The organism is Streptomyces sp. NPDC101225, from assembly GCF_044767585.1.
GTDB lineage: Bacteria > Actinomycetota > Actinomycetes > Streptomycetales > Streptomycetaceae > Streptomyces.
In genome coordinates, this window is sequence record NZ_JBIWOE010000019.1 from 1 (window position 1) to 113,694 (window position 113,694).

Here is a 113,694-nt window from a genome sequence, read left to right on the forward strand (position 1 = left end):
GCCGATGGGCTCCCTGGACGCCCCCTTCAACCCGGTCTCCCTCGCGCTGGGCGCGGAGGCCTCCTTCGTCGCCCGCACCCTCGACTCCGACCGCAAGCACCTCACCTCGGTACTGCGCCAGGCCGCCGCCCACCCCGGCACCGCCCTGATCGAGATCTACCAGAACTGCAACATCTTCAACGACGGCGCCTTCGACGCCCTCAAGGACAGCCGGCAGGCCCAGGAGGCACTCATCCGCCTCGAACACGGCCAGCCCATCCGCTTCGGCCCCGACCACGCCCGCGGCGTGGTCCGCGACCCGGCCACCGGCGACCTGAAGGTCGTCACCGTCACCCCCGCCAACGAGGCCGACGTCCTGGTCCACGACGCCCACGCCGCCTCCCCCACCACCGCCTTCGCCCTCTCCCGCCTCGCCGACCCCGACACCCTGCACCACACCCCCATCGGCGTCCTCAGGTCCGTGGAACGGCCCGTCTACGACACCCAGATGGCCGACCAGCTCGACCTGGCCGTCGCACAACACGGCAAGGGCGACCTCGCCACCCTCCTCGCCGGCGGCGACACCTGGACCGTCACCGGCTGACGGCGCGGGATCAGGAGGCCTCGGCGGCACGGCGGGTGTCGTACGCCTCCCGCGCCTCCTGCACCGCCTCCATCCGCTTCTCGGTCCACAGCGCCAGCCCCCGCACCTGCTCCGCCGCCTCCCGGCCCAGGCCGGTCAGGGAGTAGTCGACCCTGGGCGGGATCACGGGCCGGGCGTCGCGGTGGACCAGGCCGTCACGCTCCAGCGTCTGGAGGGTCTGGGTGAGCATCTTCTCGCTGACACCGCGGCCGTAGCCGCTGACGGCCCGGCGCAGTTCGCTGAAGCGGTAGGGGCGGTCGAGGAGCTCGATCAGGACCAGGACGCCCCAGCGGCTGGTGACGTGTTCGAGGACGAGGCGATAGGGGCACATCGCCTCGACGACGGCGCCGGTTCCACTTACTGTCATGGCAGTACCTTACTTCAAAGTGGGTACTTTCCAATAGTTAGCGCAGCTCCTAGGGTAAGTGCCATCCGCACCCCACAAGGAGTTCTGCATCATGAGCATCGTCGTCACCGGAGCCACCGGACACCTCGGCCGTCACGTCGTGGAACAGCTGCTGGAGAAGGTCCCGGCGGACCGGATCACCGCGGTCGTACGGGACGAGGCCAAGGCCGCCGACCTCGCCGCGCGCGGGGTGAAGCTCGCGCGCGCCGACTACAACACCCCCGAGACCTTCGGCAGCGTCTTCGCGGCCGGGGACAGGGTGCTGCTCATCTCCGGCAACGAGTTCGACAAGGGCCGCGTCGGCCAGCACAAGGTGGTCATCGACGCCGCGAAGGCCGCCGGCGTCGCACTGCTCGCCTACACCAGCGCCCCGGGCAGCCTGACGGCCGCGCTCGCCGACGACCACCGCGGGACGGAGGAGGCCCTCCTCGCCTCCGGCCTGCCGTACACGCTGCTGCGCAACGGCTGGTACCACGAGAACTACACCGAGAACCTGGCCCCGGTGCTGGAGCACGGCGCCGTCGTCCAGGCGGCCGGCGAGGGCCGCATCTCCTCCGCCTCGCGCGCCGACTACGCGGCCGCCGCCGTCGCGGTCCTGACCGGCGAGGGCCACGAGAACAAGACGTACGAGCTGGGCGGCGACGAGGCCTGGGGCTTCGCCGAGTACGCGGCCGAGCTGAGCCGGCAGACCGGCAAGGAGATCGGCTACACCCCCGTCCCGGTCGACACCTATGCCGGCATCCTGACCGGCGCCGGGCTGCCCGGCCCGCTCGCCGCGATCCTCGCGGGCGTGGACGCCTCCATCGAGAAGGGCGAGCTGGTGGTCTCCACCGGAGACCTGTCCCGGCTGGCGGGCCGTCCGACCACACCGCTCGCCGACGCGATCGCCGCGGCGGTCAAGGGCTGACGGGCCGGCGCCGGGCCCCCCTCGGCGGCCCGGCGGACCCGGCACCCCCGCCTGTCATGACCGTATGGCGATACGGGCATGACAGGCGGGGGTGGCGGGCGCTACCTTCTGCCTGGCACGCGTGTGCGACGAGGCGAGGAGGGGCCCGTGGGCGGAAAGTCGGGTGGCGAGCGGCGCACAGGACTGCTGAACGGCATCGCCGCCTACGGCATGTGGGGTCTCGTCCCCCTGTTCTGGCCGTTGCTGAAGCCCGCCGGCGCGGTGGAGATCCTGGCCCACCGGATGGTCTGGTCCCTCGCCTTCGTGGCCGTCGCACTCGCGGTGACACGGCGCTGGGCCTGGGCCGGCGAGCTGCTGCGCCGGCCGCGCAAGCTGGGGCTCGTCACCGTCGCCGCGGCCGTCATCACCGTCAACTGGGGCGTCTACATCTGGTCCGTGAACAGCGGGCACGTGGTCGAGGCCTCGCTCGGGTACTTCATCAATCCACTGGTCACCATCGCCATGGGCGTACTGCTGCTGAAGGAACGGCTGCGGCCCGCACAGTGGGCGGCGGTCGCGACCGGCTTCGCCGCCGTGGTCGTGCTCACGGTGGGGTACGGCCGGCTGCCGTGGATCTCGCTCACGCTCGCCTTCTCCTTCGCCACGTACGGCCTGGTGAAGAAGAAGGTCGCGCTCGGCGGGATGGAGTCGCTGGCCGCCGAGACCGCGATCCAGTTCGTGCCCGCGGCCGGTTACCTGCTGTGGCTGTCCGCCCAGGGCCGGTCGACGTTCGCGGCCGAAGGGGCGGGGCACGGGGCGCTGCTCGCGGCGACCGGCGTGGTCACCGCGCTGCCTCTGGTCTGCTTCGGGGCGGCGGCGATCCGGGTGCCGCTGTCGACGCTCGGGCTGCTGCAGTACCTGGCGCCGATGTTCCAGTTCCTGCTCGGGATCCTCTACTTCCACGAGGCGATGCCGGTGGAACGGTGGGCCGGGTTCGCGCTGGTGTGGGTGGCGCTGTGCCTGCTGACGTTCGACGCGTGGCGCGCCGGGCGCAGGGCCGCCGGCGGGGTGCGTGAGGTGGCGGCGCGGGCCGAGGCGCCGGCTGCCGCAGTGGACGTGTGACGGGGGCTCTGCCCCTGACCCCCGTTCGCCTGGACGGCCCCGTCCGCGAACTCCGGACGGGCTGTGGGATGTGCACCGGCCCTGGATAGTGGGGGCATGACACAGACCCCCGTGCACTGGAAACTCGTCATCGACGCCGCCGACCCGCACGCGCAGGCCGACTTCTGGGCCGCCGCGCTCGGGTACGCGGTGGAGGACAACGCCGCTTTCATCGAGCGGCTGCTGGAGCTGGGGGCGCTGCCGGAGGCGGCCACCGTGGACTTCCACGGGCGCCGGGCCTTCCGGGACCTGATCGCCGTACGGCATCCGGACGACCCGTACGACACGGAGAAGGGGACCGGGCTCGGGCGGCGGCTGCTGTTCCAGCGGGTGCCGGAGCCGAAGAGCGTCAAGAACCGGCTCCATCTCGATCTGCACCCCGGCGAGGGGCGACGGGACGGCGAGGTCGAACGGCTGGAGGGGCTCGGGGCGAGCGTGCTGCGGCAGGTGAAGGAGCCGGCCGGGGAGTGGGTCGTGATGGCCGATCCGGAGGGGAACGAATTCTGCGTCGCCTAGGCGACGGGCCGGGAGCGAAGACGACGAGGGCGGCGGGGACGGCGCGGGCCGCGCTCCCCGGCGTCCGCTATGTGAACGGGCTGTCCTGATACCGCTCTTGACTCATGGTTAGTAAAGAGTTCACCATCCTGGGACCCCATTCATTGCGGAATCCCCGTGATTCCCAAGGAAATCGGAGCCCCCCACATGAAGTTCTCCGTTTCCGGGCGCACGGCTGCCACCGGTGTGGTCGCGGCCGCCGTCTCGACTGTCATGCTCCTGACCACTGGTTCGACGGCCGGCGCAGCCCCCGCGCCGGCGGTCGCCGCGCCCGACATCCCCGTGGCCAACGTCAAGGCGCACCTCGCCCGGCTCCAGTCCATCGCCACCGCCAACGGCGGCAACCGCGCGCACGGCAGGGCCGGTTACCGGGCATCCCTCGACTATGTGAAGGGCAAGCTGGACGCGGCCGGGTTCACCACGACCGTCCAGTCCTTCAGGTCCTCGGGAAGCACCGGCTACAACCTGATAGCCGACTGGCCGGGCGGGGACACCGACCAGGTCGTGATGGCCGGGTCCCACCTGGACAGCGTCGGCGCCGGGCCCGGCATCAACGACAACGGCTCCGGCTCGGCCGCCGTTCTGGAGACCGCGCTCGCGGTCTCCCGGGCCGGGTACAAGCCCGCCAGGCATCTGCGGTTCGCCTGGTGGGGCGCGGAGGAGCTGGGCATGGTCGGCTCCCGCACCTACGTGAACGGCCTCTCCGGCGCGAACCGTTCGAAGATCAGCGGCTATCTGAACTTCGACATGATCGCCTCGCCCAACCCCGGCTACTTCGTCTACGACGACGACCCGGCGATCGAGAAGACGTTCAAGGACTACTTCACCGGCCTGAACATCGCCACCGAGCCCGAGACCGAGGGTGACGGCCGCTCCGACCACGCACCGTTCAAGAACGCCGGCATCCCCGTCGGCGGCCTGTTCAGCGGCGCCGACTACATCAAGACGGCGGCACAGGCCGGCAAGTGGGGCGGAACGTCGGGCAAGGCCTTCGACCCCTGCTACCACCGCTCCTGCGACACCTCGTCCAACATCGACGACACCGCGCTCGACCGCAACAGCGACGCCGTCGCGCACGCGGTGTGGGAGCTGTCCTCCTAGGACGGCAACCAGCCCGCTACCGGGCCGACTTGCGGATGCGTTCCGTGAGCCGGCCCATGCGCGCGCGGGCCGACTCCAGCTGCTCGATGTCGTCGGCGGCCGGACCGTCCTCGGCGGTGAGCTCGGTCCACAGGCCGATCAGATCGCGGCCCAGGTCGAGGCCCTGCCGCGGGTCGCGCACGGCGCGCCAGGCGGAGGCCGCGCTCTGGACGTTGCCGTAGGCGGCCTCCGCGTCGCCGGTGCGCCGGCGGATCCGGGCGAGGTCCAGCGAGAGCAGGAAGGAGCGGACCGGGTCGCCCGCCAGGTAGGCGATGTACGCGGTCAGTTCACGCAGCCGCAGCACCTCGTCGTGCTCCGGTCCGAGCGCCGCCGACGCCTCGCCGACCGCGCCCTCGGCCAGTCCCGCCGCCGTCTCTATCCGGCCCGCCTTCACGGCCTCGTTGATCTGCGCCATCGGCTCGACGAGGAAGCCGGTGGTGGCCGGCGGTTCGTCGCCGAGCACGGCCTCGGCCACGGCGTCGAAGCCGCGGGCCGGGGTGGGCCTGGGGTCGGGGTCGGCGGCCGGGTCCAGGACCGGCGGCATGGTGGTGAGGGAGGTCGACGGCCGGGCGGGCGCGGGCTCCGGGCGCGGCGCGGGGGCGTCCTCGGGTTCGGAGCGCCGCTGCGGCACCGCGTCCATCGGCGGGGGCGGGCCGAACGCGCCCCTCGGTGCCGCGACCGTGCCGGGGGCCCGGTCCTCGGCCGGCTCCGGCTCGAGCACCGCGCGCAGCGCGAACGTCGGTACGGCACCGTCCGTCCCGTCCTGCGGCTCCGGGACGGCCCGCAGGGGGAACGTCGGCACGTTCTCGCCCAGCGGCTGCGGCTCCGACACCGCCCGCAGCGGGAAGGTCGGCGCGGTCTCCCGCCGAGGCTCCGCGGCCGCCCGCAGCACGTGCGTCGGCTTGTCGCGCCCGGGCTGCTGCTCGGGCGCGGGCCGCCGCGGCTCCTCGGCGGCCGCGGGTGCCTCCTGCTCGGCGGGCGGCGCGGGCGGCCCGGGCGGCAGCGGGGACGGAGCCGGGAAGGGGGAACGGGAGGACGGAGCGGGCGGCGACGGGGCCGGTGACGGTGACGGCGCGGGAGGCGGCGACGGCACGGGCGGCGGGGGCGGAAGCACCTGGGCCGCCTCCGCCGACTCGTCCGCGGGCGCCATCCGGGCGGGCTCCCCCGTGAAGTCGCTGGCTCCGTCGGTCCCGACCTGGAGGTGGAGGACGTAGCCGATCCGCTCGTCGTGGACCGTGGCCCGGACCGGGCGGCCGGTCGCGAGGGCGATGCGGGTGAGGTGGTTCAGGACGGCCTGCTGGATCTCCTCGCCGGCGGCCGCGCCGACCGGCACCCCGCCCACCCAGGCGCCGACCGGTCCCGCCGCGGAGACACGGACGTCGATCGGTGCCGCCGCCAGGGCCGACGAGCCCGCGACCTGGTTCTGTTCCCGCTTCTTGTCGCGGCTGAGTCGAGACATCGCTTCCCTCACTCGGATGCGTCGGGGAGTCCATGGACGGCGCGTCCGGCTTCCATGGTGCTCCCTCCCGCCGTCGGACTTCCGCTCCCCCGGCGTCAAGATCCGGTTGTGCACGTACTGTCGAGTCTCTCCGGTCGCTCCCGGTTCTCACGTCACCGTGGCGTCACAGCATCGTCCCAGGTGCTGCGGGCGCCCTCAGGTGACCGTACCGGCGTCCTGAGGATCAGGAGGCGTGACGAGGGAGGAGAGCGGGCATGCGGACGGGTGTGCAGCAGGGACCGGAGATATGGCTCCGCGGCCCGGTCGCCGTGCCTGGACCGGGGCCGCGGGAGGCCGCCCACGCCCATGCCACCGCCCGGCGCTACTCCTGGGTCGGCACCCACGGCGGCGCCGGCGTCACCACGCTCGCCGTGGTCTACGGCGGTCATGACTGCGGCCGGGGCTGGCCGGAGCCCGGAGACCCGGCGTCGGTGCTGCTCGTGGCGCGGACGCACGCGTCGGGTCTCGCGGCCCTGCTGCGCGCCCTGGAGGTGTTCCGGCTCGGGGAGGCCCCGCCCGGACTCGACCTCGACGGCGTCGTGCTCGTCGCGGACGCGCCGGGGCGGCTGCCGAAGCCGCTCGACAAGCAGGTCCGGCTGATCGAGTCGATCATCGACGTGTACCGGGTGCCCTGGGTGCCCGACTGGCGCCTGGGCGACCTGGGCGGCCGGCCGCCGCGCGAGACGGAGCCCCTGGCCCGGCTCACCGGAGCGGCCGGACACCGCCGGTGACCGGCGGCCGGAGCGGGGCCCCAGGAGCCTGGAGTCCCGCGCCCCGCGCCCCGCGTCCCGCATCCCGGGCCCGGGCCTCAGGCCGTGATGTCCTTCGCCGTGAACCGTGCCCATGCCGCCGAGCCGAACACCGCCGCGTACAGCGCCTGGAGGCCGAGGTTCTTCGTCAGGTCGTCCCAGTAGACCGGCTCGCGCATCAGGTCGGCGAAGGACAGCCAGTAGTGGGAGAAGAAGTACGGCTGGATGCTGTGCAGTTGGGGGATCTGGTCGAGGATCTGGACGGTGATCAGCAGTCCGACCGTGGTCGCCATCGCGGCGATGCCGCTGCTGGTGAGCGTCGAGACGAACAGGCCCAGGGCCGCGACGCCCACCAGGGACACGGCGACGACCAGGGCGATCAGCAGGGCGCGGCCCAGCCCCTCGGCGAAGCTGATCCGGGTGCCGGAGATCGTCGTGAGATCGCCGAGCGGGAACAGGATGGCCCCGACGGTCAGCGCCGAGACCGCGACGACCAGGGTGGCCACCAGGCAGAAGGTCATCACCGTGGCGTACTTGGTGAGCAGCAGGCGGGTACGGCCCGCGGGGGCGACCAGCAGATAGCGCAGGGTGCCCGCGTTCGCCTCGCCCGCGATCGCGTCCCCCGCCACGACGCCGATCGCCATCGGCAGGAAGAACGGCAGCGTCGCGGCCAGTGCGGTGAAGACCAGGAACAGGCCGTTGTTGGTGATCTGGGAGATGAACGCCGGTCCTCCGCCGTTGCCGGGGCGGCCGCCGGCGGTCGAGCCGCCGCCGGTCTCGATCTTGACCGCGATGCCCACCAGGATCGGCACGGCCGCCAGCACGGCCAGCAGCGCGAGCGTGCGCCAGCGGCGGAAGGTGATGTGCAGCTCGCTGCGCAGGAGCCCGAAGGTCCACAGCGGCCGCGGTGCGCGGAGCGCCTCAGCCTGCGACATCGAACCCCTCCCCCGTGAGTGCCACGAATGCGTCCTCCAGGGAGGCCCGCTCCACGCCGAAGCCACGGACGCGGACGCCGGCCGTCACCAGCGCGGCGTTCACCTCCGCGAGATCGCGGTCGGGCGGCTCGGCACTCACCCGGTCCTCGGCCGCCACGACGTCCGCGACGCCCTGCTCCTTCAGCACCCGGGCCGCGTCCCCGGGGTCGGGCGTGGTGACGACGAGCCGGCCGCGCGCCCCCGCCGACAGGTCGGCCACCGAACCCTGCGTGATCAGCCGGCCCTGCGCCATCACCGCGGCATGGGTGCAGACCTGCTCGATCTCGTCGAGCAGGTGCGAGGAGAGGAAGACGGTCGTGCCGTCGGAGGCCAGCTCCCTGACCAGGGAGCGGATCTCGCGCATGCCCTGCGGGTCGAGGCCGTTGGTCGGCTCGTCCAGCACCAGCAGCCTGCGCGGCTGGAGCAGGGCGGCCGCGAGACCGAGGCGCTGCTTCATGCCCAGCGAGTACGCCTTCGCCTTCTTGCCGGAGGCCGCCGTCAGACCCACCCGCTCCAGCGCCGCCGCCACCCGGGTGCGCCGGGTGCGCGGATCGGCGGTCGGGTCGGCGGCGTCGTAGCGCAGGAGGTTGTCGCGGCCGGAGAGGAAGCCGTAGAGGGCGGGGCCCTCGATCAGGGCGCCGACGTGCGGGAGCACGGCGCGCGCGGCGCGCGGCATGGGCCGCCCGAGGACGCGCGCCGTGCCCGAGGTGGGCTCGATGAGCCCCATCAGCATGCGGATGGTGGTGGTCTTGCCCGAGCCGTTCGGACCGAGGAAGCCGAAGACGCTGCCCGCCGGGACGGTCAGATCCAGGCCGTCGACGGCGAGCTGCCCGCCGCGGTAGCGCTTGGTGAGCCCGTGGGTGGCGATGACACCGGCACCCGGCTCCCCCTTCTCCGGCTCCGTGGCGGACGCATCGCCCATGGGCTCCCTCGATTCGTCGTGCGTGTACGGCGGTTGCCCGCGCGGTCTACTGTGCCGCGTCGGCGGCCTTCACCAGCGCGGCCTTGTCCACCGCGCCGACGTAGACCTTGCCGTCGTCGGTGATCAGGGCGTTGATCAGGCGGGTCTTGAAGACCGTGCCCGAGCCGAACGTGCCGGAGACCTTGTCGCCGAGCGAGTCCAGGAAGCCTCCGAACCGGCCGCCGGCCGCGGAGCCGGAGGGCACGCCCTTGCCGCCGGTGTCGAAGGTGGCGATGGAGTTCCAGCCCTTGCCGAGGATCTTCGTCCCGCCGGTCCCCTCGGCGAGGCCCTTGCCGGACCCGGGAACCTTGCCGGTGCCCTTGAGGTCGTGTCCGGCCCTGCCGTGCCCGGCCTTGGTGTCCTCGGTGACCTTCGCGCCCTTGGGCGGGGTGAAGTCGAAGGTCGAGGCGCTCGGCCGGGCGAAGCTGACCTGGGTGAAGCCGGCGTCGATCACCGCGGAGCCGCCGCTGGACGGCGTCAGCGTGAACTTCAGCGGCATGCCCGTGCGGGCGTCCACCGCGACCGTGATCTGACCGACGGTCGACCCGGACTGCTTCGGCTTCACGACCAGCCGGTAGGCGTCCCGGCCCGCGACCCGGGCGGTGCCCTGGACGGTCACGGACGTGGTGGCGTCGACCGACTTCAGGGCCTCCTGGGTGAAGTCCTTGGGCGTGGCCGGGACGTCCTTCGGCGGCCGGCCCTGCGCGTGGCCCGCGTCGGTGGAGTGGTAGACCTCGTTCGACCCGCTGTCGTAGCCCCAGACGTCCTTGCCGTTGTGGATGAGGCTGTACTCCGCCGCGTTCTCCAGCAGCGAGACCTTCTGCCGGTCCGGGCCGTCGGACGCGACGCGCAGGGTGTGCGTGCCGGTGGCGAGTTCGGTGAGCTTGGTGCTCGGGTCGGCGGACGAGCCGTCGCCCGACCTGGTGGCGCCGGACGCCAGGCTGTTCTCGAGACCGCCGAGGTTCGGCAGGCCCAGGTCCGTGCTGACCTTCACCGTGCCGGACATCTGCTGCACGTCCGACTTGGCGATCTTGTCGATGAGTTGCTGCGCGCTGATCTTCGGCAGGTCGGGGTCGCCCGAGTCGGCGAGAGCCGGGACGAGCCCGATGGTCGCCGCGGCCACCCCCACCACCGCGACCGGGACCACGTACCGAGCGGCCTTGCGCCGGCCCGCGCGGAGGTCGTCGGCCTCCTCGGCGGTCGTGCTCTCGTCGGATTCGTACGGTGCCATGTGTGCGCTACCTCCGTCGTCGGCGGCGGCCAGTCCAACTCGCGTGCTCCTGTTGTCCACCCCGTGCCGCCATTCTCACCCGAATCGGTGAGGAGTGGTGATTTCCGTGGTTTCCATCTCACCAAATCCGCCGGGAGGAAGCGTCAGACCGGGGGTTCAACTCCGTGTACGCCTGGGGTATGACGCCGGAGGGCGGCGCCTCCCCCGACCCGTAGGGGTCGTACGGGGGCGGCGCCGCCCGGGATGAGTCTCCGTCAGCGGCCCGCGTCAGCTCCGCAGGAAGACGTAGTCCGCCTTGTAGGGGACGCCGGTGACGGTGCCGGGCGTGCAGGAGCCGGCCGGGGCGGCTCCGCCGACGGTGTTGAGCCGCAGGATCTCGGCGGTGTCCGCCAGCAGGCCGTGGTGCCTGCCCGAGCGCGTGGCCTTGAGGTCGAGCTCGGGGATGTTGCCGTCGCCGTTCGGCGTCCTGGACAGGACGGCCCCGGTCACCGCGCTGCCGTCCGGCGCGACCCACTGCGGCGTACCGGAGTTGGGTGCGACGAAGCTGTGCCGGATGCCGCCGCCGAGCAGGGCGCGCACGTCCCGCTGGGCGAAGGCGTGGCCGCCGCCGTCGGCCGGCTCGCACGCGTAGATCTGCCTGCCCTTGACCACCGACGCCTCGACGTTGTGCAGGGCGCTACGGAAGTCGAAGCCGGCGACCGTGACCTTGTGGAGCTGGCCGCGGACGGCTCCGCCGGGGAACTCGGCGGTGTGCAGGTTGGCGTAGAAGGAACCGGGGTCGGACGTGAGGGCCGCGAGCAGGCCGGGGTCGCCGACCTTCACGGTCCCCACGACGCTGTGCCGCCCGCTGTGCTTCAGCAGGCCGGTGAGGTCGACCTTGACGCCGCCGTTGGTGCCCTTGGCGCCCTGGTGGATGTGGAGCATCGTCGGCCTGCCGGTGCCGCGCCAGGTCACGGCCACGGACACCTTGTCCCCCTTCACCTCGATGAACTCCAGCGCGGCGCCGTCCTGGTCCCCGACGGCCGGCCCGCCCGCCACGGGAACCTCGTCGGCTCCCCGGAGGCCGGCGACGAGGACGGATCCCCCGGTGCCGCCGGACACGGTCCCGCTCTGGCTCACGATGCTCCGCCCGCCCCTGCCGCCGGCGTGCCCCGCGTGGTCGGCGCGGGTGCCCGAGGCGGCGAAGGCGGGAATCACCGCGGCGGCGACACCGCCGGCGGCGGCCACCGCGACAGCGGTGACGATCAGGCTCCTACGGCGCTTCGAGAACGTCGCATTCATGCCCATGATGATTTTTCTCCCCGTAGAGCGGCCGACACCCCCTGCGTCGGCCTTCTGTGGATGACTACGGAAGAGATCTCAGATTAGACTCAGTCCAGAGTTGTGACCTGTATCACCGTACGGGCGGGCCTCACCCCCGCACGGCCAGGACCGGCTCAGCCGGCCCGGTGCACCACCGCGTCGCACATCTCCATCAGCGCCAGCTTCGCGTCGCACTCCACCAGCGGGGCCAGCGCCGCCCGCGCGTCCTCGGCATAGCGCACGGTGTCGCGGCGGGCCTGCTCCAGCGCGGGGTGCGCCCGCAGCCCGGCCAGCGCCTCCTCGAGCCGTGCGTCACCGCTGAGGTCGGAGTCCAGCAGCTCGCACAGGGCGATGTCCTCGGCCAGACCCAGCCGCTCCGCCCGCTCCCGCAGCCGCAGCACCGGCAGGGTGGGGATGCCCTCGCGGAGGTCGGTCCCCGGCGTCTTGCCCGACTCGCGCGATTCGGACGCGATGTCCAGCACGTCGTCCGCCAGCTGGAAGGCGACGCCCAGCCGCTCGCCGTACTGCGTCAGCACGTCCACGACCGTCTCGTCGGCGCCCGACATCATCGCCCCGAAGCGGCACGAGACGGCCACCAGCGAGCCGGTCTTGCCTCCCAGCACGTCCAGGTAGTGGTCGACCGGGTCCCGCCCGTCCTGCGGCCCCGCCGTCTCCAGGATCTGGCCGGTGACCAGGCGCTCGAACGCCTCGGCCTGCACCCGGACCGCCTCGGGCCCGAGGTCGGCCAGGATGTGCGAGGCGCGCGCGAAGAGGAAGTCGCCGGTGAGGACCGCGACCGAGTTGCCCCAGCGGGCGTTGGCGCTGTCCACGCCGCGCCGCACGGCCGCCTCGTCCATCACGTCGTCGTGGTACAGCGTCGCCAGGTGGGTCAGCTCCACCACCACGGCCGAGGGGACGACACCCGGCGCGTACGGGTCGCCGAACTGCGCGGCGAGCATCACCAGCAAGGGGCGGAACCGCTTGCCGCCGGCCCGCACCAGGTGCTGGGCGGCCTCCGTGATGAAGGGGACCTCACTCTTGGTGGCTTCGAGCAAACCCTCCTCGACAGCCGCCAATCCGGCCTGGACATCGGCTTCCAGAGCCTGGTCCCGCACGCTCAGCCCGAACGGCCCGACGACGGTCACGAGGGGTCTCCTGTCTGCTGGTGTCTACCTGCGGTTCACGCGGTTTGTCGATAGGTCGTTGCCATCACTCAAGTCAGCGTATCCGGTCACCTTTCGATCACCCATGCCGCCCACCCGTCCACCACGGGCGGTATCGGATCACGACCGCTATGTTTTTGATCGCCTCATATGAGCGGATATCTGCCGACTTGTCTATCGGCGCGTCGGCCGCCCCGGCGGGAGGTGGCGGCCCGTGTCCCGAAGACTCTCGTGACTTCACCCCTCCAGAGGACGACCGCCATGAGAACGATCTGCACCACATGAGAGGTTCCGCCCCGGCGGACATCCGGGCGAACGCATGCACGGACACGGCGGCGGATGCGGCGCGACGCACGGAGGCGGCCACGGCGGAGGACGCAGAGGCGAGCACGGGCGAGGACACAGAGGCGACACGGAGGCGAGCACGGACGAGGACACGGAAGCGGACACGGGCGAGGGCACGGAGGCGGGCACAGCAGCGGACGTACCGGCGGACGCACGGCCGGGCGGTCCGGAACGGATGACCCTGGTTCGTCCGTTTTCACCTTCAATAAGGCGATCTGCACCGAGGCCGAAACGGCGGCCCGTCACCGGACTTGGGGGCGGCGGATCCCATGGACGGCTGGTTGAACATGAGTTGGGCTCATTGCCCGATTTGCCACTCTTGCGGATGCCAGTGAGTTGGGTCACGTCACCCCGCGATCCGACGGTCCATCAGCCACTTCCGTTCTTCCGCCGTCCGCAAGCCAGTTGAGGATTGGCGGCAGCAAAGGATCAAGCGCCCCATAAGCCTCAGACCAAGGTCAATAGGCATGGTCTGTGAATCCGGCACTTGTTCCGGACATGTGCTCTCGCATACGTTCCCGGCCAGTCGGGCAGACGCCGAATCCTGCCGCAGCCCGGCCGACCCATCGACGAACTCACTCGCACGGCAGGAGCGGGGGACCCAGGTAAGTCGCCGGACCGGGCACCGCCCCGGACCGGCTCGGGGTGAAGCCGCGCCGCCGCAAGGCCGCGCGGCCGGGCAGCTCCCGCCCGAACCCGACAGCTCACCTCGCAGGCGCCGGAGAGGAATCCCCCATGTCTGCTGCCGCTCAGCATCGTCGTCCCAGGAACTCCCGCCTCGCCCGCAAGCTCGCCGTCCTCGGCACCGGTGCCGCCGTTCTGGCCCTCCCGGTCATCGGCGCGACCAGTGCCTCGGCGGCCACGCCGACGACGCTCACCGCGACCTCCATGGGCTACGCCGACAACCTCGACGGCTGGATCCGGGCCTCCCTGCAGGTCATGGCGCAGCAGGGCATCCCCGGTTCGTACGACGGCATCTACCGCAACGTCATGCGCGAGTCCTCGGGCAACCCCGCCGCCATCAACAACTGGGACTCGAACGCGCTCGCCGGCACCCCCTCCAAGGGTCTGCTCCAGGTCATCGACCCGACCTTCCTCGCCTACCACGTGCCCGGCACGCTGATGAACCCCTACGACCCGGTCGCCAACATCACCGCCGCCTGCAAGTACGCGGCCGCGCGCTACGGGTCGATCGACAACGTCTACGGCGCCTACTAGAGCCGGCCGGGAGGGGCCTGCGGGACCTGGCGGAGAGGCCTCAGAACTCACCGCTCCCACTGAGCTCCTCCAGCCTGAAGAACAGCCGCTCGAGGACGACGGCGATGCCGTCGTCCTCGTTCGACAGGGTGATCTCGTCGGCCACGGCCTTGAGTTCGGGATGGGCGTTGGCCATGGCGACGCCGTGCGCCGCCCAGTCGAACATGGGGATGTCGTTGGGCATGTCGCCGAAGGCGATGGTCTCCCCCGGCCCGAGCCCCAGGTGCGCGGCCGCCAGGGCCAGACCCGTCGCCTTGGTGATGCCGCATGGCTGGAGTTCGACGGTTCCTGGTCCCGACATGGTGACGGTGGCCAGCGAACCGACCACCGAGCGGGCCGTCGCCGCCAACTCGTCGTCGGACAGCTCGGGATGGCGCAGCAGCACCTTGCTGATGGGCGCGCACCACAGGTCGTCGCGCCGGTCGACCTGTACGGCCGGCAGCGTGGGGTGCGGCATCAGGTAGCCGGGCTCGATGAGGGTGAGTCCGTCCACGCCGTCCTGGTCGACGGCCGCGGAGACCTGGCCCACCTCGGCCTCGATCTTGCCGAGGGCGGTCTCGGCCAGCTCCCGGTCCAGGGTGACGGACCACAGCAGACGGTCCGCGCCGGCGTCGTACACCTGCGCGCCCTGTCCGCACACCGCGAGCCCCGTGCTGCCGAGGATGTCGAGCAGCGGCCGCACTCTGGGGGCCGGGCGGCCCGTCACGACCAGGTGCCGGGCGCCGGTCTCGGCCACCCGCGCGAGCGCGGCGAGGGACCGGTCGGACAGCGTGTCGTCGCCTCTGAGCAGCGTGCCGTCCAGGTCGGTGGCGATGAGTGCATATGCGGTGGGTGCGGCCATGATCAGAGAATACGGACCGGACGCGCCACCGACTCATCGCGAACCGGACGACCACGGTGCCCACCGCGCTCCCCGCTCAACTCCCGTGCCCCCGACAGGTCTTCAACCCCGCCCGGTGCCCGGGGCACCGGTCTGCCCATGGGAGGCCGCCAGGTGTGCGGCCAGCCTCGGCGAGGCGAACTCCGTGCCGCACACGAAGCGCATCACCGGGCCGTACGACGCCGCCGCCGGCAGGCCCGTGAAGTACAGCCCCGGGACCGAGGAGACATAGCCCGCGCCCAGCCTGGGCGTGCCCCGGCTCACCGCCAGACGCGTGCGCAGTCCGTGCCCGAGGAAGTCCATCGCTGCGATGTCGACCCGGTAGCCGGTGGCCGCGATCACATGGTCCGCGGACAGGTCCTCGGGGCGGCCCGCGAGCGTGCGGACCGTCAGCCTCGGACTGCCCTCGGACGCGTCCGCGCGCACGATCCGGTCGACCTCGCTGACCTGCACCTTCCCCTGGAAACGGTCCCGCAGCCACCATGCGCCGAGCGGGCCGAGCACCCGGCGCACCAGGTAGTGGCGGGCCGCGGCCGGGAGATGGCGGTAGGGGTGCGGGTAGGAGCTGAGCGCCCACAGGGACCAGGCGCGGCCGAAGGGCGACTCGGGGCGCAGCCTCGGCTGCTTCCACGGCGGCGCCCCGAAGGCGACCTTGCCGCGGCCGCGGGAGACCACCCGGACCTGCGCTCCGGCCTCCGCCGCCAGCGCCGCCGTCTCCAGCGCGGACTGCCCGGCGCCGACGACGATCAGGTCCTTGCCGGCGTAGCGCGTGAGGTCGTGCTCCTGGGAGCTGTGGGAGACCGGGCCCGTGGGTGCCGGTCCCTCCGGGACGGCCTCGGCCAGCTCCGCCGGCAGGTGCGCGAGGCTGGACAGGCCGGTCGCCACGACGACCGCGCGGGCGGTGAACAACTCCCCCGAGTCCAGCTTCAGTTCGAAGCCGCCCGCGGTGTGCCGGTCCACCGAGACCACCCGCACCTGCTCCAGTTCGGGCACGAGCCGGTCCCGGAACCACTCGCCGTAGCCGATGAAGGTCTCGACCGGGATGATGTCCTCGTCCGTCACCAGCCGCTTGATGCCGGCGGCGTCGCAGTAGTCGGCGAGGCGGTGGCCCGGCTGGGGGGCGTCGATGCTGGAGGCGACCGGGGTCGACTTCAGGAGCATGCCCGCGGGCATGTGGTCGCGCCAGCTGACCATGGGGTCGCCGAAGACGCGCACCGGGATGCCGCGGGCCTTGAGATGGGCGGCGGTCGACAGGCCGAACGGCCCGGCGCCGATGACTGCAACCGGATGACTCACGAAGTCCCTCCCCAGGACGTCACTTCGCCACTTCGTGTCCGGCCCTCGCAGCTGGTCGGGGCTCCTCCTCGCTGCTCGCCTAGCTGGTCGAGCCGGTGCCGCTGCCGCGGCGGTTGGTCCGCCACAGCTGATACAGATGCTTCGCGCCCGGCCGCACGAAGCGCGCGAGCATCGTGACGAACGGCAGCGGGTCGTCACCCGCGAGCCAGGCCAGCTCCGTCCCGCTGGCGCGCGCCGGAGCGTGCGGCGTCGTGTAGCCGCTGCGGCGGTAGGCGAGCAGGGCGGGCAGGTCGATGTTCTCCACGATGTACCGGTGGCCGGCCCGCTGTTCCCCCTCCGGAACGGTGCGTCCGGTCAGATTCAGGTGCATGGCGCGGACCACGTCCACCCCCGACTCGTTCTCGAAGAGCCGGAACTGGGCGCCCATGCGCGGGTTGAAGTCGAGGAGCTTGTACTGCCCGTCGCGCCGGTCGAAGCGCAGGTCGAGGTCGATGATGCCGGTGAAGCCGATCTGCTTGATGAAACGGCCGGCGAGGTCGGCGAGTTCCGGATTGTCGACGACGTACGCGTTCGCCGTCATCCCCGCGTGCGGCGGCCAGGAGCGCACCTTCACGCCCGTGAACATGGCGAGCGGGGTGCAGTCCCGGTCGAAGTAGGCGTGCACGATCCAGTCCTCCGCCTCCTCCCGCGGCAGGTACTCCTGGAGGATCACGCCGGGCTGCTCGCCCCAGTCGCGGGCGAGCAGCAGCAGGCCGTCGCGGGTGGCGATCCGCGTCGTACCGTTCACCGCCGGCCGCCTGCGCCGCAGGAACGCCTCCCGGTTCTTGGCCACCACCGGGAAGCGGGCCTTGTCGGCGAAGGTCACGATGTCGTCGTGCGACTGCGGGAAGGCGGCCGTCGGGCTCGGGATGCCGTGCTCCACACAAAGTTCGTGCAGGCCCTGCTTGCTCGCCAGGCGGCGCGGCAGGGCGGGTTCGACGGGCGGGAAGAGGAAGCGGCCGGCGAGCGCGTCCTGGTGCTCGGCGATGAGGACGGCCGCCTCCTCGTCGGTCGGGACGAGGACGGTGGGACGGCCGATGCGGCGGCCGATCCGGATCAGCCCCTCCACCAGGCGCTCCGGGTCCTCCGTGCCGGTGGTCGGCCAGACGAAGGCCTTCTTGAGATAGCGGGAGGAGGCGGCGGGTGTGTAGCGGTCCTCGGTGATCGCGTACATGGGCACGCCGAGGCGACCCAGACTGCGGATCGCGCCGACCCCGCCGTGGTGCAGCGGATAGTCGCCGATCTTGACGATCAGGCCGGGCACATCACGGTCGGCGTCAAAAGGCACACTGCCGCTGCTCCTGGCCACGGGTCCCCCCACACGTCCCCCCTACGGACCGGACCCACCCCGTCCGTGTCCCCCAAAGGACGCTAAGCCGGAATTAGGGCCTCCGACAAGGCTAATTCGGACATTGCAAACTCTTTAGACACTGCCCAAGCGGGCGACTCAGCCGTAACGTGTGGCCCGGCCACATGACGGCCCGTGACAGAACGCTCGCGACCTGGTGAGAGTGAGGCAGCCACCCCATGCCCCCCTTCGATGTCCCCGAAGGTGACCCCTTCGGACCGCACAACCTCCCCTACGGCGTCTTCTCGCTGGGCGATCCGGCGCGGCGGACCGTCGGCGTCCGGCTGGGCGACCACGTCCTCGACGCGGGCGCGGCGGCGCACGCGCTCGGCTCGCCGTACGCCTCCCTGCTCGCCCGGCCCTCGCTCGGCCCGCTCCTCGCCGCGGGCCGCACCGCCTGGTCGGACGTGCGGCGCGCGCTGACGGCGTGGGTGACGGTGCCGGCGCACCAGGAGGCCGTCGCCTCCTTCCTGCACCCGCTGTCCTCGGTGACGCTGCACCTTCCGTTCGAGGTCGCGGACTACGTCGACTTCTACGCGTCCGAGCACCACGCCCGCAACGTCGGCCAGATCTTCCGCCCGGACGCGGCGGACTCGCTGACGCCGAACTGGAAGCACCTGCCGATCGGCTACCACGGGCGATCCGGCACGGTCGTGGTGTCGGGCACGGACGTCGTACGGCCGTCCGGGCAGCGCAAGGCTCCGGCCGACGCGGCGCCCGTCTTCGGGCCGTCGGTCCGCCTGGACATCGAGGCCGAGGTCGGCTTCGTGGTGGGCGTGCCCTCGCCGCAGGGGACGCCGGTGACGCTCGGCGGCTTCCGGGAGCACGTCTTCGGGCTGTGCCTGCTCAACGACTGGTCCGCGCGCGACATCCAGGCCTGGGAGTACGTACCCCTCGGCCCGTTCCTCGGCAAGTCCTTCGCGACGTCGGTGTCGGCGTGGATCACCCCGCTGGACGCACTGGAGGACGCGCGCGTGGCGCCGCCGGAGCGCACGCACCCGCTGCTGCCCTACCTGGACGACAGCGAAGGCGCCGACGCCGAGCCCGGTGGCTACGACCTGCGCATCTCCGTGGCGCTCAACGGCCACGTCATCTCCGAGCCGCCCTTCTCCACGATGTACTGGACGGCCGCGCAGCAGCTCGCCCACATGACGGTGAACGGCGCCTCCCTGCGCACCGGGGACCTGTACGGCTCGGGCACGGTCAGCGGTACGGAACCGGCGCAGCGCGGCTCCCTGCTGGAGCTGACCTGGAACGGCCGTGACCCCCTGGAACTCCCCGACGGCAAGCGGACGTTCCTGGAGGACGGCGACGTCGTGACGCTCTCGGCATGGGCACCCGGCCCCGGCGGGGTCCGGGTCGGCCTGGGCGAGGTGAGCGGACGCATCGTGGCGGCTGCTCGGGAGTGAGGGAAGGAAGCGGGCGGGACCGCGCCGGGGAAAGCGAGCAGGCGAAGTGCCGCGGGTTCCCGCCTGCGGGCGGGACGGGATGAAGCGGGGGGATTCCCGCCCCGCAGGCGTGAGCGGACGCGACGGGGAGGGTTCCCACACGCGCGAGTGAAGTGAGGGGACGGGACGGACCAAGCGGGGCGGGACCCGCGCCGCGAGCTTGAAGGGACGCGGTGGGGACGGTTCCCGCCCCGCTGCCGTGCGGGTACGGAGCGTGACCGTCCCACGCACGCGGGAACGGGCCGCGGTCGCCGAGTGCGGACCGGGGTGCGTCTGCGGGCTGGGGTGAGCGGGCGGGCGCGAGCGGGGAGATCACAGCGCGTACGCGGGCGCGAGCACGGCGGCAGGAGCGGGCGGGCGGAGTGCGCGCGCCGGGGCGGGCCCTCGGTGGGGGCGCGTGACTGGAGCGGGGCTTCGGTGCGGGCGCGTGACTGGAGCGGGCCCTCGGTGGGGGCGCGTGTGCACGCGCTCCCGATCGGACGGCCGGTCATGGCAAGGGCACTGGGCCCGGCCGGAGTTGCAGGGTGTGACGGTGGTCGTACGGGACGTACGGGATGGTCTTCGTCTCCTGACTCCCGCGCCGTTCGCCGTCATACTGGCGGCGGGCGTCCCGTGCGCCGAGCCGCATCACCCGACGCACCACCCGCGCATCACCCCTCCGCATCACCCCACCGCACCGCTCCTCCTCCGACCAGGATCCGGAGACCGTGGCATGACCGTCTGCCTGCTCCTGCTGGGCTTCGTCGCCCTGATGGCCGCCGTGCCCGTTCCGCGTGCGCTGGTGCGGGCGGCGTGGCCCGAGCGGGAACCCGTGGTCGCGCTGTGGGTGTGGCAGTGCCTGGTCGCCACCGTCCTGCTGTGCTGCCTGACGGCGCTGGTGCTCGGCGCGGCCGCCGTCTTCCACACCTTCCGCGACCACGTCTTCGCACCGGCGCCCCCCGCCGTGACCGCGGCGTACGACCTGACCGCCGCCCCGGCCTGGGCCACCGCCCTCACCCTGCTGCTGGCCTGCGGTGCCGCCTGGACGACGGCGATGCTCGCCCGCGAGCTCGTCGAGGCCCGCCGTCGCCGCGACCAGACCCGGGCCCACCTGCGCGAACGCGCCCCCGAACTGCCCGCGGGACTCGAAGAGGCGGCACGCGGTCCACTGCTGGTGCTGGAGGACGAGTACCCCGACGCCTGGTGGATGCCGGGCCACCCGCCCCAGCTCGTCGTCACGACGGGTGCGCTGCACCGGCTCACCGACCACCAGCTCGACGCCGTCCTCACCCATGAGCGCAACCACGCCCGCGCCCACCACGACTGGCTGCTGCACCTCTCCAGTGCCCTGGCCACGGGCTTCCCCCGGGTGCCGCTGTTCGCCCACTTCTGCGAGCAGACACACCGGCTGGTGGAGCTGGCGGCGGACGACACGGCCTCGCGGCGCTGCGGCCACCTGACCACCGCGCTGGCCCTGATCGAGCTGAACCAGCACCGCGGCGTCCTGTCCTGCGCCTCCAGCCACCGGCTCCTCGGCGAACGGGTCGACCGTCTCCTCCAGCCCCCGCCGCGGCTCGGCCGCCGGCACCGCGCCCTGACCACGACGGTCGCCGCGCTGGTGCCCCTGCTCCCGCTGCTGATCATGTTCGCGCCGGGGCTGACGGCGCTGGGCTGAGACCGGACCGCCGCACCGGCGACGGCGGACGCGCGGCTGGGCCCGCTCCCTATATCCAGTCGTCCGGTTCCGGCTCGGCGTCCATCTCGGGCCAGTCGTCCTCGGCCGGACCGCCGGCATCCGCACCGGCTTCCGCAGCGGGCGAGGCAGCCGCGGCGGGCGCCGAGCCGGGTGGGCCGCCGAGCGAGGCCAGCACCTCCAGCACGCCCTCGCCGTACGTCGCCAGCTTCTTCTCGCCGACGCCGCCGATGCCCCCGAGCTGCCCCACCGAGGTCGGCCAGACCGTGGCGATCTCGCGGAGCGTGGCGTCGTGGAAGATGACGTAGGCCGGGACACCCTGCTCGCGGGCCTGCTCGGCGCGCCAGGCGCGCAGGGCCTCGAACGCGGGCTGCAGTTCCTCGGGCAGCTCGGCCGCGGCGGCCTTGGCCTTGCGCTCTCCCCTGCCGGAGGACGACGTCCGCGAGGTCGCCGCCTTCATCGGCTCCTTGCGCAGCGGCACCTCCCGCTCGCGCCGCAGCACCGACCCGCTGTCCTCGGTCAGCACCAGCGTGCCGTACTCACCCTCGACCGCGAGCAGCCCCTGTGCCAGCAACTGCCGCACGACACCCCGCCATTCGCCCTCGGTGAGCTCCTCGCCGATGCCGAACACGGACAGCTGGTCGTGGTCGAACTGAATCACCTTGGCCGTGCGCCGCCCGAGCAGGATGTCTACGATCTGCACCGCGCCGAACTTCTGCCCGCGCTCCCGCTGCAGCCGCACCACCGTCGACAGCACCTTCTGGGCGGCGACCGTGCCGTCCCAGGTCTCCGGCGGGACGAGGCAGGTGTCGCAGTTGCCGCAGCCCGTCGGCTCGGGGTCCTGGCCGAAGTAGGCGAGGAGCTGGCCGCGGCGGCACCGGACCGTCTCGCACAGCGCCAGCATCGCGTCCAGGTGGGCGGCGGCCCGGCGCCGGAACGCCTCGTCGCCCTCGCCGGTCTGGATCAGCTTGCGCTGCTGGATGACGTCGTTGAGGCCGTACGCCATCCATGCCGTCGAGGGCAGCCCGTCCCGGCCGGCCCGGCCGGTCTCCTGGTAGTAACCCTCGACCGACTTCGGCAGGTCGAGGTGGGCGACGAAGCGGACGTCCGGTTTGTCGATGCCCATGCCGAAGGCGATGGTCGCGACCACGACCAGGCCCTCCTCGCGCAGGAACCGGGACTGGTGCGCCGCGCGCGTGCCCGCGTCCAGGCCCGCGTGGTACGGGACCGCCTCGATGCCGTTGCGCGAGAGGAACTCCGCCGTCGCCTCGACCGACTTGCGCGAGAGGCAGTACACGATGCCCGCGTCGCCCTGGTGCTCCTCGCGCAGATGGCTCAGCAGCTGCTTCTTGGGGTCGGCCTTGGGCACGATCCGGTACTGGATGTTGGGCCGGTCGAAGCTCGCCACGAAGTGCCGGGCCGCCGGCATGTGCAGGCGCTCGGTGATCTCCTGGTGCGTGGCGTGCGTGGCGGTGGCCGTGAGCGCGACCCGGGGGACGTCCGGCCAGCGCTCACCGAGGAGGGAGAGGGCGAGGTAGTCGGGGCGGAAGTCGTGGCCCCACTGGGACACACAGTGCGCCTCGTCGATCGCGAAGAGCGCGATCTTTCCGCGCGAGAGCAGGTCGAGCGTGGAGTCCAGACGCAGCCGCTCCGGCGCGAGATACAGCAGGTCCAGCTCGCCGGCCAGGAACTCGGCCTCGACCACCCGGCGCTCGTCGAAGTCCTGCGTGGAGTTCATGAACCCGGCACGCACGCCGAGCGCCCGCAGCGCGTCCACCTGGTCCTGCATCAGGGCGATGAGCGGGGAGACGACGATGCCCGTGCCCGGTCTGACCAGGGCCGGGATCTGGTAGCACAGCGACTTGCCGCCGCCGGTCGGCATGAGGACCACCGCGTCGCCGCCGGCCACCACATGCTCGATGACCGCTTGCTGTTCGCCGCGGAAGGTCTCGTACCCGAAGACCCGGTGGAGCGTGGCCAGCGCCTCGCTGTCGGTCACCCCTGGCATGTCGCTGATCCCGCCCGTCCCGCGCATTGTCGTGCCCCCCGTACGTCGTCCCTCGACCACTGCCTCCACGATAGGGGCCCGCACCGACAGCCTCGGAGTTATCCACAGACCCGTACCGGCGACTCACCGTGATCGGGCGTCCACCCGGGACCGGACCGCGCACGGCCGAGGGCCCCGGTTCCGTCGGGAACCGGGGCCCTCGCGCACGTACCGCAGGTCAGCGCACGAACACTCCTGCCTGGTTCGCCAGGTCGAGGAAGTACTGCGGCGCCACACCGAGCACCAGCGTGACCACCACGCCGAGACCGATCGCGGTCATGGTCAGCGGTGACGGCACGGCCACCGTCGGGCCCTCGGGCCGCGGCTCGCTGAAGAACATCAGCACGATGACGCGGATGTAGAAGAACGCCGCGACCGCGGACGAGATCACACCGATCACGACCAGCGGGGCCGCCCCGCCCTCCGCCGCCGCCTTGAAGACGGCGAACTTCCCCGCGAAGCCGGAGGTCAGCGGAATACCGGCGAAGGCCAGCAGGAACACCGCGAACACGGCCGCCACCAGCGGGGAGCGGCGGCCGAGGCCGGCCCACTTGGACAGGTGCGTCGCCTCGCCGCCCGCGTCGCGCACCAGCGTGACCACGGCGAACGCGCCGAGCGTCACGAAGGAGTACGCGGCCAGGTAGAAGAGGACGGAGGACACGCCGTCCTTCGAGGTCGCGATGACACCCGCGAGGATGAATCCCGCGTGGGCGATGGACGAGTACGCCAGCAGCCGCTTGATGTCGGTCTGGGTGATGGCGACGATCGCGCCGCCCAGCATGGTGACGATCGCGACGGCCCACATGACCGGCCGCCAGTCCCAGCGCAGTCCGGGCAGGACGACGTAGAGCAGGCGCAGCAGCGCACCGAACGCCGCCACCTTCGTCGCCGCCGCCATGAAGCCGGTCACCGGGGTCGGAGCGCCCTGGTAGACGTCCGGCGTCCACATGTGGAACGGGACGGCGCCCACCTTGAACAGCAGACCGACGACGAGCAGTGCGCCGCCGACCAGCAGCAGCGCGTCGTTGCCCATGGTGCCGGCGAGCGCCGGGTCGACGTTCGTGACGGTGCCGTCGACGACCTGCGCGATCCGCCCGTACGAGACCGAGCCCGCGTAGCCGTACAGCATCGCGATGCCGAACAGGGTGAACGCGGAGGCGAACGCGCCGAGCAGGAAGTACTTGACCGCGGCCTCCTGCGACATGAGCCGCTTGCGGCGGGCCACCGCGCAGAGCAGGTAGAGCGGCAGCGAGAAGACCTCCAGCGCCACGAACAGCGTCAGCAGGTCGTTGGCCGACGGGAAGACCAGCATGCCCGCGACCGCGAAGAGCAGCAGCGGGAACACCTCGGTGGTGGTGAACCCGGCCTTGACCGCGGCCTTCTCGCTGTCGCTGCCCGGCACGGACGCGGCCTGCGCGGCGAAGGAGTCGACGCGGTTGCCGTGTGCCTCCGGGTCCAGGCGCCGCTCGGCGAAGGTGAACAGGCCGACCAGACCGGCCAGCAGGATCGTGCCCTGCAGGAACAGGGACGGCCCGTCGACCGCGATCGCCCCCATGGCCGCGATGTGCGCCTTGGTGGTGCCGTATCCGTCGGCCGCCAGTGCCACGACCGCCGCGAAGGCGGCGCAGAGCGCGACCGCGGAGACGAACACCTGGGCGTAGTAACGGGACTTGCGCGGAACGAACGCCTCGACCAGCACCCCGACGATCGCCGCGCCCACGACGATCAAGGTGGGCGACAGCTGCCCGTACTCGATTTTCGGCGCGGGGATCTTCGAGATCGGATCGGCCGCCGTTGCCGCCGTTGTCCACAGGCTGTGGACGGCTGTTGCGCTCACTTGGCCGCCTCCACCGAGGGCTTGGGGTCCTTCTTGTGTACGTCGGACAGGGTCGACTTCACGGCCGGGTTGACGATGTCCGTCACCGGCTTCGGATAGACGCCCAGGAAGATCAGCAGTACGACCAGCGGCGCGACGACCAGGAGTTCCCGCACCCTGAGATCGGGCATCGCGGAGACCTCCGGCTTCACCGGGCCCGTCATCGTCCGCTGGTAGAGGACGAGGGTGTAGAGCGCGGCGAGCACGATGCCGAAGGTCGCGATGATGCCGATCGCCGGGTAGCGCGTGAACGTGCCGACCAGGACCAGGAACTCGCTGACGAACGGAGCGAGACCGGGCAGCGACAGGGTCGCGAGGCTGCCGATCAGGAAGGTGCCGGCGAGCACCGGGGCGACCTTCTGCACACCGCCGTAGTCCGCGATGAGCCGCGAGCCGCGCCGGGAGATCAGGAAGCCGGCGACCAGCATCAGCGCGGCGGTGGAGATGCCGTGGTTGATCATGTAGAGCGTCGCGCCGGACTGGCCCTGGCTGGTCATCGCGAAGATGCCCATGATGATGAAGCCGAAGTGCGAGATCGACGCGTACGCCACCAGCCGCTTGATGTCCCGCTGGCCGACGGCCAGCAGCGCCCCGTAGACGATGCTGATCAGGGCGAGGACGAGGATGGCGGGCGTCGCCCACTTCGACGCCTCCGGGAAGAGCTGGAGGCAGAAGCGGAGCATCGCGAAGGTGCCCACCTTGTCGACGACCGCCGTGATCAGGACGGCGACCGGCGCGGTGGACTCCTGCATGGCGTTGGGCAGCCAGGTGTGCAGCGGCCACAGCGGCGCCTTCACCGCGAAGGCGAAGAAGAAGCCGAGGAACAGCCAGCGTTCGGTGCTCGTCGCCATGTGGAGCGAGCCGTTGGCACGGGCCTGCGCGATCTCCTGGAGGCTGAAGTTCCCGGCGACCACGTAGAGGCCGATCACCGCGGCCAGCATGATCAGACCGCCGACCAGGTTGTAGAGGAGGAACTTCACCGCCGCGTACGACCGCTGCGTGGACGCCGCCTGCTCGCCGTGCTCGTGGGCACGGTCGCCGAAGCCGCCGATGAGGAAGTACATCGGGATGAGCATGGCTTCGAAGAAGATGTAGAAGAGGAAGACGTCGGTGGCCTCGAAGGAGATGATCACCATCGCCTCGACGGCCAGGATCAGGGCGAAGAAGCCCTGCGTCGGCCGCCACCGCTTGCTTCCGGTCTCCAGCGGGTCGGCGTCGTGCCAGCCCGCGAGGATGATGAACGGGATCAGCAGGGCGGTCAGCGCGAGCAGCGCCACACCGATGCCGTCCACGCCCAGTTCGTACCGGACCCCGAAGGCCGCGATCCAGGAGTGGGACTCGGTGAGCTGGTAGCGCCCGCCGTCCGGGTCGAAGCGGACCAGGACGGTGATCGCGAGAGCGAGGGTGGCCAGCGAGACCAGCAGCGCCAGCCACTTCGCGGCGGTGCGCCGCGCGGCCGGCACGGCGGCCGTGGCGACCGCCCCGATCGCCGGGAGCACCGCCGTCGCTGTCAGCAGGGGAAAGGACATCGGTATCAGACCGCCCTCATCAGCAGGGTCGCGGCGATGAGGACCGCCGCACCGCCGAACATCGAGACCGCGTAGGAGCGCGCGAAGCCGTTCTGCAGCCTGCGCATGCGTCCGGACAGGCCCCCGACCGAGGCCGCCGTGCCGTTGACGACGCCGTCGACCAAGGTGTGGTCGACGTACACCAGGGAGCGCGTGAGGTGCTCGCCGCCACGGACCAGGACGACGTGGTTGAAGTCGTCCTGCAGCAGGTCGCGCCGGGCGGCCCGGGTGAGCAGCGATCCGCGCGGGGCGACGGACGGGACCGGGCGGCGGCCGTACATGGCGTACGCGACGCCGACACCGATGATCAGGCAGACCATGGTCGCACCGGTGATCGTCATGGCGCTGATCGGCGAGTCGCCCTCGCTGTGACCGGTGACCGGCTCCAGCCAGTGCAGGAAGCGGTCGCCGATGCTGAAGAACGCACCGCCGAAGACCGACCCGACGGCCAGCACGATCATGGGGATCGTCATGACCTTGGGCGATTCGTGCGGGTGCGGTTCGTTGCCGTTCTCGTCGGGCTGCCAGCGCTTCTCGCCGAAGAACGTCATCAGCATCACGCGCGTCATGTAGAAGGCCGTGATCGCGGCGCCCAGCAGGGCGCTGCCGCCGAGGATCCAGCCCTCGGTGCCGCCCTTCGCGAAGGCCGCCTCGATGATCTTGTCCTTGGAGAAGAAGCCGGACAGGCCCGGGAAGCCGATGATCGCGAGGTAGCCGAGGCCGAAGGTGATGAAGGTGACCGGCATGTACTTGCGCAGGCCGCCGTACCGCCTCATGTCGACCTCGTCGTTCATGCCGTGCATGACCGATCCGGCACCGAGGAAGAGCCCGGCCTTGAAGAAGCCGTGGGTCACCAGGTGCATGATCGCGAAGACGTAGCCGATGGGGCCCAGGCCCGCGGCCAGCACCATGTAGCCGATCTGCGACATCGTCGAACCGGCCAGCGCCTTCTTGATGTCGTCCTTCGCGCAACCGACGATCGCACCGAACAGGAGCGTGACGGCTCCGACCACGGTGACCACCAGCTGCGCGTCCGGCGCGGCGTTGAAGATCGCTCCGGAGCGGACGATCAGGTAGACGCCCGCGGTCACCATCGTCGCGGCGTGGATGAGGGCCGAGACCGGGGTCGGGCCCTCCATCGCGTCCCCGAGCCAGGACTGCAGCGGCACCTGGGCGGACTTGCCGCAGGCGGCGAGCAGGAGCGTCAGCGCGATGGCGGTGAGCTTGCCCTCGGACGTGTCACCGACGTGGCTGAAGACCGGCCCGAAGGCGAAGGTGCCGAACGTCGCGAACATCAGCATGATCGCGATGGACAGGCCCATGTCGCCGACGCGGTTGACCAGGAAGGCCTTCTTCGCCGCCGTCGCCGCGCTGGGCTTGTGCTGCCAGAAGCCGATCAGCAGGTAGGACGCGAGGCCCACGCCCTCCCAACCGACGTACAGCAGCAGGTAGTTGTCGGCGAGGACCAGGAGGAGCATCGCCGCGAGGAACAGGTTGAGGTAGCCGAAGAAGCGGCGGCGGCGCTCGTCGTGCTCCATGTACCCGACCGAGTACAGGTGGATCAGCGAGCCGACGCCGGTGATCAGCAGGACGAACGTCATCGAGAGCTGGTCCAGACGGAAGCCGACGTCCGCCTGGAAGCTCTCGACCGGGATCCACGTCCACAGATGCTGCGTCAGAGTCCGGTGTTCGGCGTCCTTGCCGAGCAGGTCGGCGAAGAGGATCACACCGAACACGAAGGACGCCGTGGACATCAGGACGCCGATCCAGTGTCCGACGGCATCGAGCCGCCGGCCGCCGCACAGCAGTACGGCCGCTCCGAGCAGTGGCGCCGCCACCAGCAGCGCAATCAGGTTCTCCACGATTCAGCGACCCCTCAGAGCTTCATCAGGCTGGCGTCGTCGACCGAGGCCGAGTGGCGGGAACGGAACAGGGACACGATGATCGCGAGCCCGACCACGACCTCCGCCGCGGCGACGACCATCGTGAAGAAGGCGATGATCTGGCCGTCGAGATTGCCGTGCATCCTGGAGAAGGTGACGAACGCGAGGTTGCAGGCGTTCAGCATCAGCTCGATGCACATGAACACGACGATCGCGTTGCGCCGGATCAGCACGCCGGTGGCGCCGATCGTGAACAGCAGGGCCGACAGATACAGGTAGTTGACCGGGTTCACTGCGACGCCTCCTCCTTCTTGAAGGTGGCCGGTCCGATCTCGGTGCGCTCCAGACGCTCCTCGGCGCGCTGCTCCAGCGCCTTGAGGTCGTTCAGCGCCTCGGCCGACACGTCCCGGATCTGGCCGCGGTCACGCAGCGTCTTGCTGACGGTGAGGTCGGACGGCGTGCCGTCGGGCAGCAGGCCCGCGATGTCCACCGCGTTGTGCCGCGCGTACACGCCCGGCGCCGGCAGCGGCGGTACGTACGTGCCCTGGCGCACACGCTGTTCGGACAGCTCGCGCTGCGTCCTGGCGCGCTCGGTGCGCTCGCGGTGGGTGAGCACCATGGCGCCGACGGCGGCCGTGATCAGCAGGGCGCCGGTGATTTCGAAGGCGAAGACGTACTTGGTGAAGATGAGGGTCGCGAGGCCCTCCACATTGCCGTTCGCGTTCGCCTGGGCGAGGCCGTTGAAGTCCTTCAGCGACGCGTTGCCGATCCCGGCGAACAGCAGGACGCCGAAGCCGAGGCCGCAGAGAAGGGCCAGCCAGCGCTGGCCCTTGATGGTCTCCTTCAGGGAGTCCGCGGCTGTCACGCCGACCAGCATCACCACGAACAGGAACAGCATCATGATGGCGCCGGTGTAGACGACGATCTGCACGATGCCCAGGAAGTAGGCGCCGTTGGCGAGGTAGAACACCGCCAGGATGATCATCGTCCCGGCGAGCGACAGCGCGCTGTGGACGGCCTTCTTCATGAAGACCGTGGACAGGGCGCCGATCACGGCGACGGTGCCGAGGACCCAGAACTGGAAGGCCTCTCCGGTGGAGGTGGAGTAGGCGGCGAGGTCGGTCATGCCTCGGCCCCCTGTTCCTCGGGCTTCTCGCCCTTGGAGAGGGCCACTTGGCGCTCCGTGCCGGGTGCGGCCTCGGTGACGAGCCCTCGGTAGTAGTCCTGCTCGTCCATCCCCGGGTAGATGGCGTGCGGGCTGTCGACCATGCCCTCTTCGAGGCCGGCGAGCAGCTGCTCCTTGGTGTAGATGAGGTTGGCCCGGCTCGAGTCGGCGAGCTCGAACTCGTTCGTCATGGTCAGCGCGCGCGTGGGGCACGCCTCGATGCACAGGCCGCACAGGATGCAGCGGGCGTAGTTGATCTGGTAGACGCGGCCGTACCGCTCGCCCGGCGAGTAGCGCTCCTCGTCCGTGTTGTCCGCGCCCTCCACGTAGATCGCGTCGGCGGGGCAGGCCCAGGCGCACAGCTCGCAGCCGACGCACTTCTCCAGGCCGTCCGGATGGCGGTTGAGCTGGTGCCGTCCGTGGAACCGGGGGGCGGTGGTCTTCTGCTGCTCCGGGTACTGCTCGGTCAGCCGCTTCTTGAACATGGCCTTGAAGGTCACGCCGAAGCCGGCCACCGGGTTCATGAAACCGGGCTTCAACTGCTCGGTCTCCTTGGGCTCCTCAGCCATCGGACGCCTCCTTTCCATCCGAAGATCCGTCACTGGCAGTATCCGACCCACCACTGACAATCAACTCCCGCTCGCGGCGCGGGCTGCGCCTCGGCACCGGCGGGAGCTCCTGTCCGGGGAGCGGAGGCACGGGGAATCCACCGGCCATGGCGTCGAAGCCGGCCGGTTCGGCGACCGGCTGCCCGGCCGTCCGGCTCTTCTCGCGGAACATGTCGGCGACGAAGGACAGGAGCAGCAGGGCGAGGACGCCGCCGCCGATGTAGAGGGCGATGTCGGCGAAGTCGTAGTTCTCGTTCCTGAGGGCCCGGACGGTCGCGACCAGCATCAGCCAGACGACGGAGACCGGGATGAGGACCTTCCAGCCGAGCTTCATCAGCTGGTCGTAGCGCACGCGCGGGAGCGTGCCGCGCAGCCAGATGAAGAAGAACAGCAGCAGCTGGACCTTGATCACGAACCACAGGAGCGGCCACCAGCCGTGGTTGGCGCCCTCCCAGAAGGTGCTGATCGGCCAAGGGGCGCGCCAGCCGCCGAGGAAGAGCGTGGCCGACACGGCCGAGACCGTCACCATGTTCACGTACTCGGCGAGCATGAACATCGCGAACTTGATCGACGAGTACTCGGTGTTGAAGCCGCCGACCAGGTCGCCCTCGGACTCCGGCATGTCGAAGGGGGCGCGGTTGGTCTCGCCGACCATCGTGACGACGTACAGGATGAAGGAGACCGGCAGCAGGACGATGTACCAGCGGTCGTGCTGCTGCTCGACGATCGTCGACGTCGACATCGACCCCGAGTAGAGGAACACCGAGGCGAAGGCCGCGCCCATGGCGATCTCGTAGGAGATCATCTGCGCGCAGGAGCGCAGGCCGCCCAGGAGCGGGTAGGTGGATCCGGAGCTCCAGCCCGCGAGCACGATGCCGTAGATGCCGACCGAGGCGACCGCGAGGATGTAGAGCATCGCGATCGGCAGGTCGGTGAGCTGCATCGTCGTACGGTGGCCGAAGATCGAGATCTCGTTGTCGGCCGGGCCGAAGGGGATCACCGCGATCGCCATGAAGGCCGGGATGGCGGCGACGATCGGCGCGAGGACGTAGACCACCTTGTCCGCGCGCTTGACGATGAGGTCTTCCTTGAGCATCAGCTTCACGCCGTCGGCCAGCGACTGGAGCATGCCCCAGGGGCCGTGCCGGTTGGGGCCGATGCGCAGCTGCATCCAGGCGACGACCTTGCGCTCCCAGACGATGGAGAACAGCACGGTCACCATCAGGAAGGCGAAGCAGAAGACGGCCTTCACGACGACCAGCCACCAGGGGTCGCGGCCGAACATGGAGAGGTCTTCAGCGGCGAGGTACGGGCTCATGCCTCCACCTCCTTCGGGGCCTCGCCGACGAGCGTCGCCGGGCCGATGCGGACGAGAGCGCCGGGCAGCGCCCCGGTGTCGGAGGCGACGCCCTTGCCGACGGAGTTCAGCGGGAGCCAGACCACGCGGTCCGGCATCTCCGTGATCCGCAGCGGGAGTTCGACCGCTCCGGAGGGACCGGTGACGGTGAGGAGATCGCCGTCCTTGACGCCCGCCTCGGCGGCGGTCGCGGCCGACACGCGCGCGTGGGCGGCGTGCCGGGTTCCGGCGAGCGCCTCGTCACCCTCCTGGAGGGCGCCCTGGTCGAGCAGGAGACGGTGCCCCGACAGGACGGCCTCACCGGCGGCGGGCCGCGGCAGTGCGGCGCCGCGCTCCAGCGGTTCGGTGGCCCGCGGTCCGCCCCAGGGACCCAGCCGGTCGATCTCCGCGCGCACGGTGCGCAGATCGGGCAGTCCCAGGTGCACGTCCATGGCGTCGGCCAGCATCTGCAGCACGCGCGCGTCGGTGGGCGCGAGGCGGCGGGTCATCTGGTCGGGCTTGAGCGCGGCGTCGAAGAAGCGCACCCGGCCTTCCCAGTTGAGGAAGGTGCCGGCCTTCTCGGCGACCGCGGCAACGGGCAGCACCACGTCCGCCAGTTCGCTCACCTCGCTGGGCCGCAGCTCCAGCGACACCACGAAACCGGCCTCGTGAAGTGCTTCACGCGCGCGTGCCGGGTCGGGCAGGTCGTCGACCTCGACGCCCGCCACCACCAGGGCCTGCAACTCGCCGCTCACGGCGGCCTCGACGATCTGGCCGGTGTCGCGGCCGTAGCGGTGCGGGAGTTCGGCCAGGCCCCAGGCCGCGGCGACCTCCTCACGCGCGCGCGGGTCGGTCGCCGGGCGCCCGCCCGGCAGCAGGGACGGCACCGCGCCGACCTCGAGCGCGCCGCGCTCTCCGGCCCGCCGCGGGATCCACGCCAGCTGGGCGCCGGTGGCGGAGGCGGCCCGTACGGCGGCGGTGAGCCCGCCCGCGACCGCGGCCAGCCGTTCGCCGACGACGATGACCGCGCCCTCGGCGCGCAGCGCCTCGGCGGCCTTCGAGCCGTCGCCCTCCAGGCCGACCCCGCCCGCGAGGGCGTCCAGCCACTCGGTCTCGGTGCCGGGTGCCGCCGGCAGCAGCGTGCCACCGGCCTTCTCCAGACCGCGCGTGGCGTGCGTGGCCAGCGAGAACACCTTCAGTCCGTGCTTGCGCCAGGCCTTGCGCAGCCTCAGGAAGACGCCGGGCGCCTCCTCCTCGGCCTCGAACCCGACCAGCAGCACGGCGGGAGCCTTCTCCAGGGAGGCGTACGTGGCGCCCGTACCGTCGAGGTCACGTCCGCGTCCGGCGATCCGCGCCGCCAGGAAGTCGGCCTCCTCGCTGGTGTGCACGCGCGCGCGGAAGTCGATGTCGTTCGTGTCGAGCGCCACGCGCGCGAACTTGCTGTACGCGTAGGCGTCCTCCACGGTGAGGCGGCCACCGGTGAGGACGCCGGTCCGGCCGCGCGAGGCGAGCAGTCCCTGCGCGGCGATCTGCAGCGCCTCCGGCCAGGAGGCGGGCTCCAGTTCGCCCTCGGCGTTGCGCACCAGCGGGTGTTCGAGCCGGTCGCGCTGCTGCGCGTACCGGAACGCGAACCGCCCCTTGTCGCAGAGCCACTCCTCGTTGACCTCGGGGTCGTTGGCCGCGAGCCGTCGCATGACCTTGCCGCGCCGGTGATCGGTGCGGGTGGCGCAGCCGCCGGAGCAGTGCTCGCACACGCTCGGCGAGGACACCAGGTCGAAGGGGCGGGAGCGGAATCGGTACGCCGCCGAGGTCAGCGCGCCGACGGGGCAGATCTGGATGGTGTTGCCGGAGAAGTACGACTCGAAGGGGTCGCCCTCACCGGTGCCGACCTGCTGCAGTGCGCCCCGCTCGAGCAGCTCGATCATCGGGTCGCCCGCGACCTGGTCGGAGAACCGGGTGCAGCGGGCGCACAGCACGCACCGCTCGCGGTCGAGCAGCACCTGCGTGGAGATCGGCACGGGCTTCTCGTACGTCCGCTTCCTGCCCTCGAAGCGGGAGTCGGCCTGGCCGTGCGACATGGCCTGGTTCTGCAGCGGGCACTCACCGCCCTTGTCGCAGACCGGGCAGTCCAGCGGGTGGTTGATGAGCAGCAGCTCCATCACGCCGTGCTGGGACTTCTCGGCGACGGGCGAGGTCAGCTGCGTCTTCACGACCATGCCGTCCGTGCACGTGATCGTGCAGGACGCCATCGGCTTGCGCTGGCCCTCCACCTCGACGATGCACTGGCGGCAGGCGCCCACCGGATCGAGAAGGGGATGGTCGCAGAACCGGGGGATCTCGATGCCGAGTTGCTCGGCGGCCCGGATGACCAGCGTGCCCTTGGGCACGCTGATCTCGGCGCCGTCGATCGTCAGCGAGACGAGATCTTCCGGCGGGACCGCCGCCTCTCCCCCTCCGGAGGGAGCGCTGGTGGTCACGGTCATGCGTTCACCTCCGTGCGGTCGGCCCAGGCCGTCGACCTGGCCGGGTCGAAGGGGCAGCCGTGGCCCGTGATGTGCTGCTCGTACTCCTCGCGGAAGTACTTCAGCGAGGAGAAGATCGGCGAGGCGGCGCCGTCGCCGAGGGCGCAGAACGACTTGCCGTTGATGTTGTCGGCGATGTCGTTCAGCTTGTCGAGGTCGGACAGGGCGCCCTTGCCGGCCTCGATGTCGCGCAACAGCTGCACGAGCCAGTAGGTGCCTTCGCGGCACGGCGTGCACTTGCCGCAGGACTCGTGGGCGTAGAACTCGGTCCAGCGGGTGACGGCGCGCACGACGCAGGTCGTCTCGTCGAAGCACTGCAGGGCCTTGGTGCCGAGCATCGAGCCGGCGGCGCCGACGCCCTCGTAGTCGAGGGGCACGTCGAGGTGCTCGTCGGTGAACATCGGCGTCGAGGAGCCGCCCGGCGTCCAGAACTTGAGGCGGTGGCCCGGCCGCATGCCGCCGCTCATCTCGAGCAGCTGGCGGAGCGTGACGCCGAGCGGGGCCTCGTACTGGCCGGGGCTCGCGACGTGGCCGCTGAGGGAGTAGAGCGTGAAGCCCGGGGACTTCTCGCTGCCCATCGAGCGGAACCATTCTTTGCCCCGATGGAGGATCGCGGGAACCGAGGCGATCGACTCGACGTTGTTCACAACAGTCGGGCACGCGTAGAGGCCCGCCACGGCGGGGAAAGGGGGACGGAGCCGCGGTTGACCCCGGCGGCCTTCGAGCGAGTCGAGCAGTGCGGTCTCCTCACCGCAGATGTACGCGCCGGCGCCGGCGTGCACGGTGAGTTCCAGGTTCAGGCCGCTGCCCAGGATGTTCTCGCCGAGGTAGCCGGCCTCGTAGGCCTCGCGCACGGCCTCGTGCAACCGCCGCAGAACGGGGACGACTTCACCCCGCAGATAGATGAAGGCATGCGACGACCTGATGGCGTAACACGCGATGACGATGCCCTCGATGAGGCTGTGCGGGTTCGCGAAGAGGAGCGGGATGTCCTTGCACGTCCCGGGCTCCGACTCGTCGGCGTTGACAACTAGATAGTGCGGTTTTCCATCTCCCTGGGGAATGAACTGCCATTTCATTCCGGTCGGGAATCCCGCGCCACCGCGGCCGCGCAGGCCGGAGTCCTTGACGTACGCGATGAGGTCGTCCGGCGACATCGCGAGCGCCTTGCGGAGCCCCTCGTACCCCTCGTGCCTCTTGTAGACGTCCAGCGACCAGGACCTGTCCTCGTCCCAGAAGGCCGACAGCACGGGTGCGAGCAGCTTCTCGGGGCTGGTGTCTTTGAGTTCGGGTGCCAAGGTCATCACTCCCCCTCCTCGGCGGTGGGCCCGGCCGGGTGGGCCGGGTCGGAGGCCGACGTCTCCTGCGGCGCGTCGTGTGCGCTCAGGCGCTCGGTCGGCGACGGGTCGTGCACGGTCCGGTCCTGCTCGTCGTGCGGCCCACCGTCCCGCGGATGGACCACGCGCGCGGGTGCGGTCTCCCCCTTGGCCAGGCGGAGGCCCGCCAGCGAGGCCGGTCCCGCGCTGCCGCCCGCCTCGACGGCCCCTGGCCGCTCGTCGGGGAAGCCGGCCAGGATCCGCGCGGTCTCCTTGAAGGTGCACAGGCGCGCCCCGCGCGTGGGCTCGACGTCCCGTCCCGCGCGCAGGTCGTCCACGAGGCGCTTGGCGCTGGCCGGGGTCTGGTCGTCGAAGAACTCCCAGTTGACCATCACCACCGGCGCGAAGTCGCAGGCCGCGTTGCACTCGATGTGCTCCAGGGTGACCTTGCCGTCACCGGTGGTTTCGCCGTTGCCGATGCCGAGGTGCTCCTGGAGCTCCTCGAAGATCGCGTCGCCGCCCATCACCGCGCACAGGGTGTTGGTGCAGACGCCGACCTGGTAGTCACCGGACGGCTTGCGCCGGTACATGGTGTAGAAGGTGGCGACGGCGGTGACCTCGGCCGTGGTCAGGTCCAGCATGTCCGCGCAGAACTGCATCCCGGTGCGCGTGACATGGCCCTCCTCCGACTGCACCAGATGCAGCAGCGGCAGGAGCGCGGACCGGGAGTCGGGATAGCGGGCGATCAGCTCGCGCGCGTCCGTCTCGAGCCGGGCCCGGACGTCGTCCGGGTAGGCGGGCGCGGGCAGTTCGGGCATGCCCAGGCTGACGCCTCGCTCCGAAGAACTGGTGGTCACCGGTCGACGCCTCCCATCACGGGGTCGATGGACGCGACGGCGACGATGACGTCGGCGACCTGGCCGCCCTCGCACATCGCCGCCATGGCCTGCAGGTTGGTGAAGGACGGGTCGCGGAAGTGGACCCGGAAGGGGCGGGTGCCGCCGTCGGACACCGCGTGCACCCCGAGTTCGCCCTTGGGCGACTCGACGGCCGCGTACGCCTGTCCCGGCGGAACGCGGAAGCCCTCGGTGACCAGCTTGAAGTGGTGGATCAGGGCCTCCATCGAGGTGCCCATGATCTTCTTGATGTGGTCGAGGGAGTTGCCGAGCCCGTCCGGTCCCAGGGCGAGCTGGGCGGGCCAGGCGATCTTCTTGTCGGCGACCATGACCGGGCCGGGCTGGAGCCGGTCCAGGCACTGCTCGACGATCCCGAGCGACTGGCGCATCTCCTCCAGGCGGATCAGGAAGCGCCCGTAGGAGTCGCAGGTGTCCGCGGTCGGGACCTCGAAGTCGTAGGTCTCGTAGTCGCAGTACGGCTGCGCCTTGCGCAGGTCGTGCGGCAGGCCGGTGGAGCGCAGGATCGGGCCGGTGGCGCCGAGGGCCATGCAGCCGGCCAGGTCGAGGTAGCCGACGTCCTGCATCCGGGCCTTGAAGATGGGGTTCCCGGTGGCGAGCTTGTCGTACTCCGGGAGGTTCTTCTTCATCTTCTTCACGAACTCGCGGATGTGGTCCACCGCGCCGGGCGGCAGGTCCTGTGCGAGTCCGCCGGGGCGGATGTACGCGTGGTTCATCCGCAGGCCCGTGATGAGCTCGTAGATGTCGAGAATCATTTCACGATCGCGGAATCCGTAGATCATGACCGTGGTGGCGCCGAGCTCCATGCCGCCGGTGGCGATGCACACCAGGTGGGAGGAGAGCCGGTTCAGCTCCATCAGGAGCACCCGGATGATCTTGGCGCGCTCGGTGATCTGGTCCTCGATGCCGAGCAGCTTCTCGACGGCGAGGCAGTAGGCGGTCTCGTTGAAGAAGGACGTCAGGTAGTCCATGCGCGTCACGAACGTGGTGCCCTGCGTCCACGTGCGGAACTCGAGGTTCTTCTCGATGCCCGTGTGGAGGTAGCCGATGCCGCAGCGGGCCTCGGTGACCGTCTCGCCGTCGATCTCCAGGATCAGGCGGAGCACCCCGTGGGTGGACGGGTGCTGGGGACCCATGTTGACGACGATGCGCTCGTCGTCGGCGCGGGCCGCGGACTGGACGATCTCGTCCCAGTCGCCACCGGTGACCGTGTATACGGTGCCCTCGGTGGTCTCGCGTGCCGATGCTGACTGCGTGCTCACGAGTACGACCTCCGCTGGTCCGGAGCCGGGATCTGGGCGCCCTTGTACTCGACGGGGATGCCGCCGAGGGGGTAGTCCTTGCGCTGCGGGTGGCCCGGCCAGTCGTCCGGCATCATGATCCGGGTCAGGGCCGGGTGACCGTCGAAGACGATGCCGAAGAAGTCGTAGGTCTCGCGCTCGTGCCAGTCGTTGGTGGGATACACGGAGACCAGCGACGGAATCCTCGGGTCGCTGTCGGGGGCGCTGACCTCGAGGCGGATCAGCCGGTTGTGGGTGATCGAGCGCAGGTGGTAGACGGCGTGCAGCTCGCGGCCCTTGTCGTGCAGGTAGTGCACGCCGCTGACGCCGGTGCACAGCTCGAAGCGCAGGGCCGGGTCGTCGCGGAGGGTCTGGGCGACGCGGAGCAGGTGCTCGCGCTCGATGTGGAAGGTGAGCTCCCCGCGGTCGACGACCGTCTTCTCGATCGCGTTGTCGGGGAGCAGTCCCTGTTCCTCCAGGGCGCCCTCGAGTTCGTCGGCGACCTCGTCGAACCAGCCGCCGTAGGGGCGGGTGGCCGGTCCCGGGAGGCGGACGGAGCGGACCAGGCCGCCGTAGCCGGAGGTGTCGCCGCCGTTGCCGGCGCCGAACATGCCGCGCTGGACGCGGATCTCCTCGCCGCCCTCGCCGCGCTGGCCGGGGAGGTTGGAGGCGCCGAGGTCCTTCTCGGGATTGACCCCGTTCGACGCACCGCCGGTGCCGTTCGCGTCGCTCACCGCAGCAGCCCCTTCATCTCGATCGTGGGCAGGGCCTTGAGCGCCGCCTCCTCCGCCTCGCGGGCCGCCTCCGCGGCGTTCACGCCGAGCTTGGAGGACTGGATCTTCTGGTGCAGCTTGAGGATGGCGTCCATCAGCATCTCCGGCCGCGGCGGGCAGCCGGGCAGATAGATGTCGACGGGGACGATGTGGTCGACGCCCTGGACGATCGCGTAGTTGTTGAACATGCCGCCCGAGGAGGCGCAGACCCCCATCGAGATCACCCACTTGGGGTTCGGCATCTGGTCGTAGACCTGGCGCAGCACCGGTGCCATCTTCTGGCTCACCCGGCCGGCCACGATCATGAGGTCCGCCTGGCGGGGCGAACCTCGGAAGACCTCCATGCCGAAGCGCGCCAGGTCGTAGCGGCCGGCTCCGGTGGTCATCATCTCGATGGCACAGCAGGCGAGGCCGAACGTGGCCGGGAAGACGGAGGCCTTGCGCACCCAGCCCGCGGCCTGCTCGACGGTGGTCAGCAGAAATCCGCTCGGCAGCTTTTCTTCGAGTCCCATGTTCTAAAGGCTCCTCAGTCCCATTCCAGGCCGCCGCGCCGCCATACGTACGCGTACGCGACGAAGACGGTGAGCACGAAGAGCAGCATCTCCACGAGCCCGAAGATCCCCAGGGCGTCGAAGGTGACGGCCCAGGGGTAGAGGAAGACGATCTCGATGTCGAAGACGATGAAGAGCATCGCCGTCAGGTAGTACTTGATGGGGAAACGCCCGCCGCCGGCCGGCGTGGGGGTCGGCTCGATGCCGCACTCGTAGGCCTCGAGCTTGGCCCGGTTGTAACGCTTCGGACCGATCAGCGTGGCCATGACCACGGAGAAGATCGCAAAGCCTGCCCCGAGGGCTCCCAGTACGAGGATGGGCGCATACGCGTTCACCGCTCCTCGCTCCTCTCAGTCGGCACTGACTGCTGGCGATGGCGGGCTCACACCCGCCTCACACGCCCCTCTCACCCCGTCCTTCCCGACGAAGATCGAGAACATGTGAAGCAGGTCACAAGCCCAACTGCCTCGCATCTTATGCCCGACGCTCTGTGATCTGCGACACGGGGTATTGCACAAGCTTTGTGATCTCCACCACCTGACGAAGGATCATGAAGTCGGATGAGCGGTGATCTTCGCACGTGAAGCGTCCGACTGGTCACCAGAGGTGATATTTCCGCTTGTCGGCGCAGTTCGGAGGGGGCGTCTCCATATCAAGATGCTTCCCTTGCATGCAAATTGGCGATGGACGACCCGTCCTGATAGAGGGGCCCGTTCACACGTCAGAGGGAGGGCGACCGTGCGGTGTGGACGCGTGCACGCGTTCACGAGCGGAGCCCGGTCGTGATCCGGGCGCAACCTCGCCGTGATCTACGCGCGGGACGCACCCACCGGCGTGACCGTTGCGTGACCTCCGCCACACTCATGAGAGGCGCATGAGAACGGGGCTTGGCCAACTGTCTCAACCGATGGTAGGTGCGGGGCAATTCGGGCGTAACGATGAAAGACCGTGATCACGAGGGCAATGAGCCCCGCCCGCAATGTCCGTTACGGCGTCAATAAGGCCCGCTGGAACCAGGTTTCGGAGCGTCAGTTGAACAACTGTGGCGCAGCACACGTTTCTTGAAGGTATGGAGGAGCCCCTGATACCGGTTGTTCTCATGTCCCACACCGCTCACATACGCAGCCACCGGAAGCCCCGCCGCACCGCGACGACGTCGCTCGCGATGCGCGTCGGTGTGACCGGTGGCGTCCTCAGCCTGGCAGCGGCGGGTGCGTCGGCCTCGGCGAGCGCCGCCGAGCCGGTGACGCAGACCCTCGAACTGCCCACCCTGACGGCCGATCTGGCCTCTCAGGCCGCCCAGTCCGCGGACGCCACGCAGCAGGCGGCCGCGAACTACCAGCTGCAGGCCGAGCGTGACGCGGCCGCCGCAAAGGCCGCCAAGCAGGCCAAGACGGACCTCGCCGAAGCCAAGCAGAAGGCCGCGGCCAAGAAGAAGGCGGCCCAGGAGGCCGCTCGCAAGGCCGCTGCCGAGCGCGCCTCGCGCAGCACGGAGCGGACGACCCTGTCCGCCTCCGCGAGCTCCACGAGCACCACCAGCTCCTCCACGGCCACCGGGTCGGCCGCGGCGGTCATCGCCTTCGTGAAGGCTCAGGTCGGCGACGCGTACGTCTCCGGCGGCACCGGCCCCAACTCGTGGGACTGCTCCGGCCTGGTGCAGGCGGCCTTCAAGCAGGTCGGCGTCGACCTGCCGCGCGTCTCGCAGGACCAGTCGACGGCCGGCACCCAGGTCTCGCTGAGCAACCTGCAGCCGGGCGACATCCTGTACTGGGGCGGCGCGGGCAGCGCCTACCACGTGGCGGTGTACGTCGGCGACGGCATGTTCGTCGGCGCCCAGAACCCCTCCACCGGCGTCGTCGAGAAGCCGCTCTCCTACGACCCGCCGACCGGCGCGGTGCGGGTGCTCTGACGCCCGGCACCGCACGAACGGACGGAAGGGGCGCAGCCGCTCGGGGGCTGCGGCCCTTCCGTCCGTTTCGCCGGGTTCAGCCCGGATCGAAGGTGTTGGGCAGGCCCAGTTCGTAGCGACCTCGTCGGCCCGTTTGAGGGGTTCCATCTCCGGCGGGCGGTACAGCTCCCGGATCTCACACGGCGCGGCGTCCGAATGGTCCGCACTCAGCAGTGCGTTGACGGCCCGCCGCGCGGACTCGTTGGCCCCTCCGTCGTCGCCAGGTCGACGTCCGTGCGGACGTGGTCGCCGGCGAGGAGGACGTTCGGGATCCTCGTGCGGGCCGAAGGGCGGTGGCAGAGCGTGCCCGTGGGATGCACGAGCAGCTGCTCGCGGTTGTGCGGGTCCGGGCCGCCCAGGCCCGTCACCGCCGGGTCCATGAACCAGCCGAGGCGGTCCTCGTCGGTCCGGGTCGTCCCGCCGGAGTCGTTCAGGGCGTCCTTGGACTGCGCCCAGAGTTCGGCGACGATTTCGTCCTCGGTGCGCCGTCTGGCCGTTTTGCCGTACAGGATGCCGGGCTTGTCCCACTCCGAGATGATCGCGGAGAGGCAGTCGTGCGCCCGGCCGTCGCCGTAGTCGCGTGCGAAGTCCCGCCCGTCCCAGAACTGGGCCTGTCCGACGGCCGTCACCGACCACGGCCAGTCGAGGCGGTTGACGTGGCCGTGCACGACGGGAGTGGGCGTGCGCAGACAGAACATCACGCCGGTCATCCAGTCCGTCCGCAGCGCGTCGCACCCGGCGAGGTGCGGGTCGGCCGCCCGCACGCCGCGCCCCATGTCGCGCGCGGGTGCTCGACGGGAAGCGCCGAGACGTAGTGGTCGGCGGTGGCCGTGCGTTCCCGGCCGCCGTCGCGTGCCAGGACGCGTACGCCGGTGACCCGGCCGCCGGCGCAGGAGACCTCCTGGACCTGGGTTCCCATGACGAACTCGACACCGAGCGAGCGGAGGTGGTCCGCCCAGGGGTCGATCCACGCCTCGCCGGTGGGGGCGTCGAGCACGCGGTCGATGTCGGCGTCGCCGTCCAGGCCCCGGCCGAGCAGTCCCCACAGGATCAGGGCCTCGATGACGACGCGGCCGACGGTGCGCGTGGACGCCACCTCCGCGCGCGTGGCGACGAGATTGCGGGTCTGGCCGATGCCGAGGAGGGTGCGGTACTCCTTGCTCATCCGCCCGGCCCGGATGAAGTCCCACCACGCGACCTTCTCCCACCGGTCCTCGCGGCGGGCGTCGCAGCTCGTGAGGTGACGAGGACGCGGTCGGCGAAGTAGGCGGCCTCGTGGGCGGGCAGGCGGGTGCCGAGGTCGAGGACGGAGGGGATCTGGTCGCGGATCCAGGACGGGGTGATGTCGCCGGGGGCGGGCGGCGTGGTCGCGCGGCGCCGCGGGAAGTGCAGGTCGGGCCGGCCGGCGCCGCGGGCGAACAGTTCCCCGGTGGCGCCCCGCGGGTTGCCGTGGACGCCGCTCGCGTTGCCGGGGAAGGGGATGCGGCGCATCGTGTCCGGCAGGTTCCGGTGGAAGCCGGGGAAGAAGCGGAAGCCGTGCTCGCCCGGCAGGGGCCTGCGGCCGCCGCTCGCGGTGCCGGGCACGTCCATCGAACGGGCCTTGCCGCCGAGGGTGTCGTAGTACTCGTAGACGGTGACGGCGTAGCCGCGTTCGGCGAGTTCGTGGGCCGCGCCGAGGCCGGAGACCCCGCCGCCGAGGACGGCGACGCGCTTGCCGGCGCCCGCCGCGCCCGCGCGTCCCGCGGGCCGTAGGGCGAGGGCTCCGACCGCTCCGGCGGCTCCGGCGGCTCCGGCGGCTCCGGCGGCTCCGGCGGCTCCGGCGGCTCCGGCGGCTCCGGCGGCTCCGGCGGCTCCGGCGGCTCCGGCGAGGAAGCGTCTGCGGGTGTGACCGGAGAACTCCTGCGCCTGCGCTGTGGGTTCTGTTGTCATGAGAACCGGAGGGTGGGCAGGGGCTCCGCGGGCCGGAACCCGGTTGTCCCGCCACCCACGGCATCCTCACGACGACAGGGAGACACAGACATGCCCAGCGTGTTCCTGCAAGGCAGGCCGGTCGAGTCCTATCCACGGTTGGCACCGGAGGCCCGGCGTGGCTCGGTGCGGCGGATCACCGAGGCCGGCGAGGAGGTGCTGCACAAGCCGTGCCGGGACGTCACCGAGTTCGGGCCCGACCTCGCAGCACTCATCGACGACATGTTCCTGACGATGTACGTCGCCGAGGGCGCCGGGCTCGCGGCGAACCAGGTCGGCGTCGGTCTGCGGCTGTTCGTCTACGACTGTGCGGACGACGAAGGGGTCCGGCACGTCGGGCACGTCGTCAATCCGGTCCTCGACACCCTCGCCCCCGCCGGGCGCCGGCTGCTCGACGACGGCGAGGGGTGCCTGTCGGTGCCGGGTGCCCTGATGGACGTGGCGCGTCCGGACCGGGCCGTGGTGCGCGGCCTGGACAGGCACGGCGAGCCGGTCGCCGTCGAGGGCACCGGGTACTTCGCCCGCTGCCTGGAGCACGAGACCGACCACTGCGACGGGCGGCTCTACCTGGACCGGCTCTCGGCACGCGGGCGCAAGGACGCGCTGCGGCAGGCGGCGGACCGGCGCGAGGAGGTGTTCGCCCGCCGGGCCGCCAACGTCGAGGCGCTGGGGCGCTGACTCACGCCTTCGGGGCCACCTTGCTCAGGCCGTTGATGATGCGGTCCATCGCGTCGCCGCCGGTCGGGTCGGTCAGGTTCGCCAGCATCTTCAGGGTGAACTTCATGAGCACCGGGTGCGTCAGGCCGCGCTGGGTCGCGATCTTCATGACCTTCGGGTTGCCGATGAGCTTCACGAAGGCGCGGCCCAGCGTGTAGTACCCGCCGTAGGTGTCCTTCAGGACGCGCGGGTAGCGCTGCAGCGCCAGTTCGCGGCTCGCGGGCGTCGGGCGGGCGTGGGCCTGGACGATGACGTCGGCGGCGATCTGGCCGGACTCCATGGCGTAGGCGATGCCCTCGCCGTTGAAGGGGTTCACCAGGCCGCCGGCGTCGCCGACCAGCAGCAGGCCCTTGGTGTAGTGGGGCTGGCGGTTGAAGGCCATCGGCAGGGCGGCGCCGCGGATCGGGCCGGTCATGTTGTCCGGGGTGTAGCCCCAGTCCGCGGGCATCGAGGCGCACCAGGCCTTCAGGACCTCGCGCCAGTCCAGGTCCTTGAAGGAGGCCGAGGTGTTGAGCACGCCGAGGCCGACGTTGGAGGTGCCGTCGCCCATGCCGAAGATCCAGCCGTAGCCGGGCAGCAGCCAGTCCTGGGGGCCGCGGCGGTCCCACAGTTCCAGCCAGGACTCCAGGTAGTCGTCGTCGTGGCGGGGCGACTCGAAGTACGTCCGTACGGCCACGCCCATCGGGCGGTCCTCGCGGCGGTGCAGGCCCATCGCGAGCGACAGCCGCGTGGAGTTGCCGTCGGCGGCGACGACCAGCGGCGCGTGGAAGGTGACCTCGCGCTTCTCGTCACCGAGCTTGGCGTGCACGCCGGTGATGCGGCCGGTGCGGTCGTCGACGATCGGGGCGCCGACGTTGCAGCGCTCGTACAGCCGCGCGCCCGCCTTCTGGGCCTGCCGGGCGAGCTGCTCGTCGAAGTCGTCGCGCTTGCGGACCAGGCCGTAGTCGGGGAAGGAGGCGAGATCCGGCCAGTCGAGCTGGAGCCGGCTGCCGCCGCCGATGATGCGCAGGCCCTTGTTGCGCAGCCAGCCGGCCTCCTGCGAGATGTCGATGCCCATGGCCACGAGCTGTTTGACGGCGCGCGGGGTGAGGCCGTCGCCGCAGACCTTCTCGCGCGGGAACTCGGTCTTCTCCAGCAGCAGGACGTCCAGGCCCGACTTGGCGAGGTGGTAGGCGGTCGTGGAGCCGGCCGGCCCCGCGCCCACGACGATGACATCGGCGGTGTTCTCGGAGAGCGGCTCGGTCGCGACGGTCACGGCGGGATCTCCCCAACTTCGAAATCTCTGTGCCGGACGGCACGGGACAGGGGCAGTCTATGCAGCAGCATTGATCACCCGGCTGAAGGGCTGCCCTCGTGAACCGAGCTCTCCCCGTCGTACGGCTGCGCGTCCCCACCGACGAGGACGCCGTCGCCTGGCACCGGATATTCGACGATCCGGAGGTCATGGAGTTCCACGGCGGCGCGTCCGCGGAGCTGTCCGTCTACGAGGAGCTCACGGCCCGCCAGCGCCGGCACGACGCCGAGCGGGGGTTCTGCCTGTGGACCATGGTCGACGACTCCGGGCGGGTCGCCGGCTTCACCGGCGCCCAGCCGTGGCCGCGGGACTGGGGGCCGGCGGGCGAGATAGAGATCGGGTGGCGGCTCGGGCGGGACTTCTGGGGCAAGGGGTACGCCACCGCGGCCGCGCAGATGACGCTGGAGCGGCTGAGGGCGGCCGGGGTCGCCAGCGTCGTGGCGATGGTCAGACCCGGAAACGAACGGTCCATCGCGGTCACCAAGCGGCTCGGCATGGAGCTGAGGGAGACATATCCGCATCCGCAGCTCCCGGAAGAGGCACTCTGCTTCGCACTCGACCTCAGGACTGGTCACACTGAGTAACTGACTGCTACAGAAAGACACTTGGCGCTTCCGGACGGCACCCTCTTGCGGTTACCCTGCCAGTACCGCTGGGGGTGACATCTGTGCGCATAACGCCCAAAACACCCGAAGTGCGCGTACCGCGGCTGGTCGGACTCATGGCCATGGACGCGCGCAAGACGGCCGAGGCCACCGGCCTCTTCCTGAACGCCCCGGACCGGCCCGACTTCCACCAGACCGTCGTCGAGTACGTCGTACGGCAGTACCCGCAGCCCAATGCCGAGGTGCCCCGGGACTCCGTGATCTACGTGTGGTTCGACTTCGGCGAGGGGGACGGCGGCGGAGGCGTGCGCGAGCCGCGCATCCCCGGGCCCCCGGGCGGCGGGATGCAGCGCGAGCTCGACGAGCCGGGCGACCCGTACGTCGTCAGCTCTGCTTGAACCCGCGGTGCAGGGCCACCACCCCACCCGTGAGGTTGCGCCACGCCACCTTCGACCAGCCGGCCTTCTGCAGCCGCTCGGCCAGCGCGGGCTGGTCGGGCCAGGCGCGGATGGACTCGGCGAGGTAGACGTAGGCGTCCGGGTTGGACGAGACCGTGCGGGCGACCGGCGGGAGGGCGCGCATCAGGTACTCGGTGTAGACCGTGCGGAAGGGCGCCCAGGTCGGGTGCGAGAACTCGCAGATCACCACCCGGCCGCCCGGCCTGGTCACCCGGTACATCTCGCGCAGGGCCGCGTCGAAGTCCTGCACGTTGCGCAGCCCGAAGGAGATGGTGACGGCGTCGAAGGTGTCGTCCCGGAACGGCAGCCTCGTCGCGTCGCCCGCGGTCAGCGGCAGCCAGGGGTGCTTCTGCTTGCCGACCTGCAGCATGCCGAGCGAGAAGTCGCACGGGACGACGTACGCGCCGGTGCGCGCGAACGGCAGCGAGGACGTCACCGTACCCGCCGCGAGGTCCAGGACCTTCTGCGCGGGCCGGGCGTCGACCGCCTTCGCCACCTCCCTGCGCCACACCCGGTCCTGGCCGAGCGACAGCACGTCGTTGGTCAGGTCGTACCGTTCCGCCACGTCGTCGAACATCGAGGCGACTTCGTGCGGCTGCTTGTTCAGGGAAGCGCGGGTCACCCCGCCATTGTTGCAGCCCGCCCTCACGGGACGAGCCGCGGCTTCTTCTTCGCGGCCACGTCCTCCACCCAGCCGCACACCAGGACGAACACCGCGATCAGCAGCCAGCCGACGCCGAACATGAACCACTGGCTGTCGAGCGGCAGATACCTCTCGAACGCGGGCACGTTCCAGAACTGGTCGATCAGCGGGACCGCCAGGATCAGCGCGATCTCGTGCCAGAGGTAGATCGTCACGGCGCGCGCGTTGAAGATCGTCACGGTCCGGTCCAGCCGCCGCAGGCGCCTCAGCCCGGCGAAGTCGACCCTGAAGCGCGCCTTCGCCCACATCAGCAGCATCACGAAACCGGCCGACCAGAAGGCCTGGGCGAGCGGGTTCTCGTCGAGGTCGTAGGTCCCGAAGTCGGCCTGGTGGGCGACGGCGTACCAGCCGCCGTAGGCCATCGCCGCGAGCGAGACCACCGCGACCAGGGCCGGCCTCGTCCGCTGCAGGACGCCGTCGCGGTGCGCGAAGCCGAGCATCCAGCAGAAGAGGTACGTCGACAGGTCCCACAGGGCACTGCCGAAGCGGTTGTCCGGGCCGGACCAGACGAAGTTCAGGACCAGGACCGGGACCAGGGACAGCAGCAGGACGAGGACCGGGGCGAGCCGGAAGATCCTCAGGAGCAGCGGGGACAGCAGCACGAACCACAGGTAGGTCCGCAGGTACCAGAGGATCTCCCACGCCTGCTCGCCCCACGCGTTGCCCGGCGGGTCGCCGAGCGGCACGACCCAGTAGACGATCTGCCACCCCGGCATCCAGCCGTGGATCAGCATCGCGAGGACCACGAAGACGCCCCAGAACCAGAACGGCGGGAGCAGCCGTCTGAGACGGCTCCTCAGCACCTGCGGCGCGGGGCGCTCCAGGGACTTCGCCATCAGGGTGCCGGCCAGGCCGAACATCACCCCCATGGAGGGGAAGACCAGACCGGCCCAGGCCCAGCCGAAGGTGTGGTACGTGACGACGCGTATCAGCGCGACAGCGCGCAGGGTGTCGAAGTAGCGGTCGCGTACGGGGGGCCGGGGGCGCGGGTCGGCGGCCGGGGCGGCGGTTTCGGTGACGGCTCCTCTTCGGTGCGAGCCCATGTCAGCCCACCCCCGCCGGCGTTCCGACCTCGCCGGTCCGCTTCAGCTTCTGCCAGCGCAGGCGGCCGCCGGTGAGGGCGGTGATGCAGGAGTGGATGAGGACGAGGTACATCATCTGGCGGTAGGCCAGTTGCTGGAGCGGCATCATCAGCAGATACCGGTACTTCTCCCGGTCGAGGCGGAACGCGTAGGCCGCGCAGACGAGTTGCACGCCGAGCACCGCGAGCCAGGCGAGCAGCGCCGCGGTGAAGTCGACGAAGATCATCGAGTAGGCGGTGAACACGTCGATCAGCGGGGCGCAGACGGGCGTGACGATCTGGAAGATCACCACCAGCGGCATGCCGACCCGGCCGAAGCGGCCCGACGGCCCCTTGTCCGTCAGCGACCTGCGGTGCTTCCACAGCGCCTGCATGGTGCCGTAGGACCAGCGGTAGCGCTGCGACCACAGCTGCTTGAGCGAACCCGGCGCCTCCGTCCAGGCCCTGGCGTGCTCCTGGTAGACGACCCGCCAGCCGGCGCGGTGCATGGCGATGGTGATGTCGGTGTCCTCGGCGAGGGTGTCCTCGCTCATGCCGCCGACCTGGAGCACCGCGTCGCGGCGGAAGGCGCCGATCGCGCCCGGGATGGTGGGCATGCAGCGCAGCAGGTCGTACATGCGGCGGTCGAGGTTGAAGCCCATCACGTACTCGATGTGCTGCCAGGCGCCGATGACCGTGTTGCGGTTGCCGACCTTGGCGTTCCCGGCGACCGCGCCGACCCCGGGGTCGGCGAAGGGCTGCACGAGCTGCCGTACGGTCTCCGGCTCGAAGACCGTGTCGCCGTCCATCATCACGACGATGTCGCAACTGGCGCTGCGGACACCGTTGTTGAGGGCGGCCGGCTTGCCCGCGTTCTCCTGGCGGATCACCCGGACGTTGGTCATGCCGAGTGCGTACGCCGCCTCGCGCGCGATCTCGGAGGTGCCGTCGGTGGAGCCGTCGTCGACCACGATGATCTCGATCGGATGCGTGCTGCGCGACAGCGACTCCAGGGTGTTGGCGATGCACTCCTTCTCGTTGTACGCCGGGACGATCACGCTCACCGGCCGGGTGACCGGCGGTCCCCAGCCGAACCGGCGCCGGTTGCGCTGCCGGTAGTGCCGCCGGGCGAGGATCACCATCATCCCGAAGCGGCCCATGACGGCCACGCCCACGACGATCAGTCCGGCCGAGAGCACCGGCAGGGCGTACTCGGCCACGGCGACGGCCACGATCAGCGCCTTGCCCTCGTAGAGGGTCGCGCCGGTCGCCTCGCGGTGGGCGGCCTGCAGCCCGCCGGTGGCCGAACCCCCCTGTGCCGCCTGCCCGTCGGGACCACTGCCCGAGCCCGCGCCCGCGACGGCGGCCCCCGCGGGAGCACCGGTCCGGGCGCCGCCCGCGTTCTGCTGCTCGACGACGCCGCTGACCGTGGTGAAGGTGTAGCCCTTCGCCTTCATCTTCCTGATGTACTTCGGCAGCGCCCTGATCGTCTGCGTGCGGTCGCCGCCCGCGTCGTGCATGAGGACCGCGGCGCCCGACGTCCCCTTGGGCGTCGCCCAGTCGACGATCTTCGAGACGCCCGGCTTCTTCCAGTCGTCGCTGTCGGTGTCGACGAAGACGCTGGTGTATCCCTCCTGGCCGAGCCTCTTGTAGACGGGCCAGCTGTAGTTGTCGATGGCGTCCGTCTCCGAGGAGTACGGCGCCCGGAACAACGTGGTCGTGATGCCGGCCGCGCCCGCGAGCGCGAGCTGGGTCTGCTCCATCTCGCGGTCGACCCGGGCGTCGCTCTGGTACGAGAGGTCGACGTGGGTGAAGGTGTGGATGCCCACCTCGCTGCCCTGGCGGACCATGTCCCGCACGATCCCCGGGTGGCGCGAGACCATCGAGCCGACCAGGAAGAACGTGGCCGGGACGTCGTTCTCCTTCAGGATCTTCAGCACCTGGGGGGTGTACGTGGGGTTCGGGCCGTCGTCGAAGGTGAGGGCGATGGTCTTCTTCGGCACCGAGACCGTCGCGGCCCGCCCGCCCCGGAAGGTGAGGATGGGCCCGCCCTCGATGATCCTTTCGGGGACCTTGCTGGAACTGGCCCCGGTGCGCACGCGCTCGTCGCCGCCGACCTCGGCGCGCAGATAGCCGTCGAGCAGCAGGACGCTGGTCAGCCCGAGCAGGACCAGCAGCGCGAGGATGACGCGCGGCTTCTGGAGGGCGGCGGCCCTGCCCGCGGCCCGCTGCATACGGCCCGGGGCCCGGCGGCGGCCACGAGAGGTGGATGTCGTCGTCATGAGTGCGGCCGCGTCCCGGTCATCCGGCCGTGCCGGCGGAGGCGGACGCGGACGGGGCGGAGCCCGGCGGGCCGCCGTGGGCGGCGCCCGTGGGCGGCGTACCGCTGGGCCGCGCGCGGGGCGTGCCGACGCCGCCCTGCGGCTCGGCGCCGCCGGGGCCGCCGCCCGCGAAGGGCAGCAGCGAGGACGGGGTCCCGGTGCCGATCCCCATGAAGGCCAGCCCCAGCACCACGGCGTACCCGAGGCAGAGCACGCCGGCGAGGAGGCCGGCCCGGCGCAGCAGCTTGGAGCGGCGCCCGGAGTTGTCAACGAACACGGGCCCCTCGGCGGGCCCGTTACCGCGTTTGCGGCGGCGACCATGCCCGGTCGCATGGTTTTCGATGGCAGGCTCGGAATGCATTCCCCAGACGTTAGGGAGTCTTTATGTGACCGGGTCGCGCCTTCTTGTGAGACAGATATGAGAAACGCCTCTGACTGTCTCCCGCCTGTGGAATATCGTGAATGCCTGCACAACTCCGCACGAGGAGGAAGGGGTTGAATGTCCCGTTCCGCCTGCCCGACTCACCCGATTCATACCGTTCCTCCCCTGTGTTTCCTGTGTATGAGCTGGTTTCATGAACACCAGCCGCGTGTGAGACGTTTCCCTTTGGAATGAGCCTTTGTTTCGAGCTTGAGACAGAAATCACGAGAGCGGGTGCTGAGTAATGCCGAGTTTCCGGAAGCCGGTGGCCGGGCTCACTTGTCTGTTCGCCCTGGCCACGGCGGGCTGTTCCGCGGGCTCGGGCGCCGGCACGGATGCGGCGCGGGAACCGGCGACGTCCGGCACAACGGCCGCCGGGTCGTCCGGCACGTCGTACGCCCCCTACGTCAGCGCGACGGACGCCGCCGCCACCGACTCCAGCGGCTCCCCCGCCGCGTACAACCTGGCCTTCGTGATCTCCGACGGCAGCGGCTGCACGCCGAAGTGGAACGGCGAGCAGGCGCTGACCGATCCGGCGGTGACGGCCCGCGTGGCGAAGCTGAGGAAGGGCGGCGCCGTGCGCGTGTCCTTCGGCGGCGCCTCGGGCAAGGAGCTGGCGTCCACCTGTGGCAGCGCGTCCGCGCTCGCGGCGGCGTACGGCAGGGCGCTGGACGCGGCCGGCGCCACCCGCGCCGACTTCGACATCGAGGGCGACGAGCTGACCGACACCGCCTCGGTCGCCCTGCGCTCCGAGGCGATCGCCCTGCTGCAGAAGGAGCGCCGCGACCTGGAGGTCTCCTTCACGCTGCCGGTCATGCCGTCCGGACTGGACGCCGACAGCCTGGCGCTGCTGGAGTCCACCAACCGGTACGACGTCCAGGTCGCCACGGTCGACCTCATGACCATGAACTACGGCGAGTCGTACACCGGCGACATGGGCGACTACGCCCTCACCTCGGCGAAGGCGGCCCACGCGCAGCTGAAGAAGGTGTTCGGCCTGTCCGACGCGGGCGCCTGGCAGGGCATGGCGCTCACCTCGATGATCGGCGTGAACGACATCACCGCCGAGACGTTCACGCTCTCCGACGCGGCACAGGTACGGACGTTCGCGGAGCAGAAGGGGATCGCCTGGGTGTCGATGTGGGCGACGTTCCGGGATCAGCAGTGCGAGAAGGGGAAGTCGACGCGGGACGACGCGGCGACCAACTGCAGCGGCGTACAACAGAGTTCGGGAGCCTTCGGGCGGGCGCTGGCAGGCTAGGGCGTGTGGCGAATGTCCCGCCTGCCCTGCGGGCGGACGACGCTGCTTTCGCAACACGTCCTAGCGGCGCCGGTGCACCAGGCGTCCGGCGCACACCGTGGCGATGCAGGCACCGGTCCCGTCGAAGACCGCGAGGTCGGCGCGGCCGGTCGGGACGATCGCCGTCGGGCGGGCGCGGTCGAGGAGGACGACGTCGTTCCGCTCGGCCGCGGCCCGCAGTTCGGGCGAGTCGACGTACCTCTCCAGGACCGCGACCGCACCCAGCTTCAGCACGGCGTGGATGCGCTCACGCGGCGACGGCGCCTCCGGAAGGGGGCCTTCGTGGACGCGCGCCGGCCCCAGGATGCCGGGCCAGCTGCGAACCCGCGCCCCCGGGAACCGCTCGCGCAGCTCCGCCAGCGGGCCCACCGCGCCGATCCGGTCCCGCCCCACCACGACGGCGCCGTTCCCGATCGGCTCCGCATCCCAGCTGCAGCGGACCTCGTCCGCCGCGTGAATGGTCTCCAACTCGCCCTCGGGTCAGCTCAGTTGGACGCCAGGAGCTTCAGCTCCGGGTGGGCCGTGCCGCCCGCGATCGCGGTGGAGGAGATGTGCGACATCACCCGCTCGTCGACCGGGTCGTTCGCCGGGTCGTCGTGCACGACGATGTGCTCGTAGGTCGTCGTCCGCTGGGCCGGGACCCGCCCCGCCTTGCGGATCAGGTCGATGATCTCCAGCCGGTTGGAGCGGTGCTTGGCACCGGCCGAGGAGACGACGTTCTCCTCCAGCATGATCGAGCCGAGGTCGTCCGCGCCGTAGTGCAGCGAGAGCTGGCCGACCTCCTTGCCCGTGGTCAGCCAGGAGCCCTGGATGTGCTGGACGTTGTCCATGAACAGCCGCGCGACGGCGATCATCCGCAGGTACTCGAAGAGCGTGGCCTGCGTACGGCCCTTCAGATGGTTGTTCTCGGGCTGGTAGGTGTACGGGATGAAGGCGCGGAAGCCGCCCGTACGATCCTGTACGTCACGGATCATCCGCAGGTGCTCGATGCGCTCGGCGTTGGTCTCGCCGGTGCCCATGAGCATGGTGGACGTGGACTCCACGCCCAGCCGGTGCGCGGTCTCCATGATCTCCAGCCAGCGCTCGCCGGACTCCTTCAGCGGCGCGATCGCCGTGCGCGGCCGCTCGGGGAGCAGCTCGGCGCCGGCACCCGCGAAGGAGTCGAGGCCGGCGGCGTGGATGCGCCGGATCGCCTCCTCGACGGAGACCTTCGAGATCCGCGCCATGTGCTCGACCTCGCTCGCCCCCAGGCTGTGGATGACGAGCTGCGGGAAGGCCTGCTTGATGGCGGAGAAGTGCTTCTCGTAGTACTCGACGCCGTAGTCCGGGTGGTGCCCGCCCTGGAACATGATCTGCGTGCCGCCCAGCTCGACGGTCTCGGCGCAGCGCCGCAGGATGTCGTCGAGGTCGCGCGTCCAGCCCTTCGCCGTGTCCTTGGGAGCGGCGTAGAAGGCGCAGAACTTGCACGCCGTGACGCAGACGTTCGTGTAGTTGATGTTGCGCTCGATGATGTACGTCGCGATGTGCTCGGTGCCCGCGTACTTGCGGCGGCGCACGGCGTCGGCGGCGGCGCCGAGCGCGTGCAGCGGGGCGTCGCGGTAGAGGTCGAGCGCCTCCTCGGGGGTGATCCGCCCACCTGCGGCGGCACGGTCGAGGACGGACTGGAGGTCGGCCTTCTCGGTCACCGGGGCGTCCCTTTCGTCAAGGAGGTCAAGAGGTGCGCGCGGAGCGCTCGGAACAAGGCTGGTGGTGGGAGACGGGCGGGCAGACCCGACCAGCCTACGCCAGGCGTTTCACGCGTCCGACGTCAGGCCGCGCAGGCCACGGCGCCGTCAGGCGGCGTAGGCGCCGGCGAGGAGCCCGGCGAACGCCCCGGCGATCAGGAACGGCCCGAACGCGATGGCCGTCCTGCGCCCGGCCCGCCGTACGGCGACGAGCACGCCCCCGTACACCGCCCCGAGCAGGAACGCGGCGAAGGTGCCCAGCATGAGGGTCGGCCAGCCGTACCACCCCAGCGCGGCGCCGAGGCCGAGCGCCAGCTTCACGTCGCCGAAGCCCATGCCGCCGGGGTTGATCAGGAACAGCAGGAAGAAGGCGCCGCCGAGCACGAGAGCGCCGTACAGGGAGGTGAGCCAGTCGCCGGCGTGCTCGGGCAGCAGGGCGGCCACGCCGAGCAGGACCAGCGCACCGCCCGCGAGCGGCAGCGTGAGCACGTCCGGCAGCCGCTTCACCCGCAGGTCGACGGCCGCGAGCAGCACGCCGACGGGCCCGAGCAGCAGCCACACGCCCAGCTCGGGCCGGGTGCCGGTGGCGGCGGCGAGGGCCGCGCAGACGAGGGCCGTGGCGACGATCAGCGGCGCCGCCGGCCCATAGGCCGCCTCCGCGGACGGGCACTGCCCGCAGCGCGCCCGGCCGAGCCACCCGGTCACGGGGTGCCCGCCGGGACACCCGTCGCGCCAGTCCTGCCCGGACTCCACGGAGAAGCGGTACGCGGCGCGGGGCAGCAGCGCTCCCGCCGCCGCGCCCCACAGGGCGGCGACGGCGCTCAGCAGGGCCGTGCTCACACCGCCGTTCATCCCACGGCGGCGACGCCGCTGCGCCAGGACGGCAGCAGCTCGTCCAGCAACGCCTCGGTGCGCGGCGGCAGTCCACGGGCGCCGCTGCGGTCCACGAGGTCGGCGGCGAGGGCCTGGAGGCGGTCCGTGTCGCCGGTGGCGTGGGTGGCACGCAGCAGTTCGTTCCACAGCCGCTCGTCGGCCGGGGCGGAGTTGAGGGCAGCGCCCAGCGCCTCGATCGCCTTCTCCGCGCGGTCCTTCTCCAGGTGGAAGGCGGACAGCGCGAGCCCGATGTCCGCGACGAGCAGCGGGAGCTGGGCGTCCACGATCTCGTGGGTGAGCCAGCGGTAGCGGCCCTCGGGACGGTCGGCGAGCAGCGGGCCGCGCACCAGCACGAGCGCGTCGGTGAGCAGCCGCCCGCGCACGACACGGCTGTCGACGCCCTTGCCCTGCGTGGCCTCGTGGTAGAGCGAACGCAGCACGTCCAGGTCGGACACCACGGACTTGGCGAGCACCAGACGCCCGGTCGCGTCGGCGGAGAGCCGGGGGCGGCCGTCCGGATCGGCGCCGAGCCAGTCCGCCAGCCGCTCCAGCAGGGCGTCCCGTACGTCCTCGGTGACGCCCCGCGGCCACAGGGCGGAGGAGAGCACCCGCGGGTGCACGCCCTCGCGGTGCAGGAGCAGCAGCGCGAGCGCCTCGTGCAGCAGCGCGCTCCGGTCGCCGTCCGGGCTGTCGAGGCCGATGATCTCGTACGGGCCGACGAGGCGCGCGTACACCGCGGGCCGCCCCTGCTCGCTGACGTCCACCAGGAACGGCGGGGTCGGCGCGGGCCCCTGCGGGTCGCGCTCGGGGTCGGCCTCGACGAACAGCTCGACGACGGCGCGCTGGGTGGCGAGCGGCAGCATCTGGGCGTCGAGTTCGAGCCCGAGCAGCGGGGCGAGCAGCTTGCCCTCGCCGGTGACCTCCATCTCCCAGGCTGCACCGGGCAGTTCGCCGCTCTCGGTGCCGACGAGGTAGCCGATGCCGAGCCGGCTCGCGTCGGAGGCGAGTTCGGCGAGCTTGACGGCGTCCTCGGCCGACGGCTGGGCGGCGAGGAGGACGAGGTGCGGGGCCCAGCGGGTGTGCTGGGCGGGTCCGGTGCGCCCGGTGAGCACGGAGTCGTGCCCGGCGGCCCCGAGGGCTCCCCGCCGCTGCCGCGTCTCGGCCTCCATGGTCTCGACGAGGTCGTCGACGCCGTCGAGGTGGCGCAGCCGGTTGGGTGCGAGGGGGGTGAGGTCCTCGCCGAAGCCGACGAGGGTGATGGTCATGCGGTCCGACCACCCGTTGGTGGCGAGCTCCGCGGCGACGGAGGCGAAGACGGCGGCCCGGTCGGCCTCGCGGCCGCTCAGGGAGACGATGCCGGGCACGGACTCCAGGTTGAGCAGAAGCCGCGAGTCGTCCATGGTCCCGAGGCTGACGAGGCCCGGGTAGGGGGCGGCGGTGTCGACGTCCTCGTACCGCTCGGCGTCACTGCGCGCCAGCATCCAGAACGTCTGGTCCTGGCCGAGCTGCCAGGGCGCGGGCGGCTTCCCGGCGGGCTGGGCGAGTTGCAGGTGCAGATCGCCGTTGCTGAGCCAGGCGGCGTAGACGGTGGGCAGGGCGCGCGACTCGCCGGCGAGCTGGGCGGCCAGACCCCGCAACGACCGGTCCAGCAGTCGTACGCCGTCGGGGTCGGCGCCGACGAGCAGGGCGTCCTGCGCGTCCGCGGCGTCGCCGGTCGGCGTCGGCGGCTCCATGCCGCGCCGCCCGGCGACGGCACCGAGCGCCGACTGCCACAGCGCCTGCCGACGCCGCCGTCCGAGCGCGCCGAGGAGACCGGCGGCGAGCAGGGGGGCGCCGATGAGGGCCTGGGGCAGGCCGAAGGCGCTGCTGGAGCTGTCGGAGGCGCTGGACGCGGCGGGCGCGGTGTGCTGGTGACCGCCGTCGGCGGAGGGGCGCTGCGCGGGGACGGAGACCTGCTGGTCGCCGCCTTGGGCGTGGCCGCCGTCCTGGGCTTGGTCGCCCTGCGCGTGGCCGCCGTCCTGGGCTTGGTCGCCCTGCGCGTGGCCGCCGTCCTGGGCTTGGTCGCCCTGCGCGTGGCGGCCTTGTGCGTGGTCGCCTTGTGCGTGGTCGCCGGACTTGGCGTAGTCGTGGAGCTGCTGCTGGAGGCCGGAGGAGGCGTGGGCGTGGGCGTGGGCGTCGGGCGCCTCGACGAGCTCGCCGCCGTGCGCGTCGCCGGGCATCTCCATGATCCACCCGGGCCGGATGAGGCTGGCCTCCGACAGCCGCGAACCGTCCGGCTGGACACGGTCCTTGTTGAGTTCGTAGATCTCCTTGTACCGGCGCCCGTCACCGAGGTGCCGCTGGGCGATCTCCCAGAGGGAGTCGTGGTGGCGGCCCTCGGGCGGCTGGATCCGGTAGTACTTCGTGTCACCGTGCTGCTGGGCGGTGCGGCCGGCGTCGGCCTGCGCGTGCGAGGCCTGCTCGGCGAGGGCGGCGGCGGTGCTCGCGGCCTGCTCCTGCTGCTGGGCGAAGATCCCGGGCGTCGCCTGGGCCGCGGCCACGGTGGGCTTCTGGTTGCCCTCCATGCCGTGCCCCAGCTGCGACAGCCCCGGCGTGAGGCTGGCGGCGGTCGCGCCGACGAGCAGCAGCGCGGCGACGAGCTGCCGCGCCAGCAACTGGCTGGGTCCGGCCCCGGGAACGCGCCCGGGCACCCCGACCCCGGACAGCGCGGCCTTCACCTCGACCAGCACGCAGGCGGTGAACTGGGCCCAGGCCAGCCACACCACGACGGTCAGGATGTGCAGGAAGGTCGTGACGGTGATCTCCTGCCGCAGCCAGTCCAGACTCGGCACCCCGTGCGGCAGCGGCCATCCGATCAGCACGGCGAGCGCGCCCGGGACCCCGACCACGAGGACGAGCAACGCCACGAACGCGAAGAACGCCTTGACGACGTCCCCGAACGAACGCCGCCGCACACGGACGGCTTGCGGTGTCCGGTTCCTCGGGCCCGTAGCGGCCGTCGAGTTGCCCGTCGAGCGTCCCGTCGAGCTTGAGGTGCTGCGTCGCGGCATGGCGGTGTCCCGGGTCGTGTGATGAAGGTGAGTGGTGAAGGGCGAGTCGTGCGGGGCGAGTTGCGGCTGGCGGGTTGCGGCTGGCGGGTTGCGGCTGGCGGGTTGCGGCTGGCGGATGATGGCTGGCGAGGCGTGGCTGGCGGGTGATGGCTGTGGGCGTAGTGAGCCTACAGAGATCTTATGGACTCCGATTTGGGACGTCGAAGGCCGGACGGGACGACGCGAACACGCCTGCCACCCGGTACGTCACTCCGTGCCCCCTAAGTCCGGTTCGCCCCCGGCGAACCCGTCACCAAGGGTTCACCTGCCTACGATCCACGCCCTCGCACCGGTCACGCCACACTCCTCACATCCCCCACACAATCCCCCACCGGCACGCCAGACCCCCTCACCCGCCCCTGATAGCTTCGTTCCCCGTTGCACACAGCCAACTTCCGGGGGAGATTCACCGTGGCCCGCCACGCACTGCCGACCACCGCTGCCGCGCTCACCGCCGCGACGGCCCTTCTGCTCACCGGGTGCGGCGGGGGCGACAAGTCACCCTCGGACGACATCAAGGGAGCGGACACGACGCCGAACAGCCCGTCGGCTTCGGCGTCGCAGGCCTCCGGGGTCAAGCGTCCTGGCATCAGCCTCCCGAGCGAGTTCCAGCTGACGTTCGAGAACTGGACGAGCAGCGACGCCGTCGAACAGGCCGTCCTCGACGACACCAAGGAACAACTCCGCGCAGGATATGCGGCGATCATCGCCAACGAGCCGGACGGCGGCGAAGCCCTCGCCTTCTACGACACCCCATCGGGCCTCTCGCAGGACCGGCAGTGGATCAAGACGTACACGAGCAAGAACCTCACGGTCTTCGGCAAGTTGCCCGCGTACGACGCCAAGCCCACCCTCCTCGGCAACGGGAAGACGCGCGCCGTGGTGACGTATTGCACGGACGAGAGCAAGGCGTACACGAGGGACCGCAAGACGAAAGAGGTCCAAGGCAACCCCAAGGGGACCGACCCCAAGGTGTTCTACACCGTCACTCTGACCAAGAACAGTGACGGCGTCTGGCAGAACATCTCCACGCGTGCGAAGAGGGGTGGCTGCTGACGATGAGGTCCGGACGCGCAACAGCAGCGGCGATCGCGTCATTGGCCGGAGTCCTCCTCGTCACGGCGCCGGCCACGGCAGTCGGCGGCGGGGGCACCAACACTGGGACACAGGGCGGCAAGCACGGCAAGAGCGTCTACGCCTCCGCCACCTACACCTCGATCAAGGTCCGCCAGATCAGCGGCCCCACCGGCGGCAAGCGCGGCGGCCTCGCCTCCGTGGACGTCAACTGGAAGCCCCCGGCCTGCTGGTACGAACCCGTATTCACCGGCCAGGAGCTGAAGGACTTCGTCAACGCCAACGACGGCGACGGCGACGTGGGCATCCACGAGTCCTGGTTCGGCAAGAAGCTCTGGACCGACCACTACCGGGACGGCAAGCCGGAACACGACTTCGACGACGCGAACACCGTCGCCGACGGCTACAAGAAGTGGAACATCGGCAAGGACGGCTACTTCTGGCGCAGCGTCGCGCCGGACGAGAGCGATCCCGACTCCTGGGACTGCGGCAAGATCATGTTCTGGCAGGACGCCAACGTGGTCCCCAAGGTCGCCCACGCCCCCACGCCGAAGATGCTCGCGGAGTACGCCTACAACAAGGTGCAGGTCCCCGACACCGAGATCGAGGTCAAGCCCACCGCCAAGTCGACGGTGAACCTGCCCACCTGGGTCTGGCTGGACAAGGGCAAGTTCCAGGAGATCACGGTCCGCGCGGAGCTCCCCCGCACCAATCTCTGGGCCGAGACGACCGCCAAGCCGGTCGCCCTCCACCTGGAGCCGGGCACCCAGGACGCGACGACCTACCCGGCCTCCGGCGTCTGCACATTCAACGACGACGGCTCGATCGGCACCCCGTACGAGAAGGGCGACGCCGACAAGACCCCGCCTTGTGGCGTCACCTACCTCCACGCCACGAACGGCACTCCGTACCACCTCAAGGCCAGCATCACCTGGCGGATCTCCTGGAGAGGAACGGGCAAAGCCAACGGCGGTCTCCCCAACGGCACCTTCGACACGACCCAGGACGTGACGGTCCAGGAGATCCAGGCCGTCAACCGCTGACGCAGCGCGCCGCGGCAACCTCACACCACACGTACTTGCCGCGATTCCCGCCCCTGGCCAGCGGCTGCCACCCCCAGAGGTCGGAGCAGGCCCGCACCAGAGCGAGCCCCCGCCCCCGCTCCAGATCGGTGACGTGCCCCAGCACCCCTGGCGGCTCGGGCGGTTCGGGCGGTTCGGGACTCGCGTCCCACGCCCCGACCCGCAGCACGCCGGCCGACCAGCGCACCCGCAACGCCGCGGGCCCCTTGGTATGACGTACGGCATTGGAGACCAGCTCGGCCGCGAGCAGCTCCGCGGTGTCAGCCAGCCGGATCAGGCCGTGCATGGTGAGGATCAGGCGGAGGGTGCGACGGCAGACGGTGACGGCGCGGGGGTCGTTCGGGATGGAGAGGGAGTACTCCCAGGGATCTTCTTCCGGCATGGCTGGACTCCTGTCAGGCAGAGAGGGGTTGGCGAAGACCACTGCGCTCGCGGGCGGTGGCAGTGCCGCAGCCGTCATGGCATGACGGAGTGGTGCGCTTCCGGAGTCCCGGGGTTCCGCAGCGTGTACGTCGCATCACTGACAGTAGGAGTGAAATTTAACTCCACGCAAGTCATTGCCGTAATCTTGCGCACGAACGAGTCGGAGCCTCCGGGCAGTTGCGGCAGGAAGGAAGCCCATGCCACGTCGCCAGCCGCCCACCGCGCGCCAGGCGCGTCTCGGACTTGAACTGCGCAAACTCCGTGAAGCTGCGGGGCTCAAGGCAAGGGAAGCCGCCGAGCTGATCGGCGCCGACTCGGTCCAGATGAGCCAGATCGAGTCCGGGATCGTGGGCGTGAGCGAGCAACGGCTGCGGCTTCTCGCCGCCAACTACGCCTGTACGGACTCCGAGCTGATCGACGCGCTCGTGGTCATGGCGACCGACAGAACGCGTGGCTGGTGGGAGGAGTACCGCGGTCACCTGCCGACGCCGTTCCTGGATCTGCCCGAGCTGGAACATCATGCGAACCACCGGTGGGACGTGGAGTTCTTGCACATCCCTGGCCTGCTGCAGACATCGGACTACGCCCGGGCGCTCTTCTCCTACGTGAACCCGGAGTTCCCGGACGACGAGGTCGAACACTGGGTGGAACACCGGATGAAGCGCAGGATCATCTTCGAACGGCCGGACCCGGTCCGGTACGAGACGGTGATCCACGAGGCGGCGCTGCGCATCAGGGTCGGTGACCGGGCTACGTCGCGAGCTCAACTCGCCCGCGTTCTGGCACTCTCCGAAGCCGAACACGTCACCGTGCGAGTCATCCCGTTCGACCTGGACGGCTTCGGCGGAGCCGGAAGCGCGATGGTGTACGCGGGAGGCCAAGTGCCCCAACTGGACACTGTGGTACGCGACGGCCCCAACGGCCCTGTCTTCATCGACGCGGAAGCCCAACTCGGCCGTTACCGAACACTCTTCCGTAGGGTGGAGGCGGTGTCGCTCGCGCCCGAGCGCTCACGTGACTTCATCCACAGGCTGACGAAGGAGCTGTAAGGACATGTTGGCCCCCGGCATCTGGCAGAAGTCGTCCTACTCCGGAGGCGGACAAGGCGACGCCTGCGTGGAAATAGCAAACCTGCGGACCCGAGTAGCCATACGCGACTCCAAGGACGCGGTGCAGGGCACCCTCTCCTTCCCGGCCGCGACTTTTATCGCCTTCGTTGACGTGCTCAAAACGGACGCATCACGCAAGACGACCTGACCCGAAACCTCGGCGATACGCGCAGCCACCACCGCGCTACGAGCCAGAACAACGAGTGCCACTGCTGCCACTGCTCGAACACGTCACCCAACGTTCTACGGGATGTGAGGCAAGCCAGTCGGACGCCGCACCAGGTTCAGCCCATCCGCCCGGCAAGAAACCTACGTTCGCTGTCGGCCTCGGCCTGCGTCACTTCCTTCGGATGGGCGGCACGCTGCCCCTTCACTTCGGCCAGAAACTCATGCGCCTGCTTGGACAGATCGGTATGGGCCCCATGTAGGTCACTCCCCCACGCGCGCGCGTTGGGACCGACCCAGACGTCGCCCTTGCCGCCGGCCATCTGCTTGTCGGCGTGCTTGAGCGCGTAGGCCACTGCCGCAATGTCCTTGGCCACCGCTTGGTGGAGCTTGTCCAGCTCTTGCCAGATGGGGCTCGGAACCTTCTTTTCACCTTTGCCGGTCATCGCTACCTATTCTGGGCACTCGCTTACGGTTCGACGAACGTCGTGGGGATAGGAGACGCCGACGCCTGGGAGCTGCTGTAATTATCCGACGCCTTGGCGTATTCAGCAGTAAGCAAGTCTGCCGCTGCGCCTACATCCACACATTTGCTCCGCACCTCTAGTTGGACCGAAGTACCACTTACGGGTGACGGTTTAAGTTCAACAGTGGTGCCGTTCTTGGTCGCGGAACGATGAACCCCGCTGGCCGGGCTCAAGCTCCATCCAGCAGTTTTCAATTGTCCGGCCACCAATGCCGTGAGACTCTCCAGCGGTTCTTTTTTATCGCCAGAGTCCAGGAGAGTCGTAACGCGATACGTCACCGAATCCTTTTTTGCTTTCTCGCAATCAATGAAGAATCCCGAGCCGCCACCTTTGGACGCCGCTTTGCCGATCGCGTTATAGAGCTGCCAGTAAGTTCCCGCGACAGGTCGCCGCACCTCATCGGCAACGCGCTTCCCCTTTGCTTCGCTCAACTTTTCATGCGTCCCGCTTGAGCAGGCACTAATCAGTGCGGACAACAAGAGAACGACCGGAACGCATCGACGATACCTCATCAGCCACCCGCCAAATCTTGACCATCATGGCGACCTTGGTCACGAGTGGTGAATCCTGTGTCGCCAGCGATCTTATTACCTACTGCTGGATCCTTGAGCCACGCATTGTATGCCGCCCTCTGAGCAGCCTGCTGCTCCTTCGTCCCAGACAATGACAAGGTCCCATCAGAATCCAGGAAGTTAGGGCAATTATATTCTTTTGCATACTCTTTCGGATCCCCTGTCCAGGTGGTTCCGTCAGGAGTTGTCACTGGCGCGAATCCACCGTTATTTACGTACGCCTTTGCGGCTTCCCGTTGCCACACGTGACTCCATTCAATCGTCTGGGGCGGCTTGGGAGCAGGCGCCTCACCGTCCGGCCAATATGCGTCTGTGGCCAGGTGAATAATGTCCTTTACTGCTGTAACGGCGACCGTCTTGGCGGCGCCCTGGGGATCCAGGGCTACGTCTATAACAGTGTCGGCCGCCGTATTTGCCTGCTCCTGAAACTTACTCTTCCATTCGTCCGAATTCTCTTTTTTATCGTGCACCATCTGCTGGTACACATTCCTCGCCTCCTGACTGAAGAATCCCTCGATGACACCGCTGGCGTGCGTGGCCACTGGATTATCAGGATTATTCATCGAATATTCATCAGCTTGCTGTGATGCAAAAACAAGAAGCTTAGCTCCCGCTTCCGCATTTTGCATTGCTTCACCGGTGAATGCCTGCCACTCTTTCGATGTGACAGTGACGTGCCCGTTGCCCAGGTCAAGGAGGTTCGAGTCCGTGGAGCCGGGGTCGGTCAACGAGGCCTGAAGGTCCGGAAAATAGTGTGCGATATCCTTGGCGAAAACGGCCTGGACCTCTGAATGGGTATGTTCGCCATCGTGGTCGGCATAGTACTTAATCAGCTTCTTGGTGTTGTCTGCGGCTACGTTTTGATCCGCACCCATCCCGTTCAGCGTCCCCGCCGCAATGACCCCCGCGAACGCCTTCGCCTGGAAGTCCGGCAGGCCCCCGTGGTGGTCCGAGTCGTCCTTCATCCAGGCCGGGATGACGTCCATGTTGTCGTGGAGGAACTTGGTGGAGGCCGCGGGGTCGTTGCCCATGGCCTCCCAGACCTTCTCGCCGTACATGTAGTTGCCCGGGGCCAGGCACTGCTTGCCGAGGTTGGCCACGACGTCCGTCGGGAAGTCGGCGTAGGCGAGGAGACCGGAGAGGTGCTGGATGTCTTCGTCGCCGTAGTCGTCCTTGAACGTCGTGCCGGCGCGCATGGCCGTGGCCACCGCCGTCGCCAGGACACGGGTGCCTGCCTCGGAGTTGTCGGGGTCGTACATCATCGGGCCGTCCTGGAGGCGGTACAGCGCCGTGTCGCCCAGTTCGGCCATCGCGGCCTTGCAGTAGTCCGGGTCGTACTGGTTGGCCTCGAGCTGCTTCATGTAGTCCGCGAGGCTCATGTCCCCGTCCTTGTAGGCCTTCGCCGCCTTCTTCGCAGCCTTGCGGGCCTCGGACTGGGACTTGTACCGGCCGATGTCTCCGGCGCCCGCCGACACCATGCCGCCGCCGAGACCGATCTCCGTGTCGCGCTTCTCCTCGTCCATGGCCAGGCTGTGCCGACGGCGGAGCATGGGGAGTTGATCGTGCGCCCAGCTGAGGTGCCTGGTCATCTTCGACAGGCGCGCGGTGTCCATCTGGAGCCGACGCGCCTGGCTCATCCAGCTGTTGATGTGGGGCTGGGCCGCCGCACCACCGTCGCCGGTATGGGTGTTGATCACTCTGATCAGATCGCCGAGCCTGTCCGGGTCGATACCGCGGAAATCTCCCCCGCCGCCGTCCGGGCGCATGCGCTCCCCCAAGTCGAAGTCTCACGTACGTGCAGATGTTCAGCGGTGCCGCACCATCGGAACGGAGTGCGATCCAAGCCTTCCGGAGGCTATCCAGGGAGCGTGCGGTTTCGCTAGTGCCAACGGTTTTGTCGCCGTCACGGCGGGCGAAGCGCACGTGCGACAGCGGACTCCGTGCCGTCTTACCGCACGGAATCTTCGCCAATGCTGACGGTTTTCCCCGCATTAACGGTTCGCCCCGGGTTCTCGTCACCCACCCGGCAACCGCGCCTTTCTCACACCCCTTCGGACATCGGTGCGAGCCCCTGGTCGAGCACCGGCTCCACGGGCCCGCCGACTCGCGCCGTGACCTCGTGGGAGCGGGTCAGGAAACGGCGGAGGGCGCTCGTGTCGAAACGGACCGCCGCCGCGCCCTCCGGGGTGTGGAGTTCTACGACGGTGTGGGACGGGCCGTGCGGGCGCAGGCGTACGGTGCCGGGGCCCGCCGGGCCGCCGAGGCCCTCCTCCAGGAGGCTGCGGGCGAAGGTCCAGGTCACCTCCTCCTCGTCCAGCGAGATCCACGCCGGGAAGACCAGGTGCACCGCCAGCGGGTCGTCGGAGGTGTACCGGAGGGTCACCGGCACCGCCACCTCCTCGTCGTCGGGCGTGAGCAGGTGGGCGCCTGTGGGCTGCTCCAGGGCTATGTACACGGGCAGGGTTCTCTTTTCGGACAGGGCGAGCGACGGGCGGGCATGTCGGAGCGAACGGCGGCCAGTTGGGGCCTGTGCTCATGTAGAGCAAGAAGGGGGGCCGGGATTACGCCATGGCGGGTGGCAATTTTCGTGGCGTGCGTCACATGGGCTGCGGTCGGGACTACGGCTGGAACTCGCGTATGCCCGCTTGCCCGTCCGAAACGCCTGGGCGGCACCGCAGTCGTCGGCCCTGAGCCGCACCTCGGCGTACGCCACCCGACCGCGGCACAGCTCGGCGTACGCCACCCGACCGCAGCGCAACTCGGCGTACGCCACCCGACCGCAGCGCAACTCGGCGTACGCCACCCAACCGCAGCGCAACTCGGCGTACGCCACCCAACCGCGACACGGCTCGGCGCGTGCCCCCGCCCTACCGCAGCGCACCTCAGCGTGCCGCCGCCCTGCCGCAGCGCACCTCAGCGTGCCGCCGCCCTACCGCAGCGTGCCCCGTCCGACCCGCCGCTCACGCCTCCCGCGGCACCCCCAGCGCGGACGTCGGCCGCCGTCCGGCCAACTCGCCTGCGGTGGACGGGCCGTGATGCCGTCCTCATGGCCGGCCGTCAGGGCAACCGGCACCTTCGACCGGCGTGCGCGTACGGCGGGTCCTCCTCCGGCGTGGCGGACACCAGGACCCACGGGGCGACGTACCGTACGCCTTCGACCGCCGTGGCCACCCGCGGCGCCGGCCGTCCTGTCAGCCTCTCGCGCCGGAAGGACGATGGGGGCACCAGGTCGTGACCGAGAACGCCGTCACCCGTTCCCACGGCACCGCCCCGACGGCCGACTCCGGCTTCCCGCGTCGGCTTCCCGCGTCCGCGCCCGGCTCAGCCCACCTCGTTCTCCGCCACCGCCTGGCCGTGGACGACCACGTCACCGCCGTAGAACATCCCGGTGAAGACGGGGGCGTACGTCAACTGCACCTCGACCTGCACCTGTTGCGCGTCCGCGGCCACGCAGTGGGTCGCGGCGACGTCGGCGCCGGACATGTCCATCTGCCGCGCGAAGGTCTTCACCCGGGCGTCGCAGTCCTGGTAGTTGATGGGTGCGGGTCCGGCCCGGTCGCCGTAGAGGGCCTCGCGGTCGATGTCCTGGGCGGCGTAACGTGCCGCCTGTTCGGCGATGTCCGCGGCGCGCTCCCGCTTCGAGATGGACATGCCGCCGTCGATGACGAAGGCCGACAGCGACAGGAAGACGATCGCGAAGATGATGACGGCGCCGGCGCCCGAGCCGCGGTCGTCCAGGTGGGCGCGGCGGGAGGACAGCCACGTACGGACAGGTCGCGGCATCCGGCCACCCCGCGTGATGTCCCTCACGCCGTCCTCCGGAACGGATCCAGGGGCGAACTGAAGCTCGCCGTCAGCCTCGTGGGGATGTTCAGGCCCAGCATCGCCAGGCCCCGGACCTGGCAACTGACCTCCACCGAGAAGATGGTGTCCGGCTCGAAGCCCGCGCTCGTCTGCACGACGGACACCGGTCCGGAGCAGACGTCGGAGAGGTCTGCCTGTGCCGCCCTCTTCGCCTCGGCGACGGCGGTGGCGTGATCCTTCTGGATCGAGCCCGCACGGGCGGCGTCCCGCGCCGCGCCGTCGAGCGCGCCCCGGCCGTCCACCAGTTGCCCGAACGCCACCAGCACCAGGATGAACAGGATCATCACCGGCGCCAGGATCACCACCTCGATGGTGGACAGCCCCCGGTCGTCCCGCTCGCCGTACGCGCGCCGAAGAACCCGGTCGCGCCAGGCTGAGAGCCCCATCAGTTCCCCCCGTTGTCCTGGACGAACCGCTCCACCGGTCCCGACGACTGCGCGTGCACCGTCAGGTCCAGCCCCGGGAAGACCGTCGGCACCCGCGCGGAGATCTCCACGCCCACCGTGTTCTGCTCGGGCTGCAGCATCGTCACGTCCGGCGACAGCACCAGCTGCGGGCCGAGCTGGCTGATGTAGCTGTCCACCACGTCCCGCGCCTCGCCCCGCCACCCGCCGGGCTGGTCGTGCGCCGTGGCACGCGCCTTGCGGGCCCCCGCCTGCGCCGCGGCCTGGGCCACGTGGTCGGCGAAGAAGTACAGCGCGAACTGCACGGTCGCGAAGATCATGAAGAACAGCACAGGTGTGAGCAGCACGAACTCGATCGCGGTCATGCCGGAGTCGCCGCGGGCGGAGGCGGCCTCCACCCGGCGGCGCAGCCAGCGGCGTACGCGCATCGACAACCCCGTAGAACCAGGTCCGGATCCGGTACGAGCGCTCAGCAGGTCTTGCCCGCGTCGGCGCCCTTGATGCAGTTGCCGACCTTGTTGGCGCCGTCGCTCAGCGCGGCATTGATGATCGCGGCGACCACGCCCACGATCGCCACGACCACGGCGGAGATGATGACCCACTCGACCGCGGACGCACCGCGGTCCAGCTCGCCGGAACGGGCGCGCTGCACACGGCCCTGCAGGAAGGTGACCAGGAAGTCCACACCCGGAATACCGGTCTGGAAGTTCCTTGCGTTCATGGTGAGTTGTCCTCTCTGAAGCGGTTCGCCGGCTCTGTTGTCGCGCTGGTGACGCTGGTGTCGCTGGTGACGCCGGGAGTCACTGGTGGTGACTCGCGACAACTCGTAGTCACCGGTCGTCGTGGGGGTTCAGGAGTACGTCAGGACACCTGGAACACCCGCATGGCCGCCGGGAAGATCAGGAACACCAGGAAGCCGGCGCACAGCAGCAGCTGGGCGACGAGCATCGACTGGGACTTCTCGCCCGCGCTGCCCTCGATCTCGGAGAGTTCGCGGTGCCGCATGGTCTCGGCGCGGGAGGCGAGCGACTCGCGGACCTTCGCGCCGTCGTCCGCCACGAGGGCGAGGGAGGCGGAGAGGTCCTTGAGCTCCTCCACGCCGAGTTCCTCGCCCAGTTGGCCCAGCGCCTGCCACTGGCTGATGCCGGTGATACGGGCGTCCGCCAGGGCGTTGCGGATGCGCTGCGTCGCCCAGCCGTCCGAGACCTCGGCCGCGGCCATCAGCGCCTCGGGCAGACCGCGTCCGCCCGCCAGGCTCATCGACACCAGATCCAGATACGCGCCGATCACACGCCGCAGATCGCGCCGCTTCTCGGCCGCGTCCCGCCGCACCTCCAGGTCGGGCAGCAGGAAGAACACCGCCGCGAAGGCCAGGGCCAGCCAGACCGGGATGACCGGGCTGCTGCCGAAACCCAGCGTCCAGACGATCGCGAACAGGAACGGGCCGAAGAAGAGACCCGCAACCGCCAGGAGCACCTTCGTCGCCAGGAACTTCTCCCAGCCGCGGTCCAGGACGGCGAGGTCCGCGCGCAGCGAGCGCTGCTCCCAGCCCTGCTGGAGGTAGAACTCGGCGACGCGCTCGCCCACTTCGGCCCGCAGCGAGTCCAGGCGGCCGCTCTTGCCCCGCGTGGTGCGGGCCGACTCGTAGGCCGCGCCCCGCGCGCGCATCGCGTCGATGCGCGCGACCTGCGACACGGCACTGCGCTTCGACGGCATCAGGGCGCGTACGAGGGCGTAGATGCCAAGGCCCAGAACGGCACCGACCACGACCGGCATCGTCAGGTTCACCGCACTACCCCCCCTTCGTGCTGCGACGGTTGCGACTGCGCCGGAGTGCGCGGCCGCACGAACTGCACGGACGATTCGTCCCGGACGAGGAAGCGTTCGGGCGTCTCGATGGTCGACAGCTTGCGCAGCCACCAGAAGCCGAGCGCGAACAGGCCGCAGACGCAGGCGAGTACGAGCTGGCCGACGGGCGTTCCGTACGGCGCCACGAAGTCGCGGTTGAAGATGGACAGCCCCAGGACGAACGCGATCGAGACCGCGACGACGATCTGGACCGAGCGGCGGGTGGAGGCGCGCTGAGCCATCACGCGCTGGCGCATGTCCACCTCTTCGCGCGCCGACTTGGCGAGTGCGCCCAGGACCTGGCGCAGACCCGGGCCGCGCAGACGGGCGTTGAGGATGAGCGCCGCGACGATGATGTCGGCGGAGGCGTCGTTGATCTCGTCAGCGAGGTGCTGCAGCGCCTCGGGAAGCGGGGTTCGGGCGCGCAGGCGGTCGACGAGCGCGTCCAGGTGCGGCCGCAGGACGGGGGCCGCGGCGCGGGCCGACGCCGGGATCGCCTGCTCCAGGCCCACCGCCCCGGCGATCGTGTCGCGCAGCGACTCCGTCCAGGAGGCGAGGGCTTCGACGCGGCGCATCGCGGCGCGCTCCTCCCCGGCACCGCCGAAGAGACGGTCCCAGAAGAAGACGAGGACGCCCGCCGCGACACCGGCGACCACCCAGCGGGTCAGCAGCAGGACGACGATGCCGACGATGGCCGCGAGCGAGCCGCGCTGCCCGGCGAACCGGAGCAGTTCACCGGCCCGCTCCGCCGCCTTCTGCTTCTCGTGGTCGGGCTTCGCGGGCAGACCGCGCACGGCGACCATGAGCAGCGCGAGACCGCCGCCGACGACGACACCGCAGCCGATCGAGTACACGACGGTCGTGGAGAACAGGCCGCCCATGGAACCGAGCGAGCCGAGTGCAGCAGGCATCATGTTCACCCCCACGTTCCCGTGGGCCGGTAGCCCTGGGCGATCAGGTCCTCCAGGCAGGCGATGGGCGCGTGCGGCACGATCCGCCCGTCCGGCGCCTCGGCGAACACCTCGCTGGACAGCACGCGGCCGTCCACGCCGTTGACCTCACGGACGGAGGTGACCATGCGCTGGAGGCGGCCGCCGGTCTGGAAGTTGTTGCGCCGCTGGATGAAGACGACGAAGTTCACCGCGCCCGCGATGAGCATCTGGCTGGCCTCGATCGGCAGCCGCTCGGACGCCTGCAGCGCGTAGGTGGAAATACGGTTGAAGACCTCGCTGGAGCTGTTCGCGTGGATCGTGGACAGCGAGCCGTCGTTGCCCTGCGACATCGCGTTCAGCATGGTCACGATCTCGTCGCCGAGCACCTCACCGACGATGACGCGGGAGGGGTTCATACGCAGCGAGCGGCGGACCAGCTCGGCCATCGAAATCATGCCCTGGCCCTCGGAGTTGGGCAGCCGCTCCTCGAACGCCACGACGTTGGGGTGGAGTTCGGGAAAGGTGTCGAGCCCGAGTTCGAGGGCGCGCTCGACGGTGATCAGGCGCTCGTGCGGCGGGATCTCGTTCGCCAGGGCCCTCAGCAGCGTCGTCTTGCCGGCGTTGGTGGCACCCGCGATCATGATGTTCTTGCGCGCCCGGACCGCGCAGGCGAGGAAGTGCGCGACCTCGGGGGCCAGCGTGCCGTTGCCGACGAGGTCGGAGATGAAGACCTTGCCCATACGGGCGCGGCGGATGGAGAGGGCGGGGCGCCGTGTCACGTCCATGACGGCCGACAGACGCGAACCGTCCGGCAGCCGGAGGTCGAGCTGCGGATTGGCGGAGTCGAAGGGCCGCGAGGAGAGACCGGAGTAGGCACCGAGCACCTGGATCAGCTCGACGAGCTCCTCGTCGGTCTCGGCCACCGGATCGCCGACCACCTCACGGCCGTCGGCGTACCCGACGAACACCTGGTCGGAGCCGTTGATGTCGATGTTCTCGACATCGGGGTCGTCGAGCAGCGGCTGGAGCCGGCCGACGCCGAAGAGGGCCGCGTGCACGGCGGCCGCGTACTGCTCCTCGGTCTCGGCGTCGAGCGGTGTACGGCCCGCGTTGATCTCGGTGCGGGCGTACTCCTCCAGGATCTGGGCTATGACCGCGCGGGCGTACTGCCGCTCGTCCTCGGTGGACATCGGCGTGACGCCGTTCGCCTGGTCCAGGCGGCGCTGCTCGGCGATGCGGTCGCCGGCGTCCTGCCGGAACCGCTTGACCAACTGGTGGTCGACAGCGGTCATGCGCCCGCCCCCGCGTGGCCGTTGACCTGGCCGGGGGCGGGTACGCCCCAGGTCGCGCCGAACTGCTGGTAGAGGTCGGTGGTGACTTTGCGGGCCGAGCGGATGAGCAGGGACTTCTCCAGCCGGCCGCGCCTGCGGCCGGCCAACTGCTCGGCGCCGGCGGGGTCGTCGGCGATGGTGCCCACGACGCGGGCACCGGTCTGGGCGTGCACCAGCATGTCGTTGACCTGGCCGGCGATCCTGGACGCGTTGTTGGTGTCGGCGATCAGCACGACGCCGATCAGCGGGGTCGCGAGTCCGGCGGCGCCACGCGACCCGCCGTGCAGCTTGCCCGCGAGCGCGGCGGCGCGGTCACGCACACGCGCGATGGACTCGGGCTCCGTACGGGAGACGAGCAGCACCAGCGCGGCGTGCGGGAAGAGGTCGACCGCCGGGGTGTCCCCGCTGATACGACCGCAGTCGGCGATGACGTCGGCGGGCGCGTTCGGGGAGTCGGCGAGCGCGGAGAAGGCGTGACCCAGGGTCGGCCAGAGTCCCGCGAGGCCGGCGGCGTGCTCGGCGTTCCCGAGCCCGACGAGGACGTCGAGTCCGCCGCTCAACGGCTGGACATGGTCCCAGAGTTGGTCGGGCACGAGCCCGCGGCGCGCGGTCGCGGCGATGGACAGCATGCCCGTGTTGGGGTTGAGCGGTCCGCCGTGCGCCGCGGCGCTGCGGTAGACCAGGTCGCCGCCGGCCGGGTCGGTCTCGGCGAGCAGGACGCGGCGCGGCCAGACCGCCGAGAGGGCGACGGCCGCGGTGGTGACGCCGGGGGAACCCTTGTCGGCGGCGAGGGCGATGAGGGCCATGGTGTGCGCAGCCGCCTCTAGTTGCCGGGAATCTGGACGACGACGACCTCACCGTTGGACGCGGCCTGGGCGAGCGCGGGCGCGTCGGAGGCGTCGACGGTCAGCGTGACCGGCAGGTTGGTGCTGCTGATGACATCGTCGCTGCTCCTCTTGACGTCGCTGACCACGGCGTGGTCGACGAGCAGGGAGTCGCCGCCGGAGGAGCCCGACGAAGAGGAGGAGTTGGAGGACGAGCCACTGCTCGACGAGCTGCTCACGCGGTACACGGCGACGTTGTCCCCGGGCTTGAGCGTGTTGGGGTACTGGCCTTCCTTGAGGGAGACGCCCACCGTCGCCTTGCCGTGCTGCACCGAGCTCTTGGCGGCGAACATCTGGCCGACGAGGACCGTGCCCTTGTACAGGGTGGACTTGGCCTGGAGCTTCTTCAGCGCGTCGCGCTGGGACCACGGCACGAAGGCGGCGCCGGAGTCGTCGTTGACCATCACGGACGTGATCTTGCTGTCGCTGATCGAGTCGCCGGCCTGGACGTCACCGGTCAGCCGGATGACCTCGACGCGGTCGCCGACGCGCAGCACCAGCATGGTGGCGCCGAGCGCCCCCACCAGGATCAGCAGCACCGCGAGCGCGGCCAGCGCCGGTTTGCGCTCGCGAGGCGGAGTGGGAAGCCGGTCACCGACCGGCGGCTGTACCGGAGCCGCGGAACGCCCTGCGCCCGCCCCCGTACGCTCCTGGATCTTCACGCAACCGCTCCCCGTTACAGCCAAGAATGTCTTTGGCGCGCCGGCCAAATACCCTGCAAATCCGGACACTTCACCCGACCTGGGCGGTTAGCCATGGCAGGGGCGAGTGTCAAGCCATGGCACCGTATCAGCCGCACATAGGCCCCTCAAGGCGCGTCCTGACCCATGAGCCGCACCTCACCCCGCATTGTTCATCTGCAACTCGACGGCTCTGTATCGCCGTTACGAGCCTGGCCGCAGCGCCTGGCCTGCTGTGCGGAAGCGAATCCGCCCCGGGGGCGGGAAGCAACCTGGAGCGGGGCGCCCCACACGCCGCGACCATGATGCCTGCACGATTCACTCACGAACGGTGCCGCGGGGGGCGGAACGAACCGGCCATCCTCCCCGCCATTCGCGGCCCGGCACGAGGTGCAGCCACCGCAGTCACCGTCCGCCGCCGACCTCCGCACCGCCGCGCACGACACCACGCACCCTTCCCCCCTCGCCACACCTGCAACGCACACGCCGACCGGTACCGGTACGGGCGCCACGCTCGATGTCGTTGCAGACGTCCGCGCGGACGCGAACACGTCTGACAACACCGCCAGTTCGAGCACGATTCATCCGGCTATGGACATATACCGCACCTTTAGAGAACCCCCATACGTTCGCTATTGCCCAGGTTCGCAGGGAAGTTCGCGCTGGCGAAACCGGGAACCCCACCGATAGCGTTCATGCTCTTGACGAACTTCAGTCTCACGGGGAGTCCACCACTGTGAAGCGCCGCACTCTGCCCGCCGCCACCGCGCTGGCCGCGACCGCAGCCCTGCTCCTGACGGCCTGCGGGAGCGGGGACGACAAGTCCAGCAGCAACGACAAGATCGCCGGAGCCGACCAGGGCTCGGGGACGCCGAAGGGGTCGGCACAGCCGTCGGCGGCGCCGGCGGAGGACAAGCCGGACGGCGTGGACGTGTCCCTGCCCAAGGACATGAACCTGGTCTTCGACTGGAAGAAGCCGACGGACAAGAACGAGGCGGCCGCGCTCGCCGACGCGGCCAACTTCTTCCGTGCCATCTACCGGGGCATCGACGAGCGAACGACCAAGGATGCCGCCGTCACCACGTATGCCACAGGCGAGGGACTCAACTACGCGAACACTCAGATCGACGCTTGGATCAAGGGTGGCTGGACCGCCACCGGAACACTGCGTCACTACGACGCCACCACACGGTCCGCGACGAACGGCACGTCCGTAGAGGTGGCGTTCTGTGCGGACTCGGGCAAGTTCTACGGCAAGGAAATCAAGACCAACAAGCTGCTCAAGACCAAGCCCAGCATCGCGGACTTCGACTACTACAAGATCATCATGGTCAAGGTCCCTACGGGTACGAGCTTGTGGCAGGCATCGAAGGTGTTCGTCGAGACGAAGGCGGCGAAGTGCCGGTGAAGGCATCGCGGCGCCGGCTGCTCAGTGCTACAGCACTGACGCTGACCCTCAGCGGCCTGGTTTTCACGGAATCCGCTTACGCCGCAAAGCCGGTGGGTTCGGACAAGGGAGCCAGTCAAGACGAGTCGGGCGGAAGCGACGACACCGGCATCTACGCCGCCGCCAAAATCCAGTACTCCGGGGCCGTGGCCAAGAACGGCGGCACCGGCAACATGACGTCCTCCGACGTCAACTGGACGCCGCCGCCTTGCTGGTACGCCCCGTACCTCGGCGCCAAGGACTTCAAGAAGAAGATGTCCAAGAACATCGACGGCCAGCTGAGCACGCCCGGTATGGGCGGTACCGCGGGCGCGGCGCTCGGTCAGCTGCAGCGCCACTACGAGAACGGGTACGGCTGGACCGACACCCCCGGCTACAAGGACTACAGCGTCGAGAAGGACGGCGAGGGGATGTTCTGGGCCGCCGTCGAAAATCCCAGCGAGCCCGACATCCTGAAGCGCAGCTCGTGCAACGACCTCCCCTTCTGGGTCGACAACGGCGAGGCCCCGCCGCCCCAGTACGAAGAGGCCATCACCCCGCAGATACTCGCTGCCCTCGCCTACCAGCACATCGAACTGCCCGGCACCGAGGTCACCCTCGCCCCCAAGGCCGTCACCAAGGTGAATCTGCCGACCTGGGCATGGCTCGACAAGGCCGTCTTCAACGAGGTCAAGGCCACGGCGGCCATCAACGTCCCCGGCTTCAACATCCAGGCCACGACCACCGCCACACCGGTGTCCCTCAAGCTGGAGCCGGGCACGAGCGACGCCGCGACCTACCCGGCCTCCGGCGACTGCGCCATCAACGCCGACAAGTCCATCGGCGAGCCCTACGCCCCGGGCAAGGCGAACCAGACCCCACCCTGCGGCCTCAGGTACCTGCGCTCCTCCGGCAACGGCACGTTCAAGCTCAAGGCGACCATCACCTGGCAGGTCACGTGGACCGGAAGCGGCGGCACGGGTGACGACATGCCGAACGGCACTTTCGGCACCACTCAGGACATCCGGGTCCAGGAGATCCAAGCCATCAACCGTTGATCACCTTGGGCGGCCTACGGACGCAGAGCCCGCGGGCCACCCCGAGGCAACCGGTCGGCTGATACATGCCTGTGCACTGGTGCTCTGCCGCAAAGCAGGAACGGAGAACACATGCGAATCGTCAATCCCGACGATCTGGATCAGCTCTCCCGGCTCATCGATGGCAGAGGCGGACTCGTCGACAAGCTGGATGAAGCATTTGCCCGGGCATCCGCTCTTGGCGTGTCCCACAAGTTGTGTCGTATCAGGCCAATCCGGACCTGGGCCACGGAGACGGCACCTGATCTTCGCAGGCGCGCAGCAGTGGCCAGAGAGGATCAGCTTTTCGAGCGTGGTGACCGGGAGACATACAGTGACTGGTTGGCACGCATCGAGGCGCATTACCTGGCCAAGGCGCCCGGCCTCAAAGGAATCCGGGAAGAGGACATCGAAGAGTTCCTCAACGACGTCAGTGACGTCACAGGTGTCATCAAGGTCGGCGGCACCACCGTGTTAACGGGCACGAGCATGACGAACGTCATGCTCAAGAACTCCTGGTACAACGGCTTGCTCCGCACGGCTGTCGACTCCACCTGGTGGGAACGTGGCGGTGGCGCTCGCACTTGGGTCGCCAGGGGTCTGCGCAGGATCCCGGTCGGCGGGCTGCGCTCCCTCAGCGCCCCGGGCAGCTGGCTCCCTGGCCAACTGGGCAACGTCTTCGCCAGGAGCACGCACTACCAGAACGCCAGCAGAATCCCCTTCACCGCGTCGCGACGGGCAGCCCTGCTCGGTCAGGTCTGGGACGGGTTCCGCACGCTGCCGCTAATGCGTTCGGCCACGGTGACCCAGGGCATCGACTTCCTTGTCGGATCTGATGCCATGGCCATCCGGTACGGCGGAGCGACCCACTCCGGAGCGCTGGTCAGCCGCGCAGGTCAAGCCAGCCTCCTGAAGGTGTACCGTTCGGCCTCATATCTGCAGAAGCTCAATAACGCTCGGCCTGCCGTGATCGCCGTGGGAAAGACCGCCTCCCCCTTCCTCAAGGGAATCGGAGCAGCGGCCAGGACGGGAGGCTTCATCCGCTACGCCGGCATCGGCACAAGCCTGCTGGCCACGGGTGTTAGCGTCGCCAACGTCTGGGCTCAAGGGAATCCTCGTGAGGCTTTCAAGAAGAAGGGTGCCGGATACGTAGCAGATGTCGCAGAGGTGGGATTCAACGCGTCCCTGACTGCGGCAATGGTCGCTCCAAACCCGGTCACTATTGGGCTGGCTGTGGGTACCGGGCTGGTCTACGGTGGCGCAAAGGTCGTCGAGCACTGGGACGACATCAAGGCGGGCGCAGGAAAGGCTGCCCACTGGGTCGATGACAAGGCGTCGACGGCCGGAAAAATTCTCACTGAAGGCGCCAAAGGCGTCGCCAAGGCGGCCAACCCAATCAACTGGTTTTGAGTCACAAGCCCCCGGCGAAGGTGCATCGTGGCAGAGTATTCATTCGAGCTGAAGCCCTACTACAACAAGGAACGACACGGCCGTAAGGGGCTCGTGGGAACGTTCGGCGAAGTAACCGTCGAAGCGACGCGCAAAAAGTCGTCGGTCAAGACAGGAAGCCGGCAACTGCAAGTGCTTCTGCACGGCGAGAAGATGCCGGCGGTCTCATACCGGACGCTCGGCCCGGGCAGGCCCACGATCAGGAACGCCCGGCTCACCATCGACGGCGATCCCGTCCAATTGGACTTCAACATCAAAGGCATCCGGAACACATCACGCGCCCTGCGACTCACATACCGGGAACGATCCTACGAGTACGTTGCGGCCAAGCTCGAAAGGGGAGGGAAACTTGCTCGCAGTGGAGTCCTGATCTCCATCACCCGCAGAAGGAACAACAAAAGTAAGGGACCCAGCAGCCACGGTGTCGTGACTGGGGAAGCGGATGCCGTGGACCTCGCATTGGCAATTCTCCTCGAAGAGGTCGACACATTGGAGTTGACCACGTCTGGAGCCGTATCCGGGGCCCTGAACAGACTCCTCAACCCGCGGTCGAATGAACCGTCCGCGGAATAGACATGTTCGTCGCAGGTATCGGCGTCTGCCGGGTCAACCAGGCCTGGCGGCTTCCCGGCCGAACGACCGGCGGCACCGCGTACGGCCTCAGAATCCCGCCCACGCGGTCGGGACGAGCCTGACGGCTTCCGATTCCGACCCCGCCCTCCACAGAACGATGCAGGCAGCACCGCCAAAGCGCCCATCCGTGTGACACCCCCGTGACCGTCGAGGAGATTCCCGGTGCGCGTCGCGCCCCCTCCGCCCCCCTCGTATGCTTCACCACCGACGTCGTAGATCACGTCGTGGATCAAGTCGTACATCGACGCACGGCGCGGCAGCACGCAACGGGGAGAGGACCGCACATGGCGGCCAAGGACGGCGAGGGCGCCGACGAGTTGAGGAAGCGGGCGGAGAGACTGCGGGGGTGCGCGCGGGAGGCTCGGTCCATAGCGCGGCGGCTCGGGCCGTATCTCGACGACGTGGTGCGGAAGGCCGCTCCGCGCGCGGCCGCCTTTCGTACCGGTGGTGACGAGGGCGCGATCTGGCAGGGCCCCTTCGCCGACCGGTGCACGGCGACGCTGCAGAAGAGGCAGGCCACGCTGAACAGCATGGCGCGGTCGCTGCTCGCCGATGCCGGCCGGTGGGAGGGGCAGGCCGACGAACTGGACCGGCAGGCCAAGGAGAAGGACAAGGCCAAGGCCGGAACGGGCGGCCACTGATGGCCTTCAGGGGGTTCGACGCCGGCCGGCTCAGGACGCTCGCCAAGGACCTCGACACTCTCGCCGGGCACTCCGGACGCCTGCACACCCAGCTCGCGACCGTCCTGACCAGCGCCCAGCAGAACCTGCCGGCCGGTCAGAACGCCTCGCGCGATCCGGATCTCCAGGACCTGGTCGGTGACGTCGTCCCGATGCCGGCGATCTTCGGGGGCCGCGGCCGGCTGCCGGGTTCCCTGGGCGGAGAGCTCGGGGACATGCAGTCGTCCATGCGGCGTCGTATCGAACAGCTGGAGGGCGCACGGGAGTTGGCGGAGCGGGGTTATCCCGTCAGCGACTCCAGCGTCTTCCTCGACGAGGATCCGGCGAATCCGCAGAAGGTCGACGACGCGCTGCGTCACCTCCAGGAGCTGCAGGGCAAGGACTTCGGGACCAACGGCAACCGTGACGACCTGGAGAAGATCTCCGGTGAACTCGACGGGCTGACGGCCGCCGAGATGGACGCGCTCGTGTCGAAGGCATCTCCCAAGGACCTCGCGTTCTACAACCAACTGGTCAGCTGCACCGACGACTCCGGCTGGAATCCGTTCGACGAGAACGGCCTGCCCGAGGACAGGCGCCGTCAGACGCTCGGCCGGATGCTGTCCGAGATCAGCCCGGAGAACTTCGGCAAGTTCCAGGCGGCCTTCCCCGGCATGCAACCGGACGTCACCAACACCGACGCATGGGAGAAGGGCGGGAACAACCAGAACGGCCAGACCAACAACGGCATCCACTGGGAGACCCCCACCGACCCGCTGTTCGTCGACGGCGTCTCGGCGGACGACGTCAACCAGCGTCAGTTCGGGGACTGCTGGTACGTCGCCTCGCTGGCCGGCCTGGCCCAGAAGGACCCCGCGTTCATCCAGGAAGGCATCAGGCAGAACCCCAACGGCACGGTCAGCGTCCGCGTCTGGGACAAGGACGGCCACTACCAGTGGGTCACCATGACCGCGGATCTGCCGACCGACAGCAACGGCACCCCCATCACCACCTACGGCAACGGCGAGTCCTGGCCGGCGTACTACGAGAAGGCCTTCGCGACGGTCTACTCGGACGACGGGGACGGCGAGCGCGGCTACGGCGGCATCGAGGGCGACGACCCCAAGAAGTCCGCGCCGTATCTCACGGGCGCGAAGGGCGACGACCTCACCACCGGCGGCTTCCTGGGCATCGGTGAGCACGAGGACAAGAGCCTGGAGGGGCTGAAGAAGGCCTTCGACTCCGGAAAGGTCGTCACCGTGTCCACGCCGGACGACGAGAAGCTGGACAAGGACCATCCCAAGGAGTGGGGCAACACCTACTGCACCAACCACGCGTACTACGTCCGCGGCTTCACCGCCGACGGCAAGGTCGTTCTCGGCAACCCCTGGGGTTCGTCGGGGTATCCGCCGATTACGGTGTCGCAGGAGCAGTTCAACAAGTACTTCGGGGGAGCCGAGGCGTTCGATGCCCCCTGAGGTCCGCCGAGTTCCCGCACAGGTGAGTGAAGTGTCCGAGCGTCCGCAGGTGAAGTACCCCTTCGAGTTCGACGGCCGCTGGGTGCTCCGCCACCACGTTCCCTACGACGTCCGGCACGACGGTCGCGCCCACCACGTCCTGGTGGCCGTCTTCAAGGAGCCGTCGGTGCACGCCCGCATCCAGATCGGCTGCGAGGGCAGGCCGGTCGCCGAGTACGACGACCTGGCACCGGGCGACGTCGTCGAGGTCACCGGTGACGCGTGGCGGGTCACCGAGGTCGCGTACCGCACCCACATCACGCTGGAGCGCGTGGCCGACAGCAACGAGGAGGAGACCGGTGCTCAGGCCGGCGAGTAAGCACGGGATCGCGGGGACCGTGACGGCCCTGGTGGCCCTGATGTCCCTGACCGGCTGCGGTGCGTCGTCCGGCGGGACCGGCGGCGGCGACCCGACGACCACGCCCGCCACCCCGCGGGCGGCGGCGCGGGACAAGGGTCCGGAGTGCGTGGGCGAGGCCACGCCGGGCGGGCTGCACGTGCTGCGCGGCGGCGGGTACCGGCTGCCGGGCGGCGGAGGCGTCCAGTACGACGCCGCGACCGCCGACGGTACGACCCGTACGGCGACCCTGCGCGACGGCGCGGGCTACGCGGACGGCCAGAAGCAGCAGACCGTCCAGGCCGGGCAGCGGATCACCGTCTCCGGTCACGTCTACACGGTCGGCCAGATCTGCTCCTACCGGGTCGTCCTGGAGCCGCGGGACGCCGGGGACAGGGCGGCGGCGACAGCGGCCCCCGAGACCCTGACGCCGAAGGGCGGCGCGGCGGACGACGATCTCTGCTTCTCCAGCAACCCGTCCGTCCTGGCGGCGGCTTCGAAGGGGTTCCCGGTGAACGGAGCCACGCTGACCCTGCGGCGCAACGGTGGGGTACAGACCTTCCCCACCGGTCTGTCGATCACCGTCTCCTACGTCGACACCACGACGCACACGGCGGGCTTCGGCGCGAACTGCGCGGCGATCCCCGTGGCCGCGTACAAGGACGTCCGGGCCGGTGACACGGTCGAGTTCGCGGGCGTGCTGTTCAAGGTGACGGGCCTGTCGGAGGGCGCCGTACGAATGCAACGGACGAGTACGCGGGGGACGTAACCCACTCCCGCGCCCTCGACGCCGGTTTGACCGTGCTCGGGACACAGATCACACGCCGGGAGACTTCTCGCGCCCGCAACGGCCCAGGTTCGCAGGGAAGTTCGCACTGGCGAAACCGGGAACCCCACCGATAGCGTTCATGCCCTTGACCAACTTCAGTCTCACGGGGAGTCCACCACTGTGAAGCGCCGCACATTGCCCGCCGCCACCGCGCTGGCCGCGACCGCAGCCCTGCTCCTGACGGCCTGCGGGAGCGGGGACGACAGCAGCAAGGACAACGACAAGATCGCGGGAGCCGACACGGGAAGCCAAACGCCTGCTTCGCCCAGCGCTTCGACCGCCGGAAGCGCCGGCCGACCGGAGATCGAACTGCCCTCCGACCTGAACCTGGTCTTTGAGGGCGGGAAGACTGGAGATCCGGTGAAGGACGCCGTATTGGCTGACAACGCCGAACGCATGCGGGCGGTGGACGCCGCCATCACCGGCACGGACCCCAAGGGCCATGCAATTGCCTACTACAACACAGGCAAGGCGCTCGAGGCCGCATTGTCCTGGGTCGCCGAGTTCAAGAAGGCCGGAGCCACGCTCACCGGGGTGGCCCGCTACTACGACCGCAACGTGACGCTGACGAGTAAGACGTCGGCCACCCTCTCGTTCTGCGCCGACGAGAGCGAGGGTTTCAGTAAGGACAAGAAGACCAACAAGATCGACAAGACTCCGGTCACCAAGAACAGCTACGTCCTTTACAACACCAGGCTGGACAAGAACTCCGACGGGGTCTGGCAGACGTCTCAGATCATTTCCAACAGGGGGGCCATCAAGTGCCAGCCGTAAAGAGGCTCTTGGTGTGCGCGGTCGTCGTCGTGGGCGCCCTCGCGACGTCCTGTCCCGTTGCTTGGGCGGATTTTGAACCTGGAGGCAAGGGCACGAGTTCCGAGACGCAGACGAACGGCGACCGGACGGGCGACGAAATCTCCGCATCCGCAGGAGCGATTGTCTTCGACCGTTCCAAGAACGGCACCGGCCCCTCCGCCGGCCCCGTCACCCCCACCACCTCCTGGACCCCGCCCGCCTGCTGGTACCCCCCCACCTACACACCCGCCACCCTCAAGGCATACCTCGAACCGATCTGGAACGCCGAATCCACCGGATCCCAATGGGACCTCGAACAACGCAACACCTACCAGAACGGCGGCGAGGAACCCGGCACCTACAAAGACTTCAACCAAGCCAAAACCGGCCAAGGCTACTGGTGGGACTCCTACGCCAACGAAACCTTCCCACCCGGCTGGGACACCTGCACCAAACCCATCTTCTGGGTCGACAAAGGCGACCCACCCCCCGCCGACGCCAAAAACGCCGTCACCCCACAGATCCTCGCCCAACTCGCCTACAACAAAATCCGCGTCCCCGCCACCACCGTGACCCTCGCCCCCGCCAACACCACCAAAGTCAACCTGCCCACCTGGGCCTGGCTCGACCACACCACCTTCACACCCGTCTCCGTCACCGCCTCCGTCCCCGCCCTCGGCATCTCCGCCACCACCACCGCCCAACCCGTCTCCCTCACCATCGACCCCGGCACCCCCGACGCCCACACCTACCCCGCCTCCGGCACCTGCCCCATCCACCACAACCACATCGGCACGCCCTACACCCCAGGCCACGCCAACCAGACCCCACCCTGCGGCCTCACCTACCTCCACTCCTCCGGCACCACCACCTACCCCCTCAAAGCCACCATCACCTGGAAAATCCACTGGACCGGCACCGGCACCCCAGGACAACACCCCCTGCCCGACGGCACCTTCGGCTCCACCCAGAACATCACCGTCCAGGAAATCCAGTCCATCAACCGGTGAGGGTCCTCCATCAGCCCGTCCGCCGACCGCCGGTCAGCGTCTCCTGCGTCGACACCAAGACACACACCGCCGGCTTCGGCGCGCACTGCGTCGCGCTCGCCATGGCCATCGGCATCGGCATCGGCATCGGCATCGGCATCGGCATCGGCATCGTCGGCGAAGCGTCCTTCTGACGTTCCGGGGAAGCCGGAATCGCGCGTGGGTAGAGTCATGCTGTCCGGCGCGGCGTGTGGCGATGGAGGCGGAAGTGGCGTTCGGCAGGAACAACAGGGCGAAGGCAGCGGAAGAAGCGCCGGTGGAGCCCGTCCCCTGGGAGACGGTGTTCAGGTTCGTCGTGGGTTCCGTCGAGCGGCCCAAGTCCCCCAAGCGGCCTCGGTCGGTGTGGGGCAAGCCCGCCGTCCGCGTACCGCGGGGCAGCAAGGACCGGCCGGTTCTCGCCCCCTGCGCGTTCCTCGGATCGTCGTCCGTCGCGAACCTTCCGTCGCGTCCCGAACTCACGCTCTACGAGGACGCCGACGCCCAGCGCCTGCTCTGCTACGTCGAGGAGCCCCGGGAGGTGGACGGCGAACGCCATCACGTCGTGCGCGACGCCCGCGGTGAGCTCGTCGGAACCCTTCGCCGTGTGCCGCCCAAGCGCCCCTTCAAGCACACCTGGCGCATCGACCAGCCCGGTCAGCCGGAGATCGTCGGGCGCAACGAGTGGGCGAGCGGAAGCGCCGGCCAGGTCGCCGCGCGCGTGGCCATCCGTGCCACCTTCGAGGCGGTGGACAGCCTGTTCAGCGCGGGTACCGACGACGGGTCGAACAGCAAGGCGCGGTCGCTGGAGTGGCGGGCCGGGGACAGCGTGGTCATGACCTCGGAGGGCAGCAAGCAGGTCAAGATCGAGTCGACCTGGCTCGACCGGCGGCTGGCGTTCGCCTTCGCGCTCGTGGGCGACGAGTAAGGGTCCCGTGGAACACCCGGGCTGAGCACGTCCGTTCGCGGTGCCGCGTGGTACGCGTGCGTACGATGATGTTCCTGCGTCGATTCGAATCGGCCACGGGCGCGCCGGAACGGTGGTGCATGCAGGGTCCGCACTTTTGAGGGGGCAAGAGCGTGAGGACCGTAAACCCGGATGACCTGGAACAGCTCGCCAAGCTGCTGGACGGGCGGGGCGGTGTCCAGGACAAGGTCGACGAGGCTTTCACCCGAGCCTCGCGTCTGGGTGTCTCCAGCAAGCTGACCTCTCTCAAGCCGCTGCGGAGCTGGGTCACCGACACCGCCCCGGACCTGCGCAAGCGTGCGACGATCGCCCGGCTGGAGAGCGGAGACCCGGAGGCCGGCGTGCTCTGGGCCGGGTTCAGCGCCAAGGACATCGACAAGTACCTCAAGGACCACCAGGGCGAGGGGCTCACACCCGACGAGATCCTTCTCGCCAACTCCGTTGCCGCCAGCGACGATCCGGACGCCGACGTCTTCAAGCGGAAGTCCAACGAGTCCCTGAACGACTGGATCTCGCGGATCAAGACACATGCCCTGGAACAGATCCCGGGGCTCAAGCCGCACGCGGCGACGATCATGAGCGTGATCGACCTGTACGGCGACTGGCAGTCGGTCAAGGGGACCACGGCCACCGTCACCATCCAGGGCGCGGCGCTGACCAAGATCCTGGTCGGGAACTCGTTCAAGAAGGGCCTGCTGCGCACCTGGAAGACCCGTATCGGCGTCACGCTCCGTGGGTCGGACAACGATCTGCTGCGCTGGTCGGGAACGAAGCTCATCAAGTACACGCCGAAGATCCGCTCGCTCGGGGCACCCGGCAGCTGGTTCCCGAGCAAGCTGAGTCAGTGGGCCCAGTCGGTCCCCGGCACCAAGAGCAAGGTCGCCGAGTGGACCGGCAAGGGCTACGACGCCATCCGTGGGCTGAAGTTCATGAGATCCCCCATCTGGAAGGGCGTTTCGGCGAACAAGGCCATCAACTTCATCGTCGGGTCCGACTCCCTCGCCGCACGGTACGGAGGTCTCACCCACTCGGGACAGGCGGTCTCGCGCGCCGGCAACGCGAGCCTCTTCGAGGTGTCGGGCAACATCTACTCGAAGGCCCGGGGCCTCGGATTCAGCCGCACGGCCTCACTGGGGAAGGGACTGGCCGGCGCCGGCAAGGTGGCCGGTGTGCTGCGCGGGGCGGGCATCGCCGGAAGCGCGGCGGCCACGGTGTTCAGCACCGCGAACGTCGTCGCGCAGGGCAACCCGGTCAAGGCCTTCCAGCGCAACGGCGCCGGCTACGTCGCGGACGTGGCCGAGGCCGGCTTCAACGCCTCCATGACCGCGGCGATGATCGCACCCAACCCGGTCACGATCGGCCTCGCCGTGGGCTTCGGAGCGGTTTACGTGGGGGCCAAGGTCGTTCAGCACTGGGACGGCATCAAGAAGGGTGCGGGCAAGGCGGTGGACGCGGTCGGCAACGCGGCCAAGGAAGTCGTGACCAACCCGATCGGCACGGCCAAGAAGGTCGGCCATGCACTCAACCCAGGGAACTGGTTTTGACGCTGCGCCAAGGGGCGTTGTCGTGATCAGAATCAACCAGCCGGCCGCTTGCAGCCGGCTCGTGGCTCCTTGGCGGGACATTCCCGTCCAGTACGCCGCCTCCGCCTGCGCCTCCGGTTGGGGAAGACGGGAGTCCCGCTCGCTCCAAGCCTGCGGAACCGCCTTCCTCCAAGCTCGGCCGGCCCGCCGCGGCCACCGCCGCCGCACGCCCGCCGGCGCACACGAGACCCGCGAGAGCGTCTACGCCGTCACGCCTCACGCCCAACGGCCACCCCGCCGTCACCTCGGTGCGCTGCGACTCGACAAGGCCGCGGCCGACCTATGGGGTGGGAAAATCCGGGACCATGGCTATGGCAAAAGCCAGACGCCGGTCGAGCCACCCCACCTTGATGGACACATCAATACTGCATTCGATGCCGGGAATCCCCTTGGACACCATCACCAAATCGTCCTCGGCTTTCCATTCGAGGGTGCGTCCCTCTGATGCGCGGTTGTCGCCGCCCGCCGCGATCTCGAGAACCCCGTTGAGAGTCGACTCGAGACCGCGCAGCGCCAGCCCTTTGGGACCATTGTTGGCGAGGGACCACTTGCTGTGGCCTGCGACCTCCGGATGGCCCGGCTGGTCCAGACGCCAGGTGTGGTTGACCATTCTGTTCTTGGAGGGAATGCGGCGGATCGTGCCGATGATGCGCCCTTCACCGTCCCGAACACTGCGGTGCACCTCCTTGCCCACATCCACGGGACCATCGACAGCACACAGAATCCGCTGAGCGGTCACGTCCTCGTAGAGCGTGGGCTCGTCCACCGGATTCGAGGGCAAGTCGGTGCGGAAGTAGGCACAAGGCGCATAGGTGTGAACTTCCTTCCCGATGCGAGGAACCCGCACCCCAAGTCGCCCGAGTTGCGGCTTCTTTCCGTGCACGATCGACCGCTCGGTCCTTCCGATGGTGAAGCGGCGAACGTCCCTCCAGTCGACGGCGGGTACAGGGGGTTCCTGTTCTTGCGCCTTCCGCCTACCGAACACCAGCATCGACTCCCTCGGCCGCTTCCGTAATGGAACGGTCAAAGCCTATCGGCGGGATGGTGACGGTGTCCCAGGGGCGGTCGCCGAGGCCAGAGTGCCTGCGGACCGCGGACTCCATGACCGACGATGCGCAAAGGTAAAGTCAAGCGGGTGTGTCGAGGTCGGCGGGAGAACCGTCTGTGGTCACGGGCGACGGTGGGCGAGCGCGGCATTCACCTGGCCACGAGCCGCTTCGTGACAAGCGTCGCCGACGGCCTGCTGAGTCCAGGTGACGATGCTTCGCCACGTGAGAGGCGGGCGGAGATCGCAACGGCGAGCGCCAAGGACGAGAACGCGACGATCTCGGGGCCGACAGCACCGAAGACCTTGAGGGGGACCGAACGTGCGGACCGTCAATCCGGACGACCTGGAACAGCTCGCCAAACTCCTGCAGGGACGAGGCGGTGTCCAGGACAAGCTCGACGAGGCCTTCACCAGAGCCTCCCGCCTGAATGTATCGGGCAGGTTGGCGGCGCTCAAGCCTCTGCGGAGCTGGGTCACCGATACCGCACCGGATCTTCGTGAACGTGCGGGGATCGCTCGGCTGGAGAGCGGTGACCCGGAGGCGGGCCTACGCTGGGCCGGTTTCAGTGCCGAGGAAATTCAGAAGTACAAGGGGCAGGCACTCTCACCGGACCACCTCCTGCTGGCCAATTCGGTGGCCGCAAGCGACGATCCGGCGGCCAAGTCACTGCATCGAGGCGAGGACGAGTCGATCGATGCGTGGATCGAACGCCTTGAAGTGACCGCGTTGACGAAAATTCCCGGCCTTCAACCACACGAGAAGACCGTCGAGGCGTTCGTCGGGGCCGTCAGAGAGTACAAAGGATTCACCGGAACGGCCGTGCAGACCAGCCTCGTTGCGACGACAATGACGAGGGTGCTGGTGGGCAATCGCATCCGCACAGCGTGGCGTGCCGGCGGATGGACTCAACCCATCCAGGACAGCGTGTACAACCTCGTACGGAGAAGCGGCAACCGAAACCTGGTCCGTTGGGGCAGGAACGTAAGAGATTGGTATCCAGAGCTCAAGTCCCTGAGTGCGCCCGGCTCGTGGCTTCCCACGAAAATGGCCAATTTCCTCTACCGAAGCCGGACCTTCCAGCAGTTGGGACGCCTCCCCGGCATGTCAACGGCACAGAACTGGGCCAGCACCAGAGGGTGGAACAGGCTGGCCGGTTCCAGATTCATGAACATGGGGCCGAACTCCATCGTCCGATTCATCGGAGGAAACAACGAGTTGGCGGCCCTGTTCGGAGGGACCACGCACGCGGGCGTCGCCGCCAGGGCCGCCAGCGCCAATCTCCTCAAGGTCGCCGGCAACGCCTACGTCGACGCGCGCGGAATCCAGGGACTGGGCCGGGGAGCAGCGGTGCTCAGGGGCCTGACCGCCACGGGCAAGGTGGCCGGCGCCTTCCGGGGTGTCGGTGTACTGGGCGGTATCGCCTCGACCGCCATCAGCGCCAACACGGTCTACCACGACGGCTGGCCGTGGGACAACGGGAATTTCTCCACCAGGGAAAAGGGAGCTTCCTATGTCGCGGACATCGCCGAAACCGGATTCAATGCCTCCCTGACCGCGGCCACCGTCGCACCCAACCCCATCACGATCGGCGCCACGGTGGTGTTCGGTGCCGTCTACCTGGGCGCCAAGGTCGTCCAACACTGGGACGGCATCAAGGAGGGCGGGGTCAAGGCGGTGGACGCGGTCGGCGACGCGGCCAAGGAAGTCGTGACCGACCCGATCGGCACGGCCAAGAAGGTCGGCCATGCACTCAACCCAGGGAACTGGTTTTGACTTCGTAGTACAGGCGCTGAGCGAGGCACCGCGGCATCACCCGCCCGCGGTGCCCCTTCTCCCGTCGGCGCTTCACGCGTCGGCGGGGTCATCCTCATCACCGATCAGATCCTCCTTGTCCGGGAGAAGGTCCGTGATCTTCTCCCAGATCTCGCCGTTCCGCGTGCGTACCAGGCACAGCGCGCTCTCGGGGCCAACCTGCCCGTCCACAATGGGCTCTTCGGGCTTCTCCCTGACCCAGTAGCCGCGCGGTCCGCAGTCCCACACCGCCAGGGCCCGCACCATCGCGGCCCGCTCACCGTCGTGTTTGCCGTCCCAGGCGGTGGTGACGCGCCATGTCGCGTTCAGGGCCATCACAAGCTCGGTGAACTCGCCCAGCTCCGGCTCCTTGGGCGTGCCAGCTTCCGTCAGCGCCTTGCGAATGAGGTCCCGGGTCGCGGCCTCGTCGCCCTCTCCTTGGTCCAGAACGGAGAGTGCCGCGTCGAGAGCACCCATCGTCGTCTCGATGCGGGAGACGTCGGAGTCCGCCTCGTCGTCGGCCTGCAGGTTGACCATGCGGGCCAACTCCCAGACCAGACTGTGCGGGGCGATGGGCGTGTACTCGGACTCCTCCTCGCCGGGCCAGCCCTCATGGGCGATCATCGCTTCCTGGCCGACGATGACGCCGTGGTTGATCGTCCCGTGCTCCCCCGTGATCTCCACCGTCACCAAGGCCAGGGGAGCGGCCAGGCTGCCGAGCAGCCCCCTGAGGATCGGGGCCAGTTCGCCCTCTTCTCCGACCAGTCCGATGCGCTGGAGTTCGACCAGCGAGTCCCACAGCTCCTCGGGTGGTGTCTCGCCGTCCAGGAGATGGGCGAACACGGCGATGTGGCGGTCGGCCAGGCGGAAACGGGCTCGGGAGCTGTCGTACGAAGGCACTGGTGTGGGCTCCTCCTGCGAGGCGGCGTGGGCGCCGGCTCACTTCTTCTGGTTCTGCAGGTCCTTGGCTTCCTCGGTGCACTGGTGCGCCTCGTCACGCAGTGCCTGGGCGACCGTGCCGCACGTCGTGTGCCAGCTCTTCAGCTTGCCGCGCACGTGGTCCGCGTTCGGTCCGGACCAGGACTTCATCGAGACCGTGCTGTGCTTCTTGGCAGCGTCGACGAGTCCGTCGATGTGGTCGGCCAGCGACCTCAACTGGCCTGCACGATGGTTGAGTTCCTGAATGTCAGGATTTGCCATAGCAGCCTCCCCCGCTGTCTCAAGAGGCTCAGCATACCGACGCGTGGTTCGCCGTTTACCTGCCCCCCTGGGCCGGATGACCACCGTTTGTTCACCGGACGATCAGATCTGCGGCGGCGCTGGACGGCGACTGCGCCCGGTGCTGTAGCGTCCACTGTTGCAAACGGGTAGTCCGCTTGCCTTCGATCACTACGGGGAGGATCGCCATGGATCGCGGTGCAGATCTCCAGCAACTCCGGGAGCTGTCCAAGCTCTTCGCTCACAAGGCTCACGACCTGCAGGTTCTGATCAAGGACCTGGACGGCAAGACGAGCCACAGCGAAGGCTTCTGGAAGGGCCCGAAGGCCGACCGCTTCCGCCACGACTGGCACGACGTCAAGCCGACGTTCTCGAAGTGGGTCGACACCCTGAACGAGGCCAGCAAGTCGGCGAGCACGAGCGCCGACAACATCGAGCGCGCCACCTGATCCCAGGCGATCCGCGCGGATGACACCGCCCGCCGGGGCGCACGGACGAGACACACGGTCTGCGTCGTGCGCCCCGGCGGCGTTTCCGGCCTCCCGCGCGGACACCCTTCCGAGGAGTCCGTGCCGCGGCCCCGCTCACCGGAGCGGGGCCGCGGTTCGTGGTTCGCGGGGACGGTCGCCGGGGCTCAGCCGTTCATGACCGCCTGGACCGGCATGAACGAGCCACCCGCCACGAACAGGCCGCTGCCCACCGGGCCGCCACCGCTGTTCGCGGGCAGGCGGACGCCGAACAGTTCCCCGTCCGACGGGCTCTGGGGCGTCAGCAGAAGGCCGTTGCGGGACTTGCGGGCCTCGACGGCGAAGCCCCGGTACTGCCCCGACAGGCTGTCCGTGGTGCCGGCCGCGATCAGCCCGATGCCGCCGTCGGCGCCCTTGCGCACGACCGCCTCCAGAGCCTCGTCGAGGCTGGTGTCGTAGAGGAGTTCGGCATCGTCGGCGACCACGACGTAGGAGCCGTTCGGTGCCTTGGCGGTCAGCTCCTCCAGATCGTCCTCACGGCTGTCGGCGTTCAGCACGCCGAGCACGCCGTCCCTGCCCGCCAGATCGCGCAGCGGCGAGCGACGCGGGGTGACCAGCACCACCGGAGTCCCGGAGCGCAGCAGGGATTCCGTCGCGGCCAGCAGCAGCGTGGACCGGCCGGACTTCGGCGGGCCCGCGACGACGAAGCCGGGGCCGTTCTCCTCCAGGTCGACGCCGATGGGGCGGAGTTCGTCGCCGCCGACGCCGATCAACGCCCAGAGAGGGGACGACGCGGCGAAGTCGGGGTCCAGGGCCATGGCCTCCGACGCCGTGATGCGGGCCGGCAGCGCGTCCACCCGCAGAGGACGACGGCCCGCCGGCATACCGGCGTGGCGCGCCCGCGCCTCTTCCGCGATCTCGCGCAGCGCGCGCACCTGCGCCTGCCCCGCCGGGTCCTCGGCCAGCAGGCCGATCTGGGTCTCGTTCACGCCCGTGTCGGTGATCCGCAGCGCCCGGCCCGGCGGCATGTCCTTCGGCACCTCGCGGGGCTGGAGCCCGGCCGTGGCGTAGTCGTTCGAGTCGGCGAACCGCAGGACGAGCCGGTCCGCGAACGCGGACGAGACATGACCGCTCAGACCACTGCGGTCGGCGGTCATGACCACCTTCAGGCCCACCGCGGAACCTTCACGGAACATTCGCTGGACCGCTTCGAGCAGCTGACCGTAGTTGTAGTTCTCGAAGGTGGAGGCGAAGCCCTCCCAGCTGTCCAGGAGGAGCACCATCCACGGCAGCCGGTCCTCCGGCGCCGCCGCCGCGCGCTGTTCGGCCGCGCTGGAGGCGCCCTCCATGGCGAGCAGCCGCTGGCGCCGGGCGATCTCCGCGAGCAGGCGGTCGATCAGCCGCCGTACGCGGTCGGGTTCGTCGCGGGTGACCACGGCGCCCACGTGCGGCACCCGCATCAGCGGAAGAAGGGCGTTCGAGCCGCAGTCGACGGCATAGACGTGCACGTCGTGCGGGGACGTGGCGCGGGCCAGCGAACCGGCCAGGGTGCGCAGGGCCGTCGAGCGGCCGGAGCGGGCCCCGCCGAGCAGCAGGGTGTGCTCGCCGTGGACGACGTCGAGAGCGAGCGGCCTGCGGCTCTGCTGGGCCGGCAGGTCGATGAGGCCGTACGGGACCGGCGCCACGTCGGCATCGGGGAGCGCCGTCGGCGCGGCGGGCCCGTAGGCCTCCAGTTCCGCCAGCGTCACCGTCTGTGCCAGCGGCGGCAGCCACGGGCTGCGCTGCTCGCCGAAGCCCATGCGCGTCGCGCCGTCGCGGACGGCGTCGACCAGGACCGCCAGGTCGGTGACCATGGTGCCGTCGTCATCGGCCTGGCTCTGCCGGGGAAGCGGGCGGCTGTAGGCGTTCCAGGGCAGCGGCAGCAGGGTCGCCTTCGGGCCTGTCTGTCCCGTTGCCGGGCGGCGGCCACCGATGCGTGCCGACTGCACGCCCACGAGGGACTGGGCACCGGAGCGGACGTACATGCGGCCGGGCGTCGACTTGGCGATCGCGCCCGAGTCGGGTGCGTCGATGACGTCCTGCGACTCGGAGGCGTCGGTCACGCGCAGCGCGATCCTGAGGTTCGTGTTCGCCCGGATGTCCGCGCTCACCACGCCGGCCGGCCGCTGCGTGGCCAGGACCAGGTGCACCCCCAGGGAGCGGCCCCGGCGGGCGATGTCGACCAGACCCGCGATGAAGTCGGGGAGTTCGGCGACCAGGGACGCGAACTCGTCGATCACCAGCACCAGTCGGGGCATGGGCTCCAGCTCGGGGCGGAGCTTGCGGGTGTCGTTGTAGTCCTCGATGTCCTTGGCCGCGGCGTCGAACAGGATCCGCTCGCGCCGGTGCAGTTCGGCCGCGAGCGAGGCCAGGGCCCGCTCGGTCAGATGGGCGTCGAGGTCGCTGACCATGCCGACCGTGTGGGGCAGCCGGGCGCAGTCCATGAACGCGCTGCCGCCCTTGTAGTCGATGAGGACGTAGTTCAGTGCGTCCGGACGGTTCGCCACCGCGAGGGAGGCGATGATCGTCTGCAGCAGCTCCGACTTGCCGGCGCCCGTCGTGCCCGCCACCAGCGCGTGCGGGCCGTCCCTGCGGATGTCGAGGACGAAGGGGCCGTCGGCCGCGACACCGATCGGGGCCGAGGTCGTGGAGCCCCCCGCCTGCCAGATCCGCTCCACGTCCGGGCCGGCCGGGTTCGGCATGTTCAGCAGGTTCAGCAGCCGGGCCGAGGCGGGAAGCGCCGCGTCGGCGTCGTCGCGGCTGACGTCCCGCACCGGCGCCAGGGACCGGGCGAGCAGCTCGCACCACTCCGGGGTGACCTGATCGGCCAGGATGTCGCCGACGCCCTCCATGCCGTAGCCGCGTACCCGGACGTGGTGGGCGGCGTCCGGGGACCAGGCGACGACAGCCTTGCACTCCTCCGGGAGCAGACGCTCGTCCTCGTCGATGCAGAGCGCGATGATGCCGTACTGCGGTCCCTCGGTGAGGAGTTGGGGTACGCCGGGCACCCGGCGCAGCAGGCGTGCCCCGTCGAGGACGAGCAGGATGTTGGGGTCCGGGTAGAGCTGGCCCATCGCGTTCTGCTGCTCGCGGGCGGCCTTGCGGCGGGCGAGCTCGTTCAGCAGCTCGCTGACCCGGCGGGTGATGCTCTCGGAGTCGAAGCCCACCAGCGCCACACAGTCCTGGCCCTGGTCGGGGTCGGTGTGCGGCAGCCAGTGCGCCCAGTTCCACTCGGCGCCGGCCGCCTGCGTGGCGGACAACGACACGATCGACAGGTCGCGGGGGCTGTGCAGCACGGCGGCCTGGACGCCGATCCAGCGGGCGGTGGCCATCGCGCGCGGGCGGTCACCGGCGACGCCGACGACGCCGAGCCGCGCGAAGGGCAGGGTGACCGGGACGTCGGGCAGGATCGGGGGATCCGGGAGGTCCTCGCTCCCCGTGCCACCGCGTGCCAGGGCGAGTTCGACGTCGGACTCCAGCCCGCCGACGCCGATCCTGAGCATCATGGCGTCCGGGTCGGTGAGGCGGCGCTCCCACAGGCGCCGGCGCGGCCCGGTGGCGAAGAGCAGGATCTCGGCCGGGTCGGGGGCGTCCTGGCGACGGCCGCGCTGCTCCTCCTTGCCGAGGACGGCGCGTTCGGCCTCGTACGCCGCGAGGTCCTTCTTGTACTGCTTCAGCGAGGTCTTGTCCTTCTTCTTGCCCTCGCGGTTCTCGCTGATCCACTGGCCCAGCATCATCAGCGGGCTCATCAGGCAGAACGCCAGCATGTAGATCTGCTGGGTGACGAAGTACATGCCGACGCCGAAGAACAGCGGCATGACCGCCATCAGGACCTGGAACCTGGCCCTCTCGCCCTTGCTCGGCGGCACCGGCACCACGAGGCGCCGCCGGGGCCTGAGGGGGGACAGCCGGGGAGGGCGGTTGTAGGCGAGGCCGCCCTCGCTCATCAGGGAGAGGTGCGCGTCCGGCTCGACCACCCGGTCGAGGACGAGGAGCGAGTCCCCGACCCGTACGGCGCCGCCGAGCGGCCAGTCCGTGCCCGCCTCGACGGCCTCGTCGTCGAGCAGCACCTCGGTGCCGCCCTCGGGGCTGAGCCGGGTGGCCCCCTGCATGTCGATGGTCACCCGGAGCCCGACCTGCGGCAGCGACGGGTCGGACACGGGCAGTGTGCAGGTCGGTGCCGATCCCACGGTCGCCGCGCCCACCCCCAGCCGGACCACGCGGCCGGCCGCGGGCCCCGCGGCGACCCTCAGCTCGTACTGCCCGACCGGCTCGCCCTTGCGCAGCAGCGGGCCTATCGAGTCGTCCACGGTGACGCGCATGCCGTCGCGCAGCACGCTGGCGGCCGGTGCCGCCGGATCGCAGTACAGACCGTCGGCCCACAGCGACGGCGTCCGGGGCGGCGCCGTGCCGTAGCCGGGTACGGCGACGGTGCCGGGCAGCTGCACCACGTTCCCCGTGCCCTGGCCGGCTTGTTGCGCGGAGTGCCCGGGAGCCGCCCCGAGCGCCTCCGCGACATCGCCGGCGGTGGCCGTCTCGTCCGTTGCGATCACAACGTCGTGCGGTTCACCGCCTTCCTGCACGACCGTGACCAGCATCCGCATGGTGGTCATCCTCCCGTCGGCCTCAGGGGCCACGTGCGTTACATCAGCCAACGGAGACTATGGCAGTGGCCGCCTCCGTGCTCGACCGCCCGGGCACCGGACCCCGGGGCACCGGCGCCGGGCACCGGCCGTGGTGGCTGACCGCGGCAACGGCGGTGCGGCGGTCGGCGCTTCGACGGTGAGGCGGTCGGAGGGTCGGTGGTCGGCGGGTCGGCGGGTCGGCCGTCGGAGGGGCGGCCGTCGGAGGGGCGGCGGTGCGAAGCAGCGCTTCGGCTCTGCGAGGCCGTTCAGGCGGTCTTCGACATCCGGGCCGTGGGACGGCCCTCCGCCTCACTGTCCGACACGTACTTCAGGTCGTCGCCGACGTGCGACAACCGCACCGTGTGGGGTGTCGGGTTGCAGCCGCTGTGGTTGGACCCGGCGCCGACCGAGGTGGCGACGATCTGCTGCGCGGTGACCGACTTGACGGTGAGGATGTCGTCGCAGACACCGCCGAGCTGGTCGGTCTGCCGCAGGCGGCCCAACTCCTCGCCCACGTCGGCCTCGTGGACGGTGAGCCGGAAGGTGCCGACGGGCAGGGTGCCGTCGAGGGCGAGGGCCTGGCCCTCCCAGGTGCCGAGGTAGGAGGCGGGGACGGCGGAGGCCCCGCCGCCGGTGGGCTTCGGGCTGGTGCTCGGCCCGCCGGTCGGGCTCGGCTCCGCACTCGCGCCCGTGCTCGGCCCGGTGCCCGTGCTCGGCGTCACGCTCGCCGAGTGCCCGCCGCCCGCGCTGGTGTCCTTGCCGCCGCTCCCGCCGCCGGGCAGCAGGTCGAACAGGAACGCCGAGCCCACCGTCACGGCCGCGAGCGCGCCCGCGACCGCCAGCGCCACCGTGCAGCTCAGCCGTCGTCCGCGGCCCCCTTCGCCCGGCGCGGACGAGGCGGCCACGGAGACGGCGAGCCTGCCCGGTGGCGCGTCGCGCGGCTCGGGAATCGGGGACGCGGCCGGAGCGGACGGCATGACCGGCGCCGGACCGAACGCCCCGGCCGTCCGCCGCCCGGCCCCCTCCCCGCCGGATGTCACGTCCCCGGACGTCACCACGTCGGAGGGCGCCGCGTCGGCGACCGAGAGGCTGCTGAAAGCGACCGGCCCCGACTCCGCCTCCGCCCCGGACGCCGCCTCCAGATTGAGCAGCTGTACGGCGCTGCGGCTGACCTGCTCCACCAGCGCGCCCGGCAGCCAGCCGGCGGCCACCAGCCGGGCGGCGCTCTCGGGGGCGAGCCGGTGCGCCAGGTCGGCGGGGGCCGGGCGCGCGCTCGGCTCCTTGACCAGGCACGCCTGCACCACCTCGCGCAACTCGCCCGCCAGCAGGCCCAGTTCGGGCTCCTCGTGGACGACCTTGTAGAGCAGCGCGGCCGAGGAGTCGCCCGGGAACGGCGGCTCGCCCGTCGCCGCGTACGCCAGCACCGCGCCCAGCGAGAAGACGTCGGCCGCCCCGGTGGCGCCCTTGCCGAGGATCTGCTCGGGAGCCATGTAGCCGGGCGAGCCGATGGAGACGCCGGTGGAGGTCAGGGAGGCCGTGCCGTCCGTGGCGCGGGCGATCCCGAAGTCGATCAGGAGCGGGCCGTCGAGGGTGAGGAGGACGTTGGAGGGCTTCACGTCCCGGTGGACCAGGCCCAGTTCGTGCACCGCCGCCAGCGCTTCGGCCAGGCCCGCGCCCAGGACCCGTACGGAATGAGCCGGCAGCGGGCCGCGGTCGGTGACCGCCGTCGCGAGGGACGGGCCCGCGGCGTACCCGGTGGCGACCCAGGGCACGGCGGCCTCCGGGTCGGCGTCCAGGACCGGGGCCGTCCAGGCGCCGCCGACCCTCCGCGCCGCCTCGACCTCGCGGCGGAAGCGGGCGCGGAACTCCTCGTCGAGGGCGAAGTGCGGATGCACGATCTTGACCGCGACCGTACGGCCCCCGGCGCTGCGCCCCAGATAGACACGGCCCATGCCGCCCGAGCCCAGCCGGCCGAGCAGCCGGTAGGGCCCCACGACCGTGGGCTCGTCGGCTCCCAGTGGCTGCATGGCGTCACCCCTCCCCCGTACCACGAGAAAAGGGTAGTGCGCCGTTCCCGTGGGGCTTACGGCTGCAGCAGATCCACCTTCACGTCCGCCGGGAAGCCGGTCGTGGGCCCCACGCGCCGGGCGAACTCCGCGACCGCGGCCAGCTGCGGTGCGCCGAAGCGGAAGTCCAGGGTCGTGAAGTACTGCTCCAGGACCTTCTCGTCGAAGGCCTCCCAGCGGGCCGCCTGCTCGGCGACCTTGCCGACCTCCTCCAGGGAGAGGTTGCGGGAGGCGAGGAAGGCCTCGTGCACCTTGCGGGTGATCTCCGGCTCGCGCTCGAGGTAGTCGCGGCGGGCGGCCCAGACGGCGAAGACGAACGGCAGGCCGGTCCACTCCTTCCACAGCGCGCCGAGGTCGTGCACCTCGAGGCCGTAGCGGGGCCCGTCCAGCAGGTTGGCCCGCAGGGCCGCGTCGCCGATGAGGACGCCCGCCTCGGCCTCCTGCATCATCAGGCTCAGGTCCGGCGGGCAGGTGTAGTAGTCGGGCTGGACGCCGTGGCGCTCGGCGAGCAGCAGCTGGGCCAGCCGGACGGACGTGCGCGAGGTCGAGCCGAGGGCGACACGGGCGCCGTCCAGCTCCGACAGGGGGACCTGCGAGACGATCACGCAGGACATCACCGGGCCGTCGCAACCCACCGCGATGTCCGGGAAGGCGACCAGTTCGTCCGCGTGCTTGAGGAACTCGACCAGGGTGATGGGCCCGATGTCGAGGTCTCCCTGCACCAGCTTCTCGTTGAGCTTGTCCGGGGTGTCCTTGGTGAGCTCGAAGTCGAGAAGCGTGCCCGTTCTCGCGAGCCCCCAGTAAAGGGGCAGGCAGTTCAGGAACTGGATGTGGCCGACGCGCGGCCGGGTGCGAGAAATGTCCACATCGCGAGACTAGCCCCCATGGGGTACGGTGCTGCGTTCAGGGTGGCGCAGTACCGCCACCTTCTTCACGTCAAGCTCACCCGCCCCTTTCAAACATCTGGGTGACGTGATCTTGACCTCTATTGCTTTCGGCTGCCTGCGTGCTAGGCTCGCCGCAAGTTGCAGTTTGGTTTCCCTTGCAGTACAGAGCCTGCGGAGCATGTAACCGCGGGCTCTAGTCGTTTTCAGACGTATGCAGTTGTGCGGCACCGTTTCACACTTGCAGGTTCTGGAGCAGGGCGACCCTTTGGGCCCAAGGAGGGCTTATGGCTACCGGAACCGTGAAGTGGTTCAACGCCGAAAAGGGCTTTGGTTTCATCGCCCAGGAAGGCGGCGGCCCCGACGTCTTCGTTCACTACTCCGCGATCAACGCGAGCGGCTTCCGCTCGCTGGAGGAGAACCAGCAGGTCTCCTTCGACGTGACCCAGGGCCCGAAGGGCCCGCAGGCGGAGAACGTCACCCCCGTCTGATCATTCGGTCTCGGAGCCTGGTGCTTTGATCCGGAACTGACAAGCAGTACCCAAGGAGCCCCGCGCCGCAAGGCGGCGGGGCTCCTGCCTTGTCCCGCGCCCTTTCCCCGGCCGGGTGAAGGCGGGGGCGGTCGTCCTGCTCGCCGCGGGGCCGCGGACGGCCGGGGCGGCGTGACCGGTCCGGCGGGCGTTGTCGGTGACCGCGGGTACCGTGCCCGTCCATGACCGACGCCGACTTCCTCACCGCCACCCGCACCTTCTACGACGCCGTCGCCGAGGACTACGCCGACCACTTCCCCGGCGACGGGCTCGCCGGCCGGCCGCTGGACCGGGCGCTGCTCGGCGTCTTCGCCGAACTCGTGGCCGGGGCCGTGGCCGACCTCGGGTGCGGACCGGGCCGGCTCACCGGGTACCTGGCCGGCCTCGGCCTGCCGGTGTTCGGGCTCGACCTGTCGGAAGGGATGCTGGCGATCGCCCGCCGCGAGAATCCGGGTCTGCGGTTCCAACAGGGCTCGATGCTGGCGCTCGACCTGGCCGACGGCGCTCTCGCCGGTGCCGTGTCCTGGTACTCCTCCATCCACACCCCTGCGGACCGGCTTCCGTCCCTCTTCGCCGAGTTCCACCGCGTGCTTTCGCCCGGCGGTCAGCTGCTGCTCGCCTTCCAGGCCGGCGACGTACCGCGCCGCCACGACCGTCCGTGGGGCCGTCCGGTCTGCCTCGACTTCCAGCGCCGGCGCCCCGAGCACATGGCGGACCTGCTCACGCGGTCGGGGTTCGCGGTCGTCTCCCGAACCGTCCGCGAGGCGATCGAGCCACTCGCCGAACCGGTCCCCCAGGCCATCCTGATCGCCCGCAGACCCCGGCGAGCGGCCCCCTGACGGGGACCGGGCCGCCCCTACCGCTCGTACAGTCCCTCCACCTCCGCCGCGAAGTCCCGCAGGACCGCCTCGCGGCGGAGCTTCATCGAGGGGGTCAGATGGCCTGCCTCCTCGGTGAAGTCCTGGGGGACGACGGCGAAGCGGCGGATGGACTCGGGGCGGGAGACCAGTTTGTTCGCCTCGTCGACGGCACGCTGCAGCACCGCCCTCAACTCCTCGTCGTCGACCAGGAGTTCCGCGGGGACGGGATGCCTGCCGTGCATGCGGCGCCAGTGGCCGACGCCCTCCATGTCGAGGGTGAGCAGGGCGGCGATGTAGGGGCGGCGGTCGCCGACGACCATGCACTGGGAGATCAGGGGGTGGGAGCGCAGCCAGTTCTCCAGGGGCGCCGGTGCCGTGTTCTTGCCGCCCGCCGTGATGATGATCTCCTTCTTGCGGCCGGTGATCGTGAGGTAGCCCTCGTCGTCCAGCCGCCCGATGTCACCGGTCGGGAACCAGCCGTCCGACGACGCCGGGATCACCCCGCCGCCCTGCGGATCCCAGTAGCCGCGGAAGACCTGACCGCCGCTGAGCAGGATCTCCCCGTCCGAGGCGATCCGGACCTTCGTGCCGGGCAGGGGCCAGCCCACGGTTCCCAGACGGGGTTTCAAGGGGGGCGTCACCGTCGCCGCGCCCGTCGTCTCGGTCAGGCCGTAGCCCTCGTAGATCTCCATGCCCGCCCCGGCGTAGAACGCGGCGAGGCGGCGGCCGAGCGGGGAGCCGCCGGAGATGATGTGCCGGATCCTGCCGCCCATCGCGTTGCGGATACGGCGGTAGACCAGCGGGTCGTAGAAGGCGCGGGCCGCCTTCAGGGCGGCGCCCGGGCCCGGGCCGGTACCGGCGTGGCGGGCCTCCATCGCCTCGCCGTAGCGGACCGCGGTGTTCGCCGCGCGGTCGAAGGTGCCGGCCCGGCCGCCGCCCTCCGCCCTGGCCCGCGCGTTGTTGAAGACCTTCTCCAGCATGTACGGGATGCAGAGCAGGAAGGTCGGCCGGAAGGCGGCCAGGTCCGCGAGCAGGCTCTCCCCGTCCAGGCTCGCGGCGTGGCCGAGGCGCACCCGGGCCCGGACGCAGGCGATGGCCACCATGCGCCCGAAGACGTGCGACATGGGCAGGAAGAGGAGCGTGGAGGGGTCGTCCGCCGTGGACTTGAAGATCGGGTAGAGGAGCTCGATCGCGTTGTCGACCTCGGAGAGGAAGTTGCCGTGCGTGAGCACGCAACCCTTGGGGCGGCCGGTGGTGCCGGAGGTGTAGATGACCGTGGAGAGCGTGTCGGGGACCAGCATCCCGCGGCGTACGGCGACCTCCTGGTCGGGGAGGGGCTGCCCGAGTTCGGCGAGGCGGTCGAGGTGGTCCTTCTCGAGGATCCACAGGTGCCGCAGGTCGGGCAGGCGGCTCAGTTCGGGGCCGAGGGCCGAGGCCTGCGCGGCGGTCTCCGTCACCAGGGCCACCGCACCGGAGTCCTGGAGGATCCACCGGGTCTGGAAGACGGACGACGTGGGGTAGATCGGGACGGTGACCAGACCCGCGGCCCACGCGGCGAAGTCCAGCAGCGTCCACTCGTAGACGGTCCGCGCCATGACGGCGATCCGGTCGCCGGGCACCAGTCCCTCCGAGATCAGGCCCTTCGCCAGGTCCTGGACCTGCCGCGCGAACTCCGCCGCGGTCACGTCCGCCCAACTCCCCTCCGCCGTACGGCGGCTGAGGACGCGCGCCTCCGGTGCCGCGGCCGCGTTGTCGAACGGCAGGTCGGCGAGCGAGCCGTGGGTGCGCGGCGCGACGAGGGGCGGCACCGACGCCTCCCGCACCTGCCCGCCCATTCTCCGGACCTCGGGCTCCACCAGCTGAGGCGCGCCGTCGTAGTCGGACGCGGAGGGGTACGGCACGGGCGCGGGGACGGACATGGCAGCTCCTGGGACGTGCAGCTCGGTTCCGCTCTGCTGTGAGGTACGTGCAGGGCGAGCCGAGTGGTTCACCGGTGGTGCGCGGCGGAGGGGTTACCGGGGGTTAGAACGGTGATCGTACGGTGTTCCCGTGGGGGGTTCGTGCGGGTTCGGGGACGGAACGGAGCCGGGCCTGTGCGTATCGCTGCGGGGTGGGCCGCAGCCCTTCAGGGCGTTCCCGTGCCGGAGCCGTCGTACATCTCCTCGATCTGCGCCGCGAACTCCTCGGCGATCACGTCCCGCCTCAGCTTCATCGACGGTGTCAGGTGCCCGCCCTCCTCGGTGAGGTCGACCGGGAGGATCGTGAAGCGGCGGATCGACTCGGGGCGGGAGACCAGCTTGTTCGCCTCGTCCACCGCCCGCTGCAGGACCTGCCTCAACTCCTCGTCGTCGACCAGGAGTCCGGCCGGGACCGGCAGCCTGCCGCGCATCCGGCGCCAGTGACCGACGCCGTCGACGTCCAGCGTGATGAGCGCGCCGACGTACGGGCGCAGGTCGCCGACGACCATGACCTGGGAGATCAGCGGGTGGGCGCGCAGCCAGTTCTCCAGCGGGGCCGGGGCGACGCTCTTGCCGCCCGCCGTGATCAGCATCTCCTTCTTGCGGCCGGTGATGTAGAGGTACCCGTCGTCGTCGAGGCGGCCGATGTCACCGGTGGCGAGCCAGCCGTCGGCGGTCGCCGGGACGACGCCGCCGGCGTTCGGGTCCCAGTAGCCGCGCAGCACATGACCGCCGCCGAGCAGGATCTCGCCGTCCGCGGCGATGCGCACCCTTGAGCCGGGCAGGGGCCAACCGACCGTGCCGAGACGGGGTTTGAGGGGCGGGGTCACGGTGGACGCGCCCGTCGTCTCGGTCAGGCCGTAGCCCTCGTAGATCTCGATGCCCGCCCCGGCGTAGAACGCGGCGAGGCGGCGGCCGAGCGGGGAACCGCCGGAGATCATGTAGCGGACCCTGCCGCCCATCGCGTTGCGGATACGGCGGTAGACCAGCGGGTCGTAGAAGGCGCGGGCCGCCTTCAGGGCGGCGCCCGGGCCCGGGCCGGTACCCGCGTGGCGGGCCTCCATCGCCTCGCCGTGACGCACGGCCACGCCCGTCGCCCGGTCGAAGGCGCCGGCCCGGCCGGCCGCCTCGGCCTTCGCGCGGGCGCCGTTGAAGACCTTCTCCAGCATGTACGGGATGGCGATGAGGCAGGTCGGCCGGAAGCTCGCGAGGTCGGGCAGCAGCTCCTCCGGCTTCAGGCTCGGCGCGTGCCCCAGCCGCACCCGCGCCCGGACGCAGGCGACGGCGACCATCCGGCCGAAGATGTGCGACATCGGCAGGAAGTGCAGGACCGCCGCCTCCTCGCTGGTCCGGGACCGGAACACCGGGTAGAGCAGCTCGATCGCGTTGTCGACCCCGGCGAAGAAGTTGCCGTGGGTGATCGCACAGCCCTTGGGGCGGCCGGTCGTGCCGGAGGTGTAGACGACGGTGGCGAGGGTGCCGGGGCTCAGCATCCCGCGCCGTACGGCCACTTCGGCGTCCGGCACGTCTCCGCCGCGCTCCGCCAGGCGCTCCACGTGGCCCTTCCCGATGACCCACAGATGGCGCAGGTCCGGCAGCCGGTCGAGCTCCGGGCCGAGGGCGGCCGCCTGCGCCGCGGTCTCCGCGACGAGCGCGACGGCGCCGGAGTCCTGGAGGATCCACCGGGTCTGGAAGACGGACGACGTGGGGTAGACCGGCACGGTGACCAGCCCGCAGGACCAGGCGGCGAAGTCCAGCAGCGTCCACTCGTAGACGGTCCGCGCCATGACGGCGATCCGGTCGCCCGCCGCCAGCCCGACGGCGATCAGGCCCTTGGCCAGCGCCAGCACCTCGTCGGCGAACCGGGCCGCGGTCACGTCGGTCCACCGGCCCGCGTCGGTGCGGCGGGACAGGACCGTGTCGTCGGGGGCCAGGCGCGCGTTGTCGAAGGGCAGGTCGGCGAGCGAGCCGTGGCGCACGGGCGCGGCGAAGGGCGGCACGAAGACCTCGCGCACCTCCCCGCCCAGCCGCTGGACGGTGGGCTCCACGAGGACCGGCGTGCCGTCGTACGCCGTGGCGCGCACCACGGCAGCGGACGCGTGCGAGCTGGACACGGGCGACTCCAGGGCTCGACGGAGCTGCCCTGCGGGGACGTTGCCGCAGGTCGGGGAGGAGGCGATCGTACGGTGCGCGCGTGATGAGGCGGTGAGGGTTCGAAGGGCGTACGGCGGCGGGGATGGGTCGGGGATGTGCAACCTCGTCGCATTTCTTGCCGATCGGACGATACCGGCCGGTATGTTGAACATTTCTCACCTCCTGCTCGGCTATTACCTCGGGTAACCTGACTCCAGAGTAAGCACCTTTCCGCCTGGGGAGAATGGACATGGCCGACCGCTATCTGCGTTTCGCCGGCACCGCGCCCGGCCGCTTCCTGACCCGCCGTCTGGGGCTGCCGCAGCCGGTGCCGCTGCATCGCTTCCCGCCCGGGCGCCCCTCGCTCGGCGGCGGCCTGCTCCATCTCACCGCCGGAAAGAGCGCGCTCGATCTCGCGCCGGTGCTCGCCCGCACGGACCTGCCCGCAGACACCGGCGCTCCCGCCGCCGTCGTCCTCGACGCCACCGGGGTACGGGACGTCGACGCGCTCGCCGAGGTGCACGCCGCGCTGCACCCCGTGGTGCGGTCCGTCGCGAGCAGCGGCCGGATCGTCGTGCTGGGCTCGCCGCTCGCTGCGGACGACCACCACCAGGCCGCCGCGCAGCAGGCGTTGGAGGGGTTCGTGCGCTCCCTCGGCAAGGAGATCGGGCGCGGCCGGACCGTGAACCTGCTGCGCCTGACGGACGCCGGCGCCGCCGAGTCGACCCTGCGCTTCCTGCTCTCCCCCAGGTCCGCCTACGTCAGCGGGCAGGTGATCGAGACCGGCGCCGCCCCGCGGGCCGACGTCGACTGGGCGCGGCCCCTCGCCGGGCGCACCGCCCTGGTCACCGGGGGCGCCCGCGGCATCGGCGCGGCGGTCGCCGTGACGCTGGCGCGGGACGGGGCCCGGGTCGTCGTCCTCGACGTGCCGCAGGCCGGGCAGGACGCGCGGCGGGTCGCCGAGGAACTCGGCGGCACGGCGCTCGCGCTCGACATCACCGCCGCGGACGCGGGCGAGCGGATCGCCGCCGCGCTCCCGGACGGGCTGGACGTGCTGGTCCACAACGCGGGCATCACGCGTGACCGGAGGCTGGTCAACATGCCCGCCGAGCGCTGGAGTCCGGTCCTGGAGGTGAACCTCGCCGGCGTGCTGCGCACGACCGACGCGCTGCTCGGGGCGGGGGTGGTCAACCGCGGCGGGCGGATCGTCGCGACCGCGTCGATCGCCGGTCTCGCCGGGAACGCCGGGCAGACGAACTACGGCGCGAGCAAGGCAGGCATCGTCGGCCTGGTCCGCTGCCTCGCCCCGCACGCGCTCGCCGAGCACGGGGTGACGGTGAACGCGGTCGCGCCGGGGTTCATCGAGACGAGGATGACGGCGGCCGTCCCGCTGCTCATCCGTGAGGCGGGGCGCCGGATGAACTCCCTCGCGCAGGGCGGCCTTCCGGCGGACGTCGCCGAGACCACGGCCTGGCTCGCGCATCCGGCCTCGGGCGCGGTCAACGGCCAGGTCGTGCGGGTCTGCGGCCAGAGCCTGCTGGGGGCGTGATGCCGGTGTCCGTCGTCCTGCCCGGTTCCCCCGCGCTCGCTCCCCTGCTCGCCCGGGGCGCCCTGCTCTCCCCCTTCAAACACCCGCGCGCGGACGCCGACTTCCCCCGCGACCGGCTCGTCCTGCCCGGCCTGCGCATCGACCTCGCGCGGCTGGCGGCGTACGAGCGGGTGTGCGCCTTCGCGACCGGCGACGACGCGCTGCCGCTGACGTATCCGCATGTGCTGGGCTTTCCGCTGGCCATGCGGCTGATGAGCGGCCGGGGCTTTCCGCTGCCGCTGCTCGGGCTCGTCCACACGTCGATCGAGATCGTCCGGCGGCGGGCGCTCGCGGCCACCGGGGAGTACGAGCTCTCCGTCCGCGTCGGCGGACTGGAACCGCACCGGCGCGGCACCGAGGCGTCCGTGATCACCGAGGTGCGGGACGGCGGGGAGACCGTCTGGGAATCACGCAGCACCTATCTGGCGCGGCACCGGACCGGGCGGACGGACGAGTCGCGCAGGGCCGAGCGTGAGCCGCTGCCCGCCGTGGACGAGTGGCGGCTGGGCGGGGACGTCGGACGCCGCTACGGCACCGCCTCCGGGGACCGCAACCCCATCCACCTGTACCCGATCACCGCCCGCCTGTTCGGCTTCCCGCGCGCCGTCGCACACGGCATGTGGACGGCGGCCCGCTGCCTGGCCGCGCACGGGGCGCCCGAACGCACCCGGGTGGAAGCGGAGTTCAGGGCGCCGGTGCTGCTGCCGGGCACGGTGACGTACGCGGCGCAGGGCGGACGGTTCGAACTGCGCGGTGGGCCGCGCGTCCATGTGAGCGGGGTCGTCGAGGACCTCGGCCCCGGCGGACGCTGACGCCGCCGGCGAGGCCCGCCAGGTCATGCCTCCGCGGTGGGCGGGGGCGACCAGGGCCGGTCCTCCATGAGGTTGCCCAGGCCCGCCCAGGCGAAGTTCATCAGGGTGGCCGCCGCCTGCCGGGCCGTGGTGCCGGGGGTGGCGTTGGCCCAGGCGGCCAGGGACTCGGCCGCGCCGACCAGGGCCTCGGCGAGACCGGCGACCTCGCGTTCGGGCAGGTCGGGGTCGCGGTGGGCCTCCCGGGCCGCCACGACGATGAGCTGGGTGACGAACGCGACGATCTCCTCGCGCATCGCGGTCACCTCGGCCGCGAACGGTTCACGGGTCCGGGCCTGCAGATGCAGCACCGCCCAGCCGTCCGGGTTCTGCGCGGTGTGCGTGAAGAACGCCCGCAGCCCTTCCCAGAGTTGGCGGTCGGCGGGCAGATCGGGCCGGACGCCGGCCCGGACCGCCGCGACGAGCGCCGTCGCCTCCCGCCGGATGCAGGCGGTGAACAGGTCTTCCTTCGAGTTCAGATACAGGTAGACCAACGGCTTGGACACACCGGCCAGTTCGGCGATCTCGTCCATCGACGCGGCCATGTACCCGCGCTGCCCGAAGGTCCGCACGGCGGCGTCCAGCATCTGCTGCTCACGGACCGCCCGCGGCATGCGCTTGGTCTTCACGGCACCCATGGGAGAAGGGTAATTGGGCGCCCCTCCCGCGAGACCCCGCTTGCCGTACGACTCCGGGGTGAGACCTCGGCGGCTAGGAGGTCTGGCCCTGCGCCCGGGCCGCGTCGTCCACGCCGTCCTCCTGGCTGCGGTTGGCCTCCAGGTTGGCCTTGGCCCGGTCGACCCGCTCGACGATCTTCGCCGAGGCGCGGTCGCGCTCCTTGCGCAGCACCACGAAAGAGATCGGGGCCGAGATCAGCAGGGAGAGCAGGACGACCCACATGCCGTTGGAGGCGCCGAGTCCGCGCGGGACGATGCCGGAGTAGACAAGGCCCCAGACGACCACGAGGCAACCCGCGAGGATCCCGAGGCGCATCAGTGTGTAGCGGAGCATCTCAATCCACTCTTCCGGTTCCAGACAGGGGCACCGTCCAGTGAAGCACGGTACCGACCCGATCTTGCAGGGGGGTCAGGCCAGCGACAGCAGCATGAAGATGTCGTCGCGGTCGTCGCCGGGCGCGACGCGGATCGCGTCCGGTATCCGCCCGACCTCCTTGTAGCCGCAGGAGCCGTAGAAGTGCTCCAGGCCGAGGCCGCCGCGGCAGGTGAGGCGGATCGCCTCCACGCCGTCGAGGGTGCGGGCCGCGTCCGCGGCGGCCGAGAGCAGGTCGCGGCCGTAGCCCCTGCCCTGGTGCCGGGGGTGGACCATCACCGTGAACAGCCAGACCCAGTGCTTCATCAGCCGGTGCGTGTTGTGGGTGAGGAACGCGGTCGCGGCGACCGTGCCCGCCGCATCCCGGCCCACCAGCAGCCGGGTGCGGCCCTCGGCCATCGCAACCAGGTGTTTCACCAGCTCGGGGCGTATGTCGTGCACGGTCACCGGCGGCACGAAGCCGACCGAGCCGCCCGCGTTCGACACGTCCGCCCACAGTGCGAGCACCTCGTCGCGGAGGGCGGGCGAGACCGCCGGGTCCAGCTCGAACGACAACGTCACCGGATCACACCCGCATCGGCTGCGGCGACTCCCGGCGCGCCGGGTCCGGGCCGTCGTACTCGCGGATGATCTCGTAGCGCGTGTTGCGCTCCACCGGGCGGAAGCCGGCGTCGCGGATCAGGTCCAGGAGGTCCTCGCGGGTCAGCTTGTTCGGGGTGCCGTAGTTGTCGGCGTCGTGCGTGATCTTGTACTCGACGACCGAGCCGTCCATGTCGTCGGCGCCGTGCTGGAGGGCCAGCTGGGCGGTCTGCACGCCGTGCATGACCCAGAAGACCTTGACGTGCGGGACGTTGTCGAAGAGCAGGCGGGAGACCGCGAAGGTCTTCAGGGCCTCGGCGCCGGTGGCCATCTGGGTGCGGGCCTGCAGGCGGTTGCGGACCTTGCCGTCCTTCACGTCGACGAAGTCGTGCTGGTAGCGCAGCGGGATGAAGACCTGGAAGCCGCCCGTCTCGTCCTGCAGCTCACGCAGGCGCAGCACGTGGTCGACGCGGTGGCGGGGCTCCTCGATGTGGCCGTAGAGCATGGTGCACGGGGTCTTCAGGCCCTTCTCGTGCGCCAGGCGGTGGATGCGCGACCAGTCCTCCCAGTGGGTGCGGTGGTCGACGATGTGCTGCCGCACCTCCCAGTCGAAGATCTCGGCGCCGCCGCCGGTCAGCGACTCCAGGCCCGCGTCGATCAGCTCGTCGAGGATCTCGGAGGCGGACAGTCCGGAGATCGTCTCGAAGTGGTGGATCTCCGTCGCCGTGAACGCCTTCAGCGAGACGTCCGGCAGGGCCGCCTTCAGCTCCCGCAGCGAGCGCGGGTAGTAGCGCCACGGCAGGTTCGGGTGCAGGCCGTTGACGATGTGCAGCTCGGTGAGGTTCTCGCCCTCCATCGCCTTGGCGAGCTTGACCGCCTCCTCGATGCGCATCGTGTACGCGTCCTTCTCGCCCGGCTTGCGCTGGAAGGAGCAGTAGGCGCAGGACGCCGTGCACACGTTGGTCATGTTGAGGTGGCGGTTGACGTTGAAGTGGACGACGTCGCCGTTCTTCCGCGTCCGCACCTCGTGCGCGAGACCGCCGAGCCAGGCCAGGTCGTCCGACTCGTACAGCGCGATGCCGTCCTCGCGGGTCAGGCGTTCCCCCGCCCTGACCTTCTCCTCCAGCTCACGCTTGAGCCCGACGTCCATGCCCACACCTTTCTCCGACGACACCGACAACCGTACGTCCCGGCCGCTAGACCTCCTCGGGCAGCTCCCCGACCCGGTTCTCCCACTTCGTGGAGAGGATGATGGTGGTACGGGTGCGGGAGACGCCCTTGGTGCCGGAGAGCCGGCGGATGATCTTCTCCAGACCGTCCACGTCCGCCGCCCGCACCTTGAGCATGTACGAGTCGTCGCCCGCGATGAACCAGCAGTCCTCGATCTCGGAGAGGTCCTTCAGCCGCTGGGCCACGTCCTCGTGGTCGGTGGCGTCGGACAGCGAGATGCCGATGAGGGCGGTGACGCCGAGGCCGAGCGAGGCGGCGTCGACGGTGGCGCGGTAGCCGGTGATGACGCCGGCCGCCTCCAGCCGGTTGATGCGGTCGGTGACACTGGGTCCCGACAGGCCGACGAGGCGTCCCAGCTCCGCGTAGGAGGCCCGGCCGTTCTCCCTCAGGGCCTGGATGAGCTGCCTGTCCACCGCGTCCATGCGATCGAAGCCTTCCGCTGAAAAGTTCCTGAAGTTCCTGAAGTGATGCGAGGTGCTGGTGGTGCCGCGCCGTGCGCTACTCGCCCGTCCCGCGGTGCAGTTCACCCGTCCAGCGCCGGTACAGCCCGTGCTCGACGCCCACCGCGTCCAGCACCCGTCCGCCGACGAAGTCCACGAGGTCCTGGATGTGGGCGGCCCCCGCGTAGAAGCCCGGTGAGGCCGGCACCACGCTCGCGCCGGCGTCGTCCAGCGCGACCAGGTGCCGCAGGGTCTGGCCGTTGAGCGGTGTCTCCCGTACGGCCACGACCAGGGGACGGCGTTCCTTGAGGGTGACGCTCGCCGCCCGCTGCAGCAGATCCTTGGACAGCCCGAGCGCGACGCCCGCGACACAGGCCGTGGAGGCGGGCACGATCAGCATGCCCTTGGTGCGGTACGACCCGGAGGACGGTCCGGCCGCGAGGTCGCCCGCGTTCCAGTACCGCACGTCCGAGAGGTCGGTCTCGAAGGTGCCGGGCTTGCCGTCGGCGCCCCTGGTCAGCCATTCCCGCAGGTCGTCCTGCCAGTGCGCGTCCCGGAAGGCGATGCCGGTCTCGTCGAGCAGCGTCAGCCGCGAGGCACGCGAGACGACGAGGTCCACGCTCTCTCCGGCGTCGAGGAGCGCACGGAGCACCGACGCGGCATATGGCGTGCCCGAGGCGCCGGAGACCCCTACGATCCAAGGCGTACGCCGCGTCTCTCCTGGCTTGACTGGGTTCACAACACCGAGCCTATCCGGCGTCGCGGGATGGGAACCGGCCAAGGGGGTCCGGTCGTTCCCCGAAGGGGACGAGCGAGCAATGGGGGGTGTCATGTCAGGTACCGGGCTGGAGTGGTCGCGCACCGACCGCGCGAAGGCCGCGGCCAAGCTGATGGTGGGCTGGGTCGCGCTGCTGTGGCTGCTGGAAGTGGTCGACGTGCTCAGCGGCCACGCGCTGGACAGGCTGGGCATCACCCCGCGGGAGCCCTCCGAGCTGGTCGACGTCGTCCCCGCCGCGTTCATCCACTTCGGCTTCGCCCATGTGGCCGCCAACAGCGTGCCGCTGCTGGTCATGGGTTTCCTCGCGGCCCTGGGCGGTCTGCGCCGGTTCGCCGTCCTGTGCCTCGCGATCATCGTGGCCGACGGACTCGGCGTCTGGCTCATAGCCCCGGCGCACTCCAACACCGCCGGCGCCTCCGGACTGATCTTCGGCCTCTTCGGCTTCCTGCTGGTCAGCGGCTTCGTGGAGCGCCGCCCGCTCGGCGTCCTGGTCGGCCTGCTGGTGGGGGCGGTCTGGGGCGGCTCGATCCTGCTGGGCCTGTCCCCGCTGCAGACGGGCGTCAGCTGGCAGGGTCACCTGATCGGCCTGGCGGCGGGCGTGGCGACCGCGTTCTGGTTCGGACGGCGGCCCGCGAAGGCCCCGGCGCTTCAGGGCTGAGGACGCAACGCGCCACTCTCCCCCGGCGGGGGTCTGTTGTGGGCCCACGCCTACACGGTCAGGCCGCGCACCAGCAGATCCAGCAGCGCGCACACGAACAGGGCGATCCCGATGAACCCGTTGACGCTGAAGAACGCCCTGTTGAGCCGGGACAGGTCGTGCGGGCGGACGATGTTGTGCTCGTAGACGAAGGCGCCGGCGACGATCATCAGGCCGATCCAGAAGAAGGCGCCGGCGTCCGTCGTGACCGCGTAGGTGACGAGCAGGGCCATGACCGCGGTGTGGCAGACGCGGGCGCCCCAGATGGACGCCGGGATGCCGAAGCGGGCCGGCACCGACATGACGCCGATCTCGCGGTCGGTCTCGACGTCCTGGCAGGCGTAGATCAGGTCGAAGCCGCCGATCCAGATGCCGACGGCGAGGCCGAGGATCGTCGCGTCCCAGGACCACTCACCGCTGATGGCGAGCCAGCCGCCGATCGGTCCCATCGCCTGGGCGATGCCCAGGATGGCCTGCGGGAAGTTCGTGAAGCGCTTGCCGTAGGGGTAGACCACCATCGGGATCACCGCGATGGGCGCCAGGGCGAAGCAGAGGGGGTTGAGCAGGGCCGCCGAGCCCAGGAAGATCACGACCGCGATCAGCGCGCCCGTCCAGGCGTGCCTGACCGACATCGCGCCGGTGACCAGCTCGCGCTGCGCGGTCCGCGGGTTGCGGGCGTCGATCTCGCGGTCGATGATCCGGTTGACCGCCATCGCGAAGGTGCGCAGGCCCACCATGCAGATGGTGACCAGGAGCAGCCGCCCCCAGTGGATGTTGCGGTCCCACTCGAACATCGCCGTGAGGGCGGCGATGTAGGCGAAGGGCAGGGCGAACACCGAGTGCTCGATCATCACCAGCCGCAGGAACGCCTTGGTTCTTCCTGGCTGCGGGATCGCGGCGGAGGCGCTGCTCACAGGCCGTACTCCTTCCAGCGGCGGTCGACCTTCGCCGCCGTCTCCGGGTCGGACAGGACCATGTCGGGCCAGCCGCCGTCGCGCGTGTAGCCCTCCTCGGGCCACTTCTTCGTCGCGTCGATCCCGGCCTTCCCTCCCCAGAACTGCTGGTAGGAGGCGTGGTCGAGATGGTCGACGGGGCCTTCGACGACGCTGAGATCACGGGCGTAGTCCGTGTTGCCGAGGGCGCGCCAGGCGACCTCGTGGAGATCGTGGACGTCGCAGTCGGAGTCCACCACCACGATCAGCTTCGTCAGGGACATCATGTGTGCCCCCCAGACAGCGTGCATCACCTTTTGGGCGTGCTTGGGGTATTTCTTGTCGATCGAGACGATCGCGCAGTTGTGGAAGCCGCCGGCTTCCGGCAGGTGGTAGTCCACGATGTCCGGGACGATGATCTTCAGCAGCGGGAGGAAGAACCGCTCCGTCGCACGCCCGAGCGGTCCGTCCTCCGTCGGAGGGCGGCCTACGACGATCGACTGAAGCAGCGGCCGCCTGCGCATCGTGACGCAGTCGATGGTCAGCGCGGGGAAGGGCTCCTGCGGCGTGTAGAAGCCGGTGTGGTCGCCGAAGGGCCCCTCGGGCAGCATCTCGCCGGGCTCCAGCCAGCCCTCGACGACCACCTCGGCCTGCGCCGGGACCTGCAGCGGCACCGTCTTGCAGTCGACCATCTCGATCCGCCTGCCGGCGATGAACCCGGCGAAGAGGTACTCGTCGATGTCGCCGGGGAGCGGGGCCGTGGACGCGTACGTCACCGCGGGCGGGCAGCCGAAGGCGATCGCGACCGGCAGCCGCTCGCCCCTGCGCGCGGCCACCTGGTAGTGGTTGCGGCTGTCCTTGTGGATCTGCCAGTGCATGCCGATGGTGCGCCGGTCGTGGCGCTGGAGGCGGTACAGCCCGAGGTTGCGGATACCGGTCTCGGGGTCCTTGGTGTGCGTGAGCCCGAGGTTGAAGAAGGAGCCGCCGTCCTGGGGCCAGGTGAACAGGGCGGGCAGGGCGTCGAGGTCGACGTCGTCGCCGGTGAGGACGACCTCCTGCACGGGGGCGTCCTTCACCTTCTTCGGCGGGACGTGCGCCATCGCGCCGAGCTTGCCGAACGCCTCGCGCACGCCGACGAAGCCGTGCGGCAGCTCGGGGCGCAGCAGTCCGCCGATCTTCTCGGAGATGTCCCCGTACGACTTCAGGCCGAGGGCCTTCAGCAGCCGCCGGTCGGTGCCGAAGACGTTCATCGCGAGGGGCATGGACGAGCCCTTCACGTTCTCGAAGAGCAGCGCGGGGCCGCCCGCCTTCTGCACCCGGTCGACGATCTCCCCGACCTCCAGGTACGGATCGACCTCGGTCTTGACGCGCTTGAGGTCGCCCTCGCGTTCCAGCGCCCTGAGCAGGGAGCGAAGATCGTCGTAAGCCATGCGTCCCAGTATCGGCCACCCGCTACCCTGACCCCGTCACCGGGGCCGGTCAGGGCCCCGCCACCGCCTGTTGGGGGATCGCACCACCATGCTCAGGTATCTGCCGTTCCTGCTGGTCCTGGCGCTGTGGATCTTCGCTTTCATCGACTGCCTGAACACTCCCGAGGAGCAGGTGCGCGGGCTGCCCAAGGTGGTCTGGGTCCTCATCATCCTGTTCTTCGGCGAGGTGCTGGTCGGCCCGGTCGCCTGGCTCGTGGCGGGCAAGGTCCGGCACGCCCCCGCGGGCGGCTCCACGCCCTCCGAGTGGCACCGCAGCCACCGCACCCGGTTCGTCGCGCCCGACGACAACCCCGAGTTCCTGAAATCCCTCCGCGAGGAGAACAAGAAGGACGAGTCCCTTCTCAAGGACTGGGAGGCGGACCTGCGACGCCGCGAGGAGGAGCTGCGCCGCCGGGAGCAGGGAAACCAGGAGAACCGGGAGAACCTGGACAACCGGGACAAGGAGCAGTAGCCCACCGGCTCCGGTCACGGGTCCGTACGCGTGACCGGAGCCGGCCGGGTCAGTGACTGCCGGCGAGTTCGCCGGTGAGCTTGCCGTGGAGATCGGCGCTCGGGTCGTTCAGCCCGGTGATCTCGACGGTCTTGCCCCGCTGGGCGTACTTCGTCTCGATCGCGTCCAGCGCGGCCACCGACGAGGCGTCCCAGACGTGCGCGGCGGACAGGTCGATGACGACCTTGTCGGGGTCCGTGGCGTAGTCGAACTGGCCGACGAGGTCGTTGGAGGAGGCGAAGAACAGCTCGCCGGTGACCCGGTAGACCACCGCCCTGCCGTCGGGGTCGACCACGGCGGTGACCTCGGCGAGGTGGGCCACACGCCTGGCGAAGACGACCATGGCGGTGATCGAGCCGACGACGACGCCGATGGCGAGGTTGTGGGTGGCGACCACGCAGGCGACGGTGATCAGCATGACGGCGATCTCCCCGGCGGGCATGCGCTTCAGCGTCTTGGGGGCGATGGAGTGCCAGTCGAAGGTCGCGAAGGACACCATGACCATCACCGCGACCAGGGCGGCCATGGGGATGTCGGAGACGACCGGCCCGAAGACGATGCAGAGCACCATCAGGAACGCGCCCGCGAGGAACGTCGACAGGCGGGTGCGGGCGCCGGAGACCTTCACGTTGATCATGGTCTGGCCGATCATGGCGCAGCCGCCCATGCCGCCGAAGAAGCCGGTGACGATGTTGGCGATGCCCTGGCCGATGGACTCGCGGGACTTGTTGGAGTGGGTGTCGGTGATGTCGTCGACCAGCTTCGCGGTCATCAGCGACTCCATCAGGCCGACCAGCGCCATGGCGAACGCGTACGGGGCGACCGTCGTCAGCGTGTCGAGCGTGAACGGCACGTCCGGCAGGCCCGGCACGGGCAGCGAGGACGGCAGTGCGCCCTTGTCGCCGACGGTCGGCACCGCGATGCCGGCGGCCACGGTGACGACGGTCAGGATGACGATCGAGACGAGCGGGGCGGGGATCACGGTGGTGATCCGCGGAAAGAACACCATGAGTGCCAGCCCGCCGATGATCAGCGGGAACACGGGCCAGGGGACGTTCCGCATCTCGGGGACCTGGGCCATGAAGATCAGGATCGCCAGGGAATTGACGAAACCGACCATCACCGAGCGCGGGATGAACCGCATCAGCTTCGCCACCTCCAGCGCGCCCAGGACCACCTGGAAGACGCCGGCGAGGATGACCGCGGCGACCAGGTATCCCATGCCGTGCTCACGGTTGAGCGGGGCGATGACGAGGGCGACGGCACCGGTGGCCGCGGAGATCATCGCCCGGCGTCCGCCGACGATCGAGATGGTCACGGCCATGGTGAACGAGGCGAACAGGCCGATCGCCGGGTCGACCCCGGCGATGATCGAGAAGGAGATCGCCTCGGGAATCAGCGCGAGCGCGACGACCAGGCCGGCCAGGACCTCGGTGCGCCAGACCTTCGGGTCGGAGATCCAGTCGGGCTTCAGGCCGCGCAGACGCGCGGCCGGGGACACGGCAGTGGCG

General features: G+C 70.2%; 103 protein-coding genes, 2 pseudogenes and 1 riboswitch. Of the genes and pseudogenes, 39 read left to right on the plus strand and 66 right to left on the minus strand.

Annotated elements, in window-relative coordinates:
* A pseudogene (locus tag ACIRPX_RS24945) lies at window positions 1-583 on the plus strand (2-oxoacid:ferredoxin oxidoreductase subunit beta); the annotation flags it as partial.
* A gap of 10 nt (window positions 584-593) precedes the next feature.
* On the opposite strand, the gene ACIRPX_RS24950 reads toward ACIRPX_RS24945, so the two are convergent.
* Window positions 594-989, minus strand: a complete 396-nt coding sequence (locus tag ACIRPX_RS24950) for a winged helix-turn-helix transcriptional regulator (RefSeq protein WP_404198565.1) — start codon at window positions 987-989, stop codon at window positions 594-596.
* Between the two features lie 91 nt (window positions 990-1,080).
* On the opposite strand from ACIRPX_RS24950, the gene ACIRPX_RS24955 reads away from it, so the two are divergent.
* The 4 genes from ACIRPX_RS24955 to ACIRPX_RS24970 all read left to right on the plus strand — a co-directional run bounded on the left by ACIRPX_RS24955 (window position 1,081) and on the right by ACIRPX_RS24970 (window position 4,731).
* Window positions 1,081-1,935 carry an SDR family oxidoreductase gene (locus tag ACIRPX_RS24955; RefSeq protein WP_404198568.1) on the plus strand — a complete coding sequence of 285 codons (855 nt, stop codon included), beginning with the start codon at window positions 1,081-1,083 and terminating at the stop codon, window positions 1,933-1,935.
* A gap of 147 nt (window positions 1,936-2,082) precedes the next feature.
* Window positions 2,083-3,036 (plus strand): EamA family transporter RarD, encoded by a 954-nt coding sequence (gene rarD, locus ACIRPX_RS24960; protein WP_404198571.1) that lies wholly within the window; start codon window positions 2,083-2,085, stop codon window positions 3,034-3,036.
* Window positions 3,037-3,132: 96 nt separating this feature from the next.
* The gene (locus tag ACIRPX_RS24965) at window positions 3,133-3,591 is read left to right on the plus strand and encodes a VOC family protein (protein WP_404198573.1); all 459 of its coding nucleotides are present in this window, start codon (window positions 3,133-3,135) and stop codon (window positions 3,589-3,591) included.
* A gap of 186 nt (window positions 3,592-3,777) precedes the next feature.
* Window positions 3,778-4,731 carry a M28 family metallopeptidase gene (locus tag ACIRPX_RS24970; RefSeq protein WP_404198575.1) on the plus strand — a complete coding sequence of 318 codons (954 nt, stop codon included), beginning with the start codon at window positions 3,778-3,780 and terminating at the stop codon, window positions 4,729-4,731.
* A gap of 16 nt (window positions 4,732-4,747) precedes the next feature.
* On the opposite strand, the gene ACIRPX_RS24975 is transcribed toward ACIRPX_RS24970, so the two are convergent.
* Window positions 4,748-6,229 carry a tetratricopeptide repeat protein gene (locus ACIRPX_RS24975; RefSeq protein WP_404198578.1) on the minus strand — a complete coding sequence of 494 codons (1,482 nt, stop codon included), beginning with the start codon at window positions 6,227-6,229 and terminating at the stop codon, window positions 4,748-4,750.
* A 254-nt stretch (window positions 6,230-6,483) separates the two neighbouring features.
* Here ACIRPX_RS24975 and ACIRPX_RS24980 point away from each other — a divergent pair, with 254 nt between their 5' ends.
* Window positions 6,484-6,999 carry a DUF6668 family protein gene (locus tag ACIRPX_RS24980; protein WP_404198581.1) on the plus strand — a complete coding sequence of 172 codons (516 nt, stop codon included), beginning with the start codon at window positions 6,484-6,486 and terminating at the stop codon, window positions 6,997-6,999.
* A gap of 77 nt (window positions 7,000-7,076) precedes the next feature.
* Here ACIRPX_RS24980 and ACIRPX_RS24985 read toward each other — a convergent pair whose 3' ends face one another.
* The 5 genes from ACIRPX_RS24985 to ACIRPX_RS25005 all read right to left on the minus strand — a co-directional run bounded on the left by ACIRPX_RS24985 (window position 7,077) and on the right by ACIRPX_RS25005 (window position 12,630).
* The gene (locus ACIRPX_RS24985) at window positions 7,077-7,952 is read right to left on the minus strand and encodes an ABC transporter permease (RefSeq protein WP_404198584.1); all 876 of its coding nucleotides are present in this window, start codon (window positions 7,950-7,952) and stop codon (window positions 7,077-7,079) included.
* The gene (locus tag ACIRPX_RS24990) at window positions 7,939-8,913 is read right to left on the minus strand and encodes an ABC transporter ATP-binding protein (RefSeq protein ID WP_404198587.1); all 975 of its coding nucleotides are present in this window, start codon (window positions 8,911-8,913) and stop codon (window positions 7,939-7,941) included. Before ACIRPX_RS24990 ends, ACIRPX_RS24985 begins: the two co-directional genes overlap by 14 nt.
* 46 nt (window positions 8,914-8,959) lie before the next feature.
* Window positions 8,960-10,183, minus strand: a complete 1,224-nt coding sequence (locus tag ACIRPX_RS24995) for an outer membrane lipoprotein carrier protein LolA (protein WP_404198590.1) — start codon at window positions 10,181-10,183, stop codon at window positions 8,960-8,962.
* Between the two features lie 267 nt (window positions 10,184-10,450).
* Window positions 10,451-11,464, minus strand: coding sequence for a CHRD domain-containing protein (locus tag ACIRPX_RS25000; RefSeq protein WP_404198593.1), 1,014 nt, complete (start codon window positions 11,462-11,464; stop codon window positions 10,451-10,453).
* A 155-nt stretch (window positions 11,465-11,619) separates the two neighbouring features.
* On the minus strand, window positions 11,620-12,630 hold the full coding sequence (locus ACIRPX_RS25005; protein WP_404198596.1) for a polyprenyl synthetase family protein: 1,011 nt from the start codon (window positions 12,628-12,630) through the stop codon (window positions 11,620-11,622).
* Between the two features lie 888 nt (window positions 12,631-13,518).
* Window positions 13,519-13,724: riboswitch (cyclic di-AMP (ydaO/yuaA leader) on the plus strand.
* A gap of 4 nt (window positions 13,725-13,728) precedes the next feature.
* Between ACIRPX_RS25005 and ACIRPX_RS25010 the strand changes: the two genes are divergently transcribed.
* A complete protein-coding gene (locus tag ACIRPX_RS25010) occupies window positions 13,729-14,211 on the plus strand; it encodes a transglycosylase SLT domain-containing protein (RefSeq protein ID WP_404198599.1) in 483 nt (160 codons plus the stop codon).
* A gap of 40 nt (window positions 14,212-14,251) precedes the next feature.
* Here ACIRPX_RS25010 and ACIRPX_RS25015 read toward each other — a convergent pair whose 3' ends face one another.
* From ACIRPX_RS25015 to ACIRPX_RS25025, 3 genes are all read right to left on the minus strand, one after another.
* Window positions 14,252-15,091 (minus strand): HAD family hydrolase, encoded by an 840-nt coding sequence (locus ACIRPX_RS25015; RefSeq protein ID WP_404198602.1) that lies wholly within the window; start codon window positions 15,089-15,091, stop codon window positions 14,252-14,254.
* Between the two features lie 102 nt (window positions 15,092-15,193).
* Window positions 15,194-16,426, minus strand: coding sequence for an FAD-dependent oxidoreductase (locus tag ACIRPX_RS25020; protein WP_404198606.1), 1,233 nt, complete (start codon window positions 16,424-16,426; stop codon window positions 15,194-15,196).
* A gap of 79 nt (window positions 16,427-16,505) precedes the next feature.
* Entirely contained in the window at window positions 16,506-17,753 is a 1,248-nt protein-coding gene (locus ACIRPX_RS25025) for an ATP-grasp domain-containing protein (protein WP_404198608.1), read from the minus strand.
* 239 nt (window positions 17,754-17,992) lie between these two features.
* Here ACIRPX_RS25025 and fahA point away from each other — a divergent pair, with 239 nt between their 5' ends.
* Together fahA and ACIRPX_RS25035 are read left to right on the plus strand one after the other, a co-directional pair.
* Complete coding sequence (fahA, locus tag ACIRPX_RS25030; protein WP_404198611.1) at window positions 17,993-19,222, plus strand: fumarylacetoacetase; 1,230 nt, start codon at window positions 17,993-17,995, stop codon at window positions 19,220-19,222.
* A gap of 751 nt (window positions 19,223-19,973) precedes the next feature.
* Entirely contained in the window at window positions 19,974-20,915 is a 942-nt protein-coding gene (locus tag ACIRPX_RS25035) for a M56 family metallopeptidase (RefSeq protein ID WP_404198614.1), read from the plus strand.
* A gap of 49 nt (window positions 20,916-20,964) precedes the next feature.
* On the opposite strand, the gene recQ is transcribed toward ACIRPX_RS25035, so the two are convergent.
* The 15 genes from recQ to ACIRPX_RS25110 all read right to left on the minus strand — a co-directional run bounded on the left by recQ (window position 20,965) and on the right by ACIRPX_RS25110 (window position 39,107).
* A complete protein-coding gene (recQ, locus tag ACIRPX_RS25040) occupies window positions 20,965-22,968 on the minus strand; it encodes a DNA helicase RecQ (protein ID WP_404199006.1) in 2,004 nt (667 codons plus the stop codon).
* A 190-nt stretch (window positions 22,969-23,158) separates the two neighbouring features.
* Window positions 23,159-24,817 carry an NADH-quinone oxidoreductase subunit NuoN gene (nuoN, locus tag ACIRPX_RS25045; protein WP_404198617.1) on the minus strand — a complete coding sequence of 553 codons (1,659 nt, stop codon included), beginning with the start codon at window positions 24,815-24,817 and terminating at the stop codon, window positions 23,159-23,161.
* Window positions 24,814-26,385 (minus strand): NADH-quinone oxidoreductase subunit M, encoded by a 1,572-nt coding sequence (locus ACIRPX_RS25050; protein WP_404198620.1) that lies wholly within the window; start codon window positions 26,383-26,385, stop codon window positions 24,814-24,816. Before ACIRPX_RS25050 ends, nuoN begins: the two co-directional genes overlap by 4 nt.
* Window positions 26,386-26,390: 5 nt before the next feature.
* Window positions 26,391-28,286: an NADH-quinone oxidoreductase subunit L gene (nuoL, locus tag ACIRPX_RS25055; RefSeq protein WP_404198623.1), complete on the minus strand. Its 1,896-nt coding sequence runs from the start codon at window positions 28,284-28,286 to the stop codon at window positions 26,391-26,393.
* 14 nt (window positions 28,287-28,300) lie between these two features.
* Complete coding sequence (gene nuoK / locus ACIRPX_RS25060; RefSeq protein ID WP_242779136.1) at window positions 28,301-28,600, minus strand: NADH-quinone oxidoreductase subunit NuoK; 300 nt, start codon at window positions 28,598-28,600, stop codon at window positions 28,301-28,303.
* Window positions 28,597-29,433, minus strand: coding sequence for an NADH-quinone oxidoreductase subunit J (locus ACIRPX_RS25065; protein WP_404198627.1), 837 nt, complete (start codon window positions 29,431-29,433; stop codon window positions 28,597-28,599). The genes nuoK and ACIRPX_RS25065 overlap by 4 nt, the downstream gene beginning before the upstream one ends.
* Window positions 29,430-30,041, minus strand: a complete 612-nt coding sequence (nuoI, locus tag ACIRPX_RS25070; protein WP_404198630.1) for an NADH-quinone oxidoreductase subunit NuoI — start codon at window positions 30,039-30,041, stop codon at window positions 29,430-29,432. The genes ACIRPX_RS25065 and nuoI overlap by 4 nt, the downstream gene beginning before the upstream one ends.
* Window positions 30,034-31,398: an NADH-quinone oxidoreductase subunit NuoH gene (nuoH, locus tag ACIRPX_RS25075; RefSeq protein WP_404198633.1), complete on the minus strand. Its 1,365-nt coding sequence runs from the start codon at window positions 31,396-31,398 to the stop codon at window positions 30,034-30,036. Before nuoH ends, nuoI begins: the two co-directional genes overlap by 8 nt.
* On the minus strand, window positions 31,395-33,899 hold the full coding sequence (locus tag ACIRPX_RS25080; RefSeq protein WP_404198636.1) for an NADH-quinone oxidoreductase subunit G: 2,505 nt from the start codon (window positions 33,897-33,899) through the stop codon (window positions 31,395-31,397). The genes nuoH and ACIRPX_RS25080 overlap by 4 nt, the downstream gene beginning before the upstream one ends.
* Complete coding sequence (gene nuoF / locus ACIRPX_RS25085) at window positions 33,896-35,242, minus strand: NADH-quinone oxidoreductase subunit NuoF (protein WP_404198639.1); 1,347 nt, start codon at window positions 35,240-35,242, stop codon at window positions 33,896-33,898. The genes ACIRPX_RS25080 and nuoF overlap by 4 nt, the downstream gene beginning before the upstream one ends.
* A complete protein-coding gene (gene nuoE, locus ACIRPX_RS25090; protein WP_404198642.1) occupies window positions 35,242-36,111 on the minus strand; it encodes an NADH-quinone oxidoreductase subunit NuoE in 870 nt (289 codons plus the stop codon). Before nuoE ends, nuoF begins: the two co-directional genes overlap by 1 nt.
* Complete coding sequence (locus ACIRPX_RS25095) at window positions 36,108-37,430, minus strand: NADH-quinone oxidoreductase subunit D (protein ID WP_404198644.1); 1,323 nt, start codon at window positions 37,428-37,430, stop codon at window positions 36,108-36,110. The genes nuoE and ACIRPX_RS25095 overlap by 4 nt, the downstream gene beginning before the upstream one ends.
* Window positions 37,427-38,182 (minus strand): NADH-quinone oxidoreductase subunit C, encoded by a 756-nt coding sequence (locus ACIRPX_RS25100; protein WP_404198646.1) that lies wholly within the window; start codon window positions 38,180-38,182, stop codon window positions 37,427-37,429. The genes ACIRPX_RS25095 and ACIRPX_RS25100 overlap by 4 nt, the downstream gene beginning before the upstream one ends.
* On the minus strand, window positions 38,179-38,733 hold the full coding sequence (locus ACIRPX_RS25105; RefSeq protein WP_129307482.1) for an NADH-quinone oxidoreductase subunit B family protein: 555 nt from the start codon (window positions 38,731-38,733) through the stop codon (window positions 38,179-38,181). Before ACIRPX_RS25105 ends, ACIRPX_RS25100 begins: the two co-directional genes overlap by 4 nt.
* Before the next feature lie 14 nt (window positions 38,734-38,747).
* Window positions 38,748-39,107: an NADH-quinone oxidoreductase subunit A gene (locus ACIRPX_RS25110; RefSeq protein ID WP_003992243.1), complete on the minus strand. Its 360-nt coding sequence runs from the start codon at window positions 39,105-39,107 to the stop codon at window positions 38,748-38,750.
* 764 nt (window positions 39,108-39,871) lie between these two features.
* Between ACIRPX_RS25110 and ACIRPX_RS25115 the strand changes: the two genes are divergently transcribed.
* A complete protein-coding gene (locus ACIRPX_RS25115) occupies window positions 39,872-40,681 on the plus strand; it encodes a C40 family peptidase (protein WP_404198649.1) in 810 nt (269 codons plus the stop codon).
* Window positions 40,682-40,757: 76 nt separating this feature from the next.
* Here ACIRPX_RS25115 and ACIRPX_RS25120 read toward each other — a convergent pair.
* A pseudogene (locus ACIRPX_RS25120) lies at window positions 40,758-42,649 on the minus strand (FAD-dependent oxidoreductase).
* Between the two features lie 90 nt (window positions 42,650-42,739).
* On the opposite strand from ACIRPX_RS25120, the gene def reads away from it, so the two are divergent.
* Complete coding sequence (def, locus tag ACIRPX_RS25125) at window positions 42,740-43,366, plus strand: peptide deformylase (RefSeq protein ID WP_404198652.1); 627 nt, start codon at window positions 42,740-42,742, stop codon at window positions 43,364-43,366.
* 1 nt (window position 43,367) lies between these two features.
* Here the strand turns inward: def and ACIRPX_RS25130 are convergent, their stop codons facing one another.
* Window positions 43,368-44,660, minus strand: coding sequence for a geranylgeranyl reductase family protein (locus ACIRPX_RS25130; RefSeq protein ID WP_404198655.1), 1,293 nt, complete (start codon window positions 44,658-44,660; stop codon window positions 43,368-43,370).
* A gap of 98 nt (window positions 44,661-44,758) precedes the next feature.
* Here ACIRPX_RS25130 and ACIRPX_RS25135 point away from each other — a divergent pair, with 98 nt between their 5' ends.
* Both ACIRPX_RS25135 and ACIRPX_RS25140 read left to right on the plus strand, forming a co-directional pair.
* On the plus strand, window positions 44,759-45,283 hold the full coding sequence (locus tag ACIRPX_RS25135) for a GNAT family N-acetyltransferase (protein ID WP_404198657.1): 525 nt from the start codon (window positions 44,759-44,761) through the stop codon (window positions 45,281-45,283).
* 110 nt (window positions 45,284-45,393) lie between these two features.
* Complete coding sequence (locus tag ACIRPX_RS25140; protein ID WP_404198660.1) at window positions 45,394-45,702, plus strand: PASTA domain-containing protein; 309 nt, start codon at window positions 45,394-45,396, stop codon at window positions 45,700-45,702.
* Here the strand turns inward: ACIRPX_RS25140 and ACIRPX_RS25145 are convergent.
* From ACIRPX_RS25145 to ACIRPX_RS25160, 4 genes are read right to left on the minus strand one after another with little or no spacing between them, the layout of a single operon-like run.
* The gene (locus tag ACIRPX_RS25145; RefSeq protein ID WP_404198663.1) at window positions 45,689-46,384 is read right to left on the minus strand and encodes a demethylmenaquinone methyltransferase; all 696 of its coding nucleotides are present in this window, start codon (window positions 46,382-46,384) and stop codon (window positions 45,689-45,691) included. The two genes, ACIRPX_RS25140 and ACIRPX_RS25145, sit on opposite strands and share 14 nt — an antisense overlap.
* A 23-nt stretch (window positions 46,385-46,407) precedes the next feature.
* On the minus strand, window positions 46,408-47,508 hold the full coding sequence (locus ACIRPX_RS25150; protein ID WP_404198665.1) for an acyltransferase: 1,101 nt from the start codon (window positions 47,506-47,508) through the stop codon (window positions 46,408-46,410).
* A 1-nt stretch (window position 47,509) separates the two neighbouring features.
* Window positions 47,510-49,807 (minus strand): bifunctional polysaccharide deacetylase/glycosyltransferase family 2 protein, encoded by a 2,298-nt coding sequence (locus ACIRPX_RS25155; protein WP_404198667.1) that lies wholly within the window; start codon window positions 49,805-49,807, stop codon window positions 47,510-47,512.
* A 19-nt stretch (window positions 49,808-49,826) separates the two neighbouring features.
* On the minus strand, window positions 49,827-50,123 hold the full coding sequence (locus ACIRPX_RS25160; RefSeq protein WP_404198670.1) for a hypothetical protein: 297 nt from the start codon (window positions 50,121-50,123) through the stop codon (window positions 49,827-49,829).
* Between the two features lie 388 nt (window positions 50,124-50,511).
* On the opposite strand from ACIRPX_RS25160, the gene ACIRPX_RS25165 reads away from it, so the two are divergent.
* Entirely contained in the window at window positions 50,512-51,528 is a 1,017-nt protein-coding gene (locus ACIRPX_RS25165; protein WP_404198672.1) for a chitinase, read from the plus strand.
* A 60-nt stretch (window positions 51,529-51,588) separates the two neighbouring features.
* Here ACIRPX_RS25165 and ACIRPX_RS25170 read toward each other — a convergent pair whose 3' ends face one another.
* From ACIRPX_RS25170 to ACIRPX_RS25185, 4 genes are all read right to left on the minus strand, one after another.
* Window positions 51,589-52,035 (minus strand): imidazolonepropionase-like domain-containing protein, encoded by a 447-nt coding sequence (locus ACIRPX_RS25170; protein ID WP_404198674.1) that lies wholly within the window; start codon window positions 52,033-52,035, stop codon window positions 51,589-51,591.
* A 17-nt stretch (window positions 52,036-52,052) separates the two neighbouring features.
* Window positions 52,053-53,252, minus strand: coding sequence for a cyclic dehypoxanthinyl futalosine synthase (gene mqnC / locus ACIRPX_RS25175; protein WP_404198677.1), 1,200 nt, complete (start codon window positions 53,250-53,252; stop codon window positions 52,053-52,055).
* Window positions 53,253-53,399: 147 nt separating this feature from the next.
* The gene (locus tag ACIRPX_RS25180) at window positions 53,400-54,143 is read right to left on the minus strand and encodes a prepilin peptidase (RefSeq protein ID WP_404198680.1); all 744 of its coding nucleotides are present in this window, start codon (window positions 54,141-54,143) and stop codon (window positions 53,400-53,402) included.
* Entirely contained in the window at window positions 54,140-57,214 is a 3,075-nt protein-coding gene (locus ACIRPX_RS25185; protein WP_404198682.1) for a BTAD domain-containing putative transcriptional regulator, read from the minus strand. The genes ACIRPX_RS25180 and ACIRPX_RS25185 overlap by 4 nt, the downstream gene beginning before the upstream one ends.
* Window positions 57,215-57,664: 450 nt before the next feature.
* On the opposite strand from ACIRPX_RS25185, the gene ACIRPX_RS25190 reads away from it, so the two are divergent.
* Both ACIRPX_RS25190 and ACIRPX_RS25195 read left to right on the plus strand, forming a co-directional pair.
* On the plus strand, window positions 57,665-58,309 hold the full coding sequence (locus ACIRPX_RS25190) for a hypothetical protein (protein ID WP_404198685.1): 645 nt from the start codon (window positions 57,665-57,667) through the stop codon (window positions 58,307-58,309).
* A 2-nt stretch (window positions 58,310-58,311) separates the two neighbouring features.
* Window positions 58,312-59,370: a hypothetical protein gene (locus tag ACIRPX_RS25195; protein ID WP_404198687.1), complete on the plus strand. Its 1,059-nt coding sequence runs from the start codon at window positions 58,312-58,314 to the stop codon at window positions 59,368-59,370.
* Here ACIRPX_RS25195 and ACIRPX_RS25200 read toward each other — a convergent pair.
* On the minus strand, window positions 59,360-59,791 hold the full coding sequence (locus tag ACIRPX_RS25200; RefSeq protein WP_404198689.1) for an ATP-binding protein: 432 nt from the start codon (window positions 59,789-59,791) through the stop codon (window positions 59,360-59,362). The genes ACIRPX_RS25195 and ACIRPX_RS25200 overlap by 11 nt on opposite strands.
* Window positions 59,792-60,029: 238 nt before the next feature.
* On the opposite strand from ACIRPX_RS25200, the gene ACIRPX_RS25205 reads away from it, so the two are divergent.
* Both ACIRPX_RS25205 and ACIRPX_RS25210 read left to right on the plus strand, forming a co-directional pair.
* On the plus strand, window positions 60,030-60,881 hold the full coding sequence (locus tag ACIRPX_RS25205) for a helix-turn-helix domain-containing protein (RefSeq protein ID WP_404198691.1): 852 nt from the start codon (window positions 60,030-60,032) through the stop codon (window positions 60,879-60,881).
* A 4-nt stretch (window positions 60,882-60,885) separates the two neighbouring features.
* Entirely contained in the window at window positions 60,886-61,089 is a 204-nt protein-coding gene (locus tag ACIRPX_RS25210) for a DUF397 domain-containing protein (protein WP_404198694.1), read from the plus strand.
* Between the two features lie 136 nt (window positions 61,090-61,225).
* Here the strand turns inward: ACIRPX_RS25210 and ACIRPX_RS25215 are convergent, their stop codons facing one another.
* From ACIRPX_RS25215 to ACIRPX_RS25275, 13 genes are all read right to left on the minus strand, one after another.
* Window positions 61,226-61,552 (minus strand): hypothetical protein, encoded by a 327-nt coding sequence (locus tag ACIRPX_RS25215; RefSeq protein WP_404198697.1) that lies wholly within the window; start codon window positions 61,550-61,552, stop codon window positions 61,226-61,228.
* 23 nt (window positions 61,553-61,575) lie between these two features.
* A complete protein-coding gene (locus tag ACIRPX_RS25220; RefSeq protein WP_404198700.1) occupies window positions 61,576-62,064 on the minus strand; it encodes a hypothetical protein in 489 nt (162 codons plus the stop codon).
* 80 nt (window positions 62,065-62,144) lie between these two features.
* Entirely contained in the window at window positions 62,145-63,971 is a 1,827-nt protein-coding gene (locus ACIRPX_RS25225) for a hypothetical protein (RefSeq protein ID WP_404198703.1), read from the minus strand.
* A 275-nt stretch (window positions 63,972-64,246) separates the two neighbouring features.
* Window positions 64,247-64,660 (minus strand): SsgA family sporulation/cell division regulator, encoded by a 414-nt coding sequence (locus ACIRPX_RS25230; protein ID WP_404198706.1) that lies wholly within the window; start codon window positions 64,658-64,660, stop codon window positions 64,247-64,249.
* Between the two features lie 866 nt (window positions 64,661-65,526).
* Entirely contained in the window at window positions 65,527-65,988 is a 462-nt protein-coding gene (locus ACIRPX_RS25235) for a pilus assembly protein TadG-related protein (protein WP_404198708.1), read from the minus strand.
* A gap of 23 nt (window positions 65,989-66,011) precedes the next feature.
* Window positions 66,012-66,455, minus strand: coding sequence for a TadE/TadG family type IV pilus assembly protein (locus tag ACIRPX_RS25240; protein ID WP_404198711.1), 444 nt, complete (start codon window positions 66,453-66,455; stop codon window positions 66,012-66,014).
* Window positions 66,455-66,901: a TadE family protein gene (locus ACIRPX_RS25245; RefSeq protein ID WP_404198714.1), complete on the minus strand. Its 447-nt coding sequence runs from the start codon at window positions 66,899-66,901 to the stop codon at window positions 66,455-66,457. The genes ACIRPX_RS25240 and ACIRPX_RS25245 overlap by 1 nt, the downstream gene beginning before the upstream one ends.
* A 41-nt stretch (window positions 66,902-66,942) precedes the next feature.
* Window positions 66,943-67,194: a hypothetical protein gene (locus ACIRPX_RS25250; protein WP_404198717.1), complete on the minus strand. Its 252-nt coding sequence runs from the start codon at window positions 67,192-67,194 to the stop codon at window positions 66,943-66,945.
* A gap of 140 nt (window positions 67,195-67,334) precedes the next feature.
* Window positions 67,335-68,261 (minus strand): type II secretion system F family protein, encoded by a 927-nt coding sequence (locus tag ACIRPX_RS25255; protein ID WP_404198719.1) that lies wholly within the window; start codon window positions 68,259-68,261, stop codon window positions 67,335-67,337.
* A complete protein-coding gene (locus ACIRPX_RS25260) occupies window positions 68,258-69,235 on the minus strand; it encodes a type II secretion system F family protein (RefSeq protein WP_404198721.1) in 978 nt (325 codons plus the stop codon). Before ACIRPX_RS25260 ends, ACIRPX_RS25255 begins: the two co-directional genes overlap by 4 nt.
* A gap of 2 nt (window positions 69,236-69,237) precedes the next feature.
* Window positions 69,238-70,545, minus strand: coding sequence for a CpaF family protein (locus ACIRPX_RS25265; RefSeq protein ID WP_404198724.1), 1,308 nt, complete (start codon window positions 70,543-70,545; stop codon window positions 69,238-69,240).
* Complete coding sequence (locus ACIRPX_RS25270; protein ID WP_404198727.1) at window positions 70,542-71,390, minus strand: hypothetical protein; 849 nt, start codon at window positions 71,388-71,390, stop codon at window positions 70,542-70,544. The genes ACIRPX_RS25265 and ACIRPX_RS25270 overlap by 4 nt, the downstream gene beginning before the upstream one ends.
* 17 nt (window positions 71,391-71,407) lie before the next feature.
* Complete coding sequence (locus ACIRPX_RS25275) at window positions 71,408-72,130, minus strand: hypothetical protein (RefSeq protein ID WP_404198730.1); 723 nt, start codon at window positions 72,128-72,130, stop codon at window positions 71,408-71,410.
* 754 nt (window positions 72,131-72,884) lie between these two features.
* Here ACIRPX_RS25275 and ACIRPX_RS25280 point away from each other — a divergent pair.
* From ACIRPX_RS25280 to ACIRPX_RS25340, 13 genes are all read left to right on the plus strand, one after another.
* Window positions 72,885-73,556, plus strand: a complete 672-nt coding sequence (locus ACIRPX_RS25280; protein WP_404198733.1) for a hypothetical protein — start codon at window positions 72,885-72,887, stop codon at window positions 73,554-73,556.
* The gene (locus ACIRPX_RS25285; protein ID WP_404199009.1) at window positions 73,553-74,632 is read left to right on the plus strand and encodes a hypothetical protein; all 1,080 of its coding nucleotides are present in this window, start codon (window positions 73,553-73,555) and stop codon (window positions 74,630-74,632) included. Before ACIRPX_RS25280 ends, ACIRPX_RS25285 begins: the two co-directional genes overlap by 4 nt.
* Before the next feature lie 111 nt (window positions 74,633-74,743).
* Complete coding sequence (locus ACIRPX_RS25290) at window positions 74,744-76,060, plus strand: PE-PGRS family protein (RefSeq protein WP_404198735.1); 1,317 nt, start codon at window positions 74,744-74,746, stop codon at window positions 76,058-76,060.
* A 27-nt stretch (window positions 76,061-76,087) separates the two neighbouring features.
* Window positions 76,088-76,672 (plus strand): hypothetical protein, encoded by a 585-nt coding sequence (locus tag ACIRPX_RS25295; protein WP_404198738.1) that lies wholly within the window; start codon window positions 76,088-76,090, stop codon window positions 76,670-76,672.
* Between the two features lie 344 nt (window positions 76,673-77,016).
* A complete protein-coding gene (locus ACIRPX_RS25300) occupies window positions 77,017-77,373 on the plus strand; it encodes a hypothetical protein (RefSeq protein ID WP_404198741.1) in 357 nt (118 codons plus the stop codon).
* Complete coding sequence (locus ACIRPX_RS25305) at window positions 77,373-78,869, plus strand: C2 family cysteine protease (RefSeq protein ID WP_404198743.1); 1,497 nt, start codon at window positions 77,373-77,375, stop codon at window positions 78,867-78,869. Before ACIRPX_RS25300 ends, ACIRPX_RS25305 begins: the two co-directional genes overlap by 1 nt.
* 31 nt (window positions 78,870-78,900) lie before the next feature.
* Window positions 78,901-79,227 (plus strand): hypothetical protein, encoded by a 327-nt coding sequence (locus tag ACIRPX_RS25310; protein WP_404198746.1) that lies wholly within the window; start codon window positions 78,901-78,903, stop codon window positions 79,225-79,227.
* A complete protein-coding gene (locus ACIRPX_RS25315; protein WP_404198749.1) occupies window positions 79,208-80,014 on the plus strand; it encodes a hypothetical protein in 807 nt (268 codons plus the stop codon). Before ACIRPX_RS25310 ends, ACIRPX_RS25315 begins: the two co-directional genes overlap by 20 nt.
* Window positions 80,015-80,194: 180 nt before the next feature.
* Window positions 80,195-80,848: a hypothetical protein gene (locus tag ACIRPX_RS25320; RefSeq protein WP_404198752.1), complete on the plus strand. Its 654-nt coding sequence runs from the start codon at window positions 80,195-80,197 to the stop codon at window positions 80,846-80,848.
* An 11-nt stretch (window positions 80,849-80,859) separates the two neighbouring features.
* Window positions 80,860-81,876, plus strand: a complete 1,017-nt coding sequence (locus ACIRPX_RS25325; protein WP_404198754.1) for a hypothetical protein — start codon at window positions 80,860-80,862, stop codon at window positions 81,874-81,876.
* Window positions 81,873-82,049 (plus strand): hypothetical protein, encoded by a 177-nt coding sequence (locus tag ACIRPX_RS25330; RefSeq protein WP_404198757.1) that lies wholly within the window; start codon window positions 81,873-81,875, stop codon window positions 82,047-82,049. Before ACIRPX_RS25325 ends, ACIRPX_RS25330 begins: the two co-directional genes overlap by 4 nt.
* A 74-nt stretch (window positions 82,050-82,123) precedes the next feature.
* Window positions 82,124-82,819, plus strand: coding sequence for a hypothetical protein (locus tag ACIRPX_RS25335; RefSeq protein WP_404198759.1), 696 nt, complete (start codon window positions 82,124-82,126; stop codon window positions 82,817-82,819).
* Between the two features lie 152 nt (window positions 82,820-82,971).
* Window positions 82,972-84,402 carry a PE-PGRS family protein gene (locus tag ACIRPX_RS25340; RefSeq protein ID WP_404198762.1) on the plus strand — a complete coding sequence of 477 codons (1,431 nt, stop codon included), beginning with the start codon at window positions 82,972-82,974 and terminating at the stop codon, window positions 84,400-84,402.
* Between the two features lie 319 nt (window positions 84,403-84,721).
* On the opposite strand, the gene ACIRPX_RS25345 is transcribed toward ACIRPX_RS25340, so the two are convergent.
* Window positions 84,722-85,432 (minus strand): hypothetical protein, encoded by a 711-nt coding sequence (locus ACIRPX_RS25345; protein WP_404198764.1) that lies wholly within the window; start codon window positions 85,430-85,432, stop codon window positions 84,722-84,724.
* Window positions 85,433-85,808: 376 nt separating this feature from the next.
* Here ACIRPX_RS25345 and ACIRPX_RS25350 point away from each other — a divergent pair, with 376 nt between their 5' ends.
* Window positions 85,809-87,263 carry a PE-PGRS family protein gene (locus ACIRPX_RS25350; protein WP_404198767.1) on the plus strand — a complete coding sequence of 485 codons (1,455 nt, stop codon included), beginning with the start codon at window positions 85,809-85,811 and terminating at the stop codon, window positions 87,261-87,263.
* Between the two features lie 72 nt (window positions 87,264-87,335).
* On the opposite strand, the gene ACIRPX_RS25355 is transcribed toward ACIRPX_RS25350, so the two are convergent.
* Both ACIRPX_RS25355 and ACIRPX_RS25360 read right to left on the minus strand, forming a co-directional pair.
* Window positions 87,336-88,181, minus strand: a complete 846-nt coding sequence (locus ACIRPX_RS25355) for a hypothetical protein (protein WP_404198770.1) — start codon at window positions 88,179-88,181, stop codon at window positions 87,336-87,338.
* A gap of 39 nt (window positions 88,182-88,220) precedes the next feature.
* Window positions 88,221-88,481 carry a hypothetical protein gene (locus ACIRPX_RS25360; protein ID WP_404198772.1) on the minus strand — a complete coding sequence of 87 codons (261 nt, stop codon included), beginning with the start codon at window positions 88,479-88,481 and terminating at the stop codon, window positions 88,221-88,223.
* A 206-nt stretch (window positions 88,482-88,687) separates the two neighbouring features.
* Between ACIRPX_RS25360 and ACIRPX_RS25365 the strand changes: the two genes are divergently transcribed.
* The gene (locus ACIRPX_RS25365; protein WP_404198775.1) at window positions 88,688-88,948 is read left to right on the plus strand and encodes a WXG100 family type VII secretion target; all 261 of its coding nucleotides are present in this window, start codon (window positions 88,688-88,690) and stop codon (window positions 88,946-88,948) included.
* 185 nt (window positions 88,949-89,133) lie between these two features.
* Here the strand turns inward: ACIRPX_RS25365 and ACIRPX_RS25370 are convergent, their stop codons facing one another.
* From ACIRPX_RS25370 to ACIRPX_RS25380, 3 genes are all read right to left on the minus strand, one after another.
* Window positions 89,134-93,609 carry an FtsK/SpoIIIE domain-containing protein gene (locus ACIRPX_RS25370; protein WP_404198777.1) on the minus strand — a complete coding sequence of 1,492 codons (4,476 nt, stop codon included), beginning with the start codon at window positions 93,607-93,609 and terminating at the stop codon, window positions 89,134-89,136.
* 287 nt (window positions 93,610-93,896) lie between these two features.
* Window positions 93,897-95,657, minus strand: coding sequence for a serine/threonine-protein kinase (locus ACIRPX_RS25375; RefSeq protein WP_404198779.1), 1,761 nt, complete (start codon window positions 95,655-95,657; stop codon window positions 93,897-93,899).
* Window positions 95,658-95,713: 56 nt separating this feature from the next.
* A complete protein-coding gene (locus ACIRPX_RS25380) occupies window positions 95,714-96,562 on the minus strand; it encodes a menaquinone biosynthetic enzyme MqnA/MqnD family protein (RefSeq protein ID WP_404198781.1) in 849 nt (282 codons plus the stop codon).
* Window positions 96,563-96,867: 305 nt separating this feature from the next.
* Here ACIRPX_RS25380 and ACIRPX_RS25385 point away from each other — a divergent pair, with 305 nt between their 5' ends.
* Entirely contained in the window at window positions 96,868-97,071 is a 204-nt protein-coding gene (locus ACIRPX_RS25385; RefSeq protein WP_003992177.1) for a cold-shock protein, read from the plus strand.
* A gap of 221 nt (window positions 97,072-97,292) precedes the next feature.
* A complete protein-coding gene (locus ACIRPX_RS25390) occupies window positions 97,293-97,949 on the plus strand; it encodes a class I SAM-dependent DNA methyltransferase (RefSeq protein ID WP_404198784.1) in 657 nt (218 codons plus the stop codon).
* Window positions 97,950-97,966: 17 nt separating this feature from the next.
* On the opposite strand, the gene ACIRPX_RS25395 is transcribed toward ACIRPX_RS25390, so the two are convergent.
* A complete protein-coding gene (locus tag ACIRPX_RS25395) occupies window positions 97,967-99,889 on the minus strand; it encodes an AMP-dependent synthetase/ligase (protein ID WP_404198786.1) in 1,923 nt (640 codons plus the stop codon).
* Between the two features lie 206 nt (window positions 99,890-100,095).
* Window positions 100,096-102,042: an AMP-dependent synthetase/ligase gene (locus ACIRPX_RS25400; protein WP_404198789.1), complete on the minus strand. Its 1,947-nt coding sequence runs from the start codon at window positions 102,040-102,042 to the stop codon at window positions 100,096-100,098.
* Window positions 102,043-102,311: 269 nt separating this feature from the next.
* Between ACIRPX_RS25400 and ACIRPX_RS25405 the strand changes: the two genes are divergently transcribed.
* Together ACIRPX_RS25405 and ACIRPX_RS25410 are read left to right on the plus strand one after the other, a co-directional pair.
* Entirely contained in the window at window positions 102,312-103,610 is a 1,299-nt protein-coding gene (locus ACIRPX_RS25405) for a 3-oxoacyl-ACP reductase (RefSeq protein ID WP_404198792.1), read from the plus strand.
* On the plus strand, window positions 103,610-104,461 hold the full coding sequence (locus ACIRPX_RS25410; protein WP_404199011.1) for a MaoC/PaaZ C-terminal domain-containing protein: 852 nt from the start codon (window positions 103,610-103,612) through the stop codon (window positions 104,459-104,461). The genes ACIRPX_RS25405 and ACIRPX_RS25410 overlap by 1 nt, the downstream gene beginning before the upstream one ends.
* 23 nt (window positions 104,462-104,484) lie before the next feature.
* Here ACIRPX_RS25410 and ACIRPX_RS25415 read toward each other — a convergent pair whose 3' ends face one another.
* From ACIRPX_RS25415 to ACIRPX_RS25440, 6 genes are all read right to left on the minus strand, one after another.
* Entirely contained in the window at window positions 104,485-105,135 is a 651-nt protein-coding gene (locus ACIRPX_RS25415) for a TetR/AcrR family transcriptional regulator (RefSeq protein ID WP_404198794.1), read from the minus strand.
* A gap of 73 nt (window positions 105,136-105,208) precedes the next feature.
* Window positions 105,209-105,508, minus strand: a complete 300-nt coding sequence (locus ACIRPX_RS25420) for a DUF4229 domain-containing protein (protein WP_404198796.1) — start codon at window positions 105,506-105,508, stop codon at window positions 105,209-105,211.
* A gap of 75 nt (window positions 105,509-105,583) precedes the next feature.
* Window positions 105,584-106,108 carry a GNAT family N-acetyltransferase gene (locus tag ACIRPX_RS25425; RefSeq protein WP_404198799.1) on the minus strand — a complete coding sequence of 175 codons (525 nt, stop codon included), beginning with the start codon at window positions 106,106-106,108 and terminating at the stop codon, window positions 105,584-105,586.
* A 4-nt stretch (window positions 106,109-106,112) separates the two neighbouring features.
* Entirely contained in the window at window positions 106,113-107,276 is a 1,164-nt protein-coding gene (mqnE, locus tag ACIRPX_RS25430) for an aminofutalosine synthase MqnE (protein WP_404198802.1), read from the minus strand.
* Window positions 107,277-107,322: 46 nt separating this feature from the next.
* Window positions 107,323-107,778, minus strand: coding sequence for an Lrp/AsnC family transcriptional regulator (locus tag ACIRPX_RS25435; protein WP_016437559.1), 456 nt, complete (start codon window positions 107,776-107,778; stop codon window positions 107,323-107,325).
* Window positions 107,779-107,854: 76 nt separating this feature from the next.
* Window positions 107,855-108,535 carry a UbiX family flavin prenyltransferase gene (locus ACIRPX_RS25440; RefSeq protein ID WP_404198805.1) on the minus strand — a complete coding sequence of 227 codons (681 nt, stop codon included), beginning with the start codon at window positions 108,533-108,535 and terminating at the stop codon, window positions 107,855-107,857.
* 91 nt (window positions 108,536-108,626) lie between these two features.
* Between ACIRPX_RS25440 and ACIRPX_RS25445 the strand changes: the two genes are divergently transcribed.
* The gene (locus ACIRPX_RS25445) at window positions 108,627-109,232 is read left to right on the plus strand and encodes a rhomboid family intramembrane serine protease (protein ID WP_404198807.1); all 606 of its coding nucleotides are present in this window, start codon (window positions 108,627-108,629) and stop codon (window positions 109,230-109,232) included.
* A 50-nt stretch (window positions 109,233-109,282) separates the two neighbouring features.
* Here ACIRPX_RS25445 and mqnP read toward each other — a convergent pair whose 3' ends face one another.
* Together mqnP and ACIRPX_RS25455 are read right to left on the minus strand one after the other, a co-directional pair.
* Entirely contained in the window at window positions 109,283-110,185 is a 903-nt protein-coding gene (gene mqnP / locus ACIRPX_RS25450; protein ID WP_404198810.1) for a menaquinone biosynthesis prenyltransferase MqnP, read from the minus strand.
* Entirely contained in the window at window positions 110,182-111,633 is a 1,452-nt protein-coding gene (locus tag ACIRPX_RS25455; protein WP_404198813.1) for a menaquinone biosynthesis decarboxylase, read from the minus strand. Before ACIRPX_RS25455 ends, mqnP begins: the two co-directional genes overlap by 4 nt.
* A gap of 88 nt (window positions 111,634-111,721) precedes the next feature.
* On the opposite strand from ACIRPX_RS25455, the gene ACIRPX_RS25460 reads away from it, so the two are divergent.
* Entirely contained in the window at window positions 111,722-112,144 is a 423-nt protein-coding gene (locus tag ACIRPX_RS25460; protein ID WP_404198815.1) for a PLD nuclease N-terminal domain-containing protein, read from the plus strand.
* A 49-nt stretch (window positions 112,145-112,193) separates the two neighbouring features.
* On the opposite strand, the gene ACIRPX_RS25465 is transcribed toward ACIRPX_RS25460, so the two are convergent.
* Window positions 112,194-113,684 carry a SulP family inorganic anion transporter gene (locus tag ACIRPX_RS25465; RefSeq protein ID WP_404199014.1) on the minus strand — a complete coding sequence of 497 codons (1,491 nt, stop codon included), beginning with the start codon at window positions 113,682-113,684 and terminating at the stop codon, window positions 112,194-112,196.
* Window positions 113,685-113,694 lie beyond the last annotated feature (10 nt).

Excerpts from the sequence above, each read along its gene's own strand:
- ACIRPX_RS25215 (WP_404198697.1), bottom strand. The coding sequence starts at position 61,552 with ATGACCGGCAAAGGTGAAAAGAAGGTTCCGAGCCCCATCTGGCAAGAG.
- ACIRPX_RS25265 (WP_404198724.1), bottom strand. The coding sequence starts at position 70,545 with ATGACCGCTGTCGACCACCAGTTGGTCAAGCGGTTCCGGCAGGACGCC.
- ACIRPX_RS25225 (WP_404198703.1), bottom strand. The coding sequence starts at position 63,971 with ATGCGCCCGGACGGCGGCGGGGGAGATTTCCGCGGTATCGACCCGGAC.
- ACIRPX_RS25390 (WP_404198784.1), top strand. The coding sequence starts at position 97,293 with ATGACCGACGCCGACTTCCTCACCGCCACCCGCACCTTCTACGACGCC.
- ACIRPX_RS25360 (WP_404198772.1), bottom strand. The coding sequence starts at position 88,481 with ATGGCAAATCCTGACATTCAGGAACTCAACCATCGTGCAGGCCAGTTG.
- recQ (WP_404199006.1), bottom strand. The coding sequence starts at position 22,968 with ATGCGCGGGACGGGCGGGATCAGCGACATGCCAGGGGTGACCGACAGC.
- ACIRPX_RS25115 (WP_404198649.1), top strand. The coding sequence starts at position 39,872 with ATGTCCCACACCGCTCACATACGCAGCCACCGGAAGCCCCGCCGCACC.
- ACIRPX_RS25370 (WP_404198777.1), bottom strand. The coding sequence starts at position 93,609 with ATGCGGATGCTGGTCACGGTCGTGCAGGAAGGCGGTGAACCGCACGAC.
- nuoI (WP_404198630.1), bottom strand. The coding sequence starts at position 30,041 with ATGGCTGAGGAGCCCAAGGAGACCGAGCAGTTGAAGCCCGGTTTCATG.
- fahA (WP_404198611.1), top strand. The coding sequence starts at position 17,993 with ATGCCCCCCTTCGATGTCCCCGAAGGTGACCCCTTCGGACCGCACAAC.
- ACIRPX_RS25155 (WP_404198667.1), bottom strand. The coding sequence starts at position 49,807 with ATGACGACGACATCCACCTCTCGTGGCCGCCGCCGGGCCCCGGGCCGT.
- ACIRPX_RS25105 (WP_129307482.1), bottom strand. The coding sequence starts at position 38,733 with ATGGGACTCGAAGAAAAGCTGCCGAGCGGATTTCTGCTGACCACCGTC.
- ACIRPX_RS25385 (WP_003992177.1), top strand. The coding sequence starts at position 96,868 with ATGGCTACCGGAACCGTGAAGTGGTTCAACGCCGAAAAGGGCTTTGGT.
- ACIRPX_RS25235 (WP_404198708.1), bottom strand. The coding sequence starts at position 65,988 with ATGCCGCGACCTGTCCGTACGTGGCTGTCCTCCCGCCGCGCCCACCTG.
- ACIRPX_RS25260 (WP_404198721.1), bottom strand. The coding sequence starts at position 69,235 with ATGATGCCTGCTGCACTCGGCTCGCTCGGTTCCATGGGCGGCCTGTTC.
- ACIRPX_RS25460 (WP_404198815.1), top strand. The coding sequence starts at position 111,722 with ATGCTCAGGTATCTGCCGTTCCTGCTGGTCCTGGCGCTGTGGATCTTC.
- ACIRPX_RS25415 (WP_404198794.1), bottom strand. The coding sequence starts at position 105,135 with ATGGGTGCCGTGAAGACCAAGCGCATGCCGCGGGCGGTCCGTGAGCAG.
- nuoF (WP_404198639.1), bottom strand. The coding sequence starts at position 35,242 with ATGACCTTGGCACCCGAACTCAAAGACACCAGCCCCGAGAAGCTGCTC.
- ACIRPX_RS25150 (WP_404198665.1), bottom strand. The coding sequence starts at position 47,508 with ATGGGCTCGCACCGAAGAGGAGCCGTCACCGAAACCGCCGCCCCGGCC.
- ACIRPX_RS25375 (WP_404198779.1), bottom strand. The coding sequence starts at position 95,657 with ATGCAGCCACTGGGAGCCGACGAGCCCACGGTCGTGGGGCCCTACCGG.
- ACIRPX_RS25035 (WP_404198614.1), top strand. The coding sequence starts at position 19,974 with ATGACCGTCTGCCTGCTCCTGCTGGGCTTCGTCGCCCTGATGGCCGCC.
- nuoH (WP_404198633.1), bottom strand. The coding sequence starts at position 31,398 with ATGAGCCCGTACCTCGCCGCTGAAGACCTCTCCATGTTCGGCCGCGAC.
- ACIRPX_RS25180 (WP_404198680.1), bottom strand. The coding sequence starts at position 54,143 with ATGAACGGCGGTGTGAGCACGGCCCTGCTGAGCGCCGTCGCCGCCCTG.
- ACIRPX_RS25015 (WP_404198602.1), bottom strand. The coding sequence starts at position 15,091 with ATGGCCGCACCCACCGCATATGCACTCATCGCCACCGACCTGGACGGC.
- ACIRPX_RS25435 (WP_016437559.1), bottom strand. The coding sequence starts at position 107,778 with ATGGACGCGGTGGACAGGCAGCTCATCCAGGCCCTGAGGGAGAACGGC.
- ACIRPX_RS25210 (WP_404198694.1), top strand. The coding sequence starts at position 60,886 with ATGTTGGCCCCCGGCATCTGGCAGAAGTCGTCCTACTCCGGAGGCGGA.
- ACIRPX_RS25200 (WP_404198689.1), bottom strand. The coding sequence starts at position 59,791 with ATGCCGGAAGAAGATCCCTGGGAGTACTCCCTCTCCATCCCGAACGAC.
- ACIRPX_RS25240 (WP_404198711.1), bottom strand. The coding sequence starts at position 66,455 with ATGGGGCTCTCAGCCTGGCGCGACCGGGTTCTTCGGCGCGCGTACGGC.
- ACIRPX_RS24965 (WP_404198573.1), top strand. The coding sequence starts at position 3,133 with ATGACACAGACCCCCGTGCACTGGAAACTCGTCATCGACGCCGCCGAC.
- ACIRPX_RS25405 (WP_404198792.1), top strand. The coding sequence starts at position 102,312 with ATGGCCGACCGCTATCTGCGTTTCGCCGGCACCGCGCCCGGCCGCTTC.
- ACIRPX_RS25195 (WP_404198687.1), top strand. The coding sequence starts at position 58,312 with ATGAGGTCCGGACGCGCAACAGCAGCGGCGATCGCGTCATTGGCCGGA.
- ACIRPX_RS24990 (WP_404198587.1), bottom strand. The coding sequence starts at position 8,913 with ATGGGCGATGCGTCCGCCACGGAGCCGGAGAAGGGGGAGCCGGGTGCC.
- ACIRPX_RS25345 (WP_404198764.1), bottom strand. The coding sequence starts at position 85,432 with ATGCTGGTGTTCGGTAGGCGGAAGGCGCAAGAACAGGAACCCCCTGTA.
- ACIRPX_RS24950 (WP_404198565.1), bottom strand. The coding sequence starts at position 989 with ATGACAGTAAGTGGAACCGGCGCCGTCGTCGAGGCGATGTGCCCCTAT.
- ACIRPX_RS25065 (WP_404198627.1), bottom strand. The coding sequence starts at position 29,433 with ATGACCGACCTCGCCGCCTACTCCACCTCCACCGGAGAGGCCTTCCAG.
- ACIRPX_RS24975 (WP_404198578.1), bottom strand. The coding sequence starts at position 6,229 with ATGTCTCGACTCAGCCGCGACAAGAAGCGGGAACAGAACCAGGTCGCG.
- ACIRPX_RS25165 (WP_404198672.1), top strand. The coding sequence starts at position 50,512 with ATGCCGAGTTTCCGGAAGCCGGTGGCCGGGCTCACTTGTCTGTTCGCC.
- ACIRPX_RS25245 (WP_404198714.1), bottom strand. The coding sequence starts at position 66,901 with ATGCGCGTACGCCGCTGGCTGCGCCGCCGGGTGGAGGCCGCCTCCGCC.
- ACIRPX_RS25305 (WP_404198743.1), top strand. The coding sequence starts at position 77,373 with ATGGCCTTCAGGGGGTTCGACGCCGGCCGGCTCAGGACGCTCGCCAAG.
- ACIRPX_RS24985 (WP_404198584.1), bottom strand. The coding sequence starts at position 7,952 with ATGTCGCAGGCTGAGGCGCTCCGCGCACCGCGGCCGCTGTGGACCTTC.
- def (WP_404198652.1), top strand. The coding sequence starts at position 42,740 with ATGCCCAGCGTGTTCCTGCAAGGCAGGCCGGTCGAGTCCTATCCACGG.
- ACIRPX_RS24970 (WP_404198575.1), top strand. The coding sequence starts at position 3,778 with ATGAAGTTCTCCGTTTCCGGGCGCACGGCTGCCACCGGTGTGGTCGCG.
- ACIRPX_RS25050 (WP_404198620.1), bottom strand. The coding sequence starts at position 26,385 with ATGTCCTTTCCCCTGCTGACAGCGACGGCGGTGCTCCCGGCGATCGGG.
- ACIRPX_RS24955 (WP_404198568.1), top strand. The coding sequence starts at position 1,081 with ATGAGCATCGTCGTCACCGGAGCCACCGGACACCTCGGCCGTCACGTC.
- ACIRPX_RS25250 (WP_404198717.1), bottom strand. The coding sequence starts at position 67,194 with ATGAACGCAAGGAACTTCCAGACCGGTATTCCGGGTGTGGACTTCCTG.
- ACIRPX_RS25420 (WP_404198796.1), bottom strand. The coding sequence starts at position 105,508 with ATGCTCCGCTACACACTGATGCGCCTCGGGATCCTCGCGGGTTGCCTC.
- ACIRPX_RS25300 (WP_404198741.1), top strand. The coding sequence starts at position 77,017 with ATGGCGGCCAAGGACGGCGAGGGCGCCGACGAGTTGAGGAAGCGGGCG.
- ACIRPX_RS25445 (WP_404198807.1), top strand. The coding sequence starts at position 108,627 with ATGTCAGGTACCGGGCTGGAGTGGTCGCGCACCGACCGCGCGAAGGCC.
- ACIRPX_RS24995 (WP_404198590.1), bottom strand. The coding sequence starts at position 10,183 with ATGGCACCGTACGAATCCGACGAGAGCACGACCGCCGAGGAGGCCGAC.
- ACIRPX_RS25080 (WP_404198636.1), bottom strand. The coding sequence starts at position 33,899 with ATGACCGTGACCACCAGCGCTCCCTCCGGAGGGGGAGAGGCGGCGGTC.
- ACIRPX_RS25395 (WP_404198786.1), bottom strand. The coding sequence starts at position 99,889 with ATGTCCGTCCCCGCGCCCGTGCCGTACCCCTCCGCGTCCGACTACGAC.
- ACIRPX_RS25205 (WP_404198691.1), top strand. The coding sequence starts at position 60,030 with ATGCCACGTCGCCAGCCGCCCACCGCGCGCCAGGCGCGTCTCGGACTT.
- ACIRPX_RS25290 (WP_404198735.1), top strand. The coding sequence starts at position 74,744 with ATGCGAATCGTCAATCCCGACGATCTGGATCAGCTCTCCCGGCTCATC.
- mqnE (WP_404198802.1), bottom strand. The coding sequence starts at position 107,276 with ATGGACGTCGGGCTCAAGCGTGAGCTGGAGGAGAAGGTCAGGGCGGGG.
- ACIRPX_RS25410 (WP_404199011.1), top strand. The coding sequence starts at position 103,610 with ATGCCGGTGTCCGTCGTCCTGCCCGGTTCCCCCGCGCTCGCTCCCCTG.
- ACIRPX_RS24980 (WP_404198581.1), top strand. The coding sequence starts at position 6,484 with ATGCGGACGGGTGTGCAGCAGGGACCGGAGATATGGCTCCGCGGCCCG.
- ACIRPX_RS25000 (WP_404198593.1), bottom strand. The coding sequence starts at position 11,464 with ATGAATGCGACGTTCTCGAAGCGCCGTAGGAGCCTGATCGTCACCGCT.
- ACIRPX_RS25010 (WP_404198599.1), top strand. The coding sequence starts at position 13,729 with ATGTCTGCTGCCGCTCAGCATCGTCGTCCCAGGAACTCCCGCCTCGCC.
- ACIRPX_RS25455 (WP_404198813.1), bottom strand. The coding sequence starts at position 111,633 with ATGGCTTACGACGATCTTCGCTCCCTGCTCAGGGCGCTGGAACGCGAG.
- ACIRPX_RS25185 (WP_404198682.1), bottom strand. The coding sequence starts at position 57,214 with ATGCCGCGACGCAGCACCTCAAGCTCGACGGGACGCTCGACGGGCAAC.
- ACIRPX_RS25365 (WP_404198775.1), top strand. The coding sequence starts at position 88,688 with ATGGATCGCGGTGCAGATCTCCAGCAACTCCGGGAGCTGTCCAAGCTC.
- ACIRPX_RS25270 (WP_404198727.1), bottom strand. The coding sequence starts at position 71,390 with ATGGCCCTCATCGCCCTCGCCGCCGACAAGGGTTCCCCCGGCGTCACC.